Raw genomic sequence first — 112,572 nt, forward strand, 5'->3', positions numbered from 1 at the left:
CGTCTGCCATCCCCTGTTCGAATCACGGCGGATTCCAACACTCAAGCATAAACTTAACGCCTATGCGGCCTTCCCTGTGCCCTCCGACTGATAGGAGGGTGGAGCTAGCTGCAAAACTCGGACGCCATGCGCCGCGAGAGCGGGATCGTATGTGGTCGCGTCGTTGCTTCGCTTGCGCTCGCAATGGCGCAATGGAACGAAACCTCGGTCAGGCTTTTGGTCAGCCGTTCAAGGAAAAGGCCGAATCTTTGTGCAAAACCAACGCGGGCATTTCCCCCATAAAGCACCCTTTCTGTCGCCTGATTGTCGCATCGCGCTGTTATCGCGGGTAAACGGCAAGGGATACCTGAGTCGTCACGCGAGCGGCTTTCAGCAGCGGTCCGGACGGGGGATGCGCGCTAGCAGCGACGTCGCTCGTCATTGGTTTGTCATCAGAAGCTGTTAGGTGGGCGCGCATGGGAATTGAGAACGCTGCAGGTGAAGAAAGCCCGGACCGGCGCTTTCGCACGCTGTTCATCTCCGACGTTCATCTCGGGGCCCGCGGTTCGCAGGCCAATCTCCTGGTCGATTTCCTCCGCCATCACGACGCCGATACGATCTATCTGGTTGGCGACATCGTCGATGGCTGGGCGCTGAGGTCGAGCTGGCACTGGCCGCAATCCCATAACGATCTGGTGCAGAAGATGCTGCGCAAGGCGCGCAAGGGCGCCAAGGTCGTTTATGTGCCCGGGAATCACGACGAGTTCCTGCGCGGCTATTACGGCACGCATTTCGGCGGCATCGATGTGGTCGAGAACACCGTGCACACCGGCACCGACGGTCGCCGCTATCTCGTGATCCATGGCGATATCTTCGACCTCGTCGTGCAGAACGCGCGCTGGCTCGCCCATCTCGGCGACAGGGCCTACGACTTCGCCATCCAGATGAACCGGTTCGTCAACTTCTTCCGGCGCATGTTCGGTGTGCCCTATTGGTCGCTGTCGCAATGGGCCAAGCAGAAGGTCAAGAACGCGGTCAACTACATCGGCGCGTTCGAGACCGCGCTCGCCGCCGAGGCGCGCCGGTACGGCTGCGACGGCGTGATCTGCGGCCACATCCATTACGCCGTGATCCGCGACGAGCAGGGCATCCGCTACATGAACTGCGGCGACTGGGTCGAGAGCTGCACCGCGCTCGCCGAGCACGAGGACGGTTCCTTCGAGATCATCACCTGGACCGACCAGTTGCGCAAACCGGCCCCCGTGCCGCGGGTGACGGCGCGCGCCGCGGCGTGACGAACGGGCCGCAAGGGCAGGGGCCGTCTGCTCCCGCCGTGTGGCCTGAGCTGGGTTGATGCCTGCGGGCTTGCGAGGCGGTCCCGGGGCGCGGTAAAGTCGTAGCATGACCATTCAGGCTTCGATCCCTACCGTCACTGCGGCCGACATCGATGCGGCCGCGCGCGTGCTCGCACCCGTCGCAGTGCGTACGCCCCTGCTGGCCTCGCCCGTGCTCAGCGAGCGGCTGAACGCGCACGTCTTCGTCAAGCCGGAAGTGCTGCAGCGGACCGGCTCGTTCAAGTTCCGCGGCGCCTACAATAAACTGGCGTCGATCCCCGAGAGCGCACGCGGCAATGGCGTGGTGGCGTTCTCCTCGGGTAATCATGCCCAGGGAGTCGCGCATGCCGCGCAGCTGCTGAAGATGCATGCGACCATCGTGATGCCGACCGATGCGCCGGCCGCCAAGCGCGAGCGCACCAAGGCCTTCGGCGCCGAGGTCGTGCTGTACGACCGGGATCGCGAGGACCGCGAGGCGATCGCGCGCGAGATCGCGGGCAAAAGCGGCGCGACGGTGGTGCCGCCTTATGACGATCCGCTGGTGATCGCCGGGCAGGGCACCGTCGGCCGCGAGATCGCGGAGGATCTGACCGCGCTCGGCCTCGCGCCAGGCGTCGTCGTGGTGCCGGCCTCGGGCGGCGGCCTGGTCGCGGGGGTCTCGACTGCGGTGAAGGCGAAGTTTCCGCAGGCCGAGATGATCGTCGCCGAGCCGGAAGGATTTGACGACCACGCCCGCTCGCTGCGCGCCGGACAGCGCGTCGCCCATGACGCCAAGGGCCGTACCATCTGCGATGCGCTGATGGCGGCGATGCCCGGCGAGATCACCTTTGCGATCAACGGACGGCTGCTGTCGGGCGCCGTGTCGGCCTCGGACGAGGAGGTCGGCCGCGCCATCGGCTTCGCGTTCCGCGAGTTGAAGCTCGTGGTCGAGCCGGGCGGATCGGTGGGCCTCGCCTCGCTTCTCGCCGGCCACATGGATGTGAGCGGCAAGATCGTCGTGATCGTGCTGTCGGGCGGCAATGTCGACGCCGATCTCTACGCGCGGCTGATCGCCTGACACGCTCCGGACTTGCGCGCAGCCGGACGCGGCCGCATCACGAGAAGAAGGCGATCTTCTCCGGCTGCGTCATGCGCCGGATCGGCATCAGCGGGTCGTTGGCGGTAATCGGCTTGCGCGGCAGGAGGCCGTTGGCAAGCAGCGCCGAGCCCAGCGATGGTTCGTAAGACGGTTTGGGCATGGCTTGAACCGCCGTTGCGACCGCCGGCTGGGGCGCAATCGCTGCGGCGGGTTCGGGCGGCTCCGGCATGACCGGAGCAGGCTGAACGAACTCAGGCGCCGCCGTAACCTGCGGCTCGGGGGCGACCACGAGTGGCAACGGTTGCGGGGCGGGGGCGACCGTCACGGAGACAGGCGGCTCGGAATCGGAGACGGTCGGTGCGGGAAAGGTCGCCGGCTCGGGAGCCGTGGGGTCGGCAAAGGTCGCAACGATGTCGTCGTCGACCGTAGCCGGCTCCTGGATATCGAAGCCGATGGTGCGGACCCGGGCGAGGTCTTCATCCTCGATCAGGTCCGGCGCGGCCATCTCTGCCGCCACCAGCTCGAGCACCTCCTCGTCATGGGCGTCCGCGGCTGCTGGGTCGACATCGTCTGCGGTTTCGACGACGGCGCTGGCGGTCGCGGTCGCTTCGACCTCGATCTCAGCAAGCTCAAGCGTTGCGTGAGCCGATTCGACCGTCGCGCCAAGGCGCTGATTTTCCTCAGCAACGGGCTCTCGGTTAAGCCCGACTTGCGACAGCGCTTCAACATGACCGGGAGCGGCCGGTTCGCTCGCTTCCCTTGCAGCCGGTTCGGCTGTCGCCTCGGCAGCAGCGGCCGCCACCGGCTCGGGCGCAGTGTCCACGGCGTCCAAACCCGCGGCGGTCTTCAGCGGGTGGACAAAATCCACCTCCGCCGGCGTGCTCGCGGCTTCGGCCAGCGCGCTTTCGGCCGTCGGCAGGTCTACCGTCACTGCCATCTCGCCAGCCGGCGGGGCATCGGTGGCCGTGGCGACCTCGGCGGCCGCCGCAGGCACGGCGTTGTCAGCCGTTTCGAAGGCGTTCAACCCAGCCCTGATGCTGTCGAATGCGGCCAGGAGCGCAGCCCTTGGATCGGCGCCGATGAGCTGGTCGCAGCCTGATTCGATGGCCTCGATCTGGGTATCGATCAGATCGCAGATCCGCGAATCCGCCCCGATCTCCCGCCACCGCCAGGAAATCTCCTTGATGATTCGGGTTCCCTTGCGGACCGGGGCCAAGTTGTGCTCGAGCGCCAAGCGATCGATCGCCGCGCCCGCGGCTGCAGCGGCGTCCTCGACCGCTCCTCGAATGGCGGCGAGCGCCTCGGGCAGCGCCCGCTCGTCGAACTGCTGCTCCTGCTGCTGTTCGCGCTGCGCGGCCAGCGCGTGCTCGATGCGGGCAACCGCGTTGAGCACCATGCTGGTGTCCGCGTTGCGGTTGCGCTTGGCATACTCGCCGAGAAACCAGCGCCCCCGCGAGGTTTCCATGAAGGCATCGCGGATCGCCTCATAGTCAGCCTCGCTCGGCTGGGCCGCGCGGGCGGAGATCGGCGAAAGGGCGAAGACGTCATCGACCATGGCAAACCCGTCGCGCAAATTGCTGCGCGTTGGCATAACGAACATCACGATATTGACCGAATCGCAATTGAATTGATGCAGTCCACCCGACAAATCCCCACCGCGTCACGTAAGACGTTCCCATCGTTCGCTCGGCGGCTGGGACTGTTCTACGGCGCGATCTTCCTTTTGTCGGGCACCCACCTGCCATTCTTTCCCGTGTGGCTGCGGGCCATCGAGTTGGACCCATCGTGGATCGGCCTCATCATCGGGGTCCCTGCGGTGACGCGTTTTACGGTGCTGCCCTTGATCACCGCATTTGCCGAGCGCCATCACGCCCTGCGCGGTGCGATGAGGCTTTCGGCAGGTGCAACCGCGGCAGGTTTCGCGATCCTTGGCCTCCAGCATCTGCCGTGGTCGATCTTTCTGATGTACGTCGCGATCTGCTGCCTGTGGACGCCGCTCGTGCCGCTCACCGACGCCTACGCTCTGCGGGGCGTCGTGAGCTACGGCTTGGACTATGGCCGCCTGCGGCTCTGGGGTTCGGCAGCCTTCATCATCGGCACGTTGCTGTGTGGTGCCTTGGCCGATGTGATCCCGGCGACCCAACTCATCTGGGTCATCATGGCGGCCGGTTTGCTCGGTGCGGTGAGCAGCGCAGCGTTGGCGCCTCTGGATCTGCCGACACGCGCAGCGGGGGCAGCGAAGCGTGGCAGGAAGCTGCTGGGTGATCGGGACTTCATCTGTATCGTCTTGTCGGCCGCGCTGGTGCAAGGCAGCCACGCGGCCTATTACGCGTTCTCCGCCATCGACTGGCAGGCTCAAGGGTTTGGTGGCCTGACCATCGGCGGGCTCTGGGCGCTCGGCGTTATCGCCGAGATCGTGGTGTTCGCCGTGTCTCCGCGCCTCAGTTGGGCACCGGCCAATCTGCTTATGATCGGCGCCGGCGCAGCTGTGCTTCGCTGGGTCATCGCCGCTCATGAGCCGCATGCGTTCGCGCTGGCTGCCGTGCAGCTTAGCCACGGCTTCACCTTCGGCCTGACGCTGGTGGGCACGATGGGATTGTTGGTACGGCATGTGCCTGCGCATATGACTGCGCGCGGCCAAGGCTATTACGCGGCGGCGACGGGCATCGTTGGTTCGGCCGCGTCAGTGATGTCCGGGCCCGTCTATGCCCAGTTTGGGCCAGGCGTCTATTACCTTATGGCGACCATGGCAGCGCTCGGCGGCGCGCTGATGTGGCTCGTGCGGTTGCGATTGACGCCTCATCCCCACAACGCGGCATCGGGCGGGTAGACCAGGCTGTCCTCATAATGCAGCCCATTCGCCCGGTCCTGGGCGAGCAGCAACGGGCCGTCCAGATCGACGAATCGGGCGAAAGGCGTCAGCAGCATGGCCGGCGCCATGGACAGCGAGGTTGCGACCATACAGCCGACCATGATGTCGAAGCCAAGGTCGCGGGCGGCATCCGCCGCCGCAAGCGCTTCGGTCAGGCCGCCCGTTTTGTCGAGCTTGATGTTGACGGCGTCATAGCGATCGCGGAGACCCTCCAGCGATGCGCGATCGTGCACGCTCTCGTCGGCGCAGACCTTCAGCGGCCGATCGATCCGTGCCAAGGCGCGGTCGTTGCCAGCGGGCAGGGGCTGCTCCACCAGAGTCACGCCGACGGCTGCACAGGCTGCGAGATTTGTTTCCAGATTTTTCTCCGTCCACGCTTCGTTCGCGTCGACGATCAGTTGCGATTGCGGCGCCGCTTGGCGCACCGCGACGATGCGCTCGCCGTCGCCGTCACCGCCGAGCTTGACCTTCAGCAGCGGCCGATGCGCCACCTTGGCCGCTGCGCCGGCCATCGCCTGCGGAGAGCCCAGCGAAATCGTATAAGCAGTGACACATGGCTCGGGTGCACGTCGGCCGAGCAGGTCCCAGATGCGCCGGCCGCTTCGCTTGGCCTCCAGGTCCAGCAACGCACAATCCAATGCGTTGCGCGCTGCGCCAGGCGGCATCGCCGCCTGCAGAGCCGTCCGATCGAGGCCATTGGCGACCGCGTCGCGCATTGCCAGCAGAGCGCTGAGGGCCGCATCGGGAGTTTCACCGTAGCGAGGGTAGGGCACACATTCGCCGCGTCCGACGAAGCCGTCCTGCCGTAGTTCGGCCACCACGACCACCGCTTCGGTCTTGGCGCCGCGGCTGATCGTGAAGCTGCCGGCGATCGGCCATTGCTCGATGTTTCCGATCAGGTTTGGAGAATTGGTGGAAGTCATTTAAAAAGTTCGCGATTTTCGAATCGTGGGCTTGCGGGGCGCGACCGACTATGGCTGGTTGGGCCGGGGTTCGACAAGGTGATAGCAGCGTGCGCAGACTATTCTTGCCGAAAAGCGGCCGGCTGGGCTCAGGGCGGCCATCATGATCAACGGTCCGACTCTGGAGCGGAGCGCTCAAGGCGATGTGTTGCTGCTCCGCGCAGCTGGCACATGGACGGCATCCTTCGCGCCGCTTCTCGAAAAACTGGTCGCCGAGGCGGAGAAACTCGCGGGCACCAAGCCTGATGTCGCGATCGACGTCTCCCAAATCTCCAAGCTCGATACGTTCGGAGCTTGGCTGATCGAGCGGCTGCGGCGCAGTTTCACACAGGGCGCCATCGAGGCGAAGGTGGATGGTTTGTCCGTCACTTATGCCAGCCTCGTTGATGAGGTCCGTCGCGTGACGCCCGCGCCTGACGATGAGACCGGAGCGGTGACCGTGGTGGGCATGCTGGATCAGATCGGCCGCACCGTCGCCGGTATCTTCGGCACCATCGCCGCGTTGGTCGATATGCTGGGGGCCGTCATCGTCGCCAGCGCACGCGTGTTTCTCCACCCGCGCAGCTTCCGCTTGACCTCGACCGTCCATCATCTGGAACAAGTGTGCTGGCGGGCGGTCCCGATCATCGTGCTGATCACCTTCCTGATCGGCTGCATCATCGCGCAGCAGGGCATCTTCCATTTTCGTCGGTTCGGCGCCGACATCTTCGTCGTCGACATGCTCGGCGTTCTGGTCCTGCGCGAAATCGGCGTGCTGCTGGTCGCGATCATGATCGCAGGTCGTTCGGGCAGCGCCTACACGGCCGAGCTCGGCTCGATGAAGATGCGCGAGGAGATCGACGCGTTGCGCACGATGGGATTCGATCCGATCGAGGTTCTGATCCTGCCGCGGATGCTGGCCCTGGTCATTGCGCTCCCGATCCTGGCGTTTCTCGGCGACATTGCTGCGCTCTACGGCGGCGGGCTCGTGGCCTGGCTTTATGGAGGCGTTCAGCCGGAAGCGTTCCTGCTGCGCCTTCGCGACGCGATCTCGATCGATCACTTCAAGGTCGGGCTGCTCAAGGCGCCGGTCATGGCGGCGGTGATCGGCATCGTCGCCTGTGTCGAGGGGCTCTCGGTGCAGGGCAGCGCGGAGTCGCTCGGCCGGCACACCACCGCGTCGGTGGTCAAAGGCATCTTCTTCGTCATCGTGATGGATGGCGTGTTCGCGATCTTCTTCGCGGCGATCGGAATGTGACCATGACGGTGCAGCAATCGTCCGGTGCCATCATCCGGGTGCGCGACGTGACCGTTCAGTTCGGCAAGACGCGCGTGCTCGACAGGCTCGATCTCGACGTCGAGCGCGGTGAAATCTTGGGCTTCGTAGGTCCGTCCGGCGCCGGAAAATCCGTGCTCACTCGTACCATTATCGGGCTCGTGCCCAAGCTCTCCGGCCATATCGAGGTGTTCGGGGTCGACCTGGACGCTGCCGATTCCGGGATGCGCCGTTCCGTCGAACGGCGTTGGGGGGTTTTGTTCCAGCAGGGCGCCTTGTTTTCCTCGCTGACGGTGCGCCAGAACATTCAGTTTCCGATGCGCGAGTACCTCAAGGTCTCCCAGCGCCTGCTCGACGAGATCATGGTGGCCAAGTTGGTGATGGTCGGGCTGAAGCCGGAGGTCGCGGATCGGTTCCCCAGCGAGCTTTCGGGCGGTATGATCAAGCGCGTGGCGCTGGCGCGCGCACTCGCGCTCGATCCGGAATTGGTGTTTCTGGATGAGCCGACGTCCGGCCTGGATCCGATCGGCGCAGGCGACTTCGACGAACTGGTCCGTACCCTGCAGCGCACTTTAGGCCTGACGGTTTTCATGGTAACCCACGACCTGGATAGCCTGCATACGGCCTGTGATCGCATCGCCGTTTTAGGCGACGGTAAGGTCATTGCCGCAGGATCGATGGCCGATATGCAGGCCTCGGAGCATCCCTGGCTGCGGCAGTATTTCCACGGCAAACGCGCCCGCGCCGTAATGGCGTAGCGCGATGCTTGCACGCAAGCACCGGAGTTTTTGATGGAAACGCGGGCGAATTACGTGCTGATCGGGTCGTTCACGCTGGCGGTGATCGCAGCGGCGGTCGGCTTCGTCCTTTGGTTTCAGAGCCTGCACACGACCAAGCAGCGTGGCCCATTGCGGGTGATCTTCGAAGGTCCAGCCGCAGGACTGCGCAATGGCGGTAGCGTGAATTTCAACGGTATCAGGGTCGGCGAGGTCATTTCGGTCAAGCTCGACAACCCCCGCCGCGTTGTCGCGCTCGCCATGGTCGAGAACAGCGCGCCGATCCGCCGAGACACCCTGGTAGGACTCGAGTTCCAGGGCCTGACTGGCGTTGCCGCCATTTCGCTCAAGGGCGGTGAGGAAGCCGCGCCGCCGCCGCCGCTCGATGAAGACGGCGTGCCGGTGCTGCGCGCCGATCCGAACCGGCTGCAGGACGTGACCGAGGCGATCCGCGCCACCTTGCAGAATATCAACCGGGTCGTCGCCGACAACCAGGAAGCTGTCCGCAATTCGCTGAAGAACCTCGAAGTCTTCACCCAATCGCTGGCCCGCAATTCCGAGCGGATCGACGGCGTGATGGCACGGGTCGACGGCATCATGGGCAAGGCGGACAGCCTGATGCTCGGGCTCAACACGCTCGCCGGCGGCAAGGACGGCGGCGAGTTGCTCCTGACGGTCAAATCGATCCGTGAATTGGCGGAGGATTTCGACAAGCGGTCGGGTGCGCTCATGGTGGACGGCCGGCGGACGCTCGGCGACATCAGCCGGGCCGTCAACAATTTCGACCGCAACCCGACCCGGGTGCTGTTCGGCGCCAGCAGCTCGAGTTCCAGTCCCAGCAACGCCCAGGCCTCGCAGCCGGCGCCCGTCGCCAGCGAACGACGGCGGTGAGAAGGCAAGTCGCGAATAGGGAATAAAGCGAGTAGGGGGGCGCGCGCGAGGTAAGCTACGAAGCGCGGTCGATTATGTGAGGCCCACCGCTGATCTGGTCGTTAGTCGACATCCTACGAAGTATCTCGGAAAGCAAAACGGAGGCCGTGAGGCCTCCGTTTTCCGTTTGCGATCAGCCATTCACTGTTCTCACGCCAGCCGTCCGGCGGCATGTGCGAGCAGCGTGTAGACGAGCCCGGTTTCCGAGGTCAGCTGGTTGCGCAGCGCCTGCGGATTGCGGTCGTCGCGCGCCACCTCGTCGAGCAGCCGCTCGAACTCGGTGATGTAGCGATCGACGGTCTGCTTGAAGGTGCGATCCGCGCGATACTTGCGTGCCACCTCGTCGAACGCCTTCTGGCCGGCCGGCGTGTAGAGCCGTTTGGTGAAGGCCTTGGTTTCGCCGCGCTGATAGCGATCCCACATCTCGGCGGCGAGCGCGCGATCCATCAGGCGAGCGATATCGAGCGATAGCGACTCCAGCGGATTGCCGGACTGCGGCACGGGCCCGCGACCACGCGGCGCTTCGCGACCGGCGGCACTATTGTCGGCACGGTTGAGGAGGTCGGACAGCCAGGTGTCGCGGCCTGGATCGGCGGCCGGTCCCATCGGCGGGGCCTCGACGCGCCGGGACGGCGGCTGAACGCCGAGGTCCGGGGGCGGCAGATTGGCGGCGCTCGTGGGCGAGGGCTCGCGCATACGGATGTCGCCCCGTCCGCCCGCCGCGACGGCGGCAGCAGCAGCCACCGGTTCCTCCTGGCGGACCGTGGTGGTCACGGTCGCCGTCCTCGTCGTGTTCACCACGTCGAGGCCGCGGCCGTGATGGGCAACGATCCGGTTCAGCTCGGCGAGCGCCTCGATCTGGTCGACGATCACCTTGCGCATCTGTGCAGTGCTCTCGGCGGCCTCCTGCGGCATTTCCAGCACGCCGCGGCGCAGCTCGTTGCGCGTGGCCTCGAGCTCGCGCTGCATCTCCGCGGTCATCTGCTTCATGTTCGTGACCAGGCTGGCGAACTTCTCCGCCGACTGCTTGAACATCGCATCCGCTTCCTGCGTGCTCTGCTCGTAGATCGCGTGCATGGATTCTGTGGTCACCCGCCGCTCTTCCTCGGCGGTGGCCCGGATCGCCTCGAACTGGCGGCTGATCGCGGTCGAGCCGGCGCCCGCGGTTTCCGCGACCACGCGCGCGATGTCGCGTGCGCGCTCTTCGGCCGCGGCGAGCGACTCGTCGAGCAGCGTGGTGAAGCGCGACAGCCGCTGGTCGAGATCGGCCGTGCGAAGGTCGATCGTGGTGATCAGCGATTCCAGCGTCGCCTTGCGCTCGCCGATCGAGACGCTGGCCTCGCGGTTGCTCTGATCGACAACGGCTGCTGCTTCCATCAGCGCCTTGCCATGGGCGTCGAACTGACCCGCGAGCGAGCCGAGGTCTTCCAGCGCCTTCGTGGTCTTGACGTTGAAGACGCTGAGCTGCTCCTCCAGCGTCTCCGTGGCCGCGCCGTTGCGCGTCGTCAAATCGCTCATCGCCGTGACGAAGTCGGCCACGCGCGTGACCAGAGCACGTTCGAGCGAATTGAGGTTGTCGTGGGCGCCGGTGAGCACCTCCTGCAGGAGGATGTTGCCTTCGCGCAGCCGCTCGAACAGGGCGACCGTGTCGGTGCGGAGGATCTTGCTGGTTTCCTGCATCTCGGTGACTGCGGCGACCGACACCTGGCGCGACTGCTCGATCGCGGCGCGGGAAGCCTGCTCCAGCTCCTTCAGCGATTTGCCGATGGCAGTGGTCGCGAGCTCGCCGGCCGAGGTGATCGTGCGCGCGACCTCGGTGCCGTTGCCCATCATGGTCTTGGCGAAGGCCTGGCCGCGCGATTCGATCGATTTCAACGCATCCGAAGTGACGCGATCGATCTCGATCGTGAGCTGGTTCGCCTTGGAGCCGAGTGCCTCGACCAGCTGGCCGCGCCGGCCATCGAGCATTTGCGACAGTCGCTCGGTGTGCTGCTGAACATAGGTCACGATCTCGTCGGTCTTGCCGGTCATGGCCGAGCCGAACGAATTGCCGGCCGCGAGCACGGTGCGCTCGATGTCGGTGGAGGTCGACTTCACTCGCGAGCTGACTTCGTTCACCGCTGCCAGCAGCATATTCTGCGCGTTCGCGGCGCTGGTCTGGATGTTCTCCGTGGTGTTCGCGGCAACCGCATTGATCGCCTGCTCGATCTCCGAGGAGATCGTCTTGAGCTGGCCGGCGGTGTCGGTCGATGTTGCGGTCAGCAGGGCCTGGGCCTCACGCGCGCTGCCCACCACCGCGGCCGCCGTGTCGGCAGAGGTCGCCGTCAGCGAGGTCTGGGCCTGACGCGCGCTATTGAGGATGGCGCTCGCCGTGTCCGCGCCGACGGTCGACAACGTACGCTCGAGGTCGGAGGCCAGCGACTTGATGTGGTCCGTCGCCTCGGTGGAAGTGACCATCAGGGTCGACTGCACGTCGCGTGCACTGCTCACGATCGAGGCCGCTGTGCTGGTGCCGACTGCGGCGAGGGTGCGCTCGACGTCGGATGCCAGCGATTTGACGTGATCGGCGGCTTCGGCGGAAGCGGCGATCAGCTTGCTCTGCACGTCGCGGACGCTGTTCACGATCGTGGTTGCCGTGCTGGTGCCGACCGCCGACATGGTCCGTTCCACGTCGACAGCGAGCGTCTTGACGTGATTGGCGGCTTCCGACGAGGCGCTGATCAGTGTGGTCTGCGCTTCGCGCGCCCCGCTGGTGATTGCTTCCGCCGTGGTGGTGCCGGCGAGCGACAGCGAGCGTTGCACGTCGGCGGTCAGCGATTTGACCTCGTCGGCCACTTCGGAGGAGGCGGCAAGCAGGGTGGCCTGTGCCTCTCTTGCGCTACCGGTGATGGCTTCCGCGGTCGAAACACCGGCGCTCGACAGCGAGCGCTCGACGTCGATGGTGAGCGACTTGACCTGGCCGACTGCTTCCGATGACGCCGCGACCAGGGTGTTTTGTGCTTCGCGCGCACCGGCCACGATCGAGGCCGCCGTTGCGGAGCCTGCCGCCGCCAGCGTGCGCTCGACATCGGCGGATAGCGATTTGATCTGGGCGACGGTATCGCCGGAAGCCGTCACCAAGGTGAGCTGCGCGTCGCGCGCGCTCGACAGGATGGCATTGGCCGCCCCGCTGCCGGCGCCGGTGAGGGCCCGCTCGACTTCGGTCGAGGTGGTCTTCAGCTGCGCACCGACATCGGTCGAGACGGTGAGCAGCGCCTGCTGCGCCGCGCGCGCGCCGGTCTGGATGGTCTCGCTGGTGTTGACCACGAGATTGGTCAGGGAACGCTCGGCGTCTTCCACATGCGACTTGATGCTGGCGGACAACAGCTCCGCGCGCGTCATCAGTTCGTCGCTGGCCTGGCGCCCGCTGCTCTCGATGCGGCCGGCCACGGCTTCGATGCGGGTCCCCAACAGATCTTCGAATTGGGCGACGCGCTGGTCGATGTCGCCGGCGATGCCGCCGACCCTGGTCTCGATGCTCTGGTGGATCTGTTGGAAACGCGCCGTGACGGTATCGGCCAGTTGCGTGGTGCGGCCGTCGATCGTCTGCGAGACGGTGGCGACGCGCTGGTCGATGGCTTCGAGCGCCTCCGCCGTGCCGTCACTGAGAGAGGAGGTGAGAAGGGTCAGGCGGGAATCGATCGAATGGATCGCCTGGGCCGCGCCGTCGGTCAGCGAGGACGTGAGCACGGTGAGGCGGGAGTCGATCGTATGCAGCACCTGGGCCGCACCGTCGGTCAGCGACGAGGAGAGGGCGTTGAGACGGCCTTCGACCGTCGTCGTGACCGAGGTCGCGCGCGAGTCGAAGGTTTCTTCGAGCGACTTCAGCCGGCCGTCGAGGTTCTGGTGGAAGGCGTTGATCTTGTTTTCCAGCGCGGCATCGAGATTGGTGATGCGCGCTTCGAGCGTGGTCTCGAACTGCGAAAGGCGGTGATCCAGCGTGGCCGTGATCTGCCCGCCGTTCGAGGACAGACGGCTATCGAAGGTGTCGACATAGGTCTTCAGATTATCGGTGATGTCCTGGGTCCGCTGGCCCATGCGCTCGACGATATCGCCGCCGAACGTCTTCACGGTGCGATCGAATTCGCTGATATGACGGGTGATCAGCGCACCCAGGGTGCTCGAGTCGCGGGCGAAGCGCTCGGCGAGTTCGGTGCCCTGGTTCTTCACGAGCTCATCGAACGCGCTCATCTGCATCGACAGCGTGTCGTGCGCGGCCTCGGTCTGGCTCACCACCTTTTCGACCAGCGAGCTGACGGTCGCATCGAGGGATTCACTGGCTTTCTCGCCGCTCGAGGCGATATGGCCCGACATTCGCTGGCTCGCATCGTCGATCTTGCGCACGAGTTCGCCGCTGCGCAGCTCGAGCTCGAGCAGGAGCGAGTCGCCGGAAGCCTTGAGCGAATCGTGGACCTGCTCGGTGCGCACCGAGATGCCGTCGACGATGACCGCGGCCCGCTGCTCGAACTCGGCGGTGATGCGGTCGATCCGCTCGTTGAGCATCTCATGGACGCGATCGGAGAGATCGGCGAACTCGTCGTGGACGTGTCCGGTCTTGAAGTTGAGGCTTGTGGTCAGGCGCTCGGAGGCGTCGAGCACGGCACGCGTGGTCTCGGAACTGGCCTCCTCGAGCCGATCGAGCAGGTCGCCGCCGCGCTCGCCGAGCGCCAGGATCATGTTGTCGCCGGCATTGCCGAGCGCAGCCGTGATGTGGGCGCCGCGCTCTTCCAGCGCGCTGGTGATGCTCTTGGCGACCTCGTCGACGCGCGAGGCGATCGCGTCCGAGATCAGCGCGATGTCGTGGCGCAGATCGATCTGCACCCCGGAAATGGCGCTGCGAACCTGCTCGGCCTGACCGACGAGATTGTCGCGCTGATGGGCGATGTCCTGCAGAAGCGCCCGGATCCGCACTTCGTTGTCGCTATACGCGCGCTCCAGCGCGGCGACCTCGTTGGCGACCAGGGTCTCCAATTCGCCGGCGCGGGCAATCGCGCGCTCGACGCCGTCGCCCATCGCTGCGACCTCGCGCCGGATCGCCTGGCCGACGGTGACGATCGAATCGCTGACTGCGCCTTCCGGCTCCGAGAAGCGGATCGCAACCTGGGCCATCGACTGCGCGATCATGCGCAGTTCCTGGCCGCGCCAGGTGAGGCTTGCGAGGAAATAGAACAACAGCACGGGGGCGAAAAACAGCGCTGCCAATCCTGCCAGCACCAGGACGCCGCCGCTCTGCCCGATCGCCGATTGCAGCGAGGGCAGGAAGCCGACCGTCAGCAGGCCGCAGCCGACGATCCACACGCCGGCAAAGGCGGTCGCGATCGTGTAGACGCCGCGCGAGGGGCGGCCCTTCTGAATGGCCTGCAGGAGCTGGCCGATGGTCTCGCGATCGTCGTTGGCGGGGCGACGGGCGATCAACGGCGGCGCATCATTGTCGTCGAAGGCCGGGCGCTCCGCGCCTTGACGCGCGTCGAATGTGGTTTCCCCAAAGGCAGGGCCGATCGGCATGATCGGCGACGCCTCGTCAGCACGATTCGGCGCCTGCGCCTCTTCCGGCGCGGCCGTATCGCTGATGTTCAAAGCCTCCTGAATGGCAGACAGCGCAACTTCAGTCGGGTCTTTGACCTTTTTTGGGGTGTTTGCCATGTTCAGTCCGAGCCTCGTCGTATTTTTTTGATCCGGTGAGCCGCGCACGAATGCCCCATCGCCGGGCTCGGAACCGGATTCATCCACCGCGGGCGCCCAGGCGCGGCACTTGCCGGCTAGCCCGCTCCATCCAAAGCGCATCCTATTGGCTGGGCGAGGTGAAAGAAATGGTCGCGGTTAAGAGATTCTTAATCATCGTTAACAGGACCCACCGGTAACGCATTTGAAAGTCCCGAAAATTCGATTTCGGCCGCAATTGGGGCGGTCCCGCGCCTGAAACAAGGCAGAGCCGCGGCAATATACAGGTAAGGAGGTATTAACCATTCCCATGCTTGGCTGGCGCAACCGTGGCCCTCGGGATGAGAGTTCGCGGAAATGGACTCCCCGAGACGTACGCCATGACGCCAGACCTCCACCGGATCGAATGGATGCCTTCGCCCCCGCTTGTTCCCGATGACGGGCCGATCTGCCTGGACCAGCTCAGGCGGATGACGCTTGGCGACCTCGATCTCGAGCGCGAGGTGCTGGGGATGTTTGCGAGCCAGTCCGGCCGTATCCTTGGCCAGCTGATGGGACTGCCGGGCGATGCCGCGGCGCTTGCGCATACGCTGAAGGGCTCCGCCCGGGCGATCGGGGCGCTGGGGGTCGCAGAAGCCGCCGAAGCGCTGGAGATGGCGCTCCGCGACCGCGACCAGGCCCATATCCTGACCCTTACCTTGGCCGAACTCGGCACGGCCGTTGGCGAGGCGCGCATGGCGATTGCGGAGATGCTGGCGGCGTCCTGATACTCTCGTCCGGAGACGCGAACCGCCCCGAACACGGCGCACCGGGCGGCACTAGCGCCGGGCGGGTCGACCCGTTATAGGACAGCCCGACTTCATTCCCCCGCAGCATCGAGCGAACATGGCCAAGATAACCTTTGTCGACCACACCGGCGAATCCCGAACCGTGGAGATCGAGAACGGCGCGACCGTGATGGAAGCGGCCATCCGCAACGCCATTCCCGGGATCGAGGCCGAATGCGGCGGCGCCTGCGCCTGCGCGACCTGCCATGTCTATGTCGACGAAGCCTGGCGCGAGAAGGTCGGGCCGCCCACGCCGATGGAAGAGGACATGCTCGACTTCGGTTACGACGTGCGGCCGAACTCGCGCCTGTCGTGCCAGATCAAGGTCTCCGACGAACTCGACGGCCTCGTCGTCTCGACGCCGGAACGTCAGGCCTAAGCGCCTCCCGCGCGCGCCGCCTTGCTTCCGCGACCTTTCCGCGCGCCGACATGCTCAGGCCGATGCGGCCGCTCCGCGCCGCAGCCAGGGCTGGAAATTGCTGATCAGCTTCGGCGGCAGCGGCGTCGGCATGCGTGTCGCTTCGTCGATCAGCACGTTCACGGCCTGCGCCGAAGCCACGCAGGTGTTTTGCGCGAAGATCACCTGGTCGAACGTCACTGAGGTGCGTCCGAGCTTGGCAATGCCAAGCCCGATTTCGATCGTTCCCGGCCAGCGCAGCTCGGCGCGAAATTGAATGTCGAGCCGCACCATGATCCAGGTCAATCCCTTCGGCATCAGATCGTTGTTAGGGTCCTTCATCAGCATCACGCGGGCGCTTTCGAAATAAGTCGCAAACACCGCGTTGTTGACGTGCCAGTTCGGATCGAGATCGCCGAACCGAACGTTGTCGCCGAGCCGGTACGGAAAATCCTCCAGACGAAGCGCGTCCTCATGCGAGGGGGAGACATTCACGAGACCATCTCCATGGACGTATGATTTGAGAGCATGTCTTGAATGAATGGGCGGCATCATCGATCGGATTTCACGTTCGCGCAAGAGTCGTTGTATTTGATGTGCACCACTTTCAGGTGCTGTCGACCCCAGGCCGGCGGATGCGAATTGAGACCTATCCGACGAGCATGCGCCCCGCCCGGCGCCAGCCGGTTTTGAGGCTTCCCTGGGTGAGCCGCCTTGGCTACACATTTGGACACCGCCACTTGCCGCGACATCTTGCCTGCGGCCTCCCAACGAGAAGAGCGACATGAGCGAAACGATCAAGACCGATGTGCTGATCATTGGCGCGGGCCCCTGCGGACTGTTTGCCGTATTCGAACTGGGGCTGCTCGATATCAGGGCACATCTGATCGACATCCTCGACAAGGTCGGTGGCCAATGCGCCGAACTCTATCCGGAGAAGCCGATCTACGACATTCCCGGCGTGCCGATGGTCACGGGGCAGGGCCTGACCGATCAGTTGATGGAGCAGATCAAGCCATTCAATCCAACCTTCCATCTCGGTGAGATGGTGGAGAGGGTCGAGAAGATCGGCGATCCCGGTTTCCGCATCACCACGGATGCAGGCAAGGTGTTCGAATGCAAGGTCGTAGTGATCGCTGCCGGCGGCGGCTCGTTCCAGCCCAAGCGGCCGCCGGTTCCGGGCATCGAAGCCTATGAAGGCACCTCGGTGTTCTATGCGGTGCGCAAGATGGAGGAGTTCCGCGACAAGAACATCGTCATCGTCGGCGGCGGCGATTCCGCGCTCGACTGGACTCTCAATTTGCATCCGATCGCCAAGCGCATCACGCTGGTGCACCGGCGCGACGATTTTCGCGCCGCTCCCCATAGCGTCGAGCAGATGCGCGCGCTCGTCGCCTCCGGCAAGATGGACTTGAGGATCGGCCAGGTCACCGGCCTCGAAGGCGGAGGCGGCGTGCTCACGGCAGCCACCCTCAAGGGCAACGACAACACGGTGGAGACGATCGCCTGCGATAGGATGCTGCCGTTCTTCGGCCTCACGATGAAGCTCGGTCCCGTCGCCGAGTGGGGCATCGCGCTGGAGAACAATCTGGTTCCGGTGGAGACCTCGGCGTTCGAAACCAGCGTGCCCGGTATCTTCGCGATCGGCGACATCAACACCTATCCCGGCAAGATCAAACTGATCCTGTGCGGCTTCCACGAGGGCGCGCTGATGGCGCAGAAGGCGCACCGCTACGTCTACCCGGAGAAGCGGCTGGTGTTCCAATACACGACATCGTCATCGAGCCTGCAGAAGAAGCTCGGCGTCAACTAAGCGGTGGATTGGAGGGAACCGGCTCCAACCGGAATGTGACTGGATGTTTCTGGGCGGCTGCGATTCCACAGCCGCGCAAGACCTGCTATGTGCTGGCACGGTCCTCGAAATGGCCGTACTCTGCGTCCATGCGCTTTGTGGATTGGTCAAGGTGAGATGATGATGCTGATAACGTTTCCCCGGCTTCGGCTGATGCCACGTGTCGCGACATTTGCCACCCTCGCCGTCCTGCTTGCTGGGTCGCTGGTTGCGCGGCCTGCGCTAGCCGCCGAACCGTCCGCCGCCGGCCTGTGGCAGAAGGTCGAGAACGGGGAGCCGAAGCTCTACGTTCTTGTCGTCGATCACAACGGTGTCTACGAGGGCGTGATGGCGAAGCTGTTCCCGAGACCTACCGATTCGCCGAATCCGATCTGCTCCAAATGCACCGACGACCGCAAGAACGCGCCATGGCTCGGTATCTCCTTCATTCGTGACATGAAGCTTCGCGACATGAAGCGCGACGGGCTGGTCTATGAGGACGGCAACGTGCTCGATCCGCGCGATGGCAAGATCTACGACGCCAAGATGACGCTCAGTCCGGATGGACAGACGCTGACGCTGCGCGGCTATATCGGCATCTCGTTTCTTGGCCGCGACGAGACCTGGGTGCGCCTGCCGGACAGCGCCATGGCGCAGATCGATCCGGCCGTGATCGCGAAGTACCTGCCGGCCCAGGCCGCAGCGGCGAAGCAGCCGGCGACGACGGGCAAGAAGATCGCGCCGGCGAAGTAGTCAGCTGCGAGACGTCACGTCCGACATATCAATCTCCCTGTTGCCGCCCGGCTCGTCCGGGCGACGTGGTATTCCTGAGACGGTGATGCTCGAGCTGAACTCCTGCCGTGCAAGGTTTCAGAACGTCAGCTTCTCAGCGCGCGATTGGCGTCCGTCGGATTAGCAGAAGCCGCAGGAACCGGCCGCATAGGGCCAGCTAGCAAATCGGGTCTCTCCTACGGTCATCAGCGGAGCTGCCACGCGGCGCAAAATTTTGCGTCGCCCGGAACCATTCTGTCGCAAGCCCATTGCTCACCGGCACAATCATTAACTGAAGAAAATGCTATGAGGGCTTTCGCAATCGCATTGGCAGCCGCTGCAAGTACGTTTGTGGTGACCTCTGTGTCCGCTGCCCCGCTGTCAGCGGTGTCCCCCCGCGGCAGCGAGCTACATCCAAAATGTTCGCATGGTCTGCAATGAAGACGGACGTTGCTGGCGTCAGCGCACTGAGCGGCGCGTCATCGTCCGAGAAGGTCGCGATGCCTCGATTACGCGCCTCGCGAGCGCTATTACGAGCGCCGCAGCTATCGCGACCGGGGCGGGGTCGGTATCGACGCGCCCGGCGTGAGCGTCGGCATCGGCACCGATCGCTACTGAGGTCGAGGAAGAGGTCCGATACAAGGGGCTGCGGAGAAGTCCGCCGCCCTTTGCAAGCATGCTCGCGGCATACATCGGACAGGGGCGTCGCACCTAGCCTTTAGGGAGCACTGAACCGCTAGGATCTCAAGGACCTTGTCGCCACGCCTTTAGATAAGCCAATTCTCAACTTTGAGACCTCGAACACGTTTGAACTCCCGATCATTCGCAGTGACGATCGTGGCGTCCGTGGTAAGAGCATGGGCGGCGATCAATAGATCATTGCCGCCGATCGGAGTGCCTGAGGCTTCCAACTCTGCGCGAGCGGATCCGTAATGCCGGTCGGCTGGAGCGTCGAAGGAGAGCACAGGAATCTCGTTCAATAGTTCTTCAACAGCTTTGCGCAGCCGATCAGAGCCGCTCTTGGCGCATCCGTAGCGAAGTTCGGCCGCAACGATGATGCTCGTGCAGACGTTCCGATCGCCGACCATACTCAATCGCTTGTAAGCTTTTCCACGAGGATTCTTGAGTAGGTCGGAAATGATATTTGTATCCAGCATGTAACGCGTCAAAGCAGGCGCTCCGGAGCTGGAGCGGGATCATCGATCTCAGGTAGCTCCTCGGGGATCGGCTCCATGGTCTTAAGAAGCGCGAGGAGCCCTCGCTTGCGTAGGGGTTCGATGATGAGCCGGTCTCCCTCCCGATGCATGATGGCGTCGGTCCCAGGGAGTTCAAATTCCATCGGAATCCGTACTGCCTGGTTGCGGCCGTTTCGAAAAAGTTTGACCTGCCTAGCGTCGGACATACTCGGTAGCCCTCGAAAACTTCCGGCATATGCTGATGACATATGTCGAAAGTTCCCCAAATACAAGGGAAAGAGTATTACTGCGTCACAAGCGCGAGACATGGCCTGCTTCACGCTCATTCTGGGGCGATGCGCCAGCATCGAACTATGGTGCGCAATTGCGCACCTGAGAATCTCGAGATTCCGGGTTCAGCCTTGACGGGCTGTCCCGGAATGACGGTACTTGTGACGCAGTAAAGATAGCCAAATACAGATCCGAGAGCGGATCCAACTCCGGCCCTACTGCGACAGCTTCACGAAGTCCGGAAACTTCAGTTTCCCTTCCGCGATCGCCGGCGGCCACACGGTGACCTGCTTGCCGCTCTGCCACTGGAAGACGAGACCGGTGACGTAGCCGGGACCCGACTTGAGCCCGTGGGTGAACTCGTCGTCCTTGCCGTAGAAGGCGAGGCGGCCGATCGTGCCTTCGTAGTTCGTCTTCTCGAGCTCGGCGACCATCTTGTCCGGATCGGTCGAGCCAGCGCGCTTAATCGCTTCCGCGATGATGTAAACGTCGTCGTATCCGGTGTAGCCGGTATAGGCGGGCGGCGTGCCGAACTTGGCCTTGAAGGCCTGCGCGAACGGCTTGGTCTTCGGCGTCACCGCGACCTCCGGCGTCGCGACGGCCAGCGACGGAATACCTTCGGCCGCGCCGTTGGTATCGTTCCAGAAGGTCGGGCTGAGCGCCTGCGCGCTGATGCCGAACATCGGCACCGGCACCTGTTGGTTCTTCCACTGCACGGTGGGCTGTACGCCGACGTGGGAGATGCCGGTGACGATCACGTCCGGCTTCTTGGCCTCCATATTGTTGAAGATCGGCGTGAAGTCGGTGGTGTCGGGCGAGAAGCGGATGTGCTCGACCACCTTCAGCCCGGCCTTGGGCAGGCACGCCTCGTAGCCGACGTCCAGCGGCTTGGTCCAGGCCGCGTCCTCGCTCATGATCGCGGCGGTCTTGAACTTGAGCTGATCGGCCAACAGGTCCTTGGCCGCATCGCAGACCAGTTGGGCCTGCGCCGCCGAGGTCAGGTAGCCGTGAAAGGTGTATTTGTTTTTCTCATAGTCGTTGTGGATCGCCTTGGTGATCTCGTTGGATGCCGCGCCCGGGGTGATCAGCGGCAACTTAAGCCGCGCGGCCCAGGGCTCCAAGGCCAGCACCACCTCGCTGATGTAGCTGGCGATTACGGCCGACACCTTGTCCTCATTGGCGGCGCGCTGGAAGGCGCGCACGGCATCTGCCGACGATGAGTGGTCGTCGTAGGTGACGATCTCGATCTTGCGCCCGAGCACGCCGCCTTTGGCGTTGATCTCATCGGCCGCGATCTGCGCGCCGCCGGGCGTGGCGGCACCGGCGATCGCCTGCACTTCGGCGATCACGCCGATCTTGATAGGATCGCCGGACTGCGCGTATACAGGCGCGGTCAGGCAGAGGGTCGTGGCCGCGGTCAACATGGCAAGCGGCGGCGAACAGGCATCGAACCGAAGCATGCGTTTCTCCCTTGACGATCTTGTTGGGCCAACTTGTTAGTTGTGCCGCGCGCGTATAGGTCGCGCGCATGTCAAGTGTAAGCCGCGCTCACGCGGCTTGGAAAGCGCGTTCGGATCGATCTTGGCCTATTGCTGCACTGCGCTTGCGGGCGGCAGCGGCTCGCCGCTGATGTTGGGCTCGGCGGCGTCCAGGCTGAGCACCTGGGCTGCGGCCGGAAAGGCCGCATCCGCCATCGCCGCGTGCCCTTCGGCGGACGGGTGTACCGCGCCGCCATAGACCGCCGACAGCACACCCCAGGTCGCATCGTGGATATCGGAGGGCTGCATCGCAGCCGGCAGGCCTTGCGGATAGGTCATCGCGGCAAAATAGCTGTCATTGGCATCGCGGATCCAGCGTGCCCGCGGCAGATAGGCCCGGTACTCGCTGGCGCCGCGGCCGCAGCGCAAGGGGTCATTGGCGGCATTGACGATGTCGGGATCGAAGCTGTCGCCCTTGGCAGAGAAGCAGTCGCGGTCGAATACGGGATCGCTCGCGGCGCGCGCGCAAAAACCGTGGTCGGCGAACGCAGCCTGATGCGCATCGACAAAGGTCATGCGGTCGCTGCGCGGATCGCGGCACAGCACGCCGCCCTGGCACTGCGCCAGTGCCTTCAGGGTCGGCAGGAACTCGTTCTCGACAAAGGCGGTGACATTGGCGAGCCGCTGCGGATCGGCGGAGAAAGCGGGATGGATGTCGAACCCCGCCCGCCCGCCAGGGCAGGGCGTACCGCCACTGGCGAGCGCCGGATTGCCGTAGGACGTGTAGATCACATGCGAGAGGTCGCCGACCAAGGGCTTGAGGGCCTCGCGCAGCTTGGCGAAGCCCTGCGGCAGGTCGCGCGCAAGCTCGGCGCGGGAATCCTCCACCGAGCCGATCAGGCCGATGCGCTTGAACAGGGTGCGCTCGGTCGGCGTGTCCACGATGACGTCGGACACGAGACCGGAGAAGTTGATGTCGTTGGCGCCGATCGACAGCAGCACGAGGTCGAGCCGGCGATCCGGCTGGCGCCGCTTGGCCGCCGTGAGTGCCTCGCGCAATTCGGAAAGCTGGCCGTTGACGCTGCTCTGGCACGTCGCGATCGAGCGGCCGGGCGGGCATTCGCGCGCCCGCTGGCTGCCGAACAGGCCGTCGGCAATGGTGGCACCAGTGCAGGCGAGCGGCAGATAAGTGACCGCGATGTGCGGATAGCGCACCGCGAGCGCGAGCGCCGTGCGGGTCTGATAGCTGTAGAGCGAGCGATGGCAGGCTGCATTGAACCAGACGGCGCTGTGGCGCTGCCAGTTCTGCAGCGTATCCGGCGCTTCGCAGGCACGGCCGCCTTTGAAGCCGGCGCGGCTCGGCCGGTAATATTGCCCGGTCGCGCCGCCGAGATAGGAGCGGAAGCAGAAGCCTTCGTCGGCCAGCGCGATCGCGCGGTCGGGATTGCCCTCTCCCGAGGCGATGCTGTCGCCGAGACCGGCGATGAAGATGTCGCGCACCTGGATGCCGGCGGATACCCGTTGGCTGCCGTCCGCGCTGGAGACGTCGACCGTGGCGACGGTCTGACGGCCATAGCGGACACGCAGGTTGACCGGCTCGGCACAGTCGAAGGTCGAGCTTTGCGGACCGTCACCATCGTCGAACGACCAGGCGCAGGTGGCGCCGACCGGCACCGCGCCCGTGAGCCGCACCGTGATCGGGTGATCGATCGGGGTGAGATAGCTCTCCTTCACATTGTCGCGGGTGCAGGGCTCGTTGACGCGGCCCTGCAGATCGATGCAGAGCCGGTTGACGATGTTGCGAGCCCAGCCGCGGCCGTCGCTCTGCAGTTCGAGGCCTTGCTCGGCGGCGAGGATGCTGCGGTCGCGCGCAGCGTCCACGTGAAGCAGGAAGTCGCGCTCCTCGCGGAACAGGCGGAAACGGTTGCGCACCTCCCAGCTGATCTGCATCGGGGCGGCAGTGACCGGGCTGTTGATCTGGGCGCCGACCAGCGAGGTCGGAATCACGGAGAGCGCGGGCGCGAGCAATGCGGCCGCCAGCAGCAGGCGAAGGGAATCTGGGATCATGGCGCGACGTTTCACGGCAAAGATGCGGCGGAAATAAGAGGGCCGCCTGTCAGATCAAGCCGATTGCCTGGGACAAGTCAGCCATGCCTCAGCTCGGTGCTGCGCCGACATCGCGTCGGATCAGCGCCGCGAGTGCTGTTTCAGCCGCTGCGGCAGCGGGGCCGGCGCAGGAGTTGCCGTGGCTTGAGGCGGCGTGACATGGCGGCGGGATACGTCGTTGAGCTTGCGCCGTTCCTGCCAGGGCTGCACGACATTCATCCAGAGTTCCCGGAACCCCATGATCGAGATTGCCGTGGCGAACGGGATGACGAAATAGAGGACGCGGAACACCAGCAGCGTGGCGAGCAGCTGCTCGCGCCCGAACTGCGGCAGCGCCACCAGCATCGCCGCGTCGAACACGCCGATGCTGCCCGGCGCATGGCTGGCGAAACCCAGCAAGGTGGCCAGGATGAAAACCACCGAGAGCGACATGAAATCGATCGGCGGGTCGGAGGGCACCAACAGATACATGGCCAGCGCACAGAAGCCGAGATCGACCACGCCGATCAGGATCTGCACAAAGGTCAGCCGGGTCGAGGGCAGCACGACTTTCCAGCCGTTCTGGCCGAGTTTGCGGCGGTCCTTGCCGGTCGCGAGCCAGCCGAGATAGGCGAAAATCGCCAGAACGAGCCCGACGCCGATCAGTCGGTTCACCGCCTCCGGCAACTGGTCCATCGTGGAGGCGGCGGACGGGTGCAAGATCATGCCGATGCCGAGCACGAAGATATTACCGAGCCAGAAGGTCAGCCCGGACAGAAAGCAGATCTTGGCGACGTCGATCGCGCTCAGTCCATAGTCGGAGTAGATCCGGAAGCGAATGGCACCACCGGTGAAGACGGTAGCGCCGATATTGTGGCCGATCGAATAGCTCGTGAAGGATGACAGTGCCGCGATCCGGTAGGGCACGTGCTTCTTGCCGATCGTCCGCAGGGCGAAGAAATCGTAGAAGGTCAGGGTACAAAACGCACCGACGACGCAGAGTGCGGCGAGCGCGATGTGTCCGGGAGGGATGTCGGCCAAGGCGGTCAGGATCACGCCGCCGTCGACCCCCCGGAGCGTGCGCACCAGGGTGGTCACCGCGAAGGCGATGATGGCGAAGCTTGCTGCGATTCCAAGCCGCTTCCAGCCGATCCATTTCTTGAAACCGCGCCCGAGCGCAGTCAGCAGACGCTGCATTCATCCTCCCGGCGGGGCGGCACCACAGATGTGAAGAGGGGCGAAACCATTACTCGATGGCGGGCGGGAATTCCATTACGGAGAGTTCCTTACGGCAAAACACGCCTCTTGTGCAGTCCTTGACAAGGCCGGCTTCAGCTTTCGAACGTGCTGACCCGTCATACGTCGGTCACATAATGTTGACGCCCTGGATTTGTCACAATCACGTCGCCGCCAACGTCCGATTGCGCCGCGCAGTTCCGCAAATGGGGCACGCTCCGATGTTTGTGCTGTGCCGGAACAACGGGCCAAGCCACCGGTTAGCCGAGCGCAGACCACCAGATGAACGCGCGAAAACGATGGCCGGGAGCCAACGGCGTTCCGAGCGCAAGGAGGCGAGACAATGGGACTGTTTACCAAAGACATCAAAACCATGAACGACCTGTTCGTTCACCAGCTGCAGGACATCTATTACGCCGAGAACCAGCTGGTCAAAGCGCTGCCGAAGATGGCCAGCAAGGCCAGCGATCAGCGGCTGAAACAGGGATTCCTGACCCACCTGGATGAAACCAAAACGCACGTGCAGCGGCTCGAGCAGGTGTTCAAGATGCAGGGCATCGAAGCCAACGCTGTCGACTGCCGGGCCATCGACGGGATCATTGAGGAGGCCGAGGAGGTGGCCGGCGAGGTTGCCGACAAGGCCGTGCTGGACGCGGCTTTGATCAACGCCGCGCAGGCCGCCGAGCATTACGAAATCGTCCGTTACGGCAGCCTGATCGCCTGGGCCAAGCAGCTCGGCCGCAAGGATTGCGCGACCATCCTGCAGAAGACGCTCGACGAGGAGAAGGCGACGGATAAGAAGCTGACCAGCCTGGCCGAAGGTGCGGTGAACCTGCGCGCGGCGAGCTGATCTCTCGCCCGAAAATGGTTCAGCTGAGGCAAAACGCCGCGCCGCGCGCGGCGTTTTGGCGCCAGGCATTCCTCATGCTTCAGCCGCCATGGCGCATGTGATCGATGGTTCGACCGATATCGAAGCATCGTGGTGCGCGCCAGGGCTAATGAACAGGCCGTCCTCAAGATGAGAGGTGCCGGCATGACTCGCTTATCGCTCGCAACAGATACCTCACGGCTAGCCGCGGCGCGGCAAGCTCCGCCATCCCGGCTGGCGAGCGCGCTCACATTGACCGCCATGAGTCTCGGCTTCGGCGTCGTCCAGCTCGACGTCACCATCGTCAACACCGCGCTCGCCAGCATCCGATCTGCCCTCGGGGGCGGCGTGGCTGAGCTGCAATGGGTGGTGAACGCCTATACGATCGCGTTTGCCGCCTTCATCCTGACCGCGGGGGCGCTCGGCGATCGGCTCGGCGCCCGACGTATCTTCATGGGCGGATTTGCGCTGTTCACGCTCGCATCCATCGGCTGCGGCCTCGCGCCCGACGCCATCAGCCTGATCGCGCTCCGCGGCATCCAGGGCCTGGGGGCAGCCGTCCTCGTTCCGAACTCGCTTGCGTTGCTGAACCATACTTATGCCGATGCCAAGCAACGAGGGCGTGCGGTGGGAGTCTGGGCCGCCGGCGCGAGCCTCGCTTTGACTGCCGGCCCCTTCGTAGGCGGCACCTTGATCGCGCTGGTCGGCTGGCGCGCCATCTTCTTTGTCAACGTGCCCATTGGTCTTGCGGGACTTTGGCTCGCGAAGATCTATGCGCAGGAGACGCCGCTCCATGCCGACCGCTCGGTCGACCTGGCCGGGGCAGGCTGCGGCGATCACTTCGCTCGGGGCGCTCGCAGCGGCCGTGATCGAAGCCGGCGCACGGGGCTGGACCGATCGCGCCGTCCTGCTGGGTTTCGCCATCGCGATCGGCGCAGGCGGCGCCTTCGTCTGGCAGGAGGCACGCACCCTGCAGCCGATGCTGCCCTTGATCTTGTTTCGCAACCGCCTGTTTGCGCTGTGCGCGCTGGTGGGCCTGTTGGCCAACGTCTCGATCTACGGCCTGATCTTCGTGTTCAGCCTGTATTTCCAGGAGATCAATCACCTGTCGGCGTTCGCGACCGGGCTTGCCTTCGTGCCCATGCTCGGTGTCGTGTTCCCGGTCAATCTGGCCGCGCCGCGCCTGGCCGAGCGGATCGGGCCGCGCGCCACCATCGCGCTCGGTGCAACGCTGTCGGCGCTGTCTTGCCTGGCGCTGCTGCGGACTGCACCGGGAACGCCTTATTGGGCGGTCGGTCCGCAGCTGATCGGTGTGAGCAGCGGGCTCGGTCTGCTCGTGCCGCCGTTGACCTCGACCCTGCTTGGCAGTGTCGAGAAGTCCCGGTCCGGCGTGGCAGCCGGCGTGTTGAATGCGACGCGGCAGACCGGCAGCGTGATCGGAGTGGCCTTGTTCGGCGCTGATCGGGCAGCCGGATGCCTTCATCTCGGGGCTCCGATGGTCGCTCGTCATTTCTGCCGCGGTGCTTTTGACGGCCGCGGGAGTGATCCGCTGGGGCGGGTCGGCGCAGCATGGGCGATGAGGCGCGACGAAGGAGAGGCGATCACGCCTTCCGTAACGCGAAATTGGCCCCGCAAAACGCCATCAATGCGCCGAGGCCGAGCGCGGCAATGCCGGCCAGCACGCCCGCGATCGAAGGTGTCGGGCTTGGTCCAGACAGCGTCTGGCCGGCGCCGATCAGGAGCAGGACGCCGATGCCGATCAGGAAGTGCTGCATCCGTTTCGGGATATCTCCGGAAACGGCACTATGCATCAGGCTCGCGATGAAATAGCCGCCGGCGAACGCAACGGTTGCGATCAGCCACCAGGCGATGGCCGAGCCGGCCGGCATGAACGCCCCGGTGTCCGTCCGCCACAGCCCGCCGAGATCCAGCCCATAACGCGCGCCCATCATGTGCACGGCGAGCGCGAGCAGCACGCCTGCAGCCATCGCGCCGGCCAGGATCAGCAGTCGGGGAAAATGGGTCGTCTCGGTCATGAGCGATGTGTAGGATAAGCGGCAGGCTTCGTGCAAGCAGTGAGGCTGATCCATTCACGCGCAGGAAATGACGTCAGCAGACGATGACGCCACGGTCGGTTATGCCTTCAAGGCGTCGCTGATCGGGACCGCGCATCGATTCGAGCTGACCGACGAGGGGGTGTCGTGGCGCATCGGCGCACGCGCCGGGCTCTGGCCCTATGCCGAGATCGCCGCCGTGCGGCTCTCCTATCGGCCGGTGTCGATGCAGGCACGGCGCTTTCGCGCCGACATCACCCATCGCAGCGGCGCGCGGCTCAGCCTGATTTCGACCTCCTGGCAGACCGCGACGCTGGTCGCGCCGCAGAGCGAGGCCTACCGCCGTTTCGTTATGGCGCTGCATGCGCAACTCGCTGCGCATCGCAGCCAGGCGGTGCTGACCGCCGGGCTCGGGCAAACGACGTATGCTGCAGCGCTGGCGCTTGTCGCATTGCTCGGCCTTGCCATCGCCGCATTGTTCGTTCGCGCCTTGCTGGCAGGCGAATGGTCGGGCGCGCTATTTCTCGTCGGCTTCGTTGCGCTGTTCGCCTGGCAGATCGGCGGCTTCATCGTCCGCAACAAGCCGCGCAGCTATACGTTCGCGGACATTCCGTCTGGGCTGTTGCCGTGATCCCGGCGAGACGTCATCGGACGCAATCAAATGTGACTTCTACGGCCAGGGAACGGAGGCATGCTGTGCGCGATAGGTGAGGACAGGATCTATGCAGGACCGATCGCTGAGGCTGCCGGACGCCGCGGAGATCGCCGCGATCAACGCGCAGCATTTCATCGAAACGCCCTTACAGCCGGCGGATCTGCTGTTCGTGTTCGGCACGCGCGTCGAGGAAAGCCTGCGGGCGCAGGCAGCCTGCCGGCTGTGGCGCGAGGGCTATTTCCGTCATGCCATCGTCAGCGGCGGCGTCACGCCCGGCGGCGATGAATCCGAATGCGCGGTGATCAAACGGGCGATGGTCGACGGCGGCATTCCAGCCGACCTGATCCTGGAGGAACACAGGGCCACCAACACCGGCGAAAACGTGATCCTCTCGCTGCCGGTGATCGAGGCCGCGCTCGGGCTCGCGAACATCGGCAGCGTGATCTGTCTCGGCAACAGCTGGACCGCGCGGCGCTATCCGATGACGCTGCACCGGCACTGGCCGGAGGTGACGAAGATGCTCGTCACGATCGACAGTTTCGGCGTGCCCCGCGGGCGCTGGCACACCCATCCCGAATTCCGCCGCCGCGTGCTGGCCGAATGGGACAAGATCGCGCCGTACAAGGTCAAGGGCTTCATCGCCGAATGGCCGTGAGGGCCCGGCCGGTTCCAGATCGTGATGCGATTAGAAGGAATCGCATCACGATCTCATCTCTTTGATCGAGCATGATCTCCGCGCAAACGCCTATAGCGTTTGTCGCGAGGAAAACCGCTTTCCACTTTTCCGGATCATGCTCTAATGCCTGACCACCAGCACCGAGCATTTGGCGTAGCGCACGACGTGGCCGGCATTGGAGCCGAGGAAATAGGTGCGCATCGCCGGGCGATGTGACGTCATCACGATGAGGTCGGCCTTCACGGCGGCCGCTTCCTCCAGGATTTCGTGATAGATGCCCCCCTGACGTACCGCGTAGGAGATGCGGTTTTCGGGAAGCCCGGATTCGCGCGCGACGATCGACAAGGCTTCTTCCGCCGCCTCGCGCTGCTGCGCGTCGAAATCGGCCGGAACATATTCGGCGAGCATCACCGGCGTCATCGGCAGCACGTTGAGCAGGCGCACGGTGCCGTCCCAGGTGTTGGCGAGCGTCGCCGCCGTCGCAATCGCGGGCTTGGCAAGGTCGGTGTCGGCGAGATCGATCGGGACCAGGATGGATTTGAACATCACACGCCTCCCTGCTTCCCATGCTCAATGAGGAGCTGATCGATTAGGCGCCCTCCGGTGTTGCGCTGTCAATTGGCTCACGCTTGCTTCAGGAGCTTCGGGGTGACGAATTGCACCAGTTTGCCGCGGCCGAAGGACACATCGGTCCAGTCGTCGATGTCGAAGTCGAGGACGGCAAGTCCTGACGTCGGCAGATTGTGCGCGAGCTCCTCGCGCGCCGCCTTGTCGCCGCCGCCGGTCAGGGCGAGCGCCAGCTCGTGCATGCCGGGATTGTGGCCGACCAGCATCAGCCGTTTGGGATCGCTGGCCTCGGCCAGCCGGATGTTGTGCAGGAGCTGCACCACCTCGGCGGCATAGAGTTCCGGCACCAATTCGACGACCGGCTCGGGGACCCGGTCCCGCATGGCTTCCCAGGCGAGCTCCCAGGTCTGCCGCGCCCGCACGGCCGTCGAGACCAGAACCAGATCGGGGAAGGGGGGATGGCGAGCAAGGAAATCGCCGAGTCTCGCGGCATCCTGATGCCCGCGCTCGTCGAGTCGGCGATCCTGATCGCGGCCGGATGGCGCGTCCCTTTCGGTCTTGGCGTGGCGGAACAGCATCAATCGGCGCATGAACTGTGGTCTCTATTCGGTCTGGCTATGCTTCACCTACTGCTCGGCACTAAAAGGATGATGACGCAAGGTGACAAGCGCCGGCAGGCTTGGTTAAGAAAACGCCATGAGTGAGACTTCCACAAGCGCGATCAGCGAGGAGCGGGCCATCGGGCGGACCCGGCTCGCCTTCGATCTCGATGCCGACATCTGCGTGGTCGGTGGCGGGATTGCCGGGCTGATGGTCGCCTTGTGCGCCGCCCGGCAGGGCGCCAGCGTGGTGGTGCTCGAGGGCCGTCATGTCGGCTGGAACGCTTCTGGCCAGTTGATGGGCGCGGTCATGCCCGGTTTTGCACTGCCATTGCCGGATCTGATCGAGCGCGTCGGTGTCGAGCATGCGCGGCAGCTCTGGGCGTTGTCCTGGGAGGGCGCCGAGTTCATCCGCGCCAATGCCAGCGAAGACATGATGCCCGGGATTGCGTTGAGTGAGGGGGCGCTCGAAGTCTCCAATGTCGATGCCGGTGACACTCTGCTGCGCCGCCTGCAGATGCTGAACGAGGATTTTGCCACCGAGGCCGAGGGCTGGCAGGTCGAGCGCGTTCGCTCCGTGCTCAAGACCGACCGTTATTTTCACGGCATCCACTATCCGAAGGCGTTCCAGCTCGACGGGCGCAGCTATGTCCATGCACTGGCGCGGCTCGCGCGGCGCGCGGGCGCGCGGATATTCGAGGACACGCCGGTGGTCAGCATCGATGCCACTGGCGTGCGCAAGCGCATCGTCACGCCATCGGCACGGCTGCGTGCCGCCCATATCGTGCTGGCCGGCAACATCCATCTCGGCGCGCCCCTGCGGCGGTTGTCGGATACGTTGCTGCCGGTCTGGCGTTACGGCGGGATCACGGCGCCGCTCGGCGCAGGCCTAGCCGAGGCGATCGCCTTTGGCGGCTCGGTGAACGATCTCGACGGCATCGATCAGTTCCGCATCGTCGACGGCGACCGGCTGATGTGGGTCAGCCCCGAAACCACTTGGTCGGCGCGGCCGGGCGCCTTCGCCGGGGCCGTGGGGCGTCGGATTCGCAGCGTGTTTCCGCAGCTCGGCCGCTGCGAGATCACGGAGACCTTTGGCGGGGCGACGGGCCAGACCGTGCACGGCATGCCGCAGGTCGGCCAACTGCGCAAAGGCCTGTGGGTGGCGAGCGGCTTCGGCCGCCAGGGCCTCAATACCTCCGCGATGGCCGGACAACTGATCGCCGGCGGCATCCTGGCCGGCGACGACCGCTGGCGGCTGTTCTCGCCATTCGAACTGGTCTGGGCCGGCGGGGTCAGCGGACGCGTCGCCGGCTACGCCGTGAGCCTGTGGGCGCGTGGCAGCTCGGCACTCGCCGGCGGTCTCGCCCGGCATCGCGAGCGCTTGCGGGTCAAGGAGCGGGCACGCGCGGCGCGAGCGGCCGAAGCGCGACGCCGGGCCGCCGCACCGCGGCGCTTGCCGATTCGCCCGAAGCCGTCCGACCTGATGGGGGGCGGGGAAGGCGAGGACATGTGAGGTCCTCTCACTCGCAATAAAGTGAGCGGGCGGAGCTTGCCCCGATGTAACGTCCGGCGACCTCGGCCGTAACTTCGGCAGCCATTCTTCGCTACGGAGACCGCCAATGATCGATCGTCGCCTGATGCTGACCTCGCTCGCCGGCCTGTTCGGCTTTGCTGCTCTGCGCTGGTTCGGCGGCAGCACGCCGGCGCGCGCGGCCGAGAAATTCGAGATCGAGAAGACCGATGCCGAATGGCGCGCGCAGCTTTCGCCAGAGCAATATGAGATCCTGCGGCAGGAGGGCACCGAGCGCCCCTGGACCAGCCCGCTTCTGAAGGAGCATCGTAAGGGCACCTTTGCCTGCGCCGGTTGTGACCTGCCGCTGTTCTCGTCCGAAACCAAGTTCGAGAGCGGCACCGGATGGCCGAGCTTCTACAAGCCGCTGGATAACGCGGTGGCGACCCGCGAGGATCGGACCTTCGGCATGTTGCGCAGCGAAGTGCATTGCCGCCGCTGCGGCGGCCATCTCGGCCACGTCTTTGACGACGGCCCGAAGCCGACCGGCCTGCGCTACTGCATGGACGGGCTTGCGCTCACTTTTCATCCGGCAAGCCCGTCCGCAACGTGACGGAATTTGCGGGCTCGTTCGTTCAAGGACCATCTGCGACCTGAACGACGCGTCGGCATCTGTGAAAACAGCCCTGTCCGGAGCGCGATGCGGCGCGCCCCGGCTCGGCAAGACTTGCCGGCTCGGCAATTGTTCACCACTTTTGGCGCTGCTTTTTTAACGTTCCGATTTGCTAAGTGACTGATAGTTCGCCGGTTTCATATTTGGCACAGCGATTGCGACGCTTCCCGCGAAATGCGGTCGGGGAGTGAGCCCGCCGCTGGTCAACGTGGAGCCAATGGTATGGGTATCTTCGATGCGCTGAACACTGCTGTCAGCGGCCTCTCGTCTCAATCCTTCGCGCTGCAGAACATCTCGGGCAACATCGCGAATGCCTCGACGGTCGGCTACAAGGGCATCGGCACGAGCTTCGAAGATCTCATCCCCAACGCGACCAACCCGAGCCGGCAGAACGCCGGCGGCGTCACGGCCTATGCGCAGGCGACGATCACCACCCAGGGCACGGTCTCGACCTCCACGGTCGCCACCAACATGGCGATCAACGGCGATGGCTTCTTCTCCGTGCAGAAGGCGACCTCGATGGTCGACAACGCGCCGGTGTTCTCCGGCGTCACCAACTACACCCGTCGCGGCGACTTCCAGCTCAACGCCAACGGCAACCTAGTCAACGGCGCCGGCTACTATCTGATGGGCATGACCGTCGATCCCAAGACTGGCAATCCCACCGGCAACGTGCCCCAGGTTCTCAAATTCGCCAACAACTTCGTGCCGGCCCAGGCGTCGACGGCCATTCAATACGGCGCCAACCTGCCGACCCAGCCGAAGACGCAGGCCAGCGCCAACGCCGCCGCCGGCACCTTGACCGCGGCCGGCGGCCTCAACTCGGCCGATCTGTCCAACGTGCCGCTTCCGGTCGGCACCAATTTCTATAGCGACAAAACCGTCACCGGCACCGTGGCGAACAACAAGAACGCGACCGCGATCACCGCAAATACCTTGCTGTCGGGCGCTGCCGCCACTGACTCCATCGGCACCAACTTCGCGCCCGGCGACACCATCACCATGACCGGCAGCGCCGGCGATGTCGTCACCTTCACCTTCGTGGCCTCCGGCGCGAGCGGCAATCAGATCAACGTCACCGACTCCGTAGGCACCTTGCTCTCCAAGATCGGCGCCGTCACCGGCGTGCAGCCGACGGTCGCGGGCGGCGCCATCACCTTGCATTCCGGCAGCGGCGAGGATTGGAGCATCGCGAGCACTTCTGGCGGCTTCACGGCCCTCGGCCTCACCTCGCCCGTGACGCTGACCCGCAACTCCAGTCCCGGCACCGGCATCGTGGTGGGCAACGACATCACCAACTTCACCAACGAGACCATCAGCGGCGGCGCGGTCACCACCTACAACTCGGCGGGCACGCCGGTGAACGTGCAACTGCGCTGGGCCAAGACCGACAGCGCAACGCTCGGCACCGGACACAAGGACGTCTGGAATCTGTTCTACCAGACCAACTCCACGGCTACGGGTTCGGCGGTGGCCTGGGTCAACACCGGCACCAATTTCACCTTTGCCGCCGACGGCTCGCTGAAATCGCCGACGACGTCCTCGATCTCCATCCCGAATATCACGGTCGACGGCATTTCGCTCGGCACGGTCAGCCTGAACATCTCGTCGGGCGCCTTGACCCAATATGCAAGCACCTCGGGCGCTGCGACCATCAACCAGATCCAGCAGAACGGCTACGCCGCCGGTCAGCTGCAGTCGGTCGCCGTCAACAACAACGGGATCGTGGTCGGCACCTTCTCCAACGGACAGACCATCAGCCTCGCCCAGGTGACGCTCTCGCATTTCAACGGCACCAACTATCTGAAGGCGCTGGACGGCGGCGCCTATGAGGTGACGGACCAGTCGGGGCAGGCGATCATCGGCGCCTCCGGCAAGATCGCAGGATCGTCGCTGGAGGGCTCCAACACGGACATCGCCGATCAGTTCACCAAGCTGATCGTGACCCAGCAAGCCTATTCCGCCAACACCAAGGTGATCACGACGGCCAACAGCATGGTTCAGGATCTTCTGAACACGCTGCGCTGATCGCTCCCCGGGCTTTCGCGTTCTGACATGATTTGAGGCAGGTAACATCATGGGTTTGAGTTCAGCGCTCGCCACCGCAATGTCGGGTCTGCGGTCGACGCAAGCGGCGCTCTCGATCATCTCGTCGAACGTCGCCAACGCGCAGACGCCGGGCTATGTCGCGCAAACGCCCAACCAGATCGAGGTCGCCAGCGGCGGCTTCGGTTCGACCGTGCAGACTGTCGGCGTCAGCCGGCAGCTCGACCTGTTCGTGCAGAACCAGCTCCGCACCGAGACCTCGGCCGGAGGCTATGCCAACCAAGTCGCCAACATCCTCACTCAGTTGCAGAGCGTCTACGGCACGCCGGGCGGCAGCGGCACGCTGGAAACGGCGCTGAACAATTTTACGACCGCGCTGCAGTCGCTGTCGAACAGCCCGAACAGCCAGTCCGCCCAGTCGGTGGCGCTATCGGCGGCACAGACGCTGGCCCAGAGCCTGAACACGACCACCAAGGGCATCCAGACCCTGCGGAGCAATGTTAATCAGGACATCGGCAATTCGGCGACCCAAGCCAATGCAGCAATCTCGCAGATTGCGGATCTGAACAGCCGGCTGCAGGGGACCGATCCGTCCGACCCGCTTGCGGCGACGCTGCAGGACCAGCGGGACAACGCCATCAACACGCTGGCTAAATATGTCGACATCCGCGTCGTCAACGACTCGACGAACGGGGTGAGCGTGTTCACGAATTCGGGCATCCAGCTCGTCGGCGCCGGTCTCGCCTCCCAATTCACCTTTTCTTCGCCGGGTTCTCTCGACGCGACCTCGCTGTACAACACGGATCCGACCAAGAATGGTGTCGGCCAGCTCAACCTCAGGCTTTCCAACGGCGTCTCGCTCGATGTCGTCGCCAACAATCTGCTCGGCTCGGGCCAGATCGCGGCCGACCTGAAACTGCGCGACCAGACGTTGGTTCAAGCGCAGACCCAGGTCGATCAGCTCGCGGCCACCATGTCTTCGGCGTTGTCGGATAAGACCACGGCTGGCACCGCAGTTGCCGGGCCGCCCTCGGGCTTCGACGTCCCCACTTCGGGCGTGTTGCCCGGCAACACGATCAATCTGACCTACACGGATTCCAGCAACGTCCAGCGTCAGGTCAAGATCGTCAATGTGGCCGATCCGACCGCCTTGCCGCTGCAGAATGCGGTCGGCGCCAATCCGACCTATGTGGGCGTGAACTTCTCGCTTGGCATGGCCTCGGTGGTGACCCAGCTCAACAGCGCGCTCGGCGGCGCGCATTTGCAGTTTGCCAACCCTTCCGGCTCGACCTTGCGCGTCACCGACGACGGAACCAGTCAGGCGACCGTCAATGCTGCGTCGGCGACGACGACGGTGCAGACGCTCGCATCGGGCAATGCGCAGCTGCCGGTGTTCACGGACGGCGGCACCGCGCTCTATACCGGGGCGATCACCGGGACCGGCTCGCAGATGACCGGGTTGGCCGGGCGCATCTCCGTCAATCCGGCGCTGGTCAACGACCCGACCAAGCTCTCGACCTATTCAACATCGCCGGCCACGCCGGCCGGCGACTCCACCCGGCCCGATTTCCTGTTCGCGCAGCTGACCTCCGCCAAGTTCAGCTATTCGCCGACCACCGGACTTGGTTCGGCGGCCCAGCCGTTCCAGGGAACAGTCTCGAGCTATCTGCAGCAGTTCATCAGCCAGCAGGGCAATGCTTCCACGCTGGCGACCCAGCTGAAGCAGGGGCAGAGCGTGATCGTCAGCACCCTGCAGCAGAAATTCAATTCGACGGCCGGCGTCAACATGGACAGCGAGATGTCGAACCTGATCCAGGTTCAGAACACCTACGCGGCCAACGCCCACATCATGTCGGTCGTGCAAAGCATGATGCAAACCCTGCTCCAGGCCAAGTAAGGCGCGTCACATGTCGATCAGCAGTATCAATTACGGTTCGTCTCTGCTCGGGCTTTCCGTGCGGAATATCAATGATCAGCTCGCCAACCTCTCGACCCAGCTCTCGACGGGCGTGAAGTCGAGCAACTACGCTGGAATGGGTACGGACGAGGGATTTGCGGTCGCGGCGCGGTCGCAGCTTTCGAACATCCAGGCCTTCACCGACACGATAACGCACGTCAACACCATCGTGCAGGCGGCAAACACTGTCCTGCAGTCGCTGTCGAAGACAGCGGGACAGATTCAAAGTGCGGCGGCTGCGACACCGCAAAATCTGACCAGCACCGGCCAGAGCATCGGGCAGCAGAACGCGCAGTCGAACCTGTCGGCGATGGTCGGCATGCTCAACACCCAGGTCGGCGATCGCTACATCTTCTCGGGTTCGGCCATCGACAAGCCGGCGGTGGCATCCGCCGCCGACATCCTGAACGGAACCGCCACCCAGGCCGGCTTGAAACAGGTGATCGCCGAACGGCTGCAGGCCGATGTCGGCACCTCCGGCATGGGTCGCCTGGTGCTGTCGGCCCCGGCGACGATGCCGATCACGCTGTCAGAGGATGTCGCAGGCTCGCCCTTCGGGCTGAAACTGAACTCCGTCACCTCGTCGTTGACCAACGCCACCGTCACCGGTCCGTCGGGGTCGCCGCCATCGGTGTCGGTCGATCTCACCGCCGGCAATCCGAATCCGGGCGACCAGCTCAGCGTCGTGTTCAACCTGCCGGACGGCACCACCGAATCGATCAAGCTGACCGCGTCGAACACGACGCCGGCCCAGCCCAACACGTTTGCGATCGGCGCGACCCCGGCGGCCACATCGGCGAACCTGAACGCGGCCATGAACAGCGCGATCGGTACGCTCGCCAATACGTCGCTGGTGGCGGCCTCGGCGGTCGCGGCCGGCAACAATTTCTTCTCCGACGGTGTGGCGACCGGCAGCGCGGTCAACAACAAGGCTGCGGCGCCGATCACGGGCGCAACCCTGCTGTCCGGCGCTGCGGCGACGGATTCGATCGCGAGCAACTTCGTGCCCGGCGACACAATCACCGTGAACGGGACCACCCTGACGTTCGTCGCGTCGGGAGCCACCGGCAATCAGCTCAACGTGACCGATAGCGTTCAGACTCTGCTGTCCAAGGTCGATCAGATCACGGGCACCAAGACGGCTTCGACGGTGAGCGGCGCCGCGATCAGGATCAACACCAATGACGCCCCCGATCTCAGCATATCGAGCTCGAACGCGGCGGCATTCCAGGCGCTGGGCTTCAGCGGCACTGTGACCGCGACGTCTCCGTTGCGCGTCTCGGGCTCCCCGCTTGGGACGGCCACCAGCTTGGCCCCAGGCGCCGCGAACACCGTCGCCTGGTACACCGGCAACAATGCGCCCGGTGCGGCACGCTCGACCTCGACGGTCCGCATCGACGGCTCCCAGAAGGTACAGTTCGGCGCCCAGGCCAACGAGCAGGCGATCCGCCAGGCGCTCCAGCAAACTGCAGTCTATTCCGCTGTCACGGCGTCGCCGACCGCGCCCAATTCCGGCGCCCAGATCGCGGCGCTCTCGCAGCGTATCGCCGCCAATCTGAGTTCGCAGCCGGGGCAGCAGACGATCTCGGACATCCAGACCGACTTCGCCAATGCGCAGACCGCGATGAAGGATGCCGGCGCCCGACAGACACAGTCGAAGGCGGCGCTGCAAAGCCTGATCGACGGCACCGAGGGCATCTCGCAGAACGAGGTGGCGAGCCAGATCCTGCAGCTGCAGACCAATCTGCAGGCGTCCTACCAGACGACCTCGATGTTGTCGCAGCTGTCGCTCGTCAAGTACCTTTGAGACCGGTCATTCAGGTTTCGTTAACCACGTCTGTTTAGCCTTTGTTCAGGCGTGGGGCGAACCGTCGCAGTGCGTCTCTTTGCGTTTGGAGGCAGTCGTGACCGACGTGAGCGAGCGGATCCATCTGGTGATTGCGACCCCCTGTTTCGGCGGGCAGGTGTCGAGCATCTACGCCAGCTCGATCTTCGCGCTTCAGCGTGAGCTGCGGGCGACATCCAATGTGAGTCTGACCGTCCACATGCGCGACGGCGATGCGCTGATCACGCGGGCACGGGCCAATCTGGTCACGTTGTTTTTGAACGATCCCACTGCGACCCATCTTCTGTTCGTGGATGCCGATATCGGCTTCACGCCGCAGCAGGTGTTTCGGTTGATCGAATCGGGCGGTGACGTCGTCGCCGGCGTCTACCCGATCAAGCGCGTGAACTGGAACAAGGCGAAGCGGGCGCTCGACGCCGGTCGGTCCGACGTCCCCTCGGCCGCACTCGACTACGTGCTGGAGATTGAAAATCCCGATCACGTCGTGGTGGTGAACGGCTTTGCCCGCGTGCGATTTGCGGGAACCGGTTTTCTGATGATCCGCCGCCAGGTGCTGGAGCAGATGTGCGGGTATCCCGGCTACGCGCCATTGCAGTTCTTCCGCGAGCATTCTCACGATGCGCTGGCAGGCAGTCCGAACCGGTTCGCTCTGTTCGAATGCATGATCGACCCGGACACCGGGACCTATCTGTCCGAGGATTTCGCCTTCTGCAAGCGCTGGACCGATCTCGGCGGCCAGATCTGGGCCGATCTCGACAGCCGCCTCGATCACGTCGGTCCTTCGGTGTTTCATGGCAACGTAGCCTCTCAATTCGCGCCGGCTGCAGTGGCAGCCGATGCGGCCTGACGCGTGCATCATGGCGCCGGTCGCGTCTTCATCCGAAATCTCTCCATTCAGGTCCGATCGCGGTCGCCAAGGCAGCCTGCGCGATCTGTTCGCGCTGTTGGGCGACCTGCTCATCGACGGCGGTGATGCGCGGCTCGCGCTCGACCGTCCCTGGGGCCGCAATGCCTATGGCTGCGGTCCGGCACCTTCGCCTGATATCCTGAACTTCGCCTCGAGCACTGCGTCTTCGATCTCGGAACGCGCCTATGCGCGCGCCGAGCTTGCGCGCGAGCGATTGATGCATGCGGCCATCCATCATGGGGTCGGCGAGGCGCTCGACCGGCGTACCGAGGAGATGCGCGGCGAATTGAAGACGCTGCTCGGCCTCGACGTCGGGACGGGCATCGTGTTCTCGCCGTCGGGAACGGATGCGCAGCTGCATGCGCTGGCCTTGTCGCAGGCGTTGCGCGGCGATGCGCTGACCACCATTGTGGTGGCGTCGGATCAGACGGGCAGTGGAACGCAGTTCACCGCCCGCGGCCGCCACTTCTGCGTGACCACGGCGCAGGGCGCGCCCGTTCAGAAGGGTGGGCCGATCGAGGGGCTCGCCGTCGACAGCGTCGCTGTGCCACTGCTCGACGGTGCAACCCTCGCGCCAGACGGGGATTATGGCCCGGCGGTTGTCGCCGCTGTGGAGACAGCGATCGCGTTCGGCCATGCCGTGCTGTTGCAGGTCATGGACGCATCGAAGCTCGGCTGGCGTGCGCCGGATCAGTCCTGCCTCGACGAGATCGTGCGGCGCTGGCCGGGGCAGGTGCAGGTCGTGGTGGACGCCTGCCAGATGCGGCTCGGCCGCCGGCGGATCCGCCACTATCTCGATCGCGGCTATCTTGTGCTCGTCACCGGCTCCAAATTTTTCGGTGGGCCTGCTTTCAGCGGCGCCATGTTGGTTCCGCCGCAGCTTGCATGCGTGGTCGAAGGTCGCGGTCCGCTTGCAGCGGGGTTGTCTGACTACGTCAGCCGCAGCGATTGGCCGATGAGCTGGACGGCGCTGCGCGCCGCATCTCCGGAGCGGGCGAATATCGGTCAGTGGCTGCGCTGGGAAGCCGCACTTGAGGAGATCTCGGCCTATTACCAGGTGCCGGATCGCTACCGTCGCATGGTGCTGCGCGAGCTCGGCATGATCACCGAGAGTCTCCTGATGCTGTCGCCGATGCTGCGGCCGCTCGCAGTCGCCGAGACCGATGCCGACGACGAAGAGTTCGGACAGCCGACCATCTTTCCGTTTGCCCTGCAGCGCGACGGCAGCCTGGTCGGCGCCGGCGAGGTTCAACTGATCCACCGCGCGCTCCAGCGCGATCTCAGCGCTCACTTCAGCGGCCGCGCGGCCGATGTCGCCGCCCGCCAATGTCTGATCGGCCAGCCGGTTCGGGTGGACACGCCCGAGCGCGGCTCGATCGCGCTGCTGCGGCTGTGCCTCGGCGCGCGGCAGGTGACTGAAACCTGGAGCGATGATCTCACGACCGCCCGCGTCAATATCGATGCGGAAATCGGCCGTATCGCCGATGTGATTGCCAAAATAGAGCTGCTCGTCACCGACGTGAGCGGCCAGGATCTCAGGGATATGTGTGATGGTATCTGACGTGCTCGCGGTATCGGCGCATTCGCAGATCGCCGACCGCATCGGCCTCGCCAGGCTCGCCAAGGCGGCGTTCGACGGCAAGGATCTCAAGCCGCTGTGGAGCGAACTGATCGCCAAGCTGCTCGATGGTAGCGCGACGGCCGGGGAGGGACTCGATGTCGCGCTGATCGCGCAGCTGCTGGGCGACAAATCCGCCGGACTTGCGATCCAGCAGGATATCTTGCTCTCGCAGCAATTGTATCGCGTACCGTGTCGGAGCACGGCGCCGCGGCTGCGCGTGCTTGCGCTCGCCGCCGCGACCGACATGGGTAGCAACACGCCGATCGAATTCCTGCTCGAGGACGCCGACGTCGAGCTGATGACGCTCTATGTCATCCCCGGGGCAGAGCTGCCGTCGCCGCTGCCGGAGCATGATCTCGCTATCGTTATCGCCTCGGATTCGGAGGATTGCCAGCATACGCTGCAACAGATCGACCAGGTCGCGGCGCGTTGGCCGCGGCCGCTGCTCAATCCGCCGCGCCTGATCTCAAATCTCGATCGCGACAAGCTGCACCGGCTGCTCGCCGATATTGACGGGCTCATGATTCCCGAAACCGTGGCCGTCGGCCGCGAACGACTGATCGAGATCTCCGAAGAGCGGGAATGGCTGACGGCGATCGCCGCAGATCTCGCTTTTCCAATCATCATCCGTCCGCGCGGTTCGCATGCCGGTGTCGGTCTCGCCAAGGTCGATGAGCCCATCGAGCTTTCGCTCTATCTCGACGAGCACGCGGAGGAGGAGTTCTTCGTGGCGCGTTTCGTCGACTACGCAAGTGAAGACGGGCTGTTCCGCAAATATCGCGTCGTCTTCGTCGACGGTCGGCCTTATGCGTGCCACATGGCGATCGCGCGCCGCTGGGACATCTGGTATCTCAACGCCGGCATGGCGACGAGCGAAGCCAAGCGCCTCGAAGAGGCGACCTTCATGCAGACATTCGACATCGGCTTCGGCCGGCGCCATCGCGCCGCACTGGCGGCGATCGCCGAGCGCATTGGGCTCGACTATTTCATCATCGATTGCGCCGAGACCAAGGATGGTTCGTTCCTGGTGTTCGAGGCCGACAACACCGCGGTGGTGCACAATATGGATCAGCCTGACGTGTATCCTTACAAAGAACCGCAGATGCGGAAGATCTTTGCAGCCTTCCTCGACATGATCGAACGCCGGGTGGCGGCCTCGCGGGAGCAGGCTGCATGACCACCGCGTTGCCGGACACGGACCATCAGCAGCAGCAGGGTCGGACGCTGGACCCGCAGGATTGGGACGAGATCCGCGCGCAAGGTCATCGCATGCTCGATGACATGATCGACTACATCGCCAATATTCGCATGCGGCCGGTCTGGCAGCCGATTCCATCGGAGGCGCGTGAGCGGTTTCGCGAAGCTCTCCCGCACGCGCCGTGTGAGCTCGGCGAGGTCTACCGCGAATTTGCCGATTACGTCGTTCCTTATGCGACGGGCAACGTGCATCCGGGCTTCATGGGCTGGGTTCATGGCGGCGGATCCGCGGTCGGCATGCTGGCGGAGATGCTGGCGGCGGGCCTGAATGCCAATCTCGGCGGGCGCGACCACATGCCGATCGAGGTCGAACGGCAGATCGTTGCATGGACGCGCGAGATGTTCGGCTTCCCGCCCGGCGCGAGCGGGCTTTTCGTGACCGGCACCTCGATGGCGAATTTGATGGCGGTCCTGGTGGCGCGCCGCGCTGCGCTCGGCTCCTGGGTGCGGCAATATGGGATCGGAGAGACGGGAGGGCTGCTGCAGGCCTACACGTCGAAGGCCGCGCATGGTTGCATCAGCAAAGCGATGGATATCGCTGGCTTCGGCAGCGATGCCCTGCGCTGTATCGGTGTCGACCGCGACCATCGGATCGACGTTTCGGCGCTACGCAGCGCCATTGCTGCTGATCGCAAGGCGGGCTTGCGTCCGTTCCTGGTGGTGGCGTCGGTCGGCACCGTCGACATCGGCGCCATCGACGATCTTGCCGCGGTGGCCGCGCTCTGCCGCGAAGAGAAGCTGTGGTTTCACGTCGACGGCGCGTTCGGCGCGTTGGCGATCCTGTCGCCGGCGCTGGCGCCGCGATTGGCCGGGATCGAGCAGGCGGATTCGATCGCGCTCGACTTCCATAAATGGGGGCAGGTACCTTACGACGCGGGCTTCCTGCTGGTCCGCGACGGCGAGCGCCACAGCGCCGCATTTGCAGCGCCGGCGGCCTATTTGCGGCGGGAGACGCGCGGGCTTGCCGCAGGCGCGCAATGGCCGTGCGATCTCGGTCCAGATCTGTCGCGCGGCTTTCGCGCGCTGAAGACCTGGTTCACGATCAAGACATTCGGCGCAGATAGGCTGGGCGCCATGATCGCGCGCAGCTGTGAGCTCGCCAAATATCTCGAAGGTCGGGTGCGCGCCGAGCCGGAGCTCGAGCTGCTGGCGCCCGTCAATCTCAACATCGTCTGCTTCCGCTATCGTGCCGCGGATGCCAATGCGCTCAACGGCGATATCGTAGCCGACATCCAGGAGGCGGGGATCGCCGCACCGTCCAGCACGATGCTCGACGGCAGGCTGGCGATCCGCGCAGCCATCGTCAATCACCGCACCGAGGTGCGGGACGTCGATGCGCTGATTGCTGCGGTGCTGATGTTCGGCCGGCAGCGCGCCGCCGGCCAGCTACCGCTGATGGAGATCGAAGCGCCGCCGCTGGCGCTGTGACGCAGGGCAGCGGCGTTACGTTTGCGCGTAGGAGAGGGAGCCCGGCTTGCTTGGCCGGGTCCATATGATCAGGCCGCGCTGCTGACGCGCTTCGCCTGTTCGGCCTCGACCTGCTCCAGGAGCTTCTTTTCATAAGCGACCAGCTTCTTGGCTTCCTTCAGAGCCTGGTAGAGGTCGCCATTGAGGATGTGGGCGTTGATGGCCTCGATCAGCGGCCAGGCACTCGGCACCGTCGTGATGATGTCGCGCAGCAGGTTGAAGTAGGTGCCGTGACTGGTGTCGGCTGCGGGCGAGATGTACATCAGCTGCACCGCAAGATAGACGAGCTTCGCGGGCGTATCGGCCGTTTCCGGAGTGAGGATGTCTTTCTCGCGCAGGATCGGGACGTTGTCCCCGTCGATGAGAAGCCGCGCGCGTTGATCGGTGTTGGTGATCACGCATGAGCCGATGATGATCCGCTCGTGCGGCTTGAGTTCGACTTTCAGGGCCATCCTTGTTCTCCGTTGCCGCGTCGTGTCCGGTCCATGAGCCGGCTCCTCGAGGCCTGTCATCAATGGTGGCGGTCCGGGGCGAAGTAGATCGCTCGCGCCTTGCGCGCGCAAAGGTCGGCCGGCGCACGAGGCAAATCCTTTCCGAACAAGGTTAATGACCGGTAAACGGGCTAGCTGGATGGTAAATACGCTGACTTATCAAAGGGCTTTTGCCGGGCCGTGACTCGCAGTCGCGCCTATCGAACCCTTGTGGAGGCAACGGGAATCGATCCGGCACCCGCGGCGCTTCAGGTTTTGTTAGCCACTCCCGTTCACTTTGCCCGTGTCGCCTGATCGCGAAGTCGATCGAAGGCTTCACCTGGTCTCGAAGGGATCAGGATCTCATTTCACACCAGAAGGGTATGAATAATGTCAGGTATCGTTCTCTCGGCGTCGGTGCGCCAGAACCTGCTCTCGCTGCAGTCGACGGCTCAGCTTCTCGCCACCACCCAGAACAACCTTGCTACCGGTAACAAGGTCAACTCGGCTCTCGACAATCCGACCAACTTCTTCACCGCGCAGGGCCTCAACAACCGGGCCAGCGACATCTCCAATCTGCTCGATGGTATCGGCAACGGCGTGCAGGTGCTGCAGGCCGCCAACACCGGCATCACCTCGCTGCAGAAGCTGGTCGATAGCGCCAAGTCGATCGCCAACCAGGTGCTGCAGACCTCGGTCGGCTACTCCACCAAGTCGACCGTGACCACGGCCGCGCTGACCGGCGCGACTGCCAGCACCCTGCTCGGGGCTTCCACCAGCGCCGTCACCGGCACGAACGTCCTCAACGACAACACGTCGAGCGCGGTCGCGATCACCAGCTCCACCAAGCTGTCGGGCACCGCCGGTACGTCCTCGAACGACCTCGGCACCGGCTTCACCACCGCCGACACGCTGACCGTGAACGGCACCACCTTCACGTTCATCGCGGGCTCGACCTCGTCCGGCACCTCGATCGGTGTTGGCGACACCGTCGGCAACCTGCTGTCGGCAATCCAGACGGCGACCGGCGTCTCCGCCTCGATCAGCGCAACGGGCGCCGTCACCCTGACGCCTCCGGCCTCCGGTCTCACGCTGTCAGGTTCGACCGGCGCTCTGGCGAAGCTCGGCCTCACCCAGGTCGGCGATGGTCTCGCCGGCCAGACGTTGACGATCGGTGCGACAGGCGGAGGTACTCAGACGAGTATCACCTTCGGTATCGGGACGGGCAAGGTCAACTCGTTGAACGACCTCAACACAGCCCTTGCCGCCAACAACCTGCAGGCCTCGGTCGACTCGACGGGCAAGATCTCGATCACCACGACCAACGATGCGGCGTCGTTCACGATCGGCGCGGTCGGCGGCACGGCGGCGGCAGCCAGCCAGGCCTTCAACGGTCTGGTGGCTGGGGCTCCGGTGGCCGATCCGACCTCGCAGGCCACCCGGGCCAGCCTGGTTGCGCAGTACAACAACGTGCTCGCGCAGATCAACACGACCGCTGCCGACGCCTCCTTCAACGGTGTCAACCTGTTGAACGGCGACACGCTGAAGCTGACCTTCAACGAGACCGGCAAATCCTCGCTGTCGATCACCGGCGTGAACTTCAACACCACCGGCCTCGGCCTGACCAACCTCGCCTCGGGCGTTGACTTCCTCGACAACTCGTCGGCGAACAAGGTGCTCAACGTCCTCAACTCCGCCAGCTCCAACCTGCGGTCCGAGGCCTCGACGCTGGGTTCGAACCTGTCAGTCGTGCAGATCCGTCAGGACTTCAACAAGAACCTGATCAACGTGCTGCAGACCGGCTCGTCCAACCTGACGCTGGCCGACACCAACCAGGAAGCGGCCAACAGCCAGGCGCTGTCGACCCGCCAGTCGATCGCGGTGTCCGCGCTCTCGCTCGCCAACCAGTCGCAGGCGAGCGTGCTGCAGCTGCTGCGCTGATCTCGACCCGAGCGAAACGACGTTGCGAAACGGCGGGGGAAACCCCGCCGTTTTTGCGTTCGGGCCGCGCTTGCCGGGCCGCTATGCGATGACCGGTATCCCAGGCAGGGAGGAGGTAACCATTCGTTAATCAAAGAATTTAAACGGCGATTAACCATGTTTTAAAGGGGAATGCATAAAACCGGCTAGTGAATAACTAGGAAGGTTTCACACGAATGTCCGGTATCGTCCTCTCGGCTTCAGCTCGCCAAAACCTGCTCGCGCTGCAAAACACGGCGCAGCTGCTGGCCACGACTCAAAACAACCTGGCCACCGGCAACAAGGTCAATACAGCGCTCGACAACCCTACCGAATTTTTCACCGCGCAAGGCCTCAACAACCGCGCCAGCGATATCGCAAACCTGCTCGATGGTATCGGCAATGGCGTTCAGGTGCTGCAGGCGGCCAACACCGGCATCACCTCGCTCCAGAAGCTGGTCGACAGCGCCAAGTCGATCGCCAACCAGGTGCTGCAGACAGCGGTGGGCTACGCGACGAAATCCACCGTCACCTCGGCTGCGCTGACCGGCGCCAACGCGACCAGCCTGCTCGGGGCCTCCATCACCCCCACCACCGGCACCGCCCTTCTTAACGACAATACGACACCGGCCGCGATCACCAGCTCGACCAAGCTGTCGGGCACCGGCAGCAGCACCTCGAATGACCTCGCCACCGGCTTCACCACCACAGACACGCTGACCGTGAATGGCACGACGTTCACGTTCATCGCCGGATCGACCTCGTCGGGCACCTCGATCGGCATCGGCGACACGGTCGGCAGCCTGCTGTCGGCGATCCAGACGGCGACCGGCATCAGCGGCTCCATCAGCGCTTCGGGCGCCATCACCCTGACGCCACCGCCGACAGGGCTCACGCTGTCAGGCACGACCGGCACTCTGGCAAAGCTCGGCCTCAGCCAAGTCGGCGATGGTCTGGCCGGCCAGACGCTCACGATCGCTGCGACAGGCGGTGGAACCCCGACCAGCGTCACGTTCGGGATAGGGACGGGCAAGGTCAACTCGCTGAACGACCTGAACGCGGCGCTCGCAGCCAACAACCTGCAGGCCTCTGTCGATACGACCGGCAAGATCGCGATCACCACCATCAACGATGCGGCGTCCTCGACGATCGGCGCGATCGGTGGTACGGCGGCAGCCGCCGGTGCGGCGTTCAATGGCCTGACGGGCTCCACGCCGGTGATCGACACCAACTCGCAGGCGATCCGCTCGAACCTGGTCACGCAGTACAACAACATCCTCTCGCAGATCAACACCACTGCGGTCGACGCCTCGTTCAACGGCATCAACCTGTTGAACGGCGATACGTTGAAGCTGGTGTTCGACGAGACCGGCAAGTCGACGCTCTCGATCACGGGCGTGACCTTCAACATCACCGGACTCGGACTGAGCCCGCTGGCATCCGGCGTCGACTTCCTCGACTCCAGCTCTGCCAACAAGATCCTGAACTCGCTGCAGGGCGCATCCACCACGTTGCGTTCGGAAGCGTCCGCGCTCGGTTCGAACCTTTCGATCGTGCAGGTCCGCCAGGAATTCAACAAGAACCTGATCAACGTGCTGCAGACCGGCTCGTCCAACCTGACGCTGGCCGACACCAACCAGGAAGCGGCCAACAGCCAGGCGCTGTCGACCCGTCAGTCGATCGCAGTCTCGGCGCTCGCGCTGGCCAACCAGTCGCAGGCAAGCGTGCTGCAGCTTCTCCGCTAAGCGATCACTGCATCTTTGATACGACGAAAGCGGCGGGCAAAACCCGCCGCTTTTCGTTTGAAAGATCGGTGTCTTCGGACGAGACTGGGCGGCGCCGTTTTGGCAGTTTTTCAATTCATGTGACCCGAGCGGGACCTTCGGGGCGGATCGCTATTAGTTGCAGAAAAATTTCTGCAGTTTGATTTGCGATCTTTGTTTGGCGTTAAGGCGCGCGGTGGGGGATGTCGTTTTTGAGGCACCAGTCAGGCAACCTCGAACAAATAGGATAATACCCGCTAACCATATTTTAAAGGCACCCAACGTACAAAACCTGTGCAATTGGTCGTGTCCTTCGCGTCAGTCCCGGAGTAGTTGATGTCACATGCCGCTCAAGCCTATGCACGCACGTCCCAAACGACAGCATCACCCCGGGAGATCGAAGCACAGGCCCTGTTGAAGGCGGCGCGGCAACTGCAGGAAGTGCAGGCCAATTGGAGCGGTCCGGACCGCAACATGCATAAGGCGCTGCTGTTCAATCGTCGGCTTTGGACGATTTTCATGAGCGCCATGGAGATGGATGACAATCCGAATCCGCTCGAGATCCGTCAGAACATCGCCAATATCGGCGTGTTCGTGATGAAGCAGACCATCGAGATGCAGTTGAATCCCGACCCGGCAAAACTCAAATCGCTGATCGACATCAACTGCCATATCGCCGCCGGCCTCTCAGGACGAGGCTGATCGGCCATTTGCCGGTCGAAGGAGGGAACGTCATGGCCGATGTGATGAGCATCCTGTCGTCCGCCTACAAATCCAACGTCCTGACCACTGCACAGAGCAGCAGCAAATATGTTGCGGTGGATCCGACCCTCTATCAGGGCACTTGGACCGGCAATTACGCCAACAACAAATCGTTCACGGTGACGGTCTCGAACGTCCAGGGCTTTCGCGCCAGGGTACGCTATCAGAGCGAGGGGACGTCGAAGTACCAGGACGTCCTGATCAAGGACAATGCGTTTCGGATCGGCGACACCAAGTTCACATTGACCGGCAAGGGCAAGGCGCTGATCAAGAACGTGGTGACCGATCCGGCCTCCGGCCAGACCTATCTCGATACGGCCTATGCGACGCAGAGCGGCTAAGCAGGCCGTGAGATAAACGCTTTGCACCTGTAGGATCGAGGGCGGCGGATGGGCCTGCTGCCCGTACTACGCTCGGCGGCCGCTCATGCGGTCCGGTCGGTCGGCGGCACGCGCGGGGCTTCTTCTTTCTGCAAGTCCTTCTGCAGATCGAGGCTGTGGAAATAGGCGCGCCGGCGCAGCACTGCCTCGTCGGGATATTGGTCGACGACCTGGTCCGTTCGGCGGTTGACCACCTGAAACACCATGGCAGCTGCGGCGCGGTCGTAATAGGCCTGATGCGACAGGAACACCTCGCCTTGGACCTGAGACTGCGTGTCGTTGCGGATCATGACGCTGGGGTCGGCCGCGGTGACGCTCTGGCTCGGCGGTAGCTCCGTCTGAACAGCATTGCTCACCGCCGGGCTCGACGGCGCGACAACAGGGGCGGGTGATGCAGCCCCCACCGGCCTGACGCTGAAGTCGGTACTCATGGCAGCCTCCTCGTGCCAGTCGAGTCAAATCTCAACCAATCCGCGATGCAACCATGTCTGTCATGTTTCAAAGTTACGTTAGGAAATAGAATAAATGGCGCGTTTCAACCATTCCTGGCATTTAAGATAGATTAAGGCGGCGCCCAAGGCGCGGCGCCTGCGGGCAATGGGAGTTAGTCCGTCAGAGCGAGCGGCTGATGGTGAGCGGGGTCAGCTGGCGCGAAGTCGGGGCGGCGCGCCGGCCATTCGCCGTGTAGGTATCGGGAATGTTGCGGCGCTGGACCTCGGCATTGACGCCACGCACGATCTTCTCGGAGATCGAGTGTGCGGTGGCGAGTACGGTCAGATTGACCTTCAGCATGGCGCGGAACGCGTCGTGATGGCGGTGCAGGGCGGCCAGGAGCTCGGGAGCCTGCGCCTGCATGAAGGTCTGGCTGGCTTTCAGGCGGCCAACGCCGGCGACGTAATGGCGCGACAGCTCGGTCTTCCTGGGGCCGAAGGCCATCGCCTCGCGCAGCTTGCCGGCGCGCACCAGCTCGGTCTCCTGCTCGATGACTCCCAGCAGATCGCTCATCGCCGTCATGAGCTGATCGGCGAGCGCCCGCGCCTCGGTGGCGTTGGTCGCTGCCTGATAGGTAGTCTGCTTGGCCTGCACCTGTGCCGTCATGTCTTTACTCCTCGATTGCGCGCGCTTGCGCGCCACTCAACTGAACTGATCAGGCCGCGCTTTGGCCCGTTGTTTTCGCCTGCTGCAGGATCAATGTACGAAACACCTCGTCCGAGATGCCGACGCCGCCGGCCTTGGCGAAGTTCTTGGAGTATTGCTCGGTCAGCATCGACCGCCAGACGCCTGTCCCGGGCGTATCGCCGAACGGGCCTTCGCCTTTGACGCCGCTCGTCATCTGCGAAAACATCGAGTTCAGAAACATCGCCTCGAAATCGGTGGCCGTTGACCTCGCCTTGGCCTGCGCTTTCGGCGAGACCTTGGTCAGCGCTTCAGCGAGGTCCAGATCGGTGCGCGGCTCGGTCGGGCCGACCGGGCTCGGCAGGCTGAGCGGAACGCGGCCGCTATAGGTGTCGATATAGGCCGACATCACATCACCTCGATGTCGGCTTCGATCGCGCCCGCGGCCTTGATCGCCTGCAGGATGCTGATGAGATCGCGCGGCCCGATGCCAAGCCCGTTGAGGCCGTCCACGAGCTGCTGCAGGGAAACGCCGTCCTTGACGACCGCGAATTTCTTGCCGTCCTCGGTTACGCCGACGCTGGTTCGTGGTGTGACCACGGTGCGGCCGCGCGACAGCGGATTGGGCTGGCTCACCTGCGGGCTTTCGGAGATCGTGACCGTGAGATTGCCCTGCGCGACAGCAACGGTCGCAACCCGGACGTCGCGGCCCATGACGATGATGCCGGAGCGCTCGTCGATGACGATCTTGGCGGCGAGGTCAGGATCGACCTGCAACTGCTCGATCTCGGTCAGGAAGGCGACCACGTTGCCCTTGAATTCGGGCGGGATCGTCAGCTGCACGGTCGACGGGTCGATCGGCTCGGCGGACTTGACCCCGAGGAAATCGTTGACGGCCGCGGCGATCCGCTTCGCCGTGGTGAAGTCGGCATTGCGCAGCGCCAGCCGCACATTCGGCAGCCGGTTCAGTGCGAACTCGATCTCGCGCTCGATGATGGCGCCGTTGGCGATGCGGCCGACCGTCGGCACACCGCGTACGATCTTCGCCGCTTCGCCCTCGGCCTGGAAGCCCGAGATGGCGAGCGAGCCTTGCGCCACTGCGTAGACGTTGCCGTCGGCGCCTAACAGCGGGGTGACGAGCAGGGTGCCGCCCTGCAGGTTCTTGGCGTCGCCGAGCGCGGAGACGGTCACGTCCATCCGCGTGCCCTGGGTGGCGAATGGCGGCAGATTGCCGGTCACCATCACGGCGGCGACGTTGCCGGTGCGGATCGTGGCGCCGCGGATGTTGACGCCCATGCGCTCCAGCATCGCCTGCAGCGACTGCTTGGTGAAGGGGATGTTGTTCAGCGTATCGCCGGTGCCGTTGAGGCCGACCACGAGGCCGTAACCGATCAACTGGTTCTGGCGCACGCCTTCGATATTGGCGAGATCCTTGATCCGCGACGTTGCGGTGGCCGATATGGTCGATGACGCCAGCGCAAGCAATGCTGCGCAGGCCACCTGAAACAGGCGCGTCGAACGGATGCGTCGCATCCTATGCTCCCCTCGAACTCTCAAAATCTGAGCGATCGCTGCCGCCACTCCCATGACCGCATGATCACCATTAACTATGCGAGCACCGTGCCACCTCGACGCCGTGGCTTAACTGATTGAAATCATACGAAGTTGATCGATGCTCCTTTCTCCGGATCGCGTCTTCTGCGCGATCGAAAATGCCGCCCCGGCAGATTTTGCCGGGCCGTTTACGCGTCATTAACCATGCAGCGGCCAAGCTCGCCTTGCACACGAAGCCGCGGGAAAGACCCATGCGCATCATCGGACCGAACGGCACCACGCCGACGACATCCACCAGTTCGACGCGAAAGACATCGTCCGGCGGCTTCATGCTGCCGGATATCGGAACGACGCAGGAGACGCGTGCGACGCTGGCGCCGAAGCAGACCGCCAATATCGACGCGCTGCTGGCGCTGCAGGGAATCGAGGAGGAGCCGCGGGAGCGCCGCAAGCGCTCAGTCCAGCGCGGCCGGCGCGCGCTCGATGCACTCGACGAACTCAAGCTCTCGCTGCTCTCCGGCAAGCTCGACGCCGGCATGGCCAGCCGTCTGCGCGATGCCGCTGCCGCGCTGAAGCAGTCGTCTGGCGATCCCGGGCTCGATGCCGTGCTGTCAGAAATTGAGCTGCGCGTTGAGGTCGAGCTCGCCAAAGCGGGGCAGGGTTGAGCGCACCACCGCTTACGCGGCCTTGACCCGCGACTTGATGCTGGCTTTGGGCCGGTGCTGTGCGTCGTAACGGCGCTGGGCTGCGAGCACATCCTTCAAATTGTTCTCCGCCCAGTCCCTCAGAGGATCGACGGCGGCGGCCAGCGTCAGTCCCAGCGGCGTCATCGAATATTCCACCGTCACCGGCACGGTCGCGATGGCGCGGCGGCGGACCAGCCCGTCGCGCTCCAGGCTCTTCAAGACCTGCGACAACATCTTCTGCGAGATGCCTTCAATGGCGCGGCGCAACTGATTGAAGCGCAAAGGCTCGTCGCGAAGCAGCAGCAGGATCAGCACGGCCCATTTGTCGCCCACGCGATCGAGGATCTTCCGGGTCGGACAATCGGCCGAATAGGCGTCGGCGGCTCTCATGGGTTACTCCGGCGTGACCAGGTGATCTTAAAGTGCGTTCTTAACACCAGCATTCTATCCGCTATCTAGTTCCCGTTGGTTACCACGTCACAGATGCCAGACAGGAGCTTGTCAATGAAGATCGCCGTCACCGGCGCGTCCGGAAATGCCGGGTCGCGGATTACCGCCGAACTGGCCGGCCGCGGCCACCAGATCACCGCGATCGCCCGGAACCCGGAGAAGATCGCCGAGCTGCCCAATGTCACCCCGGTCAGGGGCGATGCCAACGATCGCGGCGAGCTGGCCAGACTGTGGACCGGCCACGATGTCGCGATCAGTTCGATCCATTTCCTGGTCAGCGATCCCGAGGCGCTGATCGGTGCCGCCAAGGATGCACGTGTCGGCCGTTATCTCGTGGTCGGCGGCGCCGGCTCGCTGGAGGTGGCGCCCGGCGTGCGCCTGGTCACGACCCCCTCGTTCCCGCCGCAATACAAGGCCGAAGCGGAGAAGGGAGCCGCCTTTCTTGATCGCCTGAGGCAGGAAAAGGAGCTGAACTGGACCTTTCTGTCGCCGTCGGCGATGTTTGTTCCGGGGGAGCGGACCGGAAAGTTCCGGCTCGGAACGGATCAGCTGCTGACCGCCAGCGACGGTAAAAGCTGGATCTCCTTTGAGGATTATGCGGTCGCGCTGGCCGACGAGATCGAGCAGCCGGCCCATCTGCGGCAGCGCTTCACGGTCGGCTATTAAGGATTCCCGAGGGCGCCCCGCACGGTCCCGATAGATTTGCCTGTGCAAGGGTTTGGGGGCGGGCCGTCCCCGCCCACGGGAATGTTGTCTGGCACCGGGCGTCGCTATATAAGGCGGCCGCGAACGGGCGTATTCCGTCCGCCGGTGCCGCGACGACCGGCGCCAGCACGTACAGATGGGCCGACCTTGGAAAAGTTGAAAAACTACAAGCCTTCCGAAAAAGAGCCTTTCATGAACGAACGCCAGCGCGAGTATTTCCGCGCCAAGCTGCTGGCATGGAAGGAGGAGATACTTCGCGAATCGAAGCTCACCCTGCAGGCTCTGCAGGAGGAGAACGTGAACCATCCGGACCTCGCCGACCGCGCGTCGTCGGAGACCGATCGCGCGATCGAGCTTCGGGCCCGAGACCGCCAGCGCAAGCTGATCTCCAAGATCGACGCCGCGCTCCAGCGCATCGAGGACAACACCTACGGCTATTGCGAGGAGACCGGGGAGCCGATTTCGCTGAAACGGCTCGAAGCCCGTCCGATTGCAACGCTGTCGGTGGAAGCGCAGGAGCGTCACGAGAAGCGCGAGAAGGTGTACCGCGACGAATAATTCGCGGTTTGTTTTGTCCGACGCCCCGTACCAATGCGGGGCGTCGTCGTTTCTGGCTGGTTCGCTGTTGCGGGCCTCCGCCTGCCGTATTCGGTCGTCTTCTCCTTGTCACAAGCTGCGCCCACAAAACGCAGGCGCGCGCCGCATGATCCCTGCGGCGGCAATGGCCTGCCGAACTGAGGTGTGCGATGAGCGAGGTTCTGGTGACGGGCGGCTCGGGATTCATCGCCGCGCATTGCATCCTGCAGCTCTTGGCCGCCGGCCACACGGTCCGCACCACCGTCCGCAATCCCGATCGCAAGGACGACGCGTTGGCGATGCTGCGGGCGGGCGGCGCGGCTTCGATCGATAATCCGTCCTTTTTTGCCGCCGATCTCACCGCTGATACCGGCTGGGCCGACGCCGTGAAGGGGTGCGACTATGTCCTGCACGTCGCCTCGCCCCTGCCGCCTTACGTGCCGAAGGACGAGAACGAGCTGGTCGTGCCGGCACGGGAGGGAACGCTCCGGGTGCTGCGTGCGGCGCGCGATGCCGGCGTGAAGCGCGTCGTCCTGACCTCCTCCTTTGCCGCGATCGCCTATGGGCATTCTCCACGCGAAAAGCCCTTCGACGAGACCGATTGGACCGATCTTAACGGCCCCGACGTGCAGCCTTACCCGAAGTCCAAGACCTTGGCGGAGCGTGCGGCGTGGGATTTCATGGCGCGCGAAGGGGGCGGGCTCGAGCTTGCGGCGGTGAACCCGGTCGCCGTGCTCGGCCCCGTGCTGGGTCCGGACTTCTCGCCCTCGATCGCGGTGGTGCAGGCGCTGATGCAGGGCAGGGCGCCGGCCGCGCCCAAGATCTATTTCGGCCTGGTGGATGTTCGCGATGTCGCCGACCTGCACCTGCGCGCGATGACCGATCCGGCCGCCAACAGGGAACGGTTCCTTGCGGTGGCCGGCCCGCCGGTGTCGATCCTCGACATTGCGTCGGTACTGCGGGAACGGATGGGCCGGGCCGGCCGGCGCGCACCTCGGTTCGAAATGCCGAACTGGCTGGCGCGCGTCGTCGCGCTCGCCGTGCCGCAACTGCGTGACGTCAAGCCGCTGCTTGGGCTCCGCCGCGCCGCCAGCGGCGACAAGGCCCGCAATGTGCTCGGCTGGAACCCGCGGCCGAACGAGGAGATCATTATGGCCACCGCCGAGAGCCTGCTGAAGCTCGGGCTGGTGCAGCCGTGAGCGCGCTAAAGCTCCATCTGAACAGCCCGGCAGGCGTTTTGAACGTGGTCCGAAGCTGCCGCAATGCAGGATGAGACGAGCTGATGAAAGTCGTTTATAAACAATCCGTTCGCCAGCAATCCTGAACGGCCGCTTGGGGCGGCTGACAACGGGAGTTGAACGACAATGGGAGCAGACGAGGTCTTGGCTGCCGCGCAACTGATCATGCGCGCCCGCCAGGAGAGGAGGCCGTTGGCCGCGCTGCCGGCTCAGCTTCAGCCGCAGGATGAAGCGGCGGGCTATGAGATCCAGCATGAGGTTCACTGGCTGCTTGCCGAGCACGCCGGCGATTTCGCCGGCTACAAGATCGGCTGCACCAGCAAGGTGATGCAGGATTACATTCGCATTCCGCATCCCTGCGCCGGTGGCGTATTTGCGCGCGGCGTTCACGAGTCCGGTGCCGTGTTGCGCGCGGCCGACTTCGTCCGCGTCGGCGTCGAATGCGAGATCGCGGTACGGCTCGCGCAAGACCTGCTGCCGCTGGATGCGCCCTTCACCATCGCGCATGTCGCGGAGGCGATCGGCGACTGCCATGCGGCGATCGAGATCGTCGACGACCGCTATGTGCAGTGGGAGACGCTGGGCGCGCCGACGCTCATCGCCGACGATTTCTTTGCCGCCGGTTGCGTGCTCGGTCCGGCGGTGGCGCGCGGTGCCGTGCCGGACCTCGCCGCAGTGCAGGGCCGCGCCTTCATCAACGATGCGCTGGCCGGCGCGGGGGCCGGATCCGACGTGCTGGGACATCCGCTGCACGCGTTGGCTTGGCTTGCCAATCATCTTGCCGCTCGCGGCGACGGGCTCGAGGCCGGTCAGCTGGTGCTGACCGGCAGCCTGATCAAGACGGTGTGGCTCAAGCCCGGCGACCGCGTGCGGATGGAACTGGACGGGCTGGGTACGGTGGAGGCGAGGTTCGAGTGAGTGTAGGAGGGGCACGCTGCGCTTTACAAATTCGCCTTCGCTCGCTCACGCCGGCGCCAATCGCTTGACGTCGATCGGGCGTTTGCGGGCCTCTGCGAGGTCATAGGCCATCTGCATCTTGAGCCAGGCATCGGCAGTGCTGCCGATTGCTTTCTCCAGCCTCACCGCCATCTCGGCGCTGACGCCGCTTCGCCCGGCAATGACATTATGTAGTTGCTGGCGCGTGACCCCGAGGCCCTTGGCCGCCGCGCTGATGGAGACGCCGATCTCCTCCAGCGTATCGCCAAGCAGTTCGCCGGGGTGGGGAGGGCTTTTCATCGCCATGGAGAATCCTCAGTGATAGTCGACGAGATCGACGTCCCAGGCCACCCCGTCTTCGAATCGAAAAACAATCCGCCAGTTGGCTCGAACGGTCACTGCCCAGAAGCTTTTGAGATCGCCCTTCAGGGGATGAAGATGAAACGTTGGCAGATCGAGCGCGTCGATCGTTTCCGCCACGTCCAGAACGGCGAGAACCTGCCTGATCTTGCGGACATGTTCCGGACGGACGCCTCGCGCATTGTCGTCCTCGAACAGCTGTCGCAGGCCCTTGTGCCGAAAACTCTCGATCACTGCTCTAAGCCATTCGAATGTAAAGTAACGCTTTACACAGTCAAGTATTGCTTTACAGGCGCAAAGCCTCCGTCGCGAGAACGACCGAAAGCAACGACGTTCCCGCGGCGCCGATCCGCCCGAGGTTTTGCTGGTCATCACCCTCGGCAACACGAGGGCGCAGGGAAGGCCGGGTGCAGGCCGCACCCATGGCCCGCCTGCATCAAAAAAGCAGGCGGCAGTCACCACAGGTACGAGCCGAACAACCGGCCTTCCCTGCGCGATGGGCTTACGGCTTATACGTGATCTCCCCGGGGATCGGCTGTCTTGCCCCCGTCACCCGCGCGAGGACCAAGGCCCTCGTCGCGACCTTGGCGCCAGCACCGGGACGCCAGGACCACACGATTTCACCGTCCGCGTCCGCGCCGCTCGTCTGTTCGGCGCGCCCGCAGCCATCGCATTCCAACCTCAACGTTCGTGACGATCGCGATACGTCCCTCGATTAGAGGTTAGAACAAAACAAGAACATAAAGGAGGTTGAGCGATGCGTCAAGGACAATGTTCTCCCAGTGCATTTAACGAATGCTAGGCACTCACCCAATGGGAATCGAGAGGATAGGGCGGCTTTGGGTAGAACGGCGTTCTTGGCTCCCACAAACAAACACGGCCCCCGGCAGGGGAGCTACCGGAGGCCGTGTATACCATCACTCTTCTGCGCCTAGGTTCGCAGGCGAGCGATGTGGGAGCTCGTTGTGAGGGAAGGGGCGCGTCGCTGCCGTCGTCCTTTGTTGCGAACTGACGTCGCGCTCTGGGCGCCCCCACCCTGACCCTCCCCCGCAAGCGGGGGAGGGGACATTGCTGTCTTGCCTCTCTGACGGAAGGAGGCCGTTAGTTGCGTTTCCTGGACCTCAGGCTCTCGCTAGAACGGTAGCAAGATATCCATCACCTGCTGGCCGTATCTTGGCTGCTGGATGTCCGTGATCTGGCCGCGGCCGCCATAGGAGATGCGGGCCTGGGCGATCTTGGTGGAGTCGATGGTGTTGTCGCTCTGGATGTCCTCGGGACGCACGATGCCGGCCACGATCAGTTCGCGGATCTCGTAGTTCACCCGGATCTCCTGCTTGCCCTCGACCACGAGATTGCCGTTCGGCAATACCTGGGTGACGACTGCGGCGACGCTGGTGGTCAACGATTCCGAGCGCTGGATCGAGCCCTTGCCGTCCGAGGTCGACGAGGAGTCCTCGGTGAGGATACGGCCGGGCAGGATCTTGTTGGCCTGCGTGATGGTCTTCGAGCCGATGAAGTCGGTGATCCCCGAGTCTTCCTTGCCGGTGCGGCTGCGCTGGGTCTCGTTGGCGAAGTTCGCCTGATCGGTGATGTTGACGGTCACCGTGAGGAGGTCGCCGACCTGGTGCGCGCGCTGGTCCTTGAAAAAAGCGCGCGAGCCGTTGCGCCACAACGAGTTCGGCGCATAGGACACCGTCTCGGGCTTCGGCATCGGCATCTGCACCGGCTTGTAGCCGGGCTGGGTGGTCGGATTGTCGATCTCCGTCAGCTTCGGCCTTTCGCCGACCTGCGACAGGCGATCGATCGAGGAGCAGCCGCTTGCCACCGACAGGACCGCGAGCGAGGCCGACACCAGCGCGAGCCGCCGCAAGCCGTTGTAGGACGGAGCATCAGACGTGAACTTCGACATGGAACTTACTCGGCTTTCGGGGTGGCGGACGCGGGAAGTCGCGCGGCGACGGATACAGGAGCAGGAATCTCGGCTTCGGCGGTCTGCGCGGGCTTGGGCACGACGATCTCGACCGAAACCTGGCCGCGGCCGCTGACGCGACCGGTCACGGTGCGTTTGGATTGCAGGTTGAGCACGCTGACGACGTCGCCCTCCGTGCCGTTGTCCAGCGCCTTGCCGCGCGTGGTCAGATAGATGCCGGCGGTCTGGAAGACGATCGTGACGTTCTGGTCGCGCTGCACCAGGTCGGGCTTGGCGAGATCGGTGCTCTTCAGCGCCTGGCCGGCGCGCGCCGGACGACGCATCTGCATGCCGACCGCGAACTCGCGCGAGGCGGGTTCTGCCCCGCCGAGTTCGGCGCGAGGCCGCCGCTCCATCACGAGATCGCCCGAGCGCAACAGCTCGTTGCGGTCGACATTGCGGGTGAGCACCGCGACCTCAGCGGTCTCGATCGCGACACCGGTGTAACGCAGCCGCACCGGCGCGGTACCGCTGTTCGCCCCGATCTCGAACGCCACATCGAAGCGGCTGGAGCGCGGATCGAAACGGACGGAGGTCGGGATCAGCGCGCCGCTGGTTGCCGCGTCGAACTTCAGGTCTTGCACCGCCTGGTCGAAGCTCAGGCTGATATTGGCGGCATCGCCAAGGCCGGAGCGGTGGTCGAGCGCCTGCGCCACCGCTTGCTCGATGTCCTTGGTCGCGAGGCTGCGTGCGAGCCGCGTCACCGCGACTTCCTTGATGTCACGGGTGTCGACCCCGATCACCTGGTGCGCGCGCAGCACCGAGATCACCTGGGCGGTCGGCAGCATGCCGGTGGTGCCGAGATCGGGTGCTCGGTAGACCGCGACCTGCGCTGCGGCGCCGGCATTGTCGATGAGGTCGCCGACGCGGACGATATCGCCGGTGACGTTGACGGTGGCGCGCAGCACGGGAGCGGCGATTTGCTCGTCGGCGCCGCCGGCCAGGGCGGGAAGCGCGGTCGAGACCAGCAGGGCTGCAGCGATGAGAAGCGGACGCGCGGTGCGGATCTTCATGGCAGGCTCCTATTGCCTCAGCGGAACAGCGCGGTGGTGGATTGCATCATCTGGTCGGCAGCGGAGATGACCTTGGCGTTCATCTCGTAGGCGCGCTGCGCCGCGATCAGTTCGCTCATCTCGCTGACCACGTCGACATTGGCCTGCTCCAGGCTGCCTTGCGTGATGCTGCCGTAGCCCTGCTGGTTGGCGATGCCGTCCTGCGGCGCGCCGGAGGAAGGCGTCTCGATGAACTGGTTGTTGCCGACCGGCTGCAGACCGGCCTTGTTGATGAAGCGCGTGAGCTGGATCTGGCCGATGATCTGCGACGTGCTCGAGCCCGGCAGCGTCACCGAGACCTGGCCTTGCGAGTTCACGGTGATGCCGGAGGCGTTTTGCGGGATGGTGATGGTCGGCTGCACCGGATTGCCCTGCGCGGTGACGATGCGGCCCTGATTGTCCATCTGGAACGTGCCGTCGCGGGTGTACTGGTTGGTGCCATCCGGCATCAGGATCTTGAAGAAGCCTTCGCCCGAGACGGCGAGGTCGAGGTCGTTGCCGGTCTGCGACAGCGTGCCCTGCGTCATCGAGCGCGGCGTGCCGACGGTCTTGACGCCGCCGCCGAGATCGATGCCGACCGGGAGGATCGTGCCCTGGTCGGAGGACTGAGCGCCGACGCGGCGGACATGCTCGTAGATCAGGTCCTGGAACGCCGCCGTCTGCTTCTTGAAGCCGGTGGTGCGCAGGTTGGCGATGTTGTTGGAGATCACCTGAACGTTCAGTTCCTGTGCCGCCATTCCGGTCGCAGCGGTGTGAAGCGCCTGCATGTCAAGTCTCCTTCGTGTTCTGCGAGGTTCAGGCCGGAACGTCGGCGAGTTTCTCGATCGCGTTCTTGCGCAGGTCGCTCTGGCCTTGCAGCATGGTGGCGACCTGTTGGTAGGACCGCATCACTTCGACCATGCGGCTCATCTCGCCGACCGCATTCACGTTCGACTTCTCGACGTAGCCCTGCTGGATGGTCGACTTCGTATCCTGCTGCGGCACGACGCCGTTCTGGGCGGCGTAGAGATTGTTGCCCTGCTTCTGCGCGGCCTGCGGATCGGCGAAGTTGACCAGGCGCAGCTTGGCGCGGATCGAATCGGTGGGATTGGTGCCTTCGACCACCGTGACCGTGCCATCCGGCGAGATGTTGATGTCGTGGTCGGTCTGCTGCAGCGTGATCGGTCCGCCGGTGCCGAGCACCAGATCGCCTGCCGCCGTGACGAGCTGGCCGGTGTTGCTCACATGCAGGCTGCCGTCGCGGGTGTAGCGCTCGCCGCCGGCAGTCTGCACCACCAGGAAGCCGTCGCCCTGGACGGCAATGTCGAGCGGGTTGCCGGTGCGCTGAAACGAGCCCTGCGAAAAGTCGCGATAGGTGCCGCGGTCCTGCACATAGGAGACCCGGCGGTCGTTGCCGCGGAAATTGTCTTCATGCGCGCCCGAGGTGAGATATTCCTCGAACAGCTGCTGATCGGCCTTGAAGCCGTTGGTGTTGACGTTGGCGACGTTGTTGGCAACGACGTCGAGTTGTCGCTCCAGCACCATCTGCCGTGACAATCCGACGAGAAGCGAATTCTCCATCGGTCAAGCTCCCCTGATTTACGAACCCCGCAAGCGGCGCCTCTCCCAAGGCGATCGTTAACGGGTGGTCATCGAACCCCGTTCGGCTCTCCCAAGCCTTACGGGGGTCGCAGTGGGGATAGCGAAGACCGTGCCAAGTCAAAAAGATAAGAAAAATCAAACGATTGTCATTTTGAGACAGATCAAAACACCCGGCAATAACCGCTCATCAACCATGTTTGCCCGGCAACTTTTTCCCACCGGTCGCGTAAAAGAAAGCTTCCATTAACCATTGTTACCGTAGCGTTCAGCCAACAAGCGCAGATGCGCTGGGAGCGTGTTGGTATCGCGTCATAGGGCTTTCTGGCGGCATCGGATCGATTTCCGTAAGGGGACCCGAAAGCCATGGCTGAGAATGAAGGCGGTGCCGGCGAGGCCGAACAAGGCGCAGGCACCCCGAAGAGCAAGTTAAAGCTGATCATCATGGCGGTCGGCGTGCTGGCGCTGCTGGCGATGGGCGGTGCCGGCTATTTCTTCTTCTTCGGCCATAAGAGCGAAGAGCAGCATGCGGAAGCGGCGCCGCCGCCGAAGCCGCCGGCCTTCGTCGAGGTTCCTGATCTCCTGGTCAACCTGGTCGGCAATCCCGGCGACCGCGTCCAATATCTCAAGGTCAAGGTCGTGCTGGAAGTGAAGGAGGAGAAGCAGGTCGAGGCGATCAAGCCGACCCTGCCGCGCGTCAGCGACATCTTCCAGACCTACTTGCGCGAATTGCGGCCGAGCGACCTCAACGGCTCCGCCGGCCTGTTCCGGCTCAAGGAAGAGCTGACCAAGCGGGTCAACGTCGCGCTGGCACCCAACCAGGTCAACGCGGTGTTGTTCAAGGAAATCGTGGTTCAGTAAGGCACGGAATTGCAGCCATGGCGGGCAACGATCCAGTCGACCAAGATGCGATAGCCGCGCAATGGGAAGCCTCGCTCGATTCGGAGGATCCCACCGAGGCCGCGGAAGCCGCAGCAGCCAATGAACTCACGGAGTCGATGGCCCTGCAATGGGCCAAAATGGTCGAGGACGGCGGCCGCGAGTTCGGCGCCACCAAGAATGGCGGCGGCGAGCGGGTGCTGTCGCAGGAGGAGATCGACAATCTGCTCGGCTTCACCGCCGGCGAGGTCAGTCTCGACGACCATTCCGGTATCCGCGCCATCATCGATTCGGCGATGGTGTCCTACGAGCGTCTGCCGATGCTCGAAATCGTCTTCGACCGCCTGGTGCGGCTGATGACGACAAGCTTGCGCAATTTCACCTCCGACAATGTCGAGGTCACGCTCGACCGCATCACCTCGGTGCGGTTCGGCGACTACATGAACTCGATCCCGCTGCCTGCGGTGCTCTCGGTCTTCAAGGCCGAGGAGTGGGAGAATTTCGGGCTCGCCACCGTCGACTCCACCCTGATCTATTCGATCATCGACGTGCTCCTGGGCGGCCGGCGCGGCACCAGCCAGATGCGCGTCGAGGGACGACCCTACACGACAATCGAGACCAACCTCGTCAAGCGCCTGATCGAGGTGGTGCTCGCGGACGCCGAACAGGCGTTCCGGCCGCTGTCACCGGTCACCTTCACCATCGACCGGCTCGAAACCAATCCGCGTTTTGCCGCGATCAGCCGTCCGGCCAACGCAGCGATCCTGGTGAAGCTGCGCATCGACATGGAAGATCGTGGCGGCAATGTCGAGCTGCTGCTGCCTTATGCGACCATCGAGCCGATCCGCCCGGTGCTGTTGCAGATGTTCATGGGCGAAAAGTTCGGCCGTGACCCGGTCTGGGAAGGCCACTTCGCCACTGAGATCGCGCAGGCTGAGATCGCCGTCGATGCCGTGCTCTACGAGGCCGACGTGCCGCTGAAGCAATTGATGCGGCTGAAGGTCGGCGACACCTTGCCGCTCGACATGCGCCCGGATGCGCTGGTCGCGATCCGCTGCGGCAGCACGACCTTGACGGAAGGGCGGATGGGCCGGGTCGGCGACCGCGTCGCGATCCGTGTCACGAAGAATTTGCGCAAGCCGAATACCACGCTCGCCATGTTCGAAGGGGCGGAAGGACAGAACAAGTTGATGGAGGCACAATGAACCACTCCCTCGGATTGATCATCGAGAGCCTGGTCGCGGTTCTCCTGGTGCTGACCATCGGCTACTGCATGCTGTTGAATGCAAGGCTGAAGCGCCTGAAGGCCGATGAGCACTCGTTGAAGGCCGTGATCGCGGAACTGATCACCGCGACCGAAATCGCCGAGCGGGCGATCGGCGGCCTCAAGCTTGCGGTGCGCGACGTGAACGAAAATCTCGGCAACCAGCTCACAGCGGCGACGCAGATGTCGGACCAGCTGAGAAGGCAGCTTGCGGAAAGCGACGCGGTGGTCCGAAGGCTGTCGCGAATCGCGAGCGCCGCGCGGCCGGCCACATCGGCCGAACCCGAGCCGGCGCCGGTTGTCGCGCCCCAGCCCGCGCCTGCGCCCGCAGTCGAGCCCGCCAGGGTCTCCGGCGCCAGGGCGGTTGCTGCCGCGGCGCAGGCTTTCTCTGAACGTCGAAGGTCCGGTGGCCTTGCCGCATGAAATCGTTCCGTAATATCCGCGTCATTCCCGTCGCGCTGATCGCAATCGCAAGCCTCGCGGTCCTCAAGGTCGCCGGCCTCGTGCTCGATGGCGCCTATGTGTTCGACTACGATCCGCAGTCGACCAGACGGTCATGGGCGCAGGAGAACCTGAACTTCCCGGGCGGTGTGGAGACCGACATCACCGGCTCCACGCACGGCGCGAAGGAGGCCAAGAAGGAGGAGGCGCCGAAGCCGGCCGCGCCGGAGACCAAGCCCGAGGGGGTGGTGCTGCATCCCGAGGACAATCCGCAGAACGTGTCGGCAGCCGAGAAGGCGATCCTCGAGCGGCTGCAGTCACGCCGCCAGGAGCTCGATGCGCGGGCGCGCGAGATCGACATCCGTGAGAGCCTGTTGCGCGCGGCCGAGCAGCGCATCCAAACCAAGACCGATGAGATGAAGGCGATCGAGCAGCGCATCTCCGCGGTGAGCAGCCAGAAGAGCGAGGCGGACAGCGCGCGCTTCAAGAGCATCGTGACGATGTACGAAGGCATGAAGCCGAAGGATGCCGCCAAGGTGTTCGACCGGCTCGAAATGTCGGTCCTGATCGAGATCGCATCGCAGATCCAGCCGCGCAAGATGTCGGACATTCTGGGATTGATGATGCCTGAAGCCGCCGAGCGGCTGACGGTCGAGCTGGCGCGGCGGGCCGGCGCCGACAAGCCGGCCGAGGTGAGTGCCGAGCTGCCGAAGATCGAAGGCAAGGTGCTGCCGGCGAAGACCAATTGAACTGGATGCTTAATGAGCCCTTAAACGCCGGTCGCTAGTCTCATATGGCGCAACGGCCGGGCTCGTCCGTCGCGTGACGGATGTCGAACTGAAAGTAGTTGACCATGGTGCGCACGGCTTCCATCGGATTGTGGTCGCAGGCTCGCGTTGGCGCGCGGCCCGGAGTTGGCTGGGTTTTAGCGCTCGTCATCGGTCTTGCACTGTCGACGGCCTGCCGTGCCGAACCGGTGCCCGGCCAGGCGAGCCTCTCGGTGGCCAACGGCTATGCCCGGCTGGTGCTCAAATTCGCCGAGGATGTCGGCACCGAGGTGACTACGGCCGGCTCGATCCTGTTGGTCCGGTTCGACCGGCCCGCCGACATCCCGATCGACCGCTGGGTGGATGCCGCGCCTGACTACATCTCCGGGGCGCGCGGCGATCCCGATGGTTCGGCGCTCCGCCTGTCGCTGTCGCGCAAGGTTCAGGTCAACACGATGACCGCCGGCGAGCGCGTGTTCATCGACCTGCTGCCGGACAGCTGGACCGGACCGCCGCCGCCGCTGCCGGCCGAAGTGGTGCGTGAACTGGCGGAGCGGGCCCGCACGGCCGAGCGGGCGCTGCGGCTGCAGCGCGCCGAACTGGAAGCCAAGAAGCGGCCGCCGATCCGTGTCCGCGCCGTGGTGCAGCCGACCTTCGTCCGTTTCGTGTTCGAGATCCCGGATGGCGTCGGCGTCTCCTCGGTGATGAACGAGCAGAAGCTGTCGCTGTTCTTCGGCGCGCCGCTGACCTTCGACCTGGCCGACGCCAAGATCGCGGCCCCGCCAAATATCGCGGCGATCACCCAGAAGACGGAGATCGCCAAGACCACGGTGGAGATGGGCCTGATCGGCGATGTCGACCTCCGCGCATTCCGCGATGACAAGACCTACAATATCGACGTCTCCTATGTGCAGCCGGACAAGCCGAAGACCGCGACGGTGCTGCCCGAGACCTTGCCGGCCGCCAAACCCGCGGCAGCGAATGCCGCGCCCGCGGAGAAGCCCAAGGCCGAGCCGCATGCGGAGATCGTGCCGCCGACCTCGGAGACGATCGCGCGCGAGATGAGCGCGCAAGCAAGGACACCGGTGGCCATGCCGGTCGCTGCGGCCGCCGCACCGGCTGCGCAAAGCGCCGCGGCGCCGACGCCGCCCGCGGCGAGCGTGCAGGCGGAGGCGACCAGGCCGGAGCCGGCCAAAACCGAAGTCGCAAAGCCCGAGCCGGCGAAAGCGGAGCTTGCGAGCGCGGAGGCTCAGAAGACGAATCCGCCGAAGCTTGACGCGGCAAAAGCGGAGCCGGCCAAGCCGGAAGCGATGACGCAAGCGGCCGCCAAGCCGGCTGCCACGACTGCGCAACCCGCTGATCGCGCCGGCGCGGCGACGGTCACGGCCACGCGCGATAGCGAGGGGCTGCGCGTGACCTTCGATTTCGGTCAGGTGACGCCGGCGGCGCTGTTCCGTCGGGGTGACACGGTGTGGATGGTATTCGATTCGACCAAGCCGCTTGATGTCGAGCCGATCCGGGCCAAGGGCGGTGCCGTGATCGGGGAGGTGAACCGGGTGCCGCTCGACAAGGGCCAGGCGATCCGCATTCGCCTTAACCGGCCGCAGATGCATTCCATGAGCAGCGACGATGGCAAGGGCCAGAGCTGGACGCTCACCTTTGCCGACAAGGGACAGACTACGCAGCAGCCCTTGATGGTGATGCGCAACGTCACCGATCCCGCGCTGGCCAATGTGATGGTGCCGCTCGCAAATCCCGGTCCCGGCCTCTTGCACCGCCTGACCGATCCGGATGCCGGCGACACGCTGCTCGTCGTCACCGCGCCGCCGCCGATCCGCGGCTTCATCAAGCGGCAGGACTTTGTCGACCTGTCGCTGCTCGACTCGATCCACGGCATTGCCGTGCGGCCGAACTCGGATGACGTCGCGGTCGAAATCGCGCCCGACAAGGTCATTCTCGGACGGCCGGGCGGGCTGACCCTGTCCTCGATCGGCTATGCGCCCGAGCGCGCGGCGACCGCGATGCGGCCGCTGTTCGACGTCGAGGAATGGCGGCAGAACCGCACTCAGCCCTTCAACACGCGGCTGGATGCGCTCGTCAAGGCGTCGGCCGCGGCTGAGCCGGAGCAGCGGGCGCAGGCGCGGCTGGCGCTCGCGCGCTTCTACATGGCGCGTGAGATGTATCCGGAGGCGAGGGGCATCACCAATCTGATGATTTCCGACGCCGACCCGCGCACCGACGAGACCGGGATGCTGATGATCCACGCCGTGGCGAGCATCCTGATGGGGCGGCCGGAGCAGGGCCTGAAGGATCTGGCGAGCCCGACGATCGGCAACAATTTCGACTCCCAGATGTGGAAGGGGCTCGCTTATGCACGCCAGGGCAAGTTTGCCGATGCCCGCGAGAAGTTCAAGAATGTCGAATTCGCCATCGCCTCGCTGCCGCTCGAACTGCAGCGCGTGGTGACCTCGGATGCGATGAAATCGTCGATCGAGATCAAGGACTACGCCGGCGCGGCCAAGCGGCGCGCGGAGCTCGAGGTGATCGGCGTTCCCGCCGACATGAAGCCCGCCATCGCGGTGCTGCGCGGCCGGCTCGCGGAGGCGATGGCGCAGGAGAAGGACGCGCTGGACGAATATCGCTTCGCGGTCGCATCCAACGACCGGGCCTCCGCCGCGGAAGCCAAGCTGCTCGAGATCAAGCTGTTGCAGAAGCGCGGCGAGATCAAGCCGGCCGACGCGCTGAACGAGCTGGAAGGGTTGCAGGCGGTCTGGCGGGGCGACGCGATCGAAGTGCAGGCCTTGCAGATGATGGCGCAGCTCTACAACGACGCCGGGCGCTACGCCGATTCGCTTGGCGCCGCACGCATGGCGACGCGGCTGATGCCGAATTCAGAAGTTGCGCGCAATGCGCAGGACGCAGCGTCCGCGCTGTTCTCGCAGCTGTTCCTCGCCGGCAAGGCCGACGAATTGCCGCCGGTCGATGCGCTCAGCATCTTCTACGAATTCCGCGAGCTCACCCCGATCGGCCGGCGTGGCGACGAGATGATCCGCAAGCTCGCCGATCGGCTGGTCGGTGTCGACCTCCTGGATCAGGCGGCCGAGCTGTTGCAGTATCAGATCGACCATCGGCTCGAAGGCGCCGCACGCGCCCAGGTCGCCGCCCGGCTTGCGATGGTGTATCTGACCAACCGCAAGCCCGACCGCGCTCTCGAGGCGCTGCGCACCACCCGCATCGCCGATCTCTCCGGCGAGTTGCGGCAGCAACGCCTTCTGCTCGAGGCGAGGGCGAACAGCGATATCGGCCGTCACGACCTCGCGCTCGACATCATCAGCAATATCGCGGGGCGGGAGGCGATCAGGCTGCGCTCCGACATCTATTGGGCGTCGCGGCGCTGGCGCGAGGCCTCCGAACAGATCGAGCTCTATTACGGCGATCGCTGGCACGACTTCCGGCCACTCAATCCGGCCGAGCGCGGCGACATCCTCCGCGCGGTGATCGGCTATGCGCTGGCGGAGGACGCGATCGGCCTGGCGCGCTTCCGTGAGAAATACGCGCCGCTGATGACCGGCGAGGCGGACAAGCTGGCCTTCGACGTCGCGAGCAAGCCTGCGAGCGGCTCCAGCGCCGAATTCGCCCAGATCGCCAAGATGGCGGCAGGCGTCGATACGCTCGACGGCTTCCTGCGCGATATGAGGGCGCGCTTTCCCGACGCGACCGGCAAATCGCCTGACGGCAAGGATTCGGCCCGTGCCGAGCCCGACACGACCGGGAGCCTGCCGCAGATCAAGGGCGTGAAACAGGCGGTGGCCGGCCGTTGATCGCCGGCGCTGGGCTTGGCGCACCGGACCTCGTACAATGACGGCATCATGCGCGAACGCCCGTCATCTCGGCTGCTGGTCCTTGATCCGTTGGATCGCATTCTCCTGTTCAGGTTTGAGCACACGAAAGGCGCGCTCGCCGGACATAGCTTCTGGGCAACGCCCGGCGGTGGGCTTGACCTAGGTGAGAGTTATACGGAGGCCGCACGCCGCGAACTATTGGAGGAGACCGGGCTCGTCATCGACGATCCAGGGCCGGTCGTCGATCAGCGCATCGTGACCTTCCAAATGCCGGACGGCGAGATGGTCCGTGCCGACGAGCGGTTCTTCCTCATCAGGGTCGAAGCTGCGCAGATGCCTTCAACCGAACGCTGGACCGATCTGGAACGTGAGGTGATGGCAACTCATCACTGGTGGTCGGCCGAAGAGTTGCTCTCGACGTCCGAACAGGTCTGGCCTGAAAACCTGTCAGATGTTCTAATTCGGATCGGTGTCTGGACGGCGCTGTCCGAGTGAGGTCCGCTCGTAAATAAATGGCGGGCAGTCAGCAGCCGAGCTAATCCAATTGGCTGACATAGGCGGCCACGGCCTTGATCTGCGATTCGGTCAGATCGTGGGCGATGGGCTGCATGATGGCCGAGCTGTCGGGATTGGCCTTGTCCTGCCCGCGCTCCTTGTCCCAGTTGGTCAGCTTCTTCGTGACGTAGTCGTAGAGCTGACCTGCAAGGCGCGGAAACTGGCCATCTCCCTTCGCCTCAGGACCATGACATGATGCGCAAGGGGGGACGTTTGCGCTCGCAACGCCCTCTTCGTAGATCTTCTTGCCTTCGGAAACGAGTGCTTTCGGCGCGCCACCGAGCGGCTTTGGATTCAGATCCTTGAAATCGCCCGTGAGCGCCTCCAGCATTGCCGGACTCAGCGTGTGCGCGACGTTGAACATCACCGGGTTGTTGCGACGGTGTTCAATGAAGGCCTTCAGCTGATTTTCAATGTATTCCGGCTGCTGACCGGCCAGTCGCGGCATCGGGAATGACCCGCGAAACCCTTGTCCATCAATCCCGTGGCAAGTCTTGCAGTAGTCCGTCTTCGCCTTGAGTTCCTGCTTCGACACCTGACCGGCTTTGTCTTCCGCATGTGCCATCGTGCAGGTGGACACGAGGATAACAATAGCCGCTGCTCGCTTTGCCGATTGCAAGTTCATGAACGCCCCCGCGTTTGACACGCGCAAGCTACGCGCAGCAAGTCGGCGCGGTCCAGTTGATTCTAGCCGCGCTCCCCGATCACGGAGCGGGATACCTGAGACGGTATGTCTTGCCGGCGAGTGCACGGAAGGTGAGGAGCCAAACCCTTCGCACGCACGATAAGGTGCGACATGAATATGCTTCTTAGTCGCACAAGCAGCTGGAGTGGCAGAATTGTCGCGACACACGGAAATAGAGCCGAGCAGTAGTCAACACTGCTTGGCGAAGTGTCAAAACCTTGGCCTACTGATGGCCGAAGCGCTGTCAAAGCGCCGCGGGGGCGGACGCGATGCTTGGACCAAGATACATGGCAAGCGCAGGGGGCGGCAGGTGTCTTTTTGTCGCACTCTGGCTCACCATCATTGCCACAGCCGCGCTCATGGTCGGATCGACCTCTCCGGCGAATGCGCTGCCGAGCTTCGCGCGCCAAACCGGGCAGCCTTGCGGCACCTGTCACACCGACTTTCCCGCGCTTACTCCATATGGCCGGCGGTTCAAGCTGTTGGGCTACACCGCCGGGGGTGGTCAGTTTCGCACGACGCCGTTTTCTTCGAACGACGCCATCAATGTGCGCGCCGAATACGACAAGCTGCGAGGCTATGCGAACGGGGTGAACGGCGCGCCGCCCGCGAACAATGCGCCGCCCGCAAGTGATGACAGCAAGGTCTGGGTGCCGCCGGTTTCGATGATGGCGATCGTCGGCTTCACTCACACGCAAGCGGATCTGCCTCCGCCGACCGATCCCTACAGTCCGAACAACAACACCGTATTGTCGCCGTTCAGCATGTTCTGGGGCGGGGCGATCACCAGCAATGTCGGTGCCTTTGCGCAGGTGACGTACAACGCGGTGCCTGCGGGCGGCTTCGGCGATCCGTTCGGACACACCTGGACGTGGGACAACACCGACGTCCGCTTTGCAGGACAGGCCAGCCTCGGTCCATTGGACGTCATCTACGGCATCACCGCCAACAACAATCCGACGGTGCAGGACTTGTGGAACACCACGCCGGCCTGGTCTTTCCCCTACGCCGCATCGACGCTTGCATCGACGCCGGCCACCAAGACGATGATCGAAGGCGCGTTTTCCGCGCATGTCGGCGGCGTCGGCGCCTACGCGATGATCAACGATCTGCTTTATCTTGAGGTCACCGGCTACAAGACGCTCGGCTTCAGCCAGCAAAATGCACTCGGCACCGATCCGTTTGGCGCGCCCGGCCAGCTCGGCGGCGTAGCGCCTTACTGGCGCGCAGCGGTCGAGCCGCATTGGGGCCGGCATTCGCTGATGTTCGGCACCTTCGGAATGTATCTCGATGTGCATCCGTGGATCGACACGAGCTTTGCGAGCTGGTCGACGGATGTCTTTCCGCTGTCGAACAAGTTCACGGACGTCGGCGTCGATGCGCAATACCAGTATCAGGGGGACAATTTCTGGGTGACCCTGCGCGGCAGCTACATCCGCGAATTCCAACGGCTCGATGCAAGCTTCGCCATGCTGGCCGCAGCCAATCCGACCAACGTGGTCAACAGCCTGAAGCTGCAAGGCTCGGTCGCTCTCGGGAGCGATAATCGTGTCGTCCTGACCGGGCAGTATTTTGATATCAGCGGCACCGCCGACGCCAATCTCTACGGCCTCGATCCGGTCAGCGGACTGGCGATGACCCCGAATAGCAACGGCTGGCAGGCCGAGATCGCCTACATCCCGTTCGGCGCCAGCAAGTCCTTTGGCTGGCCGTGGTTCAACGCCCGCATCGGGCTGCAATACACCTACTACAACAAGTTCAACGGCACCGCGGTCGGGGCCCAAGACAACAATTCGCTGTTCCTCCACGCTTGGTTTGCGATGTAGCTCCGTCGCATGGGAGAGGTCCGATGAGAAGATTGCTTTTCGCAAATGTCGCAGCGCTGGCGATGGCCACTGCAGGTTCAGCTGCGGCGGCCGATCTGGCGGTCGCTCCTCCAGCGTCCTTCGCCGCGCGCTTCAACTGGACAAGTTGCTATGGCGGCCTCCACCTCGGCGGCGGCTTCGCGACCAAGAACGTCACCGACCCCGTGCAACTCGTCCAGGACTCGTTCATTGCTCCCGGCAGCACCGTCGGCGTCACCACGGTGAATCCGGGGCCGAGCGGGGTGGTCATCGGAGGCCAGATCGGTTGCGACTATCAGTTTTCCGGCTCGTCAGTCGTTGTCGGTATCGAGGGCGCCGCCTCTGGCTCGACGATGAAGGCCAACAAGACAGTCGCGCTTCCGCTTAGCATTCCCGACGTCGCCACTGTGCAGGCGAATACGGACTTTCTGTCCAGCGTGACCGCGCGCGTCGGATACGCCTTCGACAACGTGCTTGTATACGCAAAAGCTGGCGGCGCTCTCGCCGGCGACAAATACGAGGTCAGCGGTACGTTCGGCGGCGTGCCCTATGACTTCCGGGGACTTGAGAACAGGTTCGGCTGGACCGCGGGGGCAGGCGTGGATTGGGCCTTCGCGCAGCATTGGTCCGCCAATTTCGAATATGACTATTACGGGTTCGGCCACGGCACCGTGAACATGACCGACCCGCTTACCGGCTTCTCGGGTCCGGTGACCATCGGGCAGAGCATCCAGGTGGTGAAGGTCGGGCTGAACTTCCACATGTGGGGGGCTGGTCTGTAATGGCCCCGACCTCGGCATCATGGCTCGTTGTTCTAGGGCACGTGGCTGGCCTCCGCCGAACCTTGCTGGCTTCGACGCTGGCAGTAGGCCTCCCGATCGCCGGGCACGCCGCGGAGCGGGGAGTCGTTGCAACAGGCGGCCTCGAAGCCAAGCTCGAGTACTGCAAGACCTGCCATGGACTGTCGGCGCAAGGCTATCGGGGGTGGTTTCCGATGCCGCGGCTGGCGGGACAGCAGCCGCAATATATCGAGAATCAGTTGCGCGCCTTCAGCGAGCGCCGGCGCACCAATCCCATCATGGCCAATGTGTCCCACGCCCTCAGCCCCTCGATGATTTCGGCGCTGGCGACGCACCTGAAGAATCTTGATTCGAAGCCGATCGGTGGTGCGCCCCGAGGAGCCGTAGGCGTCGGCAAGCGAATCTATGAGGAAGGACTTCCCGAGTCCAATGTGCCGGCGTGTTCGGCCTGTCACGGCCCCGATGGCAAGGGACAGAACGAAATCCCGCGGCTGGCGGGCCAACTCTATGAATACACCGTCGGCCAGTTGAGCGGCTGGTCCAAGGTGCGGGGGCTGGGATCGGGAGTGGACACCTCGGCGGTGATGGCGCCGACGGCACACAATCTGACGAGATCGCAGGTTGAAGCGGTGGCCGCCTATGTCAGCTACTTGCAGTAAGGGGCATAAGTCGACCAATGCCGAGCCGATCAACCAGAATGCACGAGAGTGAGCGGTCATGAAGCGCACCGGATTGACGGTAGCTCTGCTCTTCGTCCTGTCCTGCATCGGCCCTGCGGCGGCAGGGGACGCCAATGTCCGCAATTGCACCTGGTGTCATGGAACGTCCGCGCAAGGCTATATGGTGGCGCCGAGATTGGCGGGACAACGGCCGGCCTATCTCGAAAGCCAGATCAGAAGCTTTCGCGATCACTCGCGGGACAATCCCTTTTCTAAGCAGTACATGTGGGGCGCAGTGGCCGCGCTCGATCCAGATTCCGTACGGGATCTGGCCGCCTATTTCGCCACCATTCCGGCCAAGCCCGCCAACGACGGCGATCCGAGCCTGATCGCCAAGGGCAAGACGATCTACATGGACGGAATCCCGGAGGCCAACATCGCCTCATGCTATGCCTGTCACGGACCGAATGCCGAAGGCATCCGCGAGATTCCACGCCTTGGCGGGCTCGCCTATTTCTACCTCAAGGCGCGACTTGAGCAATGGGGCCAAGGCTACCATTCGGGGATGAGCACCCCGATGCCCATTGTGGCGCGCGCGCTGGGTCCGAATGAAATCGAGGCGCTCGCGTCGTATCTCAGTTTTGTTCGCTAGAGCATGATCCGGAAAACTGGAAACCGGCTTCGGAACATGATCTCGGCCTCAGGCGCTTGAGCCTCAAGCGCTGCCAACGCGGCGTCGGACAAAGGCCGCATCTTTGGTGCCTGCCGACGCTCATCCGCCGTAGCTCTGCACCAGGCTTCCCGCCACCAGAGACCAGCCGTCGACGAGCACGAAGAAGATCAGCTTGAACGGCAGCGAGATGGTCGAGGGGGGCAGCATCATCATGCCCATCGACATCAGGACCGATGCGACCACGAGGTCGATGATCAGGAACGGCAGGAACAGCAGGAAGCCGATCTCGAAGGCGCGCTTCAGTTCGGAAATCATGAATGCGGGCACGAGAATGCGCAGCGACATCTCGTCGGGCGTCGCCGGCGGCGGCTCGCCTGAGAGATCCATAAACAGCTTGAGGTCCTTCTCGCGCACGTTCTTCTGCATGAAGCCGCGCAGCGGCACCGCCGCGCGCTGCAGCGCGTCCTCCACGCTGATCTGGTTCTCGATCAGCGGACGGACGCCCTCGTCGTAGGACTTCTGCAGAACCGGCCCCATCACGAAGGCGGTCAGGAACATCGCCAGCGCGATGATGACCGCGTTCGGCGGCGCCGTCGCGGTGCCCATCGCCGTGCGCAGCAATGAGAGCACCACGACGATGCGCGTGAACGACGTCATCATGATCAGGATCGACGGTGCGATCGACAGCACCGTCAGCAGCGCGATCAGTTGGATCGCGCGCTCGGTGACGCCCCCATTGCCTGGCCCAAGATTGATGCTGATGTCCTGGGCAGCCGCGCTCCCCGCCAGCGAACCGGCGGCAATCAGGGCGAAAAGGAACAGAACTCTACGCGGGGAGAGCAGGCCCCTCACTGATTGGATTTCGGACGGCCGAGCAGGGATGCCATCTCATCCTCGAGGTTCTCGAAACTGCTCTTGGGCGGCGCCGCGGGCGCCACGGGCGGCGGGGGCTCGTTGCGCGCAGCGGGCCTCGCCGGCGGCTCCTGAGCCGCGGCGGTCGGTGCGGGCGGCTCGCCAGCGGGACGGCGCAAAGCAGCCTCCAGACGCTGCGCCATTTCGGCCAGATTGGCCTCGGCGCTCTGTTGAGGCGGCGCAGCGGGCGTTGGCGGCGACGGTGGTGGGGGCGGCGGGGCCACGGCGGGGCGCTCAGGCGCACGTTCGGCCGCGCGGAGCGGCGCCGGGCGCGGCACCTCCCTCGTCAATTCCCTTGGCAACTCCCTGGAAGGTTCCCGCGGCAATTCCCTCGAGAATTCCCTTTGCGCTTCCTTGGCGGGCTCCTTCGGCAGTTCCGGCAAACGCGAAGGTTCTGCCGGCCGCAATGGACGCGGCGCGGCCGGCTCGCTGCGCGGCATCATTCGCTCGGGGCGAGGTTCCATCCTCGGCTCGCCGCGCAATTCATGGCGGGGCTCGGGTCGCTGCTCCGGACGTCCAGGTATTGGCTCGGGCGCAAACCCCGTCAGCGGCTCACGGCGATCGGCCAGATCGCCGCGCCCCTCGCTGCGAGGCTCACCGCGCCGCTCGCTCAAGATCGGGGCCGGGCGGCGGTGCTCGTCGGCGAAGGCCGGCCGCAGCGGACGCGGCGGCAATTCGGGCATCTGCGGCTCATGGGCCTCCGGCGTCTCAGCCTTTGCCGCTTCGCTCTCCGGCCAGACCGGTGCGTCCGGCAGCGGAGCGATTCGTGGCGGGGGCGGCGATTCGGCCGCGACGCCGGCCCGCGGCAGCTGCTCGCGCATGGGCATGGCGCGCACGATATTGGACTCGACCACGATGTCGGTCGGGCCACCGATCATCAACAGGTGCTCCATGTTGTCCCGGCGTACCAGCACGAGCCTGCGGCGGCCGTCGATGGCGGCGGCATCGATCACCGCGAGGCGCGGCATTCGCCCGCGACTGGTGTTGGTGCCCAGGCGGCTGCCGGCGAATCGACGCACCAGCCACGCGGCAAGGCCGATCAGCGCCAGCACGGCCAGGAACGCAAAGAAAAATGTGAGTGGTGCCGGCATGTCGGTCCCCTACAAATCCGCTTCCATCAACGCGTTTCGCCGCTCGAGCGCAGGGTGGTCGCAGCGAACGGGCCTGAAGGCGCGGAACTACGTGTTAACGACCCACGGCAGGAACTGCCGCCCGGGGTCTTAATAACCCATGAATCGGCCGGGCCAAAACGACTTCTTGGCGGGGCCACGCGTCCCAATTTGGTGCAGCGGGCCCCGGTTCCTGCCACAGGCCTAAAAAAATCGTAAAGCCCCGGAACTTTCCCGGGGTGCGGCGCACATCGCGTTAACTTCGCATTAACCATACGCACGGCAAGTTGTGCCTAGTTTAACGGGTGGTGAAGACGCCCAAGGACGCGGAGCGGCGCAATGTCCATCAACGATCTTCCAGTGTTGTCGGCGTTGCGGACCAAGATGCAATGGCACCAGGAGCGGCAGCGCGTTCTGTCCGAAAATGTCGCGAATTCGGATACTCCGAAGTTCAAGCCGCGCGACCTGGTTGAGCCGAAGTTTGATTCAACCGGCGCGCCGGCGAACGCCTTCGCGCCGCTGCCGCTGAGCCTGACCAGCACCGCTCATATCGCACCGTCATCTGGCCAGAATACGGGCTTCGATCAGAATCGCAAGGCGGGCTTCCAGACCCGGCCGGCCGGCAACGCCGTCAGCCTCGAGGACGAGATGCTGAAGGTCTCGGCGAACCAGATGGACTTTGCCGCCGTCACCTCGCTCTACGGCAAGAGCCTGCACCTCTTGAAGACAGCGATCGGCAAGGGCTGAGGGCAAGGGTCGAGGCGCGCGGCTAGACACGGAGAACGACCAGCATGTCGAACGATACAAGCGATTTTCTGCGATCGATGAGCATCGCGACCTCGGGCCTGCGCGCGCAGGCGGGGCGGATGCGGGTCATCTCGGAAAATATCGCCAATGCCGACTCCACGGCTGCGACCGCCGGCGGCGATCCCTATCGCCGCAAGGTCCCGACCTTCACCTCGGCGCTCGACCGTGCGCTCGACGCAAAGGTGGTCGGCCTCGGCAAGGTCGTGCCGGACCAGTCTTCGTTCCGCGTCAAATACGATCCCAGTAACCCGGCCGCGGATGCGACCGGCAATGTCAAGTACCCGAACGTCAACCCGCTGATCGAAATGACCGACATGCGCGATGCGCAGCGATCTTACGAGGCGAACCTGAACGTCATCGGCGCCACCCGCCGCATGATCCAACGTACGCTCGACATTCTCAAGACCTAGGATAGGAACGTTAGCCATGGCTTCCCCCATTTCCGCTGCGAACGCTTATGCGAATTCCGCCCGCGTGCTCGACACCGCCGGATCGGGCAATACATTCGGCAGCCTCGCCCGCGTGCGCGACTTTCTCGGGTCGGCGAACGGGCAGGAGAACTCTGGTCCGTCGTTCAGCGCCCTGTTGAAGGACGCGATCGGGAGCGTGGTCGAGACCGGCCGCAAGTCCGATGCGCAGACGGTGGCGATGGCTTCAGGCAAGGCCAATGTCATGGACGTGGTGACCGCGGTGGCGGAGACCGATGTTGCGGTGTCGACCCTGGTCTCGGTGCGCGACCGCGTGATCCAGTCCTACGAAGACATCATGAAGATGACGATCTGACGCCGCGTTCGGATCATCGAATTCGGACATCGGACAGGCTTGTGCGGTTGCTGCGCGAGCCATCGGTGAAGACTCGTTTATTGGGCCTCCTGATCGCCGTCGAGAGGCGCGGGAAATGCACTGGGGAAGGCGTTGCCAATGACCGGAGCTGAAACGCTGGATGTCGCGCGCGATGCGATCTGGACCATCGTCGTGGTCTCGTCGCCCTTGATGGTGGTCGGCCTCGTCGTCGGCGTCATCGTCTCGCTGTTTCAGGCGCTGACCCAGATCCAGGAGCAGACCCTGGTGTTCGTGCCGAAGATCATCGCGATCTTCGTCACGTTGCTGTTGGCATTGCCGTTCATGGCCGACGCGCTGCATTCCCACATGATGCGGATCTCGTCGCGAATCATCGGCGGATAGGGCAATGTGCGCCGCGGCGCGACTGTCTCTTTGCGCCGTCAGGGGCCCGGACGCAGCGCGCGATGCGCATCGATATTTCATTCCTGCCGGCGCTGGCCGCAGCCTTCATGCTGGCCTTTGCCCGGATCGGCGCCATGGTGATGCTGCTGCCGGGGCTCGGCGAGAGCAACATTCCCGTTCGCATCAAGCTCGCCATTGCGCTGCTGCTCACGATGATCATCCTGCCGCTGCACCGGCAGGCCTATCAGGTCGATATGCAGGCGCTGACGCCGCTATTGGTGATGATGCTGCACGAGATCATCATCGGCATCGTGCTCGGCGCCACCGCGCGCGTGACCTTGGCCGCCCTGCAGGTCGCGGGCGCCGTCATCGCCCAGCAGATGGGGCTCGGCTTCGTCACCGAGATCGATCCGACCCAGGGCCAGCAGGGCGTGCTGGTCGGCAATTTCCTCACCATGCTGGGCGTGACCTTGCTGTTCGCGACCGACAGCCATCACCTGGTGATCGCGGCGCTGAACGACAGCTACAACATCTTTGCCCCGGGCGAATTGGTGCCGAGCGGCGACGTCGCCTCGTTGGCGACGCGGGCCTTTGCCGCCGCTTTCAAGCTGGGCCTGCAGCTCTCGGCGCCGTTTCTGGTCTTCGGGCTCGTCTTCAATATGGGGCTTGCGGTGCTGGCGCGGCTGATGCCGCAGATGCAGGTCTATTTCGTCGGTGCTCCGCTCTCGATCATGATCGGCTTCCTGATCTTCGCGCTGGTGCTCGCGGCGATGATGGGGACCTTCCTCGGCTATTTCGAGGGCGTCATGCACGACCTCACCCCAAGATGAGGGCCTGACGCATGGCCGGCGAGGACGATACCTCCGACAAGACAGAAGACCCGACCCAAAAACGCCTGGACCAGGCGCTCGAGCGCGGCGACGTCGTCAAGAGCCAGGAGCTCAACACCTGGTTCGTGATCGCGGCGGCGACGCTCGTGCTGACGACCTTCTCCGATTCGATCGGCACCGGCGTCATGGTGCCGCTGCGCAACCTGATCGCCAATTCCTGGATGATCCACACCGATGGAGCGGGCCTGCTCGCGCTGGGGCGCAGCCTGGCCTATGCGGTGGTGGTTGCGATCGGCCTGCCGATCTTCATGCTCATGCTGGCCGCGCTCGCCGGCAACATGCTGCAGCACCGGATGGTCTGGTCCGGCGAGCCGCTGAAGCCTGCCTTGAGCAAGATCTCGCCGTTCTCCGGCGCCAAGCGCCTGTTCGGCAAGCAGGCCGCGGTCAACTTCGCCAAGGGCATCTTCAAGCTCGTGCTGCTCGGCACAGTGATGGTGATGATTCTCTGGCCCGAGCGGATGCGGCTCGAATCCATGCTGCATCTCGACCCCGGCGCGGTGCTCGGCGTCACGCTCTCCCTGACCAAGCATCTGATGGGCTCGGTGGTCGCACTGCTCGCGCTGGTCGCGATCGGCGACTACCTGTTCCAGTACCGGCAATGGTACGAGCGGCAGAAGATGTCGGTGCAGGAGGTGAAGGAGGAGTTCAAGCAGTCGGAAGGCGATCCTTACATCAAGGGCCGCATCAGGCAGCTGCGCCAGCAGCGCATGAAGAAGCGCATGATGGCGGCGGTGCCGAAGGCGTCGGTGATCATCACCAACCCGACCCACTATTCGGTGGCGCTAGCCTATGAGCGCGGCATGTCGGCGCCGATCTGCGTCGCCAAGGGCGTCGACAACATCGCCTTCAAGATCCGCGAGGTCGCGCGCGCCCACGACATCCCGATCGTCGAGAACGTGCCGCTGGCCCGCGCGCTCTACGCCACCGTGGAGATCGATGACGAAATTCCTGTGGAACATTATCACGCGGTGGCGGAGATCATCGGCTACGTCATGGGTCTCAGGCGCAACCTGTCCGGGCGACTGTAGCAGTTCATCGCGTTTCGAATCGGCCCAACACGTAAAATACGGATAAATCATGGAATATCGGCTTGACGGGCTTGCGCTTGAGCGTCCGATTCAGGCAGGTGGGGACGGGAGCCGCGCCAATGCGCGTGACGTCCCTGCCGACAGGTCGCGTCCTATTGCCATGAGCGCCCAACCCGACAACGATCCGTCACAGGATCAGGTGAACCTGCCGGACCGGCCACGCCGCAGCGGCAGCATCCTTTTGGTGCTGCTGGTCGCAGGCGGCCTGGTCGCGGTCGCGCTGGTGCTGATGACGATCGGTCGGGCCCAGGCGCAGCCTTATATCCTCGGCCTGTTGGCGCTGCTCGCCACGGTCGGGCTGTTCAACCTGTTCGCCTTCGCGGCCGGCATCGTCCGCTTCGCCGACCGCACCACCGACGATCCCGTGATGGGACGCGTCCCCGACCTCGCCCCGGACGGGCTCGCGGTGACCGATCCGCGCGGGCACGTCGTCTATGCCAACGCCGCCTATCTCGCCATGACCGGCGCCACCAGCGCGCAGGAGGCGCGTCCGGTCGAGCGCGTTTTTATCGGCAATCCCGACGTGTCCGAGGCCGTCTTCCGCCTGCTCAAGGCCGCGCGCGAAGGCAAGCGGCAGCAGGAGGAAGTTCGCATCGCCTCCGGTGAAGGCGGCCAGGGCCGCTGGCTGCGGATGCGCGTGCGCCCGCTCAGCCGCGGCAAGCGCGAATCGAAATATGCGGTGTGGGCGATCGCCGACATCACCCGCGACCGCGAGCGGCAGGAGGACGTGTTCCAGGAGCTGCAGCACGCGATCGAATATCTCGATCATGCGCCGTGCGGCTTCTTCTCGGTGAATGCGGAAGGAAGCCTGGTCTACGTCAACGCGACGCTGGCGAACTGGCTCGACTACGATCTCGCCGAGATCGCCTCTGGCGGGCTGAAGCTTTCGGATGTCGTCTCCGGCGACGGTGCCTCGCTCCTGACCTCGATCGTGGCCGTGCCCGGCGAGGTCAGGACCGAGGTGTTCGACATCGACCTGAAGATGCGCGGCGGCAAGACCGTGCCGGCGCGGCTCTATCACAAGCTCGCTTTCGGCGCCGACGGCGCTCCGGGACCGTCGCGGACGCTGGTCATCAGCCGCGCCCGCGACGAGCGTTCCGACCCCGAGCGCGCGGCCGAAGTGCGCTTCATGCGGTTCTTCGACCATACGCCGATGGCGATCGCCACCGTCGATCGCGGCGGCGCCGTGGTGCGCGCCAATGCCCGCTACGCCAAGCTGGCGCAGGGCCTGAGCACCGATGCCGCCGCGGCGCGGTCGATCTTCCGGGCCGTCAGCCCGCGCGATCGCCATCTGCTGATCGCCGCGATCAACCAGGCCGCGGAAGGGCAGGCGGACATTCCTCCGGTGGAGGTCATGCTGGACGGTCCGAAGGAGCGGTTCGGACAATTCTTCGTCACCGCCGTCGACGAGCCCGAGCGCGAGACCGAAGCTGCGATTGTCTACATGCTCGAGACCACCGAGCGGCGCGCGCTGGAAAACCAGATCAACCAGTCGCAGAAGATGGAGATGGTCGGCCAGCTCGCCGGCGGCATCGCGCACGACTTCAACAACGTGCTCTCGGCCATCATGATGGCCAACGACTTCCTGCTGAACGCGCACAAGCCGACCGATCCGTCGTTCCAGGACATCATGCAGATCAAGCAGAACGCAACGCGCGCCGCCACCTTGGTGCGGCAGCTGCTCGCGTTCTCGCGGCGGCAGACGCTGCGTCCGCAGGTGCTCGATCTCGGCGACGCGCTGTCCGACCTCACCATGCTGCTGCGCCGGCTGATCGGCGAGAAGGTGAAGCTCGACCTGATCCATGGCCGCGACCTCTGGCCGGTCAAGGTCGACGTGTCCCAGTTCGAGCAGGTGATCGTCAATCTGGCGGTCAATGCGCGCGACGCGATGCCCGAGGGCGGCAAGCTCACGGTGCGCACCGCCAATGTCGCGGCGGAGGAGGCGGCACAGGCGAACTATAAGGGCATGCCGGTCGCCGACTATGTGCGGATCGACATCACCGATACCGGCACCGGCATTCCGGCCGAGATTCGGGAGAAGATCTTCGAGCCGTTCTTCTCCACCAAGGAGGTCGGCAAGGGCACCGGGCTCGGCCTCTCCACGGTGTATGGGATCATCAAGCAGACCGGCGGCTTCATCTATGTCGATAGCGAGATCGGCAAGGGGACCTCGTTCCACATCTTCCTGCCGCGCCATCATGCCGAGCAGGAGGTGCATGCCGAGCCGCAGCATGCGACGAACGGCGCGGCAGGCAAGGACGCGCCTGCCACCGATGCCAAGCCTGAGGCCAAGCCGCGGACCGACCTCACCGGCCAGGGGACGATTCTCTTGGTGGAGGACGAAGAGGGATTGCGCGCGCTCAATGCACGGGGCCTGCGCTCACGCGGCTACAGCGTGATCGAAGCCTCCAACGGCATCGAGGCGATGGAAGCGCTGGAGGAGCGCGACGGCAACGTCGATCTGGTGGTCTCCGACGTCGTCATGCCGGAGATGGACGGACCGACCTTGCTGAAGGCGATGCGCGACCGCAATCCCGAGGTGAGGATCATCTTCGTCTCCGGCTATGCCGAGGACGCCTTCGAGAAGAGCCTGCCGGAGAACCAGCAATTCGCCTTCCTGCCAAAGCCGTTTACGCTCAGCCAGCTGGTTGCGGCCGTGAAGGAAACCATGGCGCCGCCACAATAGGATACCGCAATCGAAAGCGGCGGTTCCCCGCGACCCCACGCCGCAGCCGCGCGGCGTCGTGCCGCCTTCTTTTTTCGGCCGCTTTGCCCATGTTACAGGCATCCCCATCCTGGGGATTTAGGAAAATGCAAATGAGTTTCATGCAGCGCAAAAGCGGCCTCCTCAAGGCGATGGCCCTGGTCCTTTCGCTCGCGCTGCCGACGGTGCTCGTCGTTTCGGCGGCCGACGCCCGCGTCGGCGGCGGCTTCAGCTCGGGCTCCCGCGGCTCGCGAACCTTCTCCGCACCGCCGTCGACCTCGACGGCGCCATCGACTGCGAGCCCCTTCAACCGCACGCTCACGCAGCCGGGCTACAATGGCAGCAGCGGCTTTAATTCGCCGGCGCGAGGCGGCTTCTTCAACCGTGGCGGCGGCATGCTGGGCGGTCTCGCCGCGGGCTTCCTCGGCGCCGGCCTGCTCGGGATGCTGTTCGGTGGCGGCCTGTTCTCCGGCCTCAGCGGTTTCGGCTCGATCCTGGGTCTCGTCCTGCAGATCCTGCTGATCGTGTTCCTGGCGCGGATGGCGATGGCCTGGTGGCAGCGGCGCAACCAACCGGCCTATGCCGGCGCAACCCCGGCGCCTGACGGCCAGACCTTCCGGTCGGGCATGGGGTTCGGCGGCTTTGGCGGCGCGAACACGCCCCCGTTGGAGATCCTGCCGGCCGACTATGAGGCTTTCGAACGGCTGCTTGGCGACATCCAAGCCGCGTGGTCGAACGAGGATGTCGGCCGTCTGCGGCTGCTGACGACGCCTGAGATGGCCTCCTATTTCGAGCGCGACCTCGAGCAGAATCAGGCGCGCGGCGTGGTCAACAAGGTCAGCGCGACCAAGCTGCTGCAGGGCGACCTGGCGGAGGCTTGGCGCGAGGGCGACACCGATTACGCCACCGTGGCGCTGCGCTTCTCGCTGGTCGACAAGACGGTGGAGCGCGTGACCGGACGGCTCGTGGAAGGCGGCGATCAGCCGCAGCAGGTGACGGAGATCTGGACCTTCTCGCGCCATCCCGGCAGCAGCTGGCAGCTCTCGGCGATCCAGCAGGCCAACTGATCCTACGAATAGACTGTATGGCAGGGCGCCGCGGAACCATCCGCGGCGCCTTTGCTTTGGGAAAACGAATACCCCTGCTAAATCTATTGCGCCTGTCCCGCCCGCGAGGATTCATCCATGCGCTACGAGCTCTATTACTGGCCCATGATCCAGGGCCGCGGTGAATATGTGCGGCTCGCGCTCGAAGAGGCAGGTGCCGACTATCGCGACGTCGCCCGCGAACCCGGCGGCATGGCCGCGATGACCAAGATGCTCGACGCCAAGAGCGGTACGCCGCCCTTCGCGCCGCCGTTTCTGAAAGCCGGCAAGCTCGTGATCGGGCAGGTCGCCAACATCCTGTTCTATCTGGGCGGCCGGCTTGATCTCGCGCCCAAGGCGGAGGCCGGGCAGCTGTGGGTGCATCAGCTCCAGCTCACGATCACCGATCTCGTCGTCGAGATTCACGACACCCATCATCCGCTCGGACCGACGCTCTACTACGAAGATCAGCGCCCGGCGGCCAAGAAGCGCACCATGGAATTCTGGAACGAGCGGGTGCCGAAATTCCTCGGCTATTTCGAGGACATCCTGAAGGACAAGGGGCCTTACGTCACCGGCCGCCGGCTCGCCTATATCGATCTGTCGCTGTTTCAGATCGTGGACGGCCTGCGCTATGCCTTTCCGCAGCGGATGAAAGCGTTCGAGCGCAAGATCCCCGGCCTGGTCGGACTGCACGACCGCGTCGCCGCCCGGCCCAACATCGCGGCCTATCTCGCGAGCGAGCGCCGCATTCCGTTCAACGAGGACGGCATCTTCCGCCACTACAAGGCGCTCGACGCCTGAGGTTGCCCGGCCCCGGTCTGGTTCGAACGCCGTCGCAGAGGAATCGCGCGCTACATGTTGCGGCCGTCGATCGGCGTCATTGCAAGCTTTGAGAGCTCGATGCCGTCGATGCAGCTCACATTCAGCGCGACGACCTCGCTGCCGTCAGGCTTGCGGCCGCGTGCGAACACGTCGACGCCGCAGTCGATGCAGAGCTGATGCCGGATCAGATGTCTGTTGAACAGATATTCGCGCAGGTTTTCCTCACCGGCGCGGAGTTGGAATTTGGCCGGCGGCAGGAAGGCGAAGTGCAGGCCCTTCTTGGTGCAGATCGAGCAGTTGCAAGCCGTGACCATCGCAAGATCGGTCGTGCATTCGAACCGCACCTGTCCGCAGTGACAGCCTCCGGTGAAGGTCCTTTCGGTCATTGCCGCTCCTCCTGATGGAACGGCGCAACGATAGCGCAAGCGGAGCGGGGGATGCAGCGTCTTTGACAATATATAAACAATCATTTATATATTCATCATGACCGCAGCAGCCGAACTCACGATGGTGATGAAGAGTCTTGCCGACCCCACGCGGCGGGCCGTGTTCGAGCGGATCGCGCGCGAGGGCGAGGTGGCGGCCACGGGGCTGGTGGAGGGATCAGAGGTCTCGCAGCCGGCAATCTCGCACCATCTGAAGGCGCTGCGCGACGCCGGACTGGTGACGGAGCGCCGCGAAGGTCGCTACGTTCACTATCGGGTCGCGCCGCATGGGCTTGATCCGCTTGTCGGCTGGCTCGATCACTACCGCACGTTCTGGCGCGAACGCTTTGAAAAGCTTGAGAAACTGCTGAAGGAAGGCGAGTGATGCGGCAAACCCAGGCGATCGTGGTCGAGAAGGTGCTGCCGTATGCGCCAGATAGGATCTGGCGCGTGTTGACGACCAGCGAACTGATCGCAAAATGGCTGATGCCGAACGATTTCGCTGCCGTGGTCGGCCACCGCTTCACTTTTCGCACCAAGCCGATGGGTGATTGGGATGGTGTTGTGCAATGCGAGGTGCTCGCCTGCGAGCCGCCGCGATTGTTGCGCTACGCGTGGCAGGGCGGCTCGGATTCGAATCCGGCTTATGGTTCGCGGCTGGACAGCGAGGTGACCTGGACCCTGACGCCGGTCGAGGGCGGCACGCATCTGCGCCTGGTCCACGATGGCTTCGAATTCCCCGGCAACAAATTCGCCTTTGAGATGATGAGCCCGGGCTGGGGCCGGGTCATGGACGCCATCGCGCGTGCTGCGGCTGACACATGAGCGCCAGCCTCGTCCCTGGTCCGGCGCTGCGGATCAGGCGAGGATGTCGACCCGGGTGCCCTGTCCCGGCGGCAGTGGTGGGCGGGAGGCCTGCTTCTCAGCTTCGTGTTGGTCGCCGGTCTTCTCCGCCCGCGAGGCCGCAGTCTGCGTCCCCTCCGTCTGTTGGGTCTGCGGCTTGTTCGCCTCGGCCGACACCGACGACTGCGGTGGCGACGAGGATGGTGATAGGGTCGATACGGACATGGTCCAGATCCTCGCTTGCTCGCGCCAAGCGTGGCCAGCGTCAAACGAACGTTTCGTCAATCCGATCGGTCGAATTGTCTGCAACTGGCGGTGGCAGCCGCAATGGTGAACGGGTGCCTGACCCGGTCACAGAAAGATCCAGGCGCCGTTGCGGCCCGCTGCCCTGCCGAAGCTCGCGTCAGGGCAGTTCGTCGCGCACGCATGACTGCGCAGCCGGCCCGGCCGGTATAATGCAGCGACTCACTCTGTCGATCCATGCGAGCCGATGACCCCTGTGGTTCACCGATTTCAGGCGATGGCATCCGCCTGCGCCATTCACATCGAGGCCGATACCGGGGCTGCTGCGATCGCGCTCGCCGCGGAGGCGGAAATCCGCAGGATCGAAGCGCGCTATTCGCGCTACCGCGCGGATAGCGAGCTTGCCCGGATCAATCAGGCCGCGGCCGTCGGCGATACGGTCGATGTCAATGTTGAGACCGCCGGCCTGATCGCCTTCGCCCAGGGCTGCCATCGCGCCAGCGCAGGCGCCTTCGACATCACCTCGGGCGTGCTCCGGCGTGCCTGGGATTTTACGCAAGGCCGCTTGCCGGAGGCGAGTGCCGTTGCAGCGTTGCTGCCGTTGATCGGCCTGGACAAGGTCACCTTGGGCGATGGCCGCCTGTCCTTTGCGCAGGAGGGCCTCGAGTTGGATTTCGGTGGTCTCGGCAAGGAATATGCCTGCGACCGTGCCGCCGAGATCTGCAGCGAGATGGGAGCGGCGGGCGCGTTCGTTGATCTCGGCGGCGACATCCGCGTGATCGGCCCGCAGAGGAGCGGCGATGCGTGGCGGATCGGCATACGTCATCCGCGCGACGCTGCCGCAGTCTTGGCCGAGATTCCGTTGGCTGAGGGAGCGCTGGCGACCAGCGGCGATTACGAGCGCTTCGTGGAGGTCGACGGCATGCGCTACTGCCACATCCTCGACCCCCGTTCCGGCTGGCCGGCGCAGGGATTGTCGTCCGTGACCGTCCTCGCGCCGCGCTGCCTGGTGGCTGGAAGCCTGGCGACCATGGCGATGCTCAAGGGGCGTGATGGCATCGCGTGGTTGCAGGGCCTCGGCGTGCGTCACATCGTGGTGGACGCCGAGGGCCGCTGCAGTGGGACCGAGCCGTTGCTGGCTCAGTGAACTGCGATCTCACGCGATCTGATCGACCAGCGTGCCGGGCGCGGCGTTGGTAGGCACCGAGGACGGATCGATCTGGCTGAGCGACTGCAGGCTCGCGGCCAGCGAGGCCTGCGACGAGCTTGCCGTGCCCGACTGCCCGGCGTTGTCGGCCCGCAGCGAGGACATCAACTGCGACATGCCGCTAACGAAGTCTTGCCGCGACACGCTGCCGGAGCCGCTGGGATCCAGCGTCGCAAAGATCGCATCCGCGCCCTGGTTCTGGAACACGGCTGGTGGATTCTTGGTCTGGAAGGCCTGATCGAATTGGCTCTGGGTAATGCTGCCGGAGCCGGAGGTGTCGATCGAGTCGAACAGGCTCGCCATCTTCTCCCGCGGAGGGCCGCTGCTGCTGGCGCCCGACATCGCATGCAAGCCGTTCGCGGCGCCAATTCCCGAAATGTCCATGGATTGTCCCCCAGAGCGGCCGCCGTTGGCCGTCTTCCTGCGTCACCATGTAGCAGGGCCGGTAAACACACCGTTTACCATGGGGGGAAAACCCGGCGCGGCTATTGATCCTTGCTGCGCGTGATCGTGATCGTCGACTCGGTCTTCGTCCTGACGCAGCGCATGTCGAGCCGGCGATAGCGGCTGGTGACGTCATCGCCGCGGAACAGCCCCAGGCGGCCGAAGCAGCGCCTGATCCCGCGTTGCATGTCGTCCTTCGGCAGTGTGAAGACGATCGCGGCGGCGCCCGCAGTCAAGTCGATGAAAGCCGGCGGCGGTTTGCGGTCTGACTTTGCGAACAGCTGGCCACTGAAATTCTTGGCCGAACAGCCGAGCGTGATCTCGCGGGCTTTGGGATGGGCGAGGTAAACGGTGCCGGCGACGGTCTGGCCGATCCGCAAGCCGTCGATCTGATTCTTCAGCTCCTTGGCGAGATCGTCACAACGGTCGGCGCGCGCGGGCGAGGCCGCGAGCACGGCTGCAAATACCGAAAGAACGCAACATACGGTCGCACGCAAAATCGTCTTCAACATCATTATGAATACCCCCGCGCATTGAAGCGCGCACGTGCGGATCATGCAAGCATCGCGGCCGCTGTGAGCGAAGGATGGCGGCGAGTGTGGCAGACAGGATCCGCGAGCATGCAGGTGATGCGGCGCTTGCGGCCTGCAGGCGGGAGGCAAGCTGACCTCATCCTGCCGTGGTCACCTCGCGGGCCGTGTCGCTCAGAATTTTGAACGTCTCATCCGGGGCGTGCTGCACAAGATCATGGGCACAATGGATGACGCGCACCTCCCAGGCGGGATCGTTGCGCAGGCGCTCATATTGTGCAGCAAACGGTGTGGCGCTCCAGCCGGAGGCATAAACGAAGACGCGAGGAAGCTCCGGCGGTTGGCGGGTGAGGCGCAGCCTCTGCACAAAAGTGCCGAGCGGATGCGGCCGGCAACGAGGATCGACCCCGTCGCGCGGCATGACGGTCAGCCCGTCGTGGCCGGCGCCCGCGATCGCCAATTCGCGATAGCCGTCGCCGGCGAGATCCCACCAGGCCTGACCATGCTCGGGAGCGAATGCATCGAGATAGATCAGGGCTGCGAGTCGCTCGGGCGCGCGGTCCGCGACTCCCGTCGCGACCATGCCGCCATAGCTGTGCGCGCAGAGAACGACATCGGAAAGGTCTTCGACCGACAATAGCGCCACTACGTCGGCGATATGGGTCTCCAGATTGATGGGGGAGGGGGAGGCGGGCGTCTCCTCCAGCCCGCTCAAGGTGACCGCATAGGCGGCATGGCCGGCGGCGCGAAGCCGCGCGGCCAGCGGCGCATACCACCAGCCGCCGCGCCAACCGCCGGGAATGAGGACGAAAGTGGCCATTGCGATCCTCCTGACCGGCCATGCGGAGAGATGTATTGCGCTTGCTCGAGGGGGTAGTCTATCAGGCCTGTCAAGACCGCTTTGGGCGGCCATCTTTAGAACCCCACGAGCTTCCCATGAACGCGCCCACCGCTTTCCCCGACCAGTCCAAGCCCGTCCCGCCCTACAAGCATACGCCGCTGTTTCCGCTCGGGGCCGACACCACGCCCTACAAGAAGATCACCAGCGAAGGCGTGCGGGTCGAGAAGGTGCTCGGCCGCGACATGCTGGTCGTGTCGCGCGAGGCGTTGCGAGCGCTGTCGGAAGCGGCCTTCGGCGAGATCAATCATTACCTGCGCCCCGGACATCTGAAGCAGCTGCGCGCGATCCTCGACGATCCCGAGGCCAGCTCCAACGACAAGTTCGTCGCGCTCGATTTCCTGAAGAACGCCAACATCGCCGCCGGTGGCGTCCTGCCGATGTGCCAGGATACCGGCACGGCGATCATCATGGGCAAGAAGGGCTGCAACGTCATCACCGACGGTGACGACGAGGCGGCGCTGTCGGAGGGGGCGCGCGACGCTTATTTGCGCCGGAACCTGCGCTATTCGCAGGTCGCGCCGCTGTCGATGTATGAAGAGAAGAACACCGCCAACAACATGCCGGCGCAGACCGAGATCTACGCCGAAGGCGACGACGCCTACAAGTTCATGTTCATGGCCAAGGGCGGCGGCTCGGCCAACAAGAGCTTCCTGTTCCAGGCGACCCCGTCGGTGCTGACCAAGGACCGTCTGCTCGCCTTCCTGAAGGAGAAGATCCTCACCCTCGGCACCGCGGCGTGCCCGCCTTATCACCTCGCCATCGTGATTGGCGGCACCTCGGCCGAGCTCTGCATGAAGACGGTGAAGCTTGCTTCGGCACGCTATCTCGACGCGTTGCCGACCCACGGCTCGGCTGACGGCAACGCCTTCCGCGATCTCGAGATGGAGCGGGAAATCCACAAGATGACGCAAAGCCTCGGCGTCGGCGCACAGTTCGGCGGCAAGTATTTCTGCCACGACGTGCGCGTGATCCGCATGCCGCGTCACGGCGCGAGCTTGCCGATCGGTCTCGGCGTGTCGTGCTCGGCCGACCGACAGGTGCTCGGCAAGATCACCAAGGACGGCGTCTATCTGGAAGAACTCGAGCATCATCCGGCGCAATATCTCCCCGAGGTCGAGCAGGCGCTCGGCGGCGAGGTGGTCAAGATCGACCTCAATCAGCCGATGAAGGATATCCTCGCGACCTTGTCGAAGCATCCGATCAAGACCAGGCTGTCGCTGACCGGCACCATGATCGTCGCGCGCGACGCCGCGCATGCCAAGCTGCGCGAGCGGCTCGACAAAGGCGAGCCGCTGCCGGACTACTTCAAGAACCACCCGGTGTATTACGCCGGTCCGGCCAAGACGCCGGAAGGTTACGCCTCGGGCGCGTTCGGCCCGACCACAGCGGGCCGCATGGACTCCTTCGTCGATCAGTTCCAGGCGGCTGGCGGCTCGATGGTGATGGTCGCCAAGGGCAACCGCGCGCCGGCGGTTCGCGAGGCGTGCAAGAAGTATGGCGGCTTCTATCTCGGCTCGATCGGCGGTGCGGCGGCGAACCTCGCCGAGCACTGCATCAAGAAAGTCGAGGTGGTCGAATATCCCGAGCTCGGCATGGAAGCGATCTGGCGCATCGAGGTCGTCGACTTCCCGGCCTTCATCATCATCGATGACAAGGGCAACGACTTCTTCAAGGAGCTCAACCTCGGTTGAGGTTCTCTGAGTTTCGAACAGACAACGGCCGGGAGCGATCCCGGCCGTTTTCGTTTGGCGAAGAGAACATGTGATTGCGTCTCTCGTGAAGCATCGAGTCGCTTGCCATGACAGCGGTGCACCCTCTCTGCCTGTGGGAGAGGGCGACCGCATATGGCCCCAAACCGGACGGGGCCTCATGGTTAGAGACGCGCCGCAAGCGGCGCTCCTCACCATGGAGGTCTGTCATTTTGCCGCAAAACAAGCCCTCGTCCTGAGGAACTCGCCGGAGGCGAGCGTCTCGAAGGACGGCCGCGAGAGAGATCGCCGGCCAAGTTTTTTCCCCATATGCGATCGCTCTGCCTTGTGGGCAGGGTGGCATGATCAGGCGAAGCGCGATCATGCCGGGTGAGGGGTCTGCCTCTGCAGAGACGGTCGAACTCGTGGAGACGAACCCCTCACCCAAGCGAACATGACGTTGGCGCCGGTGCTGCCCTCTCCCGCAAGGGGAGAGGGCACAGTCACTGGCCCTCCGAATGACGATGCCCCTTTCCAGCAGGGGGCGAATAAGCTGCGAGACCTGTGCTCAGCGCTTGTACCCATCGGTGCCGGTGCGCACGGTGGGCGCCGTGCCTGCCTGCGGTCGCGCCGCGCCGCCGCGGGTACGCTGCCGCTCGTCGTCGTAGAGCGTGGGACGATGCTTGGACCGCGCCGCTGCGGCGAGGGCGGAGCCGCGCCATGCAGCGAGCATGATCAGTGCCGCACGCTCGCTCAGCCGCTCATAGAGGCGCGACAGCCTGAAGACAGTCTGGACGGACTGGCCGAGCTCCGGCTTCAGAAACAACAGCACGCGCTGGAACGCCGCGCTCGGCATGCCCAACGCTTTGGCTGCACATGCCAGCGGTTCGCCCGTGGCATCGTCGACGATCTGGGCCGCGATCCGGCCCGAGAGCAGCAGGCTCTCGCCGAGCTCGGCCGTGAAATTCTCCACGTCGGAAACGAAGGCCGCCATCTCCAGCGCTTCGATCGCCCGATTTGCGCGATGTTCGGGAATCCTCATGGCCGGCTTGAGCGGCGTATCGGCCAGACTCTGCAGGATGGCGGTGCGCTCGCTGGCGCTGGCGCCGAAAAACATCTCGCAGAGCTCGGCGGCATCCTTCGGCTGCATCGACAGGCCGGTCGGAGAGGGCTCGACGATGCGAGGCTCGACCGCAGGTCTCGGCAGCATGGATGCCGGAATCGGCGCGGCCTGCGGCAGCGCCTCGTTCTCGCGGGTCGGACGCAGTCCGAGCTTGCGCAGGATCTCGGTCGGCGTCGACGGATAGATCGCAAGGCGCGCGCACACCGCGGCGCGGGTCGCATCATCGACCTCGTCGATCAGTCGCGAGGCGAGCTCGATGAATTGCCGTTCCTCGTCTGCGGAATGCGCGCTCGCCTGCACATAGAGATCGGTCAACACGCGCAAGAGCGTGGGTCGGATGTCGACCCCGTCGCGGCGGGACAACGTCATCAGCCCATCAAGGCCCAGGAAAAGCGATGATCTCGTCATGTCGGGGTACGCAACTTCGGCAATTGTTGCGTCAAATTATCCCCAGTTGTTTTAATAGGCCGTTAAGGAAAATAATTCGTGAAGATCGGCCGAAATTTCCCGGTGCAAGTCTCGCGGTGAGACAAAGGCGCAACGCTTGGCTGCGATCCGCAGCGATGCGTCAGCTCCCCGAGCTGCCGGTTAAGATGCCGTTAACCACGTCCTGATCTTAATCACATTCGTTCGAGGAGCAATTGGCGGCGATGATCGCCGCCGGTTCTCTGCAAGTCTTGAGTGCCGCGCGATCTCGTCTCGCAACGTGTCAGTCGACATGCGGCATCGGTTTGTCGGTTTGCGTGTGCCCCTCTGCCTTTGAAGTTCATGCATGGGGGGATGCAAGGTCACGAACTTCGGGGCAAGAGAGAAGTACATGGCGACCATCATCGAATTTCCGGCTGACGCCGCGCGTCGCGCGCGGTCCGCCGCGACGGGCGCGCCGCAGCAGGGCATGGGGAAGATCCTGATTCTCCCCGTTGTGCGGATCGAGCGCCAAACCTCGGAGCCTAACGACGATCGTGGACCGCGCGAAGGCGCAGCCCCGACTCGCCGCCGTCGCCGTCGGTAAGAGATCATGAGAATTGGAATGCCGGACATCTTGGTTCTGGTCCGGCGCGTCGTGCCGGCTGTCACGCTTCTGGCCGCCGGCAGCACGCTCGCCGCCTGCAGCGGCGGCGATTTCGGCCGGACCCGTGCCGATTTCCGCAATGACGACATGCACAAATGGATCGGAGCGGAAGCCACCGCCAGCGTCGGCGTCGCTCCGTCTCAGTTCCAGCTGACGGACAATGAGCGCCAGCTCCGCGATCTCGCTTATCCTCTGATCGAGCCGCCGCATTCCCGCCCCGCCTGGAAGAGCGTGTTCGGTGACTACCAGCCCTCAGCCTCGCCGTGGCGGCAGAAGGTGGTGTTCGACCGCACCGCCTATGGCCGGGCCTTGATCGACGAGCCGCACCGCTCGCACGCCTCGCGCTATGCGCAGCTGATCGACGACGTCCGCGACGACATCACGCGCTTCGAGCCGTTCTTTGCGTCCGCGATTCGCGTCATCGATCTCGACCGCAAGCGTGACGCCAGCATGCGCTACATGGCCGAGCTGTCGCCGCGGGAGAAGGCCGATGCGGTGGCGCGGATGCAGGAGAATTCGCTGATCGTGCAATGGGTGCAGCTCAGCCTGGAGCAGCGCGTCTCGTCCTATCGTTGGGCGCTGGAACGCCTGGTGCTGCAGGCGCCCGACGGAATGGCCGCCGATGCCGACCGCCTGATCGGCGAACTCGCGGCACAGACCGCAAACCCGCCGGTCGCCGCGCGACCGCTGATTCAGCGTCCGCTGACGACGCGAGGCTAATGCAGTCGGAATAAGGAACAGTGTTCCGCCGTCATTGCGAGCGAAGCGACGAAGCAATCCAGAGCCACCAAGGAAATCTGGATTGCTTCGTCGCTACGCTCCTCGCAATGACGAGATCGCCAAGGGCGACGCTCTTTAGCTGGGCCGAATGACGTTGAACGCCTCCTCGAGCAGATGCGGCGTGTGCTTGCCGGGCGACAGCCGGCAGGCGCGCTCGAAATAATCGGCGAGGGCAGGGCGGAACGACGGATGCGCGGTCTTGTCGATGATGATGCGCGCGCGCTGCTTCGGTGACAGGCCGCGCAGATCGGCGAGGCCCTGTTCGGTCACCAGGATCTGTACGTCGTGCTCGGTGTGGTCGACATGGGTGACCATCGGCACGATGCAGGACAGCGTGCCGTTCTTCGCCGTCGACGGCGTCATGAAGATCGACAGATAGCCGTTGCGGGCGAAGTCGCCGGAACCGCCGATGCCGTTCATGATCGCCGTGCCGCGCACATGGGTCGAATTGACGTTGCCGTAGATGTCGGCCTCGATCAGCCCGTTCATGGCGATGACGCCGAGCCGGCGGATCACCTCCGGATGATTGGAGATTTCCTGCGGCCGCAGCACGATGCGGTCGCGCAGGAATTCGATCTCGCGATTGAATTCGAGCGCGGCTTCGGAGCTGAGCGACAGCGCGGTCGCGGAGGCGAGGTCCATGCGGCCGGAGCGGATCAGGTTCAGCATGCCGTCCTGCAGCACCTCGGTATAAGCCGTCAGATGCGGGAAGGGGCCGTCGTCAAGGCCGGCCATCACGGCGTTGGCGACATTGCCGACACCCGACTGCAGTGGCAGCAGGTTGCGTGGCAGTCGTCCCTGCCGCACCTCGAGCTCGAAGAATTCCAGGATATGGCCGGCGATCGCCTTGGAGGTCGCATCGGGCGCCGCAAATGTCGTGTTGCGGTCCGGCGCGTTGGTTTCGACGATCGCAATGACCTTGTCGGGATTGCAGCGATAGGTGGTCTCGCCGATGCGGTCGCCGGGGGCCAGGATCGGAATCGGCTTGCGGTCCGGCGGCAGACGCGTGCCGTAATAGATGTCATGCATGCCGAGCAGCGCCGGGTTCATCCAGGAATTGACCTCTAGGATGACCTTGTCGGCCTGGTCGAGCCAGGTCTTGTTGTTGCCGATCGAGGTCGAGGGGATCAGGCGTCCATCCGGCAGGATGCCGGCGCATTCGATGACGGCGACATCGAGATGGCCGAGGAAGCCGAACCAGGCGAACTGTGCGACATGGCTGAGATGGATGTCGAGATATTCCATGCTGCCGGCATTGATGCGCTCGCGCGTGGTCGGATCTGACTGGTAGGGCAGGCGCAGCTCGATGCCGTTGGCCTTGGCGAGCGCGCCGTCGAGCTCGGGCGCGGTCGAGGCGCCGGTCCACACGCTGATGCGAAACGGCTCGCCGCGGCCATGCGCCACTTCGATACGCCGCGCCAGCGCCTGCGGCACCGCCTTCGGATAGCCTGAGCCGGTGAAGCCGCTCATGCCGACATTGGCGCCCGCCGGGACCAGCGCGGCCGCGTCGTCTGCGGACATCAACTTTGCGCGCAGCGCCTGCGACATCACCAGTGATGAATTCATTATGCCAACACTCCTCCCGATGCCGCTGTCCGCGGCCATAACAGCGAGGCTGTTTAGGGCCCGCATCAACCCTCTGATTTGACCCGCATCAAATTACGGACGTCGGCGGGTCACGCCCCTGCCAGGGACGGTTGGCGGACAATGGCGCGCAGGGCGCGCGGGCCTTCCGCCAGCAGGTTGCTCTTGCTGTAGCGCGGATTGCCGGTGATCTCCTCGCCGACCCAGTCGGGCAGGTGAACGGTTGCGGATTCGCTCGGCAGCTCGATCTCGGCAATCACGACGCCGTCGAGAACGTCCTGATAGACGTCGACCTGCCAGATTCCACTCTGGCCGGGCACGTAGTAGCGGGTCTTTTCCAGGATGCGGCCGCCGCAATGGGCAAAGATCGCCGCGGCATGCTCGCGCGGAATCTCATACTCGAATTCTTCGCGCGAGATCCCCTGACGGCCGCCTTTCACGCACAGCGTGGTGCGATCCCCGTAACAGCGGATGCGAACCTTCAGATCGTGCTCACGGGCGACGAGGCCGTCCCGCAATCGTTCGCTATGGGTCGCCTGGTCCCGCCAGGAGTCGTTCTTGACGAGAAACTTTCGTTCGATTTCGACCGGCATGAGCAGATGAGGGGCGATGCGCTGATGTCGCTGATACGTCATATCAGCTTACCGCAGCAAGCCACTATGCAACAATGGGTGAAGAGCCGGCTCTTGAAGCTTCCACCGGGAGATCAACGCTTGCCGCGCGGCTTTTCGACCTTCGCCGGCGGCTCGCTCTGGATGCCGCATTTGGCCGCCGCGAGCGAGGCCTGGGCCTGCGGCATCAGTCCGGGCTCCGGCGCCAGCGCTTTCAACACGATCAGGCCGGTCGGCGTCGGCGAATCGATGATCAGCCGGTCGGCCGCGGTGATCTCCTCGTCCTCCGGCAGGTCGCCGTGCTGCGCCTCGGTCATCAGGTCGAGCTCGATGACGCGTTTGCCCGCGGAGCGGTCGTTGATCGCATAATAGGCGATCTCGTTGCGCGTGTAGAACGACACCGACGTATAGGCTTGGCTCACCGGCACCGTCAGGTTGAGCGGGCCGTCAGCGAGATCGTAGCGGCAGACGGCGACCGCAAATGCCGGATCCATGAACGGCATCGGCGAGGTGTTGGGATCGGCGAGCGGCAACGGCGTCACCGCGTTGAGCGCGGTCATCGGCGTCAGCCGCGAATAGGCGTCCTGGGTCGCAATCCGCGGCAGCGCCAATACGCTGACCAGATGCACGACGCCGCCGAGCAGCACGCCGACGATGATGGTGAACAGCAGCCGGATCACGGGCACCCCACTGTTCTGATCGAGGGCATCGGCGCGTCGCGCTGGGTGCGCGTCGCGACCCCGACGGGCGTGTCGTAGAGCCGCAGCATCAGCGCATAGCGCTCGATGCCGCCGGTCGGCAGCCAGTTCCCGGAGCGCGAGCGCGAGGCGATGTGGATCTCGAACGAGCCGTCGGCGGCGCGCACGATCTCCTGGCTGGTGAAGCCATAGCGTTGCAGCGCATTGGCGACGAGATGGCCCTTCCGGTCATAGAGCGTCAGAGTCCAGAACCGCGCCGGCGGCGTGACGCCGGAGACGAGGATATCGCAGCGGCCGTCGAGCGGCTTCTTCTTGTCGTCGGTCGTTGCGGAGAAGGCGATGCCGTCGCCGGTGCCGATCGGCAGCTCGCCGTTCCGCGTGATGGTGGCGCGCGCATAGGGGTCGATGTCGGCGGTGCCGGTCTTGGGGCGGGCGGTCCAACTGCCGATCGTCAGCGTGTTGAACTCGGTGCCGCGCGTCGTCGTCATCCAGGTCGCGCCGATGCCGACGCCGGTAGCGATCAGAAGAGCCAGCAAGGTGATGAGGAGCAGCCGCACGGGATCGCTAAAGTCAGTTTTTGCGCAAAGCAGGGTCGGCGTCGCCGGAAGGCGCCGCCGCGGCATAATTTTCCGGGAAGGCGAGCGCGCTTGACGACACCGGCTTGGCCGGCTTCGGGCCGTCGCTAGGGGCAGCCTTGTCCGCGGTTCGGGCGGCGTCGTCGAGCATTTTCTCGACCTGTACCAGGATCTCGGCGCCGCGCCGGGTCAGGACCGGCGGCGGACCCGGCTTGATTTCGGGCGCCTTCGGCGCGCCGGCCGACGCCATGGCCTGCGCCGCACCTTCGCGCGGCAGCTTCTCGCCCATGCCGACGCCGGGCAGTTCCTTGATCTCGACGCCCTCATGCGCGACCGTCATGATGTCGTGCCAGGTCTGCGCCGGCAGCGAGCCGCCGGTCATGCGGTTGGTCGGCGAATAATCGTCGTTGCCGTACCAGACGGCGCAGGTGAAGTTGCCGGTGTAGCCGACGAACCAGGCATCGCGATAGGCGTTGGTGGTGCCGGTCTTGCCGGCGGTCGGAATGCCGTCCAGCGCGGCGCGCCGCGCGGTGCCCTCGCTGACCACGTGGCTCATCATGCCCGCCATGTCGGCGGCGATGGAAGCCGGAATCGCCTGGCGCGGCTTCGGCCCGTCGCGGTCCCAGCGCCAGACCAGATCGCCGGTACCGGTGCGCACTTCGAGGATCGAATGCGGCGTCACCGCCTTGCCCCGGTTCGGGAACGTGGCGTAGGCGACCGCGTGCTCGAGCACGGTGACCTCGTCGGAGCCGATCGGCAGCGACGGCGTATCCGGCAGCGGCGCCTTGATGCCGAAACGGCGCGCCACCTCGATGATCTTGGCCCGGCCGGCCTTGGGTCCCTGCTTGCCGCCGAGCGCGATCGACAGCTTCACCGGCACGACGTTGATCGAGCGCGTGATCGCCTGGGTCAGCGTCACCGTGCCGGAGTAGGAGTGACCATAGTTCTGCGGGCACCAATTGCCGATGCAGACCGGCCCGTCGACGATGGTCGAGGTCGGCTTGTAGCCGTTGAGCAGCGCCGTCGTGTAGACGTAAGGCTTGAAGGACGATCCCGGCTGCCGATAGGCGTCGACCGCGCGATTGAACTGGCTGGCGCCGTAGTCGCGGCCGCCGACCATGGCGCGGACGCCGCCGTCGAGATCGGCGACCACGGTCGCCGCTTGCGTCGCGTGATAGTCGCGGCCGAACTGGCGCAGCTGGTTCTCGATCGCCTCGTCCGCGGCGTGCTGGACGTTCATGTCGATCGAGGTGCGGACGACGAACACGCGCTCGATGTAGGATTTCGGGAACGTGTCGACCAGCTTATGCATCTCGTCGAAGGCGTAGTCGAGGAAGTAGTTTGGCGAGCTTTCGTCGCGGCGATCGACCGCGAAGGCCGGGTTGCGGCGGGCGCCGAACACCTGGCCCTCGGTCATGAAGCCGGCATCGACGAGGTTGTCGAGCACCTGGTTGGCGCGGGCGCGGGCGGCCGGCAGGTTGATGTGGGGGGCGAATTTGGTCGGCGCCTTGAACAGGCCGGCCAGCATCGCCGCTTCCGCGAGGTTGATGTCGCGCACCGACTTGTTGAAGTAGAAATGCGCCGCGCCGTCGACGCCGAAGGTGCCGCCGCCCATATAGGCGCGGTCCAGATAGAGCTTCAGGATCTCGTTCTTGGTGAGCCGGGTCTCCAGCCAGATCGCCAGGAACGCCTCGTTGATCTTGCGCTCGATGGTGCGCTCGTTCGACAGGAACAGGTTCTTGGCGAGCTGCTGGGTGATCGAGGAGCCGCCCTGGCGCACGCCGCCGGCCTGGGCGTTGGTGACCAGCGCGCGGATGGTGCCGGCGACGTCGATGCCGAAATGATCGTAGAAGCGGCGGTCCTCGGTGGCGAGCGTCGCCTTGATCAGATTGTCCGGAAAGTCTTCCAGCGGGATCGAATCATTATGCTTGATTCCGCGGCTGCCGATCGGGTTGCCGTAGCGGTCGAGGAAGGTGACGGCGAGGTCGGACTTCTTCAGCCAATCCTCGTCCGCGGTCTCGCGGAAGGCCGGGATCGCAAGCGCCAGCAGCAGGACGAGGCCGCCGAGCCCGATGGTGGCGGCCTCCGACAGCGGCTCGACGAACACCCAGCGCTTCCAGCCACCGACATAGAAGCGGTCCATGAAGGCGGAATAGCGCTCGTAGAGCTCGCGGACGCCGCGGCCGGACGAGAATAGGGTGGAGTCGATCCGCGCGTCCCAATCCAGCAGCAGATGCCGGAATTTCGTCTTCCACTCTGGTGGGATGATCTGGCGCACGGAAAACCTGGTCTCTACGAAAGCCGATCAGCTGCAAGATGCGCTCGACCACCGGCTGGGCCATCGGATGGTCTTGCGGGACTGTTGCGGCAAACCCATGGCGCTTCGGTTGCGCCGGGCATGACTCGGTGTCTTATCTAGCCGAGCGGGGGGCACAAACCAATGGTGATGCTCACAAATTGATGGGGCAAGCCTCATCTGGTCTCATGGAACCGCGATGTGGCCCTTGCGCCGGCCTGCCGCGCACCCCTAGATGCCGGCCATCTGTGACCCGGACCCAAAAATGACCGCACCGCTCAAACGTCCCTCCGGCCAGGAAGGATCTTTCTGGAAAACCAAGACCTTGGAGGAGATGTCCGAGGCCGAATGGGAGAGCCTGTGCGATGGCTGCGGACGTTGCTGCCTGGAGAAGCTGGAGGACGAGGACACCGGCAGGATCTATTTCACCCACATTGCCTGCAAGCTTCTGGATGCCGGCCTATGTGCCTGCAAAAATTATGAAAATCGTTCCGAAATGGTACCGGATTGCGTTCGTCTGACACCTGAGAATGTTCGCACCATTACCTGGCTGCCGCCGAGCTGCGGCTACCGCTTGGCGGCCGAAGGGCGCGATCTCTATTGGTGGCACCCGCTGATCTCCGGGGATGCTCAGACGGTACATGAGGCCGGCGTGTCCGTGCGCGGCCGGGTCGAAGGCAGCGAGGACAACGTCCCCGTCGACGAGCTCGAGGACCACATCGTGCAGTGGCCGGTGCTGCTGCCCAAGCGTGCCAGGCTGAAGCGCCGGCCCACCAAATAGCGCGCAGAGGGGCCGCTCACTTCGCGCTCGCAGCAACTCACATCGCCGCGACCCGCTGCCCGGTGCAGGCATGCGGCCATGCGCAAGAGCCGCTGCCGCGAGGGAAACTTATCCCTTAGATGATTGGCTGCTCAGCGAATCTTCGCGGTGCCCATCGCGCGCCGGACAACATTATTCCCATGAACAAGTTTGAACGGCAGAGCCGCTATCCTGCCGCCGCCACTTCCGTGCCCGAAGAGATCGCCGCCGAATTGCCGGCGTTGCCGCCGCAGATGCAGGCGATCGAGGACGCGCCGTCGATCGCGCCACAGGCGCCGCTGACCCGGGCCGAGGTTCGCACCATCATCATGAGCCTGCTGCTCACGATGTTCCTGGCCGCGCTCGACCAGACCATCGTGGCCACGGCGCTGCCGACCATCGGCCGCGAGTTCCAGGACGTCGCCAACCTGTCCTGGGTCATCACCGCCTACCTCCTGGCGTCCACTGCGGTGGCCCCGGTGTTCGGCACCTTGAGCGATATCTATGGCCGCCGCGCCATGATCATCACTTCGCTCACTTTGTTCATCGCGGGTTCCGTGGTCTGTGCGCTGGCGCCGAGCATGCCGGTCCTGATCCTTGCCCGCGGCCTGCAGGGGCTCGGTGGCGGCGGCATCATGCCGGTGGTGCAGACGGTCATTTCGGACGTGGTCAGCCCGCGCGAGCGCGGCCAGTACCAGGCCTATTTCAGCAGCGTCTGGATGGTGGCCGGCCTGCTCGGGCCGGTGATCGGCGGCTTCTTCGCCGACCACCTGCACTGGTCGATGATCTTCTGGATCAATCTGCCGCTTGCGATCGGGGCGCTCGCGCTGCTGCTGCCGAACATGGCGCGGATCCCCGTCTATCACCGCATGCGTAAGGTGGATTGGGCCGGCGGCCTGTTGCTGATGGGGTCCGCCGTGGTGTTCATGCTGGTCCTCACCTGGGGCGGCCATAAGCTCGCCTGGCTGTCGCCGACCCTCCTGGCCATGATCGGCACCGCGGTGGCGCTGGCGCTCGTCTTCGTCTGGCATGCGCGCCGCGCGGCCGAGCCGTTCCTTCCCTTGTCCCTGATCGGCGGCACGGTCGTGCCTTACGGCCTGTTGACGAGCGGCTGCGCGCTCGGTGCCATGATCGGGCTCACGGTGTACCTTCCGCTCTATTACGAAGTGGTCTACCACCTGTCCGCCAGCGAAGCCGGGCTCGGGCTCATTCCGCTGGCGGCGATCTCCACGCTGGGCGCGGCCGTTGCCGGCCGCACCATGGCGCGGGTCAAGCATTATAAGCGCGTCGCGATCTTCGGCACCCTGGTCGCGACCGTGGCGGCTGCCGTCATGACGCTCACGACCCCATCGCTCTGGATGCTGCTGCTGCTGCTCTCGGTGTTCGGCATCGGCCTCGGCACGCCGTTTCCGATCTGCGTCGTGTCGCTGCAGAATGCGGTGCCGCGTTCGCAGATCGGCACCATCACGGGCGGAATGAACTTCTTCCGCGCCATGATGTGCTCCTTCACCGTGGCGGCCTTCGGCGCCATCCTGTTGACGGTGTTGGGCGCGGATGTCTCGCTGGCCGAGGGCGCGAGCGGCTCGGTCAGCGGCATCGCGGAAGCCGACATGGTCCACGCCTTCCGCTTCGTCTTCGGTGCGGCCACTGCCATGCTGGGCTGTGCCGCTGTCTGCATGATCCTGATGGAAGAGCGGCCGCTCGCCGGGCCAGCCGCGCGGCCGGAGGCCATCGAGATGGCGGAGTAGCGGGGGCGCAGGCTCAGCGAGCGGCTGCCGGGCTTCTCTGACACGGTGTTGCGTGGTATCGATGTGGCATGACAACCGCTGAAGAGATCGAAAAGGCCGTGGAACAGCTCGCTCCTGCTGAGCTCGTACGATTTCGGGCGTGGTTTGAGGCGTTTGAGGCGCGCAACTTTGATGCCAGGATCGAGCGCGACGCCCGTGCCGGCAGACTTGATGCGTTGGCGGCGGACGCGCTTGCGGAGCACCGCGCTGGCCGCTCCCGGGACTTGTGAAACACCGCGCCTCCCAGAGGTTCTGGGCGGCGTATGAGGCGCTGCCGTCAGCAGTTCGACGGCTTGCTGATGAGAATTTCGACCTCCTCAAACGTGATCCGCGCCATCCCTCCCTGCATCTCAAGAAGGTCGGTAACTACTGGTCAGTCCGTGTCGGTCTGCAGTACCGGGCGCCCGCAGTCGAAGTCGAGGACGGATTGCTCTGGTTCTGGATCGGCTCGCATGCCGCCTACGACAGGCTGATTGGCTGACTGCCAATTGGCTTTCACCGCCACCACCCCTGATGAAGATTAGGTGCCTTCCAGCGCCCGCCGCAGCCGTCGGACGATGATGCCGCGGGCGCGGTCGTCGGCGGCCTGCTCGATGCGCGCGTTGATGTCGAGCATGAGCTCCGACATGTCGTTGTGCCAGTCCAGCCGGGTGACCGCCTCCGGCGCGAGCCGGCGGCGGTGGGCGACGTCGAGCGGCATCGGCACCGCGGTTGTGAGCTCATAGACGTCGTCGAGCAGCGGCTCGAACAGTTTCGCCGAGGGAAGGATCCGCTCGGCCACACGCGCCGCGAGCCCGGAAATCGCGGCGTCTTCGCCATGGACCAGGAACAGGCCGCGGCCGATGGGACGGCGCGCCGCGATCCAGCGCGCGACCTCGGCGCTGTCCGCATGACCGGAATAGTCGTCCAGCATGCGGATGCGCGCGGCGACCCTGATCTCCTCGCCCTGGATGCGTACCGCCTTGACGCCGTCCTGCAGGAAGCGGCCGAGCGTGCCGCGCGCCTGATAGCCGACCAGGAGCACGGTGGCATGGCTGTTCCAGAGCCAGCGCTTCAGGTGATGACGGATGCGGCCCGCATCGCACATGCCGCTTGCGGCGATGATGATGTGGAAGCCGGTGAGTTTCGCGATCGCCTTGCTTTCGTCGACCGTCTCGGTGAAGCGCAGATGCGGCGAGGAGAGCAGGCGGCTGACATCGATGCTGCTGTCGAGGCTTGCGGCATGCTGCCGGAACACCTCGGTGGCACGGATCGCCAGCGGCGAGTCCAGGAAGATCGGAGCCGGCGCGATCGCGCCGCTGTCCATGAGCGCGACGAGATCGACGATCAGCTCCTGGGTGCGCTCGACCGCGAAGGCCGGGATCAGCAGCGCGCCCTTCGCCGCCGCGGCGTCGCGCACCTCCGCGGCGAGCCGCTCGCGCCGCAGCTCCGGCGTCGTGCGCTCGCGGGTGCGGTCGCCATAGGTGGATTCCGAGAGGACGTAGTCGAACCCCGCCGGCGCCTGCGGATCGGGCTGCAGCAGCTTGGCATCGGGGCCGATGTCGCCTGACACGAGCAGCCGTAGCGGTGAGCCCTCAGCGCCTTCACCCGCAATCTCGATCTCGATCGAGGCGGAGCCGAGCAGGTGGCCGGCATTCCAGTAGCGGGCTCGCACACCGGGGATGACGTCGGTCCAGCTTTCATAGTCGACCGCTTGGAAGGCGCGCATCGCAGCCACCGCGTCGGCCTGGGTATAGATCGGGCTCACCTCGGGACGGCCGCGCGCGGCGTTGCGGCGGTTGAGTGCGAGCACCTCCTGTTCCTGAATGTTGCCGGCGTCCGGCAGCATGTAGGAGCAGAGATCGATGGTGCCGCGCGTCGCGAGGATGCGTCCGCGGAAGCCGTCCTTCACCAGCTTCGGGACCAGGCCGCTGTGGTCGATATGGGCGTGCGTCAGCAGCACGGCGTCGATGTCGGATGGACGGAACGGGAAGTCGCCGTAGTTCAACTCCTTGAGCGTTTTCTGGCCCTGGAACAGGCCGCAATCGACGAGAAAACGACCGGCATCCGTTTGCAGGAGATAGCAGGCGCCGGTCACGGTGTGCGCCGCGCCGCAAAACCGCAATGTGACGCTCATAATTTGCGCTCCGAATCGTCGCTCGCCATCACCGTGTGCCGCCGTCGAGGAACGGCGACGGACCCAGCGTATAGCCGTCGGCCGCCTTGGCCGCCGCGGCGGCGAGATCATGCTCCGAGGGATCGCAGGTGAACACGCGATAAAGCGGCTCGCCCTGCTGGACACTGTCGCCGATCTTCTTGAACAGGCGGATGCCGGCTCCCTTGTTGATCGGGGCGCCGGCCGTGCGCGCCAGCCGGTTGAGCTGCAGGCAATCGATCGCGCTGATGACGCCGTCGCGCTCGGCCTTGACGTCGAAGGCAAGATCGCCGAGCCGGCTCTGGCATTCCGGCGGCCCCTGCGCGTCGATGATCTTCTGCATCTGCTTCATGGCCGCGCCGCTGTCGAGCAGGTCGCGCGCGCGACCGTAGCCGGCGCCGCCGCGCAATTGCGGGTCGTATTCGAGCAGATGCGCGGCCAGCCGCAGCGACTTCTCGCGCAGATCGGCCGGCGCCGCCGGGTCATTGGCGAGGACCGCCATCACGTCTCTCGCCTCCAACACCGGACCGATCCCGTTGCCGATCGGCTGGCGGCCATCGGTCGTGATCACCTCGACCGCGATGCCGAAGCGGCCCCCGACGAACTCGAACAGCTTGCGCAGCCGCATCGCCTCCGCGCCGCTGGTCAGCTTGGCGGTCGGCCCGACCGGCAGGTCGACCAACAGATGCGTGGAGCCGGCGGCAAGCTTCTTGGACATGATCGAGGCGACCATCTGCTCGCGGGTGTCCAGGCTAAGCGGACGCTCGACCGAGATCAGGATGTCATCCGCCGGCGACAGGTTCACGTGACCGCCCCAGATCAGGCAGCCGTTGCAGGCGGCGACGATCGATTTCATTTCCTCGGCGCTGACATTGACCCGTGCAAGCACTTCCATCGTGTCGGCGGTCCCGGCCGGCGATGTGATCGCCCGCGATGATGTCTTCGGGATCGGGAGGCCATGGGCGGCGACGATCGGCACCACGACCATCGATGTGCGGTTGCCCGGAATGCCGCCGATGCAATGCTTGTCGACGACGATGGGCGCGTTCCATTTCAGCTGCGTGCCGGCGCTGGCCATGGCGCCGGTCAATGCCAGCAGTTCGCCCGAGGTCATGAAGCTCGCGGAGCCGATCAGGAAGGCTGCGATCTCCATGTCCGAGTAGCGGTAATGGCAGAGGTCCTCAATGACGGAGGCAATGGCCTTGTCGCTGAAGGTCTCACCGCGGATCTTGGCGCGGACGGCTTCCAGGCTCTCGGGAGGTGTAGCGGGCGAAACGCTCGCGAGGGTGCCGACCGGCTCGGCAAAGCGGCGCAGCGCTGGTTCGGACAGGCCGATTTCGTCGGGCCCGACCAGGCCGTCATCGTCCGTGATCAGGAGCGTGGCGAGCAGGACGCGCGAATTGCAGCGCAGCTCGACGCGGCTGAAGCCGCGGAAGACCTCGGGCCGCAGCGCCCTGGACCGGCGTGAAATCACCACGACGTTTTCGCGCCCCGTATCCAGGGCGACGCTTCGGATGCGGAGCTGCGGGCGTGAGGTATCGGGAGCGGTCATGGGCCACAAATTGGATCGGGAACGTCATCCATAAGCCACTGGTTCGAGACGCCTTTGACCCAGATCATGCAGGTGCGATCGGCGTGCGGATGTCGCGGAATCTTGGCAATATTGGCCGGTCTATTCGATCGAATTAACCTATTTTTCAACCCGATCTCCGAGGGTCCATCGACTCGAAGCCCCTTCATTTGTACGTCCCAGAATGACGTAAGACGATTTTGACCCGCCGACCGGAGCCTGGCATGCGCGAGATGATTGCGAAGTTCTTCGAGGATCGGGCCGCTGCCACTTCGATCGAGTATGCGATCATTGCTGGGATGCTCAGCATCGTCATTCTGGCCGCCGTCAACGGCATGGGCACGACGCTGAGCGGCAAGTTCTCCTCGGTCAACAGCTCGCTCAAGTAAGGGTCCGGCGACTCGCGGCGAGAGGAGGGACCTCAGCTGGCCTTCCTGGTTCGCGTCGTGCTGCGGACCGGTTTTTCGGACTTTTTCGTCTCCTGCTTCTCGGCCTGCTTCTCTGTTTCCTTGGCCTTCTTGCCGCTGATCGGCAGCAGCATCTCGCGCTGACCTTCGACCCGCTTCTTCGTCCGCTTGGCCTTGGACTTCGCAACGGGCGTTTCCTTGGGCGCTGCGACCGCCGCCGCTTGGTCTGTGCCGGCGAGGCTGCGCTTGAGCGCATCCATCAGGTTGATGACATTGCCGCTGGTCTTGGGCGCCGCCTTGGCCGTGATCGTCATACCGCTGCGCTTCTTGTTGATCAGGTCGATCAGCGCCGTCTCGTAATGATCCTCGAACTTCTCCGGTTCGAAATCGGCCGACTTCCGCTCGACGATGTGCTTGGCGAGATCGAGCATGTCCTTGGTGATCTTCACATCCTGGATGTCGTCGAAATAGTCCTGCTCATTGCGAACCTCGTAGGGGTAGCGCAGCAGCGTCCCCATCAGCCCTTTGCCGAGCGGCTCCAACGCAATGATGTGTTCGCGGTTGGTCAGCACGATGCGGCCGATTGCAACCTTGTTCATGCTGCTGATGGTCTCGCGGATCACGGCGAAGGCGTCATGGCCGACCTTGCCGTCGGGGACCAGGTAATAGGGGCGGATCAGATAGCGATTGTCGATCTCGCTGCGTGGCACGAACTCGTCGATCTCGATCGTATGGGTGGATTCCAGCGCGACGTCCTCGAGCTCGTCCTTGGTCACCTCGATATAGGTATCGGTGTCGACCTTGTAGCCCTTGACGATGTCCTCGTTGGCGACCTCTTCGCCGGTCTCCGCGTCGACCTTGGAATATTTGATCCGGTGGCCGGTCTTACGGTTGATCTGGTTGAACGCGACCTTTTCGGATTCCGACGTCGCCGGATATAGCGCGACCGGACAGGTCACGAGCGACAGGCGCAGAAAACCCTTCCAATTGGCGCGCGGGGCCATGACCTACTCCGAACTGGGTGACTCCAAACTCGACGATTTGACCGATCGCAGCAGTGACGGTCCGAAAGGATAACACCGAGCCCCCCGGATTCAAGCAAGGCGGAAAGCCGAATTTTGCATCGGCGTTAACCGGTCGTCGCAGGCCGCCGTGGCCCGGAACGTCATCTGGCATGGGACGTTGCACCGGGCATAACGACGAAAATCGCCTTTTGCTGATACACCTTGCAGATACCATGGAGCTGAGCGTCATGGCCACGAGACGACAGTCGCAGATCGTCGAAACCCCAACCGAGGCCCGGCAGGGCGAGCCTGGTCCGTCGGTTTTCGCGATGCTGGCCATTTCGACCGGACTGGCTTTGTTGATCCTCGGCCTGATCTGGTTCGTGTTCTTCCACACCTGAGCGAGCAGGCGGCGGCGTCGGGCTACCGGCGCTGCCGCATGTGGCATCCGCCAGCCGGCAGCCGGGGCGGGTGCAAGCCCAAGCCCAATAGAGCGCAAGTTGGCGTCCGGAACCTCGCCCCTTGCGATCTGAGCCCCGTCGCGCAGTGCGCCGTCGGCACCTCACCCAGGGTGCGGGCTTCCCCAATGCCTCATCCAACGTCTATACCCTCCAATATCTTTGCACGCTGGCCGGGCCGAACCTGCGCTGCGGCTTTGATGACCAAAAAGTAAGGTCGGCGACACGGTTCCGTTCATGGACGGTTCACGGCGTTCCGGCTCATCTTGAAGGCACGAAATCGTGCAGTTCACCTCTGGAGGCAAGCGTGCGCCTGCTCGTTGTCGAGGACGACCCGGATCTCAATCGCCAGCTCACGGCGGCGCTGACCGATGCGGGTTACGTGGTCGATCGCGCCTTCGATGGTGAAGAAGGTCACTATCTGGGCGACAGCGAGCCCTACGATGCCATCGTGCTCGATATCGGCCTGCCCAAGATGGACGGCATTTCGGTGCTGGAGGCCTGGCGTCGCAACGGTCGCTCGATGCCGGTGTTGATTCTCACCGCGCGCGATCGCTGGAGCGACAAGGTCCAGGGCTTCGATGCGGGCGCCGACGATTATGTCGCCAAGCCGTTTCATATGGAGGAGGTGCTGGCGCGCATCCGCGCGCTGTTGCGGCGCTCTGCCGGCCATGCCCAGAGCGAGCTGACCTGCGGCCCGGTGACCCTCGACACCCGCACCAACAAGGTCACGGTCTCCGGCAATCCGGTCAAGATGACCTCGCACGAGTACCGCCTGTTGCAATATCTGATGCACCATGTCGGCCGCGTGGTGTCGCGCAGCGAGCTGGTCGAACATCTTTACGACCAGGACTTCGACCGCGACTCAAACACGATCGAGGTGTTCGTCGGCCGCATCAGAAAGAAGCTCGACGTCGACGTGATCCAGACCGTGCGCGGTCTCGGCTATCTCCTGACCCCGCCGCCATCCTCGCCGAGCAGCTGAGCCGGGCGCGAGCGGCCTGCCGTCGCGGGTGGCCGAACACGAGACCTTCCGCTAATTTGCCGCCATGCGCCAAAGTTCGCTCGCCACCCGGCTGTTCCTGTCCGCGACCGCGTGGCTCGTGGTGATCCTCGCGATCACCGGGATCGTGCTGTCGTCGGTCTACCGCAACGCCACCGAACGGGCCTTCGATCGCCGTCTCAACCTTTATCTCCGCACCTTGATCGCGGAAGTGGCGACTCCCGACGACCCGCCGGACCGCCAGTTCCAGTCCTTGGGCGAGCCGCTGTTCGAGCTGCCGCTGTCCGGCTGGTACTGGCAGATCACGCGCACGGATAGCGACAAGCCGGACGTGCGCGCCTCGCGCTCGCTGTGGGACAAGAAACTGCCGAAGCTGGAGGACGAGGGCATCGAGCTGTCCGCGGCCGGCATTCGGATCGGCTATGTCGAAGGGCCCGAGAACCAGGAGCTGCGCATGGTCGAGCGTCCGGTCGATCTCGGCGCGGACGGCAAGTTCCTGGTCAGCGTCGCCGGCGACGCCTCGGAGATCTTCGACGAGACCAGGAGCTTCGACTATTACCTCGGCGGCACGTTCACCGCGCTCGGCATCGTGCTGCTGCTCACCACGCTGTTTCAGGTCCGTTATGGCCTCGCGCCCTTGAAGCGGATTTCGGAAGGCATTGCCGACATCCGATCCGGGCGGGCGGAGCGGCTGGAGGGCGAGTTTCCGGTCGAGATCGCGCCGCTGGCGCGCGAGACCAATGCGCTGCTGGACGCCAACCGGGAGATCGTCGAGCGTGCCCGCACCCATGTCGGCAATCTCGCCCATGCGATCAAGACGCCGCTGTCGGTGATCGTAAACGAAGCCGCCGTGCATCGTGCCGATCCGTTCGCGACCAAGGTGATGGAGCAGGCCGATGTGATGCGCGACCAGGTCGCTCATCATCTCGAGCGGGCGCGGCTGGCGGCGCGCGTCACCATCGTCGGCACGGTCACCGAGGTGGCGCCGACGATCGAGGCACTCAGGCGAACCATGGAAAAGATCCATCGCGAGCGCGGCATCGTGGTGGAGGCGACCGCCGATCCGCAGGCCAGGTTTCGCGGCGAACGGCAGGACCTCGAAGAGATGGCCGGCAACCTGGTCGACAATGCCTGCAAATGGGCGACCTCGCGGGTCTCGATCGAAGCCGCGCTCATGCCGCCCGCGCAAGCAGGGGCCGCTCCGATGCTGCGGATCGTCGTCGACGATGACGGGCGCGGGCTGTCGGCGGCCGAGCGCGCCCAGGTCTCGCGCCGCGGCCAGCGGTTGGACGAGTCCAAGCCGGGCTCCGGGCTGGGGCTGTCGATCGTCAGCGATCTGGCGGCGCTCTATGGCGGGAGTCTGACCCTGTCCGACGCGCCGATCGGCGGCTTGCGGGCCGAGTTGAAGCTGCCGGCGATCTGAGGCCGAGGCCGGCGAAATTTGCCACCCTAAAGGGGTTCTTAACATCGCTCCCCCTATGTTGAGCGGGACGGGGACGCGTTTGGCGCGCCGCCTACGTTGAAATGCATGCCGGCGCATGGGTCAGACAGCTCACGAACGCTTAAGGGACTATCTCGGGCAGCTGCCGCCGCAGGCGCAGGCGCTGCTGATGCGGGAATTCGAGCGTGCGATCGAGCGTGGCCAGGATGTGGCGGTCGCGACACTGGTGCTCGAGCAGTTGCGCAAGGTGATTCGGACCGAGGCTCATGTCGCGTCTGCCAAGCCGGCGCCGGCTGCTGAGCCGCGCGAGAGCGGCGATGCGCCGCGCCGCCTGTTCCGGCCGATCGAGCCGTTTCTGACCGAAGCCAGCGGGGCCGTCAGGCCCGGACAGATCCGCAAGTCCTCGCTGATGCCGGTGTGGCTGTGGCTGGGGCGCGAAGGCGCGCCGGACAAGACCCGTGACTACGAGGACGCCATCTCCGCCCACGGCGAGAATTCACGCGAGGCCGACATGGCCGCGCGGAAGCTGCAGCTCGCGGCTGCCGAGGCGTTGATGAAGCTGGTCGGGCCGAACGCGACCGGCGACCGGCAGCGGGCGCTGGCCCGGATCGGGACGCCGACCGTGATCGAGGACCTGTTGCCGATCGCGCTCGTCCTGCAGAACCGCGAAGCCCTCGACGGCCTCAATGGCCGGCTGCCCGGCATGATCCGCGCCCTCGGCGATTCCCAGATCGCCTCAGTGACCGACGCCATCAACGTGCCCTCGCTGCAGACCCCGCAGATGCTTCCCTTCGCGCTGTCGATGGTGACGCAGCGGCTGGTCGCGCCGTGGCAGATCATCCGCCTTGCGATCAAGATCGCCGCCTCCGACGACGAGATCCGGGTCGCCGCCACGCCCTATGGCGTTGCCGTCACGATGGCGCTGTACGATCTGGCCAATCTCGCCGCGGGACTGCGCGCCGATATCAGGCGCGGCCATTTCGCCAATCTCGGCGACACGTTGAAGACCTTGCACGACGGCGTCCGCGGCCTGCGCACCGAGCTCGATCTGCGCAGCGAATCGACCTGGGGCAAGCAGCTGACCGCGATCCGGGCCGACATCTCCAACGCCTTGCAGTCCGAGATCGACAGTGTCCCGGGCCGCGTCCGGCGCATCCTGCGCCAGCGCGCCGACAAGGACATTCCGCCCGGCGCCGGCGTGGATGGCAGCGAGGTCGAGGAAGTCGCCGCGCTGATCGAGTTCGTCGCGGTCTGCCGCACCTATGCCAGCGAGCTTGCGATCAACGAGGTGACGCTGCGCACCTATTCCGACCTGCAGCAATATGTCGAGAAGGCAACTGAGGCGCTGGTGCAATCGCTGCGCAGCGGCGATGCCAGGGCGCGGGCCTACAGGCAGTCGCAGGTCAACGCCGCGATCAAGTTCTGCGGCGTGCTGTTCGGCCAGGATTATGCCGCGCTGATGAGCCGGGCCGCCGAGAATGCGGCGAGCGGTGAGCGCAAGACTTCACGCGCCGGTTAAGGATTCGTCCACGATAATTAGTACGAGATCGACTGGTACAATTACCGGTTGACCGTCGCGCAGCTTCGCGCGTACGGTCGATTATATCATTTCATTTGTTCATTCGATTACGTCCATGATTTCCATCTTGAATTTCGTCGAGCTCGAGAATCGAGTTGTTGCAGCTACGTATCGCAACCTAATGGTGAAGGCCAAGGTCGTGCTGATCGACGCGAGCGGCGCGCAACTGGCTGATCCCGTCGTCACGATCACCTCGCGGATGCCGGTGGGGGCGGTGCGCATGAGGCTCCCCGAGTCGGTCGGGCCGGGAACCTACTGTCTGATGGCGCTGAACTCGCGGGGCGACGTCGTCGCCAAAAGCTGCGCGTTCGAGGTGGCCTAACTACGTAGTGATCCTGAGTTTTTCGCCTCCGTCTGCCGGGGTACCAAGCGGCCAATTGTGAATTGCCGCAAGGAGCGGCGCTGGCTAAAAGCGGCGCACGGCGCTTGCCGGTGAGCGCCGCCTGGAACTCTGCCCGATGACCCCTTGGTTCGTGTTCGCGCTGATGACGGCCGCGGCGATCTTTGCCGTCCTGTTGCCCCTGGGGCTCGGCGCGCGCAGCGCCGCCGGGCAGGAGGTTGCCGTCTACAAGGATCAGCTGGCGGAAATCGAGCGCGATCTGTCCACCGGGCTGATCGGCAAGACCGAGGCGGAGGCGGCCCGTGTCGAGATCGGCCGCCGCCTGCTTGCGGCCGCAGACCAGGACGAGGCACAGCCGGCCGGCAAGAGCGTCGGCATGCGCCGCACCGCCGCCGTGCTGGCGCTGGTCGGCCTGCCGATCGTCGCGCTCGCGGTCTATCTGCCGCTCGGCTCGCCGCAGCTGCCGGATTTTCCGCTGGCCGCCCGCAACAGCCAGCCGGGCGGCTCCCAGCCGCTGGAGGTGCTGGTGGCGCAGGTCGAGCAGCATCTGCAGTCCAGCCCGACCGACGCGCGGGGCTGGAGCGTGCTGGCCCCAGTGCTGGCCCGACTCGGCCGCTCTGACGACGCAATCCGCGCCTATCGCAACGCCATCACTTACGGCGGCGACAAGGCCGCGCTCCGGGCCGATCTCGGCGAAGTTCTCATCGCGACCGCCGGCGGAGTGGTCACGGCCGACGCCAAGACCGAGCTCGAGCGGGCGCATGCGCTCGACGCCGACGAGC

The 112,572-nt window shown here is 64.7% G+C and carries 108 protein-coding genes and 1 pseudogene (1 of these 109 only partly in view); 68 read left to right on the forward strand and 41 right to left on the reverse strand.

What is annotated here, in order from left to right:
• Positions 1–455: 455 nt before the first annotated feature.
• Together QX071_RS33240 and QX071_RS33245 are read left to right on the forward strand one after the other, a co-directional pair.
• Complete coding sequence (locus QX071_RS33240) at positions 456–1,274, forward strand: UDP-2,3-diacylglucosamine diphosphatase (RefSeq protein ID WP_315707104.1); 819 nt, start codon at positions 456–458, stop codon at positions 1,272–1,274.
• Between the two features lie 106 nt (positions 1,275–1,380).
• On the forward strand, positions 1,381–2,370 hold the full coding sequence (locus QX071_RS33245) for a threonine/serine dehydratase (protein WP_315707105.1): 990 nt from the start codon (positions 1,381–1,383) through the stop codon (positions 2,368–2,370).
• A gap of 37 nt (positions 2,371–2,407) precedes the next feature.
• Here QX071_RS33245 and QX071_RS33250 read toward each other — a convergent pair whose 3' ends face one another.
• Positions 2,408–3,991 carry a hypothetical protein gene (locus tag QX071_RS33250; protein WP_315707106.1) on the reverse strand — a complete coding sequence of 528 codons (1,584 nt, stop codon included), beginning with the start codon at positions 3,989–3,991 and terminating at the stop codon, positions 2,408–2,410.
• 30 nt (positions 3,992–4,021) lie between these two features.
• Between QX071_RS33250 and QX071_RS33255 the strand changes: the two genes are divergently transcribed.
• A complete protein-coding gene (locus QX071_RS33255) occupies positions 4,022–5,221 on the forward strand; it encodes an MFS transporter (protein WP_315707107.1) in 1,200 nt (399 codons plus the stop codon).
• Here the strand turns inward: QX071_RS33255 and dgcA are convergent.
• On the reverse strand, positions 5,191–6,186 hold the full coding sequence (gene dgcA, locus QX071_RS33260; protein ID WP_315707108.1) for an N-acetyl-D-Glu racemase DgcA: 996 nt from the start codon (positions 6,184–6,186) through the stop codon (positions 5,191–5,193). The genes QX071_RS33255 and dgcA overlap by 31 nt on opposite strands.
• Positions 6,187–6,328: 142 nt before the next feature.
• On the opposite strand from dgcA, the gene QX071_RS33265 reads away from it, so the two are divergent.
• Genes QX071_RS33265 through QX071_RS33275 form a run of 3 tightly spaced genes read left to right on the forward strand, consistent with a single transcriptional unit; the run spans position 6,329 to position 9,147 of the window.
• Positions 6,329–7,462, forward strand: a complete 1,134-nt coding sequence (locus QX071_RS33265) for an ABC transporter permease (RefSeq protein ID WP_315707109.1) — start codon at positions 6,329–6,331, stop codon at positions 7,460–7,462.
• 2 nt (positions 7,463–7,464) lie between these two features.
• The gene (locus QX071_RS33270) at positions 7,465–8,238 is read left to right on the forward strand and encodes an ABC transporter ATP-binding protein (RefSeq protein ID WP_315707110.1); all 774 of its coding nucleotides are present in this window, start codon (positions 7,465–7,467) and stop codon (positions 8,236–8,238) included.
• Between the two features lie 33 nt (positions 8,239–8,271).
• Positions 8,272–9,147, forward strand: coding sequence for an MlaD family protein (locus tag QX071_RS33275; protein WP_315707111.1), 876 nt, complete (start codon positions 8,272–8,274; stop codon positions 9,145–9,147).
• Positions 9,148–9,336: 189 nt separating this feature from the next.
• Here QX071_RS33275 and QX071_RS33280 read toward each other — a convergent pair whose 3' ends face one another.
• A complete protein-coding gene (locus QX071_RS33280; protein WP_315707112.1) occupies positions 9,337–14,868 on the reverse strand; it encodes a methyl-accepting chemotaxis protein in 5,532 nt (1,843 codons plus the stop codon).
• Positions 14,869–15,266: 398 nt separating this feature from the next.
• Between QX071_RS33280 and QX071_RS33285 the strand changes: the two genes are divergently transcribed.
• Both QX071_RS33285 and QX071_RS33290 read left to right on the forward strand, forming a co-directional pair.
• Positions 15,267–15,653, forward strand: a complete 387-nt coding sequence (locus QX071_RS33285) for an Hpt domain-containing protein (RefSeq protein WP_315707113.1) — start codon at positions 15,267–15,269, stop codon at positions 15,651–15,653.
• A 118-nt stretch (positions 15,654–15,771) separates the two neighbouring features.
• On the forward strand, positions 15,772–16,092 hold the full coding sequence (locus QX071_RS33290; RefSeq protein WP_315707114.1) for a 2Fe-2S iron-sulfur cluster-binding protein: 321 nt from the start codon (positions 15,772–15,774) through the stop codon (positions 16,090–16,092).
• Between the two features lie 54 nt (positions 16,093–16,146).
• Here the strand turns inward: QX071_RS33290 and QX071_RS33295 are convergent, their stop codons facing one another.
• Complete coding sequence (locus QX071_RS33295; RefSeq protein WP_315707115.1) at positions 16,147–16,605, reverse strand: acyl-CoA thioesterase; 459 nt, start codon at positions 16,603–16,605, stop codon at positions 16,147–16,149.
• A gap of 289 nt (positions 16,606–16,894) precedes the next feature.
• Here QX071_RS33295 and QX071_RS33300 point away from each other — a divergent pair, with 289 nt between their 5' ends.
• Positions 16,895–17,923: an NAD(P)/FAD-dependent oxidoreductase gene (locus tag QX071_RS33300; RefSeq protein ID WP_315707116.1), complete on the forward strand. Its 1,029-nt coding sequence runs from the start codon at positions 16,895–16,897 to the stop codon at positions 17,921–17,923.
• 162 nt (positions 17,924–18,085) lie between these two features.
• Positions 18,086–18,694, forward strand: coding sequence for a DUF2147 domain-containing protein (locus QX071_RS33305; RefSeq protein WP_315707117.1), 609 nt, complete (start codon positions 18,086–18,088; stop codon positions 18,692–18,694).
• 785 nt (positions 18,695–19,479) lie between these two features.
• Here QX071_RS33305 and QX071_RS33310 read toward each other — a convergent pair.
• The 5 genes from QX071_RS33310 to QX071_RS33330 form a co-directional block, all read right to left on the reverse strand.
• A complete protein-coding gene (locus tag QX071_RS33310; protein ID WP_315707118.1) occupies positions 19,480–19,881 on the reverse strand; it encodes a type II toxin-antitoxin system VapC family toxin in 402 nt (133 codons plus the stop codon).
• A complete protein-coding gene (locus tag QX071_RS33315; protein ID WP_315707119.1) occupies positions 19,878–20,114 on the reverse strand; it encodes an antitoxin in 237 nt (78 codons plus the stop codon). The genes QX071_RS33310 and QX071_RS33315 overlap by 4 nt, the downstream gene beginning before the upstream one ends.
• A gap of 279 nt (positions 20,115–20,393) precedes the next feature.
• Positions 20,394–21,638: an ABC transporter substrate-binding protein gene (locus tag QX071_RS33320; RefSeq protein ID WP_315707120.1), complete on the reverse strand. Its 1,245-nt coding sequence runs from the start codon at positions 21,636–21,638 to the stop codon at positions 20,394–20,396.
• A gap of 126 nt (positions 21,639–21,764) precedes the next feature.
• Entirely contained in the window at positions 21,765–23,723 is a 1,959-nt protein-coding gene (locus QX071_RS33325) for a hypothetical protein (RefSeq protein ID WP_315707121.1), read from the reverse strand.
• Between the two features lie 120 nt (positions 23,724–23,843).
• Complete coding sequence (locus QX071_RS33330) at positions 23,844–24,938, reverse strand: YbhN family protein (protein ID WP_315707122.1); 1,095 nt, start codon at positions 24,936–24,938, stop codon at positions 23,844–23,846.
• Between the two features lie 382 nt (positions 24,939–25,320).
• Between QX071_RS33330 and QX071_RS33335 the strand changes: the two genes are divergently transcribed.
• Positions 25,321–25,827, forward strand: coding sequence for a ferritin-like domain-containing protein (locus QX071_RS33335; protein ID WP_315707123.1), 507 nt, complete (start codon positions 25,321–25,323; stop codon positions 25,825–25,827).
• A 183-nt stretch (positions 25,828–26,010) separates the two neighbouring features.
• Positions 26,011–27,425: pseudogene (locus QX071_RS33340) on the forward strand (MFS transporter).
• A 21-nt stretch (positions 27,426–27,446) separates the two neighbouring features.
• Here the strand turns inward: QX071_RS33340 and QX071_RS33345 are convergent.
• Positions 27,447–27,881 (reverse strand): hypothetical protein, encoded by a 435-nt coding sequence (locus QX071_RS33345; protein ID WP_315707124.1) that lies wholly within the window; start codon positions 27,879–27,881, stop codon positions 27,447–27,449.
• 67 nt (positions 27,882–27,948) lie between these two features.
• Here QX071_RS33345 and QX071_RS33350 point away from each other — a divergent pair, with 67 nt between their 5' ends.
• Positions 27,949–28,530, forward strand: a complete 582-nt coding sequence (locus QX071_RS33350; RefSeq protein ID WP_315707125.1) for a hypothetical protein — start codon at positions 27,949–27,951, stop codon at positions 28,528–28,530.
• Positions 28,531–28,621: 91 nt separating this feature from the next.
• Positions 28,622–29,209 carry a YdcF family protein gene (locus QX071_RS33355; RefSeq protein WP_315707126.1) on the forward strand — a complete coding sequence of 196 codons (588 nt, stop codon included), beginning with the start codon at positions 28,622–28,624 and terminating at the stop codon, positions 29,207–29,209.
• A 141-nt stretch (positions 29,210–29,350) separates the two neighbouring features.
• Here the strand turns inward: QX071_RS33355 and QX071_RS33360 are convergent, their stop codons facing one another.
• Positions 29,351–29,776, reverse strand: coding sequence for a universal stress protein (locus tag QX071_RS33360; RefSeq protein ID WP_315707127.1), 426 nt, complete (start codon positions 29,774–29,776; stop codon positions 29,351–29,353).
• A 77-nt stretch (positions 29,777–29,853) separates the two neighbouring features.
• Positions 29,854–30,387 carry a histidine phosphatase family protein gene (locus tag QX071_RS33365; protein ID WP_315707128.1) on the reverse strand — a complete coding sequence of 178 codons (534 nt, stop codon included), beginning with the start codon at positions 30,385–30,387 and terminating at the stop codon, positions 29,854–29,856.
• Between the two features lie 106 nt (positions 30,388–30,493).
• Here QX071_RS33365 and QX071_RS33370 point away from each other — a divergent pair, with 106 nt between their 5' ends.
• From QX071_RS33370 to QX071_RS33410, 9 genes are all read left to right on the forward strand, one after another.
• Entirely contained in the window at positions 30,494–31,909 is a 1,416-nt protein-coding gene (locus tag QX071_RS33370; RefSeq protein WP_315707129.1) for an FAD-binding oxidoreductase, read from the forward strand.
• Between the two features lie 106 nt (positions 31,910–32,015).
• The gene (gene msrB / locus QX071_RS33375; protein WP_315707130.1) at positions 32,016–32,519 is read left to right on the forward strand and encodes a peptide-methionine (R)-S-oxide reductase MsrB; all 504 of its coding nucleotides are present in this window, start codon (positions 32,016–32,018) and stop codon (positions 32,517–32,519) included.
• 282 nt (positions 32,520–32,801) lie between these two features.
• Entirely contained in the window at positions 32,802–34,607 is a 1,806-nt protein-coding gene (locus QX071_RS33380; protein WP_315707131.1) for a flagellar hook-basal body complex protein, read from the forward strand.
• A 49-nt stretch (positions 34,608–34,656) separates the two neighbouring features.
• Entirely contained in the window at positions 34,657–36,522 is a 1,866-nt protein-coding gene (gene flgK / locus QX071_RS33385) for a flagellar hook-associated protein FlgK (RefSeq protein ID WP_315707132.1), read from the forward strand.
• 10 nt (positions 36,523–36,532) lie between these two features.
• Positions 36,533–38,389 (forward strand): flagellar protein, encoded by a 1,857-nt coding sequence (locus QX071_RS33390; RefSeq protein ID WP_315707133.1) that lies wholly within the window; start codon positions 36,533–36,535, stop codon positions 38,387–38,389.
• 106 nt (positions 38,390–38,495) lie between these two features.
• Complete coding sequence (locus QX071_RS33395) at positions 38,496–39,275, forward strand: hypothetical protein (RefSeq protein WP_315707191.1); 780 nt, start codon at positions 38,496–38,498, stop codon at positions 39,273–39,275.
• The gene (locus QX071_RS33400; protein ID WP_315707134.1) at positions 39,265–40,896 is read left to right on the forward strand and encodes a hypothetical protein; all 1,632 of its coding nucleotides are present in this window, start codon (positions 39,265–39,267) and stop codon (positions 40,894–40,896) included. Before QX071_RS33395 ends, QX071_RS33400 begins: the two co-directional genes overlap by 11 nt.
• Positions 40,886–42,133 (forward strand): hypothetical protein, encoded by a 1,248-nt coding sequence (locus QX071_RS33405; protein WP_315707135.1) that lies wholly within the window; start codon positions 40,886–40,888, stop codon positions 42,131–42,133. Before QX071_RS33400 ends, QX071_RS33405 begins: the two co-directional genes overlap by 11 nt.
• Positions 42,130–43,641, forward strand: coding sequence for an aspartate aminotransferase family protein (locus QX071_RS33410; RefSeq protein WP_315707136.1), 1,512 nt, complete (start codon positions 42,130–42,132; stop codon positions 43,639–43,641). The genes QX071_RS33405 and QX071_RS33410 overlap by 4 nt, the downstream gene beginning before the upstream one ends.
• 68 nt (positions 43,642–43,709) lie before the next feature.
• On the opposite strand, the gene flbT is transcribed toward QX071_RS33410, so the two are convergent.
• Positions 43,710–44,132: a flagellar biosynthesis repressor FlbT gene (gene flbT, locus QX071_RS33415; protein WP_315707137.1), complete on the reverse strand. Its 423-nt coding sequence runs from the start codon at positions 44,130–44,132 to the stop codon at positions 43,710–43,712.
• A 408-nt stretch (positions 44,133–44,540) separates the two neighbouring features.
• On the opposite strand from flbT, the gene QX071_RS33420 reads away from it, so the two are divergent.
• From QX071_RS33420 to QX071_RS33435, 4 genes are all read left to right on the forward strand, one after another.
• On the forward strand, positions 44,541–46,091 hold the full coding sequence (locus tag QX071_RS33420) for a flagellin (RefSeq protein WP_315707138.1): 1,551 nt from the start codon (positions 44,541–44,543) through the stop codon (positions 46,089–46,091).
• Positions 46,092–46,306: 215 nt separating this feature from the next.
• Entirely contained in the window at positions 46,307–47,854 is a 1,548-nt protein-coding gene (locus QX071_RS33425) for a flagellin (RefSeq protein WP_315707139.1), read from the forward strand.
• 354 nt (positions 47,855–48,208) lie between these two features.
• The gene (flaF, locus tag QX071_RS33430; protein WP_315707140.1) at positions 48,209–48,574 is read left to right on the forward strand and encodes a flagellar biosynthesis regulator FlaF; all 366 of its coding nucleotides are present in this window, start codon (positions 48,209–48,211) and stop codon (positions 48,572–48,574) included.
• 32 nt (positions 48,575–48,606) lie between these two features.
• Positions 48,607–48,975 carry a hypothetical protein gene (locus QX071_RS33435; RefSeq protein WP_315707141.1) on the forward strand — a complete coding sequence of 123 codons (369 nt, stop codon included), beginning with the start codon at positions 48,607–48,609 and terminating at the stop codon, positions 48,973–48,975.
• 83 nt (positions 48,976–49,058) lie between these two features.
• Here the strand turns inward: QX071_RS33435 and QX071_RS33440 are convergent, their stop codons facing one another.
• From QX071_RS33440 to QX071_RS33455, 4 genes are all read right to left on the reverse strand, one after another.
• Positions 49,059–49,445: a hypothetical protein gene (locus QX071_RS33440; protein WP_315707142.1), complete on the reverse strand. Its 387-nt coding sequence runs from the start codon at positions 49,443–49,445 to the stop codon at positions 49,059–49,061.
• Positions 49,446–49,626: 181 nt separating this feature from the next.
• Positions 49,627–50,112, reverse strand: a complete 486-nt coding sequence (locus QX071_RS33445; RefSeq protein WP_315707143.1) for a hypothetical protein — start codon at positions 50,110–50,112, stop codon at positions 49,627–49,629.
• Between the two features lie 49 nt (positions 50,113–50,161).
• A complete protein-coding gene (flgJ, locus tag QX071_RS33450; protein ID WP_409977567.1) occupies positions 50,162–50,539 on the reverse strand; it encodes a flagellar assembly peptidoglycan hydrolase FlgJ in 378 nt (125 codons plus the stop codon).
• Positions 50,539–51,663, reverse strand: a complete 1,125-nt coding sequence (locus QX071_RS33455) for a flagellar basal body P-ring protein FlgI (protein WP_315707145.1) — start codon at positions 51,661–51,663, stop codon at positions 50,539–50,541. The genes flgJ and QX071_RS33455 overlap by 1 nt, the downstream gene beginning before the upstream one ends.
• Before the next feature lie 272 nt (positions 51,664–51,935).
• Between QX071_RS33455 and QX071_RS33460 the strand changes: the two genes are divergently transcribed.
• On the forward strand, positions 51,936–52,349 hold the full coding sequence (locus tag QX071_RS33460) for a flagellar assembly protein FliX (RefSeq protein ID WP_315707146.1): 414 nt from the start codon (positions 51,936–51,938) through the stop codon (positions 52,347–52,349).
• Positions 52,350–52,361: 12 nt separating this feature from the next.
• Here QX071_RS33460 and QX071_RS33465 read toward each other — a convergent pair whose 3' ends face one another.
• Positions 52,362–52,760 (reverse strand): helix-turn-helix domain-containing protein, encoded by a 399-nt coding sequence (locus QX071_RS33465; protein WP_315707147.1) that lies wholly within the window; start codon positions 52,758–52,760, stop codon positions 52,362–52,364.
• A 114-nt stretch (positions 52,761–52,874) separates the two neighbouring features.
• On the opposite strand from QX071_RS33465, the gene QX071_RS33470 reads away from it, so the two are divergent.
• From QX071_RS33470 to QX071_RS33485, 4 genes are all read left to right on the forward strand, one after another.
• Entirely contained in the window at positions 52,875–53,486 is a 612-nt protein-coding gene (locus tag QX071_RS33470) for an NAD(P)-dependent oxidoreductase (protein WP_315707148.1), read from the forward strand.
• Positions 53,487–53,717: 231 nt separating this feature from the next.
• Positions 53,718–54,083 carry an RNA polymerase-binding protein DksA gene (dksA, locus tag QX071_RS33475; RefSeq protein WP_172114412.1) on the forward strand — a complete coding sequence of 122 codons (366 nt, stop codon included), beginning with the start codon at positions 53,718–53,720 and terminating at the stop codon, positions 54,081–54,083.
• A 188-nt stretch (positions 54,084–54,271) separates the two neighbouring features.
• Positions 54,272–55,300 carry an aldehyde reductase gene (locus QX071_RS33480; RefSeq protein ID WP_315707149.1) on the forward strand — a complete coding sequence of 343 codons (1,029 nt, stop codon included), beginning with the start codon at positions 54,272–54,274 and terminating at the stop codon, positions 55,298–55,300.
• 165 nt (positions 55,301–55,465) lie between these two features.
• A complete protein-coding gene (locus QX071_RS33485; RefSeq protein ID WP_315707150.1) occupies positions 55,466–56,257 on the forward strand; it encodes a 2-keto-4-pentenoate hydratase in 792 nt (263 codons plus the stop codon).
• A 45-nt stretch (positions 56,258–56,302) separates the two neighbouring features.
• Here QX071_RS33485 and QX071_RS33490 read toward each other — a convergent pair whose 3' ends face one another.
• From QX071_RS33490 to flgF, 6 genes are all read right to left on the reverse strand, one after another.
• A complete protein-coding gene (locus QX071_RS33490; protein WP_315707151.1) occupies positions 56,303–56,581 on the reverse strand; it encodes a HigA family addiction module antitoxin in 279 nt (92 codons plus the stop codon).
• A gap of 9 nt (positions 56,582–56,590) precedes the next feature.
• Positions 56,591–57,007 (reverse strand): type II toxin-antitoxin system RelE/ParE family toxin, encoded by a 417-nt coding sequence (locus tag QX071_RS33495; protein ID WP_315707152.1) that lies wholly within the window; start codon positions 57,005–57,007, stop codon positions 56,591–56,593.
• A 760-nt stretch (positions 57,008–57,767) separates the two neighbouring features.
• A complete protein-coding gene (flgH, locus tag QX071_RS33500) occupies positions 57,768–58,544 on the reverse strand; it encodes a flagellar basal body L-ring protein FlgH (RefSeq protein ID WP_315707153.1) in 777 nt (258 codons plus the stop codon).
• Positions 58,545–58,549: 5 nt separating this feature from the next.
• Positions 58,550–59,617, reverse strand: a complete 1,068-nt coding sequence (flgA, locus tag QX071_RS33505; RefSeq protein ID WP_315707154.1) for a flagellar basal body P-ring formation chaperone FlgA — start codon at positions 59,615–59,617, stop codon at positions 58,550–58,552.
• A gap of 17 nt (positions 59,618–59,634) precedes the next feature.
• A complete protein-coding gene (flgG, locus tag QX071_RS33510) occupies positions 59,635–60,423 on the reverse strand; it encodes a flagellar basal-body rod protein FlgG (RefSeq protein ID WP_315707155.1) in 789 nt (262 codons plus the stop codon).
• 28 nt (positions 60,424–60,451) lie between these two features.
• Entirely contained in the window at positions 60,452–61,216 is a 765-nt protein-coding gene (flgF, locus tag QX071_RS33515; RefSeq protein WP_315707156.1) for a flagellar basal-body rod protein FlgF, read from the reverse strand.
• 384 nt (positions 61,217–61,600) lie between these two features.
• On the opposite strand from flgF, the gene fliL reads away from it, so the two are divergent.
• The 6 genes from fliL (at position 61,601) to QX071_RS33545 (ending at position 68,922) form a co-directional block, all read left to right on the forward strand.
• Positions 61,601–62,095: a flagellar basal body-associated protein FliL gene (fliL, locus tag QX071_RS33520; RefSeq protein ID WP_315707157.1), complete on the forward strand. Its 495-nt coding sequence runs from the start codon at positions 61,601–61,603 to the stop codon at positions 62,093–62,095.
• A gap of 17 nt (positions 62,096–62,112) precedes the next feature.
• Positions 62,113–63,318, forward strand: coding sequence for a flagellar motor switch protein FliM (fliM, locus tag QX071_RS33525; RefSeq protein WP_315707158.1), 1,206 nt, complete (start codon positions 62,113–62,115; stop codon positions 63,316–63,318).
• On the forward strand, positions 63,315–63,800 hold the full coding sequence (locus QX071_RS33530) for a DUF6468 domain-containing protein (protein WP_315707159.1): 486 nt from the start codon (positions 63,315–63,317) through the stop codon (positions 63,798–63,800). The genes fliM and QX071_RS33530 overlap by 4 nt, the downstream gene beginning before the upstream one ends.
• Positions 63,797–64,567 carry a flagellar protein FlbB gene (locus QX071_RS33535; protein WP_315707160.1) on the forward strand — a complete coding sequence of 257 codons (771 nt, stop codon included), beginning with the start codon at positions 63,797–63,799 and terminating at the stop codon, positions 64,565–64,567. The genes QX071_RS33530 and QX071_RS33535 overlap by 4 nt, the downstream gene beginning before the upstream one ends.
• 104 nt (positions 64,568–64,671) lie before the next feature.
• Positions 64,672–68,406, forward strand: coding sequence for a tetratricopeptide repeat protein (locus tag QX071_RS33540; RefSeq protein ID WP_315707161.1), 3,735 nt, complete (start codon positions 64,672–64,674; stop codon positions 68,404–68,406).
• 48 nt (positions 68,407–68,454) lie between these two features.
• Positions 68,455–68,922, forward strand: a complete 468-nt coding sequence (locus QX071_RS33545; protein ID WP_315707162.1) for an NUDIX hydrolase — start codon at positions 68,455–68,457, stop codon at positions 68,920–68,922.
• A 40-nt stretch (positions 68,923–68,962) separates the two neighbouring features.
• Here the strand turns inward: QX071_RS33545 and QX071_RS33550 are convergent, their stop codons facing one another.
• Positions 68,963–69,607 carry a c-type cytochrome gene (locus QX071_RS33550; protein WP_315707163.1) on the reverse strand — a complete coding sequence of 215 codons (645 nt, stop codon included), beginning with the start codon at positions 69,605–69,607 and terminating at the stop codon, positions 68,963–68,965.
• Between the two features lie 347 nt (positions 69,608–69,954).
• Here QX071_RS33550 and QX071_RS33555 point away from each other — a divergent pair, with 347 nt between their 5' ends.
• The 4 genes from QX071_RS33555 to QX071_RS33570 all read left to right on the forward strand — a co-directional run bounded on the left by QX071_RS33555 (position 69,955) and on the right by QX071_RS33570 (position 73,622).
• Entirely contained in the window at positions 69,955–71,493 is a 1,539-nt protein-coding gene (locus QX071_RS33555; protein ID WP_315707164.1) for a cytochrome C, read from the forward strand.
• A 23-nt stretch (positions 71,494–71,516) separates the two neighbouring features.
• The gene (locus QX071_RS33560) at positions 71,517–72,293 is read left to right on the forward strand and encodes an outer membrane protein (RefSeq protein WP_315707165.1); all 777 of its coding nucleotides are present in this window, start codon (positions 71,517–71,519) and stop codon (positions 72,291–72,293) included.
• Positions 72,294–72,505: 212 nt separating this feature from the next.
• On the forward strand, positions 72,506–72,970 hold the full coding sequence (locus QX071_RS33565; protein WP_315707166.1) for a c-type cytochrome: 465 nt from the start codon (positions 72,506–72,508) through the stop codon (positions 72,968–72,970).
• A 58-nt stretch (positions 72,971–73,028) separates the two neighbouring features.
• Entirely contained in the window at positions 73,029–73,622 is a 594-nt protein-coding gene (locus QX071_RS33570) for a c-type cytochrome (RefSeq protein WP_315707167.1), read from the forward strand.
• Positions 73,623–73,742: 120 nt separating this feature from the next.
• Here the strand turns inward: QX071_RS33570 and fliP are convergent, their stop codons facing one another.
• Complete coding sequence (gene fliP / locus QX071_RS33575; RefSeq protein WP_315707168.1) at positions 73,743–74,495, reverse strand: flagellar type III secretion system pore protein FliP; 753 nt, start codon at positions 74,493–74,495, stop codon at positions 73,743–73,745.
• A complete protein-coding gene (locus QX071_RS33580) occupies positions 74,492–75,646 on the reverse strand; it encodes a flagellar biosynthetic protein FliO (RefSeq protein ID WP_315707169.1) in 1,155 nt (384 codons plus the stop codon). Before QX071_RS33580 ends, fliP begins: the two co-directional genes overlap by 4 nt.
• Before the next feature lie 357 nt (positions 75,647–76,003).
• On the opposite strand from QX071_RS33580, the gene flgB reads away from it, so the two are divergent.
• The 9 genes from flgB (at position 76,004) to QX071_RS33625 (ending at position 84,227) form a co-directional block, all read left to right on the forward strand.
• Positions 76,004–76,411, forward strand: a complete 408-nt coding sequence (flgB, locus tag QX071_RS33585; RefSeq protein ID WP_315707170.1) for a flagellar basal body rod protein FlgB — start codon at positions 76,004–76,006, stop codon at positions 76,409–76,411.
• Positions 76,412–76,455: 44 nt separating this feature from the next.
• Positions 76,456–76,881, forward strand: coding sequence for a flagellar basal body rod protein FlgC (flgC, locus tag QX071_RS33590; RefSeq protein ID WP_315707171.1), 426 nt, complete (start codon positions 76,456–76,458; stop codon positions 76,879–76,881).
• Between the two features lie 16 nt (positions 76,882–76,897).
• Complete coding sequence (fliE, locus tag QX071_RS33595; RefSeq protein ID WP_315707172.1) at positions 76,898–77,254, forward strand: flagellar hook-basal body complex protein FliE; 357 nt, start codon at positions 76,898–76,900, stop codon at positions 77,252–77,254.
• Between the two features lie 138 nt (positions 77,255–77,392).
• Positions 77,393–77,656, forward strand: a complete 264-nt coding sequence (gene fliQ / locus QX071_RS33600; RefSeq protein WP_008974330.1) for a flagellar biosynthesis protein FliQ — start codon at positions 77,393–77,395, stop codon at positions 77,654–77,656.
• A 62-nt stretch (positions 77,657–77,718) separates the two neighbouring features.
• Positions 77,719–78,486 (forward strand): flagellar biosynthetic protein FliR, encoded by a 768-nt coding sequence (fliR, locus tag QX071_RS33605; protein WP_315707173.1) that lies wholly within the window; start codon positions 77,719–77,721, stop codon positions 78,484–78,486.
• An 11-nt stretch (positions 78,487–78,497) separates the two neighbouring features.
• Positions 78,498–79,574, forward strand: a complete 1,077-nt coding sequence (gene flhB / locus QX071_RS33610) for a flagellar biosynthesis protein FlhB (protein WP_315707174.1) — start codon at positions 78,498–78,500, stop codon at positions 79,572–79,574.
• A 160-nt stretch (positions 79,575–79,734) separates the two neighbouring features.
• Entirely contained in the window at positions 79,735–82,320 is a 2,586-nt protein-coding gene (cckA, locus tag QX071_RS33615) for a cell cycle histidine kinase CckA (protein ID WP_315707175.1), read from the forward strand.
• Positions 82,321–82,460: 140 nt separating this feature from the next.
• Complete coding sequence (locus QX071_RS33620) at positions 82,461–83,405, forward strand: Tim44 domain-containing protein (protein WP_315707192.1); 945 nt, start codon at positions 82,461–82,463, stop codon at positions 83,403–83,405.
• Positions 83,406–83,522: 117 nt separating this feature from the next.
• Positions 83,523–84,227 (forward strand): glutathione S-transferase, encoded by a 705-nt coding sequence (locus QX071_RS33625; protein WP_315707176.1) that lies wholly within the window; start codon positions 83,523–83,525, stop codon positions 84,225–84,227.
• A gap of 50 nt (positions 84,228–84,277) precedes the next feature.
• Here QX071_RS33625 and QX071_RS33630 read toward each other — a convergent pair whose 3' ends face one another.
• Positions 84,278–84,634: a GFA family protein gene (locus tag QX071_RS33630; RefSeq protein WP_315707177.1), complete on the reverse strand. Its 357-nt coding sequence runs from the start codon at positions 84,632–84,634 to the stop codon at positions 84,278–84,280.
• A gap of 97 nt (positions 84,635–84,731) precedes the next feature.
• On the opposite strand from QX071_RS33630, the gene QX071_RS33635 reads away from it, so the two are divergent.
• A complete protein-coding gene (locus QX071_RS33635; protein WP_315707178.1) occupies positions 84,732–85,058 on the forward strand; it encodes a metalloregulator ArsR/SmtB family transcription factor in 327 nt (108 codons plus the stop codon).
• Entirely contained in the window at positions 85,058–85,498 is a 441-nt protein-coding gene (locus QX071_RS33640) for an SRPBCC domain-containing protein (RefSeq protein WP_315707179.1), read from the forward strand. The genes QX071_RS33635 and QX071_RS33640 overlap by 1 nt, the downstream gene beginning before the upstream one ends.
• 33 nt (positions 85,499–85,531) lie before the next feature.
• Here QX071_RS33640 and QX071_RS33645 read toward each other — a convergent pair whose 3' ends face one another.
• Positions 85,532–85,741 (reverse strand): hypothetical protein, encoded by a 210-nt coding sequence (locus QX071_RS33645; protein WP_315707180.1) that lies wholly within the window; start codon positions 85,739–85,741, stop codon positions 85,532–85,534.
• Positions 85,742–86,036: 295 nt separating this feature from the next.
• Here QX071_RS33645 and QX071_RS33650 point away from each other — a divergent pair, with 295 nt between their 5' ends.
• Positions 86,037–86,906, forward strand: coding sequence for an FAD:protein FMN transferase (locus QX071_RS33650; RefSeq protein ID WP_315727840.1), 870 nt, complete (start codon positions 86,037–86,039; stop codon positions 86,904–86,906).
• A 9-nt stretch (positions 86,907–86,915) separates the two neighbouring features.
• Here QX071_RS33650 and QX071_RS33655 read toward each other — a convergent pair whose 3' ends face one another.
• The 3 genes from QX071_RS33655 to QX071_RS33665 all read right to left on the reverse strand — a co-directional run bounded on the left by QX071_RS33655 (position 86,916) and on the right by QX071_RS33665 (position 88,760).
• Positions 86,916–87,350, reverse strand: a complete 435-nt coding sequence (locus QX071_RS33655) for an EF-hand domain-containing protein (RefSeq protein ID WP_315707182.1) — start codon at positions 87,348–87,350, stop codon at positions 86,916–86,918.
• A gap of 101 nt (positions 87,351–87,451) precedes the next feature.
• On the reverse strand, positions 87,452–87,925 hold the full coding sequence (locus tag QX071_RS33660; protein ID WP_315707183.1) for a hypothetical protein: 474 nt from the start codon (positions 87,923–87,925) through the stop codon (positions 87,452–87,454).
• Positions 87,926–88,079: 154 nt separating this feature from the next.
• Positions 88,080–88,760 (reverse strand): alpha/beta hydrolase, encoded by a 681-nt coding sequence (locus QX071_RS33665; protein WP_315707184.1) that lies wholly within the window; start codon positions 88,758–88,760, stop codon positions 88,080–88,082.
• Positions 88,761–88,876: 116 nt separating this feature from the next.
• Between QX071_RS33665 and QX071_RS33670 the strand changes: the two genes are divergently transcribed.
• Positions 88,877–90,532: a fumarate hydratase gene (locus QX071_RS33670; RefSeq protein WP_315707185.1), complete on the forward strand. Its 1,656-nt coding sequence runs from the start codon at positions 88,877–88,879 to the stop codon at positions 90,530–90,532.
• Between the two features lie 565 nt (positions 90,533–91,097).
• Here QX071_RS33670 and QX071_RS33675 read toward each other — a convergent pair.
• Entirely contained in the window at positions 91,098–92,060 is a 963-nt protein-coding gene (locus tag QX071_RS33675) for a DUF2336 domain-containing protein (RefSeq protein ID WP_315707186.1), read from the reverse strand.
• 409 nt (positions 92,061–92,469) lie between these two features.
• On the opposite strand from QX071_RS33675, the gene QX071_RS33680 reads away from it, so the two are divergent.
• Positions 92,470–92,664: a hypothetical protein gene (locus QX071_RS33680; RefSeq protein WP_315707187.1), complete on the forward strand. Its 195-nt coding sequence runs from the start codon at positions 92,470–92,472 to the stop codon at positions 92,662–92,664.
• An 18-nt stretch (positions 92,665–92,682) separates the two neighbouring features.
• A complete protein-coding gene (locus tag QX071_RS33685; RefSeq protein ID WP_315707188.1) occupies positions 92,683–93,444 on the forward strand; it encodes a hypothetical protein in 762 nt (253 codons plus the stop codon).
• A gap of 135 nt (positions 93,445–93,579) precedes the next feature.
• Here QX071_RS33685 and QX071_RS33690 read toward each other — a convergent pair whose 3' ends face one another.
• The 5 genes from QX071_RS33690 to QX071_RS33710 all read right to left on the reverse strand — a co-directional run bounded on the left by QX071_RS33690 (position 93,580) and on the right by QX071_RS33710 (position 99,250).
• The gene (locus tag QX071_RS33690) at positions 93,580–95,070 is read right to left on the reverse strand and encodes an acetyl-CoA hydrolase/transferase family protein (RefSeq protein ID WP_315707189.1); all 1,491 of its coding nucleotides are present in this window, start codon (positions 95,068–95,070) and stop codon (positions 93,580–93,582) included.
• A gap of 110 nt (positions 95,071–95,180) precedes the next feature.
• Positions 95,181–95,681: a CYTH domain-containing protein gene (locus QX071_RS33695; protein ID WP_315707193.1), complete on the reverse strand. Its 501-nt coding sequence runs from the start codon at positions 95,679–95,681 to the stop codon at positions 95,181–95,183.
• A 113-nt stretch (positions 95,682–95,794) separates the two neighbouring features.
• Positions 95,795–96,379 (reverse strand): DUF1254 domain-containing protein, encoded by a 585-nt coding sequence (locus QX071_RS33700; protein WP_315707194.1) that lies wholly within the window; start codon positions 96,377–96,379, stop codon positions 95,795–95,797.
• Positions 96,376–96,954: a DUF1214 domain-containing protein gene (locus QX071_RS33705; RefSeq protein ID WP_315707190.1), complete on the reverse strand. Its 579-nt coding sequence runs from the start codon at positions 96,952–96,954 to the stop codon at positions 96,376–96,378. Before QX071_RS33705 ends, QX071_RS33700 begins: the two co-directional genes overlap by 4 nt.
• A 13-nt stretch (positions 96,955–96,967) precedes the next feature.
• Entirely contained in the window at positions 96,968–99,250 is a 2,283-nt protein-coding gene (locus tag QX071_RS33710) for a PBP1A family penicillin-binding protein (RefSeq protein ID WP_315727850.1), read from the reverse strand.
• Positions 99,251–99,533: 283 nt separating this feature from the next.
• On the opposite strand from QX071_RS33710, the gene QX071_RS33715 reads away from it, so the two are divergent.
• From QX071_RS33715 to QX071_RS33730, 4 genes are all read left to right on the forward strand, one after another.
• The gene (locus QX071_RS33715) at positions 99,534–100,049 is read left to right on the forward strand and encodes a YcgN family cysteine cluster protein (RefSeq protein ID WP_315707355.1); all 516 of its coding nucleotides are present in this window, start codon (positions 99,534–99,536) and stop codon (positions 100,047–100,049) included.
• Between the two features lie 179 nt (positions 100,050–100,228).
• A complete protein-coding gene (locus QX071_RS33720) occupies positions 100,229–101,815 on the forward strand; it encodes an MDR family MFS transporter (protein WP_315707356.1) in 1,587 nt (528 codons plus the stop codon).
• Positions 101,816–101,883: 68 nt separating this feature from the next.
• Complete coding sequence (locus QX071_RS33725; RefSeq protein ID WP_315707357.1) at positions 101,884–102,084, forward strand: hypothetical protein; 201 nt, start codon at positions 101,884–101,886, stop codon at positions 102,082–102,084.
• Positions 102,081–102,335 (forward strand): hypothetical protein, encoded by a 255-nt coding sequence (locus tag QX071_RS33730; protein WP_315707358.1) that lies wholly within the window; start codon positions 102,081–102,083, stop codon positions 102,333–102,335. The genes QX071_RS33725 and QX071_RS33730 overlap by 4 nt, the downstream gene beginning before the upstream one ends.
• A 39-nt stretch (positions 102,336–102,374) precedes the next feature.
• On the opposite strand, the gene QX071_RS33735 is transcribed toward QX071_RS33730, so the two are convergent.
• Together QX071_RS33735 and QX071_RS33740 are read right to left on the reverse strand one after the other, a co-directional pair.
• Entirely contained in the window at positions 102,375–103,970 is a 1,596-nt protein-coding gene (locus QX071_RS33735) for an MBL fold metallo-hydrolase (RefSeq protein WP_315707359.1), read from the reverse strand.
• Between the two features lie 28 nt (positions 103,971–103,998).
• Positions 103,999–105,540 (reverse strand): thymidine phosphorylase family protein, encoded by a 1,542-nt coding sequence (locus QX071_RS33740; RefSeq protein WP_315707360.1) that lies wholly within the window; start codon positions 105,538–105,540, stop codon positions 103,999–104,001.
• Positions 105,541–105,782: 242 nt separating this feature from the next.
• Here QX071_RS33740 and QX071_RS33745 point away from each other — a divergent pair, with 242 nt between their 5' ends.
• Positions 105,783–105,947, forward strand: a complete 165-nt coding sequence (locus QX071_RS33745) for a Flp family type IVb pilin (protein ID WP_315707361.1) — start codon at positions 105,783–105,785, stop codon at positions 105,945–105,947.
• A 32-nt stretch (positions 105,948–105,979) separates the two neighbouring features.
• Here the strand turns inward: QX071_RS33745 and QX071_RS33750 are convergent, their stop codons facing one another.
• Entirely contained in the window at positions 105,980–106,969 is a 990-nt protein-coding gene (locus tag QX071_RS33750; protein ID WP_315707362.1) for a Ku protein, read from the reverse strand.
• 248 nt (positions 106,970–107,217) lie between these two features.
• Here QX071_RS33750 and QX071_RS33755 point away from each other — a divergent pair, with 248 nt between their 5' ends.
• The 6 genes from QX071_RS33755 to ccmI form a co-directional block, all read left to right on the forward strand.
• The gene (locus QX071_RS33755; protein WP_315707363.1) at positions 107,218–107,370 is read left to right on the forward strand and encodes a hypothetical protein; all 153 of its coding nucleotides are present in this window, start codon (positions 107,218–107,220) and stop codon (positions 107,368–107,370) included.
• A 364-nt stretch (positions 107,371–107,734) separates the two neighbouring features.
• Positions 107,735–108,412: a response regulator transcription factor gene (locus tag QX071_RS33760; RefSeq protein ID WP_315707364.1), complete on the forward strand. Its 678-nt coding sequence runs from the start codon at positions 107,735–107,737 to the stop codon at positions 108,410–108,412.
• 64 nt (positions 108,413–108,476) lie between these two features.
• On the forward strand, positions 108,477–109,853 hold the full coding sequence (locus QX071_RS33765; protein WP_315707365.1) for a sensor histidine kinase: 1,377 nt from the start codon (positions 108,477–108,479) through the stop codon (positions 109,851–109,853).
• A 115-nt stretch (positions 109,854–109,968) separates the two neighbouring features.
• Positions 109,969–111,390, forward strand: coding sequence for a hypothetical protein (locus QX071_RS33770; protein ID WP_315707366.1), 1,422 nt, complete (start codon positions 109,969–109,971; stop codon positions 111,388–111,390).
• Between the two features lie 127 nt (positions 111,391–111,517).
• Positions 111,518–111,772, forward strand: a complete 255-nt coding sequence (locus QX071_RS33775) for a hypothetical protein (protein ID WP_315707367.1) — start codon at positions 111,518–111,520, stop codon at positions 111,770–111,772.
• A 136-nt stretch (positions 111,773–111,908) separates the two neighbouring features.
• A protein-coding gene (gene ccmI, locus QX071_RS33780) for a c-type cytochrome biogenesis protein CcmI (protein WP_315707368.1) crosses the window boundary here: on the forward strand, positions 111,909–112,572 show its 5' portion. It continues 470 nt past the right edge of the window; only the first 664 of its 1,134 coding nucleotides appear in the window; its start codon is at positions 111,909–111,911; its stop codon lies beyond the right edge, outside the window.

Source organism: Bradyrhizobium sp. SZCCHNS1022 (genome assembly GCF_032484835.1).
Classification (GTDB): Bacteria; Pseudomonadota; Alphaproteobacteria; order Rhizobiales; family Xanthobacteraceae; genus Bradyrhizobium.

Excerpts from the sequence above, each read along its gene's own strand:
- flgB (WP_315707170.1), top strand. The coding sequence starts at position 76,004 with ATGTCCATCAACGATCTTCCAGTGTTGTCGGCGTTGCGGACCAAGATG.
- QX071_RS33670 (WP_315707185.1), top strand. The coding sequence starts at position 88,877 with ATGAACGCGCCCACCGCTTTCCCCGACCAGTCCAAGCCCGTCCCGCCC.
- QX071_RS33335 (WP_315707123.1), top strand. The coding sequence starts at position 25,321 with ATGGGACTGTTTACCAAAGACATCAAAACCATGAACGACCTGTTCGTT.
- QX071_RS33280 (WP_315707112.1), bottom strand. The coding sequence starts at position 14,868 with ATGGCAAACACCCCAAAAAAGGTCAAAGACCCGACTGAAGTTGCGCTG.
- QX071_RS33255 (WP_315707107.1), top strand. The coding sequence starts at position 4,022 with ATGCAGTCCACCCGACAAATCCCCACCGCGTCACGTAAGACGTTCCCA.
- QX071_RS33560 (WP_315707165.1), top strand. The coding sequence starts at position 71,517 with ATGAGAAGATTGCTTTTCGCAAATGTCGCAGCGCTGGCGATGGCCACT.
- QX071_RS33370 (WP_315707129.1), top strand. The coding sequence starts at position 30,494 with ATGAGTGAGACTTCCACAAGCGCGATCAGCGAGGAGCGGGCCATCGGG.
- QX071_RS33645 (WP_315707180.1), bottom strand. The coding sequence starts at position 85,741 with ATGTCCGTATCGACCCTATCACCATCCTCGTCGCCACCGCAGTCGTCG.
- dksA (WP_172114412.1), top strand. The coding sequence starts at position 53,718 with ATGAACGAACGCCAGCGCGAGTATTTCCGCGCCAAGCTGCTGGCATGG.
- QX071_RS33290 (WP_315707114.1), top strand. The coding sequence starts at position 15,772 with ATGGCCAAGATAACCTTTGTCGACCACACCGGCGAATCCCGAACCGTG.
- QX071_RS33345 (WP_315707124.1), bottom strand. The coding sequence starts at position 27,881 with ATGACCGAGACGACCCATTTTCCCCGACTGCTGATCCTGGCCGGCGCG.
- QX071_RS33545 (WP_315707162.1), top strand. The coding sequence starts at position 68,455 with ATGCGCGAACGCCCGTCATCTCGGCTGCTGGTCCTTGATCCGTTGGAT.
- QX071_RS33565 (WP_315707166.1), top strand. The coding sequence starts at position 72,506 with ATGCCGCGGCTGGCGGGACAGCAGCCGCAATATATCGAGAATCAGTTG.
- QX071_RS33360 (WP_315707127.1), bottom strand. The coding sequence starts at position 29,776 with ATGTTCAAATCCATCCTGGTCCCGATCGATCTCGCCGACACCGACCTT.
- QX071_RS33530 (WP_315707159.1), top strand. The coding sequence starts at position 63,315 with ATGAACCACTCCCTCGGATTGATCATCGAGAGCCTGGTCGCGGTTCTC.
- QX071_RS33380 (WP_315707131.1), top strand. The coding sequence starts at position 32,802 with ATGGGTATCTTCGATGCGCTGAACACTGCTGTCAGCGGCCTCTCGTCT.
- QX071_RS33240 (WP_315707104.1), top strand. The coding sequence starts at position 456 with ATGGGAATTGAGAACGCTGCAGGTGAAGAAAGCCCGGACCGGCGCTTT.
- QX071_RS33570 (WP_315707167.1), top strand. The coding sequence starts at position 73,029 with ATGAAGCGCACCGGATTGACGGTAGCTCTGCTCTTCGTCCTGTCCTGC.
- QX071_RS33765 (WP_315707365.1), top strand. The coding sequence starts at position 108,477 with ATGCGCCAAAGTTCGCTCGCCACCCGGCTGTTCCTGTCCGCGACCGCG.
- QX071_RS33400 (WP_315707134.1), top strand. The coding sequence starts at position 39,265 with ATGCGGCCTGACGCGTGCATCATGGCGCCGGTCGCGTCTTCATCCGAA.
- flgC (WP_315707171.1), top strand. The coding sequence starts at position 76,456 with ATGTCGAACGATACAAGCGATTTTCTGCGATCGATGAGCATCGCGACC.
- flgH (WP_315707153.1), bottom strand. The coding sequence starts at position 58,544 with ATGTCGAAGTTCACGTCTGATGCTCCGTCCTACAACGGCTTGCGGCGG.
- fliQ (WP_008974330.1), top strand. The coding sequence starts at position 77,393 with ATGACCGGAGCTGAAACGCTGGATGTCGCGCGCGATGCGATCTGGACC.
- fliE (WP_315707172.1), top strand. The coding sequence starts at position 76,898 with ATGGCTTCCCCCATTTCCGCTGCGAACGCTTATGCGAATTCCGCCCGC.
- QX071_RS33620 (WP_315707192.1), top strand. The coding sequence starts at position 82,461 with ATGCAGCGCAAAAGCGGCCTCCTCAAGGCGATGGCCCTGGTCCTTTCG.
- flgJ (WP_409977567.1), bottom strand. The coding sequence starts at position 50,539 with ATGTCGGCCTATATCGACACCTATAGCGGCCGCGTTCCGCTCAGCCTG.
- flbT (WP_315707137.1), bottom strand. The coding sequence starts at position 44,132 with ATGGCCCTGAAAGTCGAACTCAAGCCGCACGAGCGGATCATCATCGGC.
- flgG (WP_315707155.1), bottom strand. The coding sequence starts at position 60,423 with ATGCAGGCGCTTCACACCGCTGCGACCGGAATGGCGGCACAGGAACTG.
- QX071_RS33480 (WP_315707149.1), top strand. The coding sequence starts at position 54,272 with ATGAGCGAGGTTCTGGTGACGGGCGGCTCGGGATTCATCGCCGCGCAT.
- QX071_RS33315 (WP_315707119.1), bottom strand. The coding sequence starts at position 20,114 with ATGTCCGACGCTAGGCAGGTCAAACTTTTTCGAAACGGCCGCAACCAG.
- fliM (WP_315707158.1), top strand. The coding sequence starts at position 62,113 with ATGGCGGGCAACGATCCAGTCGACCAAGATGCGATAGCCGCGCAATGG.
- flgA (WP_315707154.1), bottom strand. The coding sequence starts at position 59,617 with ATGAAGATCCGCACCGCGCGTCCGCTTCTCATCGCTGCAGCCCTGCTG.
- QX071_RS33455 (WP_315707145.1), bottom strand. The coding sequence starts at position 51,663 with ATGCGACGCATCCGTTCGACGCGCCTGTTTCAGGTGGCCTGCGCAGCA.
- QX071_RS33770 (WP_315707366.1), top strand. The coding sequence starts at position 109,969 with ATGGGTCAGACAGCTCACGAACGCTTAAGGGACTATCTCGGGCAGCTG.
- flgK (WP_315707132.1), top strand. The coding sequence starts at position 34,657 with ATGGGTTTGAGTTCAGCGCTCGCCACCGCAATGTCGGGTCTGCGGTCG.
- QX071_RS33410 (WP_315707136.1), top strand. The coding sequence starts at position 42,130 with ATGACCACCGCGTTGCCGGACACGGACCATCAGCAGCAGCAGGGTCGG.
- QX071_RS33540 (WP_315707161.1), top strand. The coding sequence starts at position 64,672 with ATGGTGCGCACGGCTTCCATCGGATTGTGGTCGCAGGCTCGCGTTGGC.
- QX071_RS33305 (WP_315707117.1), top strand. The coding sequence starts at position 18,086 with ATGCTGATAACGTTTCCCCGGCTTCGGCTGATGCCACGTGTCGCGACA.
- flgF (WP_315707156.1), bottom strand. The coding sequence starts at position 61,216 with ATGGAGAATTCGCTTCTCGTCGGATTGTCACGGCAGATGGTGCTGGAG.
- QX071_RS33485 (WP_315707150.1), top strand. The coding sequence starts at position 55,466 with ATGGGAGCAGACGAGGTCTTGGCTGCCGCGCAACTGATCATGCGCGCC.
- QX071_RS33470 (WP_315707148.1), top strand. The coding sequence starts at position 52,875 with ATGAAGATCGCCGTCACCGGCGCGTCCGGAAATGCCGGGTCGCGGATT.
- QX071_RS33350 (WP_315707125.1), top strand. The coding sequence starts at position 27,949 with ATGACGTCAGCAGACGATGACGCCACGGTCGGTTATGCCTTCAAGGCG.
- QX071_RS33535 (WP_315707160.1), top strand. The coding sequence starts at position 63,797 with ATGAAATCGTTCCGTAATATCCGCGTCATTCCCGTCGCGCTGATCGCA.
- QX071_RS33555 (WP_315707164.1), top strand. The coding sequence starts at position 69,955 with ATGGCAAGCGCAGGGGGCGGCAGGTGTCTTTTTGTCGCACTCTGGCTC.
- QX071_RS33640 (WP_315707179.1), top strand. The coding sequence starts at position 85,058 with ATGCGGCAAACCCAGGCGATCGTGGTCGAGAAGGTGCTGCCGTATGCG.
- QX071_RS33445 (WP_315707143.1), bottom strand. The coding sequence starts at position 50,112 with ATGACGGCACAGGTGCAGGCCAAGCAGACTACCTATCAGGCAGCGACC.
- QX071_RS33735 (WP_315707359.1), bottom strand. The coding sequence starts at position 103,970 with ATGAGCGTCACATTGCGGTTTTGCGGCGCGGCGCACACCGTGACCGGC.
- QX071_RS33330 (WP_315707122.1), bottom strand. The coding sequence starts at position 24,938 with ATGCAGCGTCTGCTGACTGCGCTCGGGCGCGGTTTCAAGAAATGGATC.
- fliR (WP_315707173.1), top strand. The coding sequence starts at position 77,719 with ATGCGCATCGATATTTCATTCCTGCCGGCGCTGGCCGCAGCCTTCATG.
- QX071_RS33265 (WP_315707109.1), top strand. The coding sequence starts at position 6,329 with ATGATCAACGGTCCGACTCTGGAGCGGAGCGCTCAAGGCGATGTGTTG.
- msrB (WP_315707130.1), top strand. The coding sequence starts at position 32,016 with ATGATCGATCGTCGCCTGATGCTGACCTCGCTCGCCGGCCTGTTCGGC.
- QX071_RS33665 (WP_315707184.1), bottom strand. The coding sequence starts at position 88,760 with ATGGCCACTTTCGTCCTCATTCCCGGCGGTTGGCGCGGCGGCTGGTGG.
- QX071_RS33275 (WP_315707111.1), top strand. The coding sequence starts at position 8,272 with ATGGAAACGCGGGCGAATTACGTGCTGATCGGGTCGTTCACGCTGGCG.
- QX071_RS33285 (WP_315707113.1), top strand. The coding sequence starts at position 15,267 with ATGACGCCAGACCTCCACCGGATCGAATGGATGCCTTCGCCCCCGCTT.
- QX071_RS33320 (WP_315707120.1), bottom strand. The coding sequence starts at position 21,638 with ATGCTTCGGTTCGATGCCTGTTCGCCGCCGCTTGCCATGTTGACCGCG.
- QX071_RS33300 (WP_315707116.1), top strand. The coding sequence starts at position 16,895 with ATGAGCGAAACGATCAAGACCGATGTGCTGATCATTGGCGCGGGCCCC.
- QX071_RS33650 (WP_315727840.1), top strand. The coding sequence starts at position 86,037 with ATGGCATCCGCCTGCGCCATTCACATCGAGGCCGATACCGGGGCTGCT.
- QX071_RS33685 (WP_315707188.1), top strand. The coding sequence starts at position 92,683 with ATGCCGGACATCTTGGTTCTGGTCCGGCGCGTCGTGCCGGCTGTCACG.
- QX071_RS33425 (WP_315707139.1), top strand. The coding sequence starts at position 46,307 with ATGTCCGGTATCGTCCTCTCGGCTTCAGCTCGCCAAAACCTGCTCGCG.
- QX071_RS33420 (WP_315707138.1), top strand. The coding sequence starts at position 44,541 with ATGTCAGGTATCGTTCTCTCGGCGTCGGTGCGCCAGAACCTGCTCTCG.
- flhB (WP_315707174.1), top strand. The coding sequence starts at position 78,498 with ATGGCCGGCGAGGACGATACCTCCGACAAGACAGAAGACCCGACCCAA.
- QX071_RS33355 (WP_315707126.1), top strand. The coding sequence starts at position 28,622 with ATGCAGGACCGATCGCTGAGGCTGCCGGACGCCGCGGAGATCGCCGCG.
- QX071_RS33490 (WP_315707151.1), bottom strand. The coding sequence starts at position 56,581 with ATGGCGATGAAAAGCCCTCCCCACCCCGGCGAACTGCTTGGCGATACG.
- QX071_RS33625 (WP_315707176.1), top strand. The coding sequence starts at position 83,523 with ATGCGCTACGAGCTCTATTACTGGCCCATGATCCAGGGCCGCGGTGAA.
- QX071_RS33725 (WP_315707357.1), top strand. The coding sequence starts at position 101,884 with ATGACAACCGCTGAAGAGATCGAAAAGGCCGTGGAACAGCTCGCTCCT.
- QX071_RS33465 (WP_315707147.1), bottom strand. The coding sequence starts at position 52,760 with ATGAGAGCCGCCGACGCCTATTCGGCCGATTGTCCGACCCGGAAGATC.
- QX071_RS33680 (WP_315707187.1), top strand. The coding sequence starts at position 92,470 with ATGGCGACCATCATCGAATTTCCGGCTGACGCCGCGCGTCGCGCGCGG.
- fliL (WP_315707157.1), top strand. The coding sequence starts at position 61,601 with ATGGCTGAGAATGAAGGCGGTGCCGGCGAGGCCGAACAAGGCGCAGGC.
- QX071_RS33720 (WP_315707356.1), top strand. The coding sequence starts at position 100,229 with ATGAACAAGTTTGAACGGCAGAGCCGCTATCCTGCCGCCGCCACTTCC.
- flaF (WP_315707140.1), top strand. The coding sequence starts at position 48,209 with ATGTCACATGCCGCTCAAGCCTATGCACGCACGTCCCAAACGACAGCA.
- QX071_RS33435 (WP_315707141.1), top strand. The coding sequence starts at position 48,607 with ATGGCCGATGTGATGAGCATCCTGTCGTCCGCCTACAAATCCAACGTC.
- dgcA (WP_315707108.1), bottom strand. The coding sequence starts at position 6,186 with ATGACTTCCACCAATTCTCCAAACCTGATCGGAAACATCGAGCAATGG.
- QX071_RS33495 (WP_315707152.1), bottom strand. The coding sequence starts at position 57,007 with ATGACCAGCAAAACCTCGGGCGGATCGGCGCCGCGGGAACGTCGTTGC.
- QX071_RS33405 (WP_315707135.1), top strand. The coding sequence starts at position 40,886 with ATGGTATCTGACGTGCTCGCGGTATCGGCGCATTCGCAGATCGCCGAC.
- QX071_RS33695 (WP_315707193.1), bottom strand. The coding sequence starts at position 95,681 with ATGCCGGTCGAAATCGAACGAAAGTTTCTCGTCAAGAACGACTCCTGG.
- QX071_RS33635 (WP_315707178.1), top strand. The coding sequence starts at position 84,732 with ATGACCGCAGCAGCCGAACTCACGATGGTGATGAAGAGTCTTGCCGAC.
- QX071_RS33655 (WP_315707182.1), bottom strand. The coding sequence starts at position 87,350 with ATGGACATTTCGGGAATTGGCGCCGCGAACGGCTTGCATGCGATGTCG.
- QX071_RS33630 (WP_315707177.1), bottom strand. The coding sequence starts at position 84,634 with ATGACCGAAAGGACCTTCACCGGAGGCTGTCACTGCGGACAGGTGCGG.
- QX071_RS33550 (WP_315707163.1), bottom strand. The coding sequence starts at position 69,607 with ATGAACTTGCAATCGGCAAAGCGAGCAGCGGCTATTGTTATCCTCGTG.
- QX071_RS33245 (WP_315707105.1), top strand. The coding sequence starts at position 1,381 with ATGACCATTCAGGCTTCGATCCCTACCGTCACTGCGGCCGACATCGAT.
- QX071_RS33270 (WP_315707110.1), top strand. The coding sequence starts at position 7,465 with ATGACGGTGCAGCAATCGTCCGGTGCCATCATCCGGGTGCGCGACGTG.
- cckA (WP_315707175.1), top strand. The coding sequence starts at position 79,735 with ATGAGCGCCCAACCCGACAACGATCCGTCACAGGATCAGGTGAACCTG.
- QX071_RS33715 (WP_315707355.1), top strand. The coding sequence starts at position 99,534 with ATGACCGCACCGCTCAAACGTCCCTCCGGCCAGGAAGGATCTTTCTGG.
- QX071_RS33745 (WP_315707361.1), top strand. The coding sequence starts at position 105,783 with ATGCGCGAGATGATTGCGAAGTTCTTCGAGGATCGGGCCGCTGCCACT.
- QX071_RS33690 (WP_315707189.1), bottom strand. The coding sequence starts at position 95,070 with ATGAATTCATCACTGGTGATGTCGCAGGCGCTGCGCGCAAAGTTGATG.
- QX071_RS33390 (WP_315707133.1), top strand. The coding sequence starts at position 36,533 with ATGTCGATCAGCAGTATCAATTACGGTTCGTCTCTGCTCGGGCTTTCC.
- QX071_RS33325 (WP_315707121.1), bottom strand. The coding sequence starts at position 23,723 with ATGATCCCAGATTCCCTTCGCCTGCTGCTGGCGGCCGCATTGCTCGCG.
- QX071_RS33365 (WP_315707128.1), bottom strand. The coding sequence starts at position 30,387 with ATGCGCCGATTGATGCTGTTCCGCCACGCCAAGACCGAAAGGGACGCG.
- QX071_RS33660 (WP_315707183.1), bottom strand. The coding sequence starts at position 87,925 with ATGATGTTGAAGACGATTTTGCGTGCGACCGTATGTTGCGTTCTTTCG.
- QX071_RS33580 (WP_315707169.1), bottom strand. The coding sequence starts at position 75,646 with ATGCCGGCACCACTCACATTTTTCTTTGCGTTCCTGGCCGTGCTGGCG.
- QX071_RS33755 (WP_315707363.1), top strand. The coding sequence starts at position 107,218 with ATGGCCACGAGACGACAGTCGCAGATCGTCGAAACCCCAACCGAGGCC.
- QX071_RS33440 (WP_315707142.1), bottom strand. The coding sequence starts at position 49,445 with ATGAGTACCGACTTCAGCGTCAGGCCGGTGGGGGCTGCATCACCCGCC.
- QX071_RS33675 (WP_315707186.1), bottom strand. The coding sequence starts at position 92,060 with ATGACGAGATCATCGCTTTTCCTGGGCCTTGATGGGCTGATGACGTTG.
- QX071_RS33740 (WP_315707360.1), bottom strand. The coding sequence starts at position 105,540 with ATGACCGCTCCCGATACCTCACGCCCGCAGCTCCGCATCCGAAGCGTC.
- QX071_RS33460 (WP_315707146.1), top strand. The coding sequence starts at position 51,936 with ATGCGCATCATCGGACCGAACGGCACCACGCCGACGACATCCACCAGT.
- QX071_RS33250 (WP_315707106.1), bottom strand. The coding sequence starts at position 3,991 with ATGTTCGTTATGCCAACGCGCAGCAATTTGCGCGACGGGTTTGCCATG.
- QX071_RS33750 (WP_315707362.1), bottom strand. The coding sequence starts at position 106,969 with ATGGCCCCGCGCGCCAATTGGAAGGGTTTTCTGCGCCTGTCGCTCGTG.